Below are 81120 nucleotides of genomic sequence, written 5' to 3'. Positions count from 1 at the left end.
CCCAACCCCGCCCGGGTCGACCCACCGACACCGGGCCACCCCCGCACACCCAAAACCCGCCGTGGTACAGGTGATTTACCGGTCAGATCGTCGGGCAGGGGTGGGGGGTCACGGGGCGTGGAAGTCGGCGATGAACGCCTCGGTCCGCTCGGCAGGTGCCGGGCGGGCCAGGGCGTAGCCCTGACCGAACCGGCAACCGGCGGCCTGGGCCTGACCCACCTGTCGGGTCGTCTCCAGGCCCTCCACGATGATCTGCAGGCCGAACCGCCGGCCGAGGTCCGCCACCACGTCCAGCATCGGACGGACCGGATCGGTCCCGCCGGTCGAATCGGTCACCAGTGAACGGTCGATCTTGACGATGTCCAACGGCAGCCGGCGCAGCTGCCCGATTGAGGCCTGCCCGGCACCGAAGTCGTCCAGGGCGATCCGAATCCCACACGTCCGCAACTGTGCCAGCCGCACGATGATCCCCTGCTGCTCGTCTGCGGCGAGCGAGTCGGCCACCTCCACGATCAGCCGCTCCGGTGCAACTCCGTGGACCTCCAGCAGCGCTACCAGATCCGCGACGAAGTCCGGCTCGGCCAACTCGGTCGGCGAGACGTTCACCGCCAGCCACAGGTCGTGGCCCTCACGCGACCAGGACGCCAGCTGCCGCAGGGCCGCCGCCCGCGACCACCGGCCGAGGTGCACCAGCAGCGACAGGTCCCTGGCCACCGCGAGCACCTCGGCCGGCAGCACCGTGCCCAGCACCGGGCTGCGCCAGCGCAGCAACGCCTCGACGCCCACCGGTTGCCCGTCGGTCAGGTCGACGATCGGCTGGTAGGCGATGTCCAGCTCGCCACGTTCCACCGCACCGGGCAGTTCTCTTTCCAGGTCCAGCCGGCGGACCAGCTGCTCCTCCAGATAGGAGTCGTACCACTCCAACCGGTTGCGGCCGAGCTGCCGGGCCCGCCGACGGGCCAGATCCGCCCGACGCAGTACGGCATCGACCCCGTCGGCGCCGTCGATGTCGGCCATCCCGATGCTCGCCTGCAGGTGGACCACCACGCCGGGCAGCTGGCACGGCTCACGCAACGCCGACAGCATCCGCGCGCCGGTGCCGTACGCGAGCATCGGACCGGCGACGGTGATCACCGCGAACTCGTCCCCGCCAAGCCGGGCCACCACGTCGTCCGGCTCCACCGTGTCGCGCAGCCGGCGCCCTGCCTCGATCAGTACCGCGTCGCCGGTCTCCCGACCGTACTGCTCGTTGACAGCGGTGAGCCCGTGCAGATCGGCGATCAGCAGGGCGCCGGTGTGCCCCGGCAGATCCCCGAGGTCGGCGAGCTGACGCATCAGCTCCCGACGGTTGGCCAACCCGGTCAACTGGTCGGTGAACCCGAGCTTGTGCAACCGCCGCTCCAGATGCACCCGCTCGCCGACGTCACGCACGTGCACGACGAGCGCACCGACCTCCGGGACCTCCCGCTGGTCGGCGATGGTGGACTCGGTGTCGCGCCAGCGGCCATGGCCGTCGCGCAGCCGGGCGGTGACCAGCGGCGTACGCCAGGACGGCGCCAGCCGCGCGGTCGACGCCGCGGTCAACGCCAGCGCCACCTCGGAGCCGTCCTCCGGATGCATCAGGTCGGTGAACGGCCGGCCCAGCACGTCGGCGTCGGCCAGCCCGAACAGCCGGGCCGCGGCCGAGGACTGCCAACGCACCCGCAGGTCGTCGTCGAGGATGAGGGTGAGGTCGTTGCCGCCGGAGACCAACGAACGGAAATGCGCCTCCTGTACCGACAGCCGCCGGGCGTACGCCCGCACGTCCGCCGCGGCCATCACCTCCCGGACCACCAACGTCGGGATCACCGCCAGACCGAGCAGGACCGACGTCCGGTCGAAGGCCCCCACCACCGCCAGGTGGTAACCGGCGGCCGCGGTCGCCACCACCGCCGGCACCGTCAACAACGGGTACGCCGAGATCCGGCCCCGCGACGGGGTGGCCGGCAGCGGGCCGGTGCGCCGGGCGCGCCGGGCACCGACGGCCATCAGCATCGTCCCAGCGATCACCGGCGCGGCCGCCGGGCACCAGGTCCACGATGGCGTTTCGTACGCGAAGCAGGTCAGCCACCCGGTCAGGCCGACAGCGACCACGATTGCTCCGCTGCCACAGAACAGCATCGACGTACGCTGGCCGCGCACACTCAGTACGGTGACGACGACGACCGACCCGGTGCCGATCACGCCGACTCCGGCGATCAGGACGGCCGACGGCAGGTTACCGGCCGGAAGCAGCAGCCAGGCGGCGAAGGCCAGGCTGATCCCCAGGCTCAGCCCGTCCACCAGATGCCGCAGTCGCAACGCCCAGGTGTCGGCGGCACCGGGTAGCAGCAGGATCGCGACCAGCTGACCGAGCAGCGTGCCGATGAGTCCGGCCAGCGCCAGTTCCAGACGTACCGCCGATGGGGCGAAGGTCGCCGCGCAGAACATGCCGGCGCCGGCGACGGCCGCCAGGGCGAGGAGCCCGCCGCCCCGGCAGTCCTGAACGCCGCCGGTGCGGGCGTGCCCGGCCGACGCTGTCCGGACCAGCCGCCAGGCTGGTCCGCCGACGCCGAACAGGACCGCGCCCAGTACCGCCATCGGGGGCGCGAGCAGCCCGGCACCCCCGCCGGTGAGCAGCACCGCGCAGAGCAGGACCAGGACGGGCAGCGTCGATCGGACCGCTGGTGCCCGGTGTGGCCGGGGTCGTGAGTCGATGTGACGTGGATGGGGGAATGCCTCGGGCACGGCGGCCGTCGCCTTCACGGAAGGGGTCAGGGGGTATCGGACGACGCTCAAGTCAGCACCGCCCGTGCCGGACACAACGAGGCACCCCGGCATCCGGTTACGGGTCGATCCGCCGCTGATGTCGTCAGGGCGAGAGCTGCGACGGCCGTCTCCCGAACGTGCCCGCGCGGATCGCCGACCGCCGGCGCACCTGCCGGGTGGGATCGACCGGTGGGATGTCAGGATTGTCGGATGAGCCGCAAGGTAACTGTCCGGTACCGGCCGCACCAGGCGATCATGTTGGCGGCGGTCATCGCCTTCGTCGGCTCGCTGCCACTGGCCAGCGTCCGCTGGTACCTGCTGCCGATCCTGCTACTGCCACTCGCGATCGCGATCTGGGCGGTCCGGGCCGGTACCGACGTCGACAGCGCCGGAATCCAGGTTCGGGCGTTGATCGGGCAGCGCCGGATCCCCTGGTCACGCGTTGCCGAGCTGGGTACCGACCATCGCGGGCGGGCGGTGGCCCGGCTCACCGACGGCGCCCAGGTGGCACTTCCCGCCGTACGCGCCGGTGACCTGCCCCGGTTGATCGAGGCAAGCGGGCAGCCGCTGGACCCGCAGCCGGCCGATCAGCAGAAGCCGGCTGCTCAGTAGCCGTCGGTCACCACGTTGTCGAGTGGTTCACCTCGGACGAATCGGCTGATCTGCCGCCCGGCGAGCCGGTAGGCGCGGGCGCGCAGGCCGCGTACTGATCCGGCGATGTGCGGGCTGATCACCACGTTCGGCAGCAACCATAGTGGATGATCAGCCGGTAGCGGCTCGGGGTCGGTCACGTCCAGCACGGCACGGATCCGGCCGTTGGCCAGCTCAGCGACCAACGCGTCGGTGTCGACCACCGCGCCACGAGCGGCATTGACCAGTAGCGTCCCGTCGCGCATCGCGGCCAGCGTCGCCCCGTCGACCATGCCCCTGGTCTGCGGGGTGAGCGGCACGATCAGCACCACGATGTCGGCCCATGGCAGCAGGTCGGGCAGCTCACTGACCGCGTGTACGCCGTCCGCCGGACGGGCGGTCCGGGCGACCAGGGTGAACTCCACCTCGAACGGGGTCAGCCGGGCGCGCAGCGCGTCGCCGATCGAGCCGGCACCGACGATGAGGACCCGCTTGCCGGCCAGCTCGTCGGTCGGGGCGAACCGGTCGTAGGACCATTCCCGCCGGTCCTGCGCCCGGATGAACCCGGCGAAGTCCCGTACGTGGGTCAGGATCGCGGTCGCGATCCACTCCGCGGTCGACGAGTCGTGCACGCCACGCGCGTCACAGAGGGTGACCCGCTCGGGCAGCCGCCCGACCCAGGTGTCCGCACCGGCGCTGAGCAGTTGCACCACGTCGAGGTCCGACATCCTGCCGACAAGTTCCGTCGTCCCGGGATGGGACAGGAACGGGGGCACCCAGAAGCGGACGTCGGCCGGGTCCGACGGCAGTTGCCTGGCGTCGACCGCGACCTCGACCGTCACCTCGTCGGGCAGCACGCCGAGCAGTTCCCGACCTTGCTCGTGGGGAATCCAGACCTTCACCGGTCCGACGATAGCGGGGTATCCCGGTTAAGCTAGTTTTCGTCCCATGTGTGGGGATGAGGTAACGGCCGGCAGCCGGATTCGGGCGATGTCCGCTGATGATGCCGCTGCGGTGCTCGACATCTACCAGGCGGGACTGGACACCGGACTGGCCAGCTTCGAGACGACCGCGCCGGGCTGGGCCGCGTTCGACGCCGGTCGGCTACCGCAGCACCGCTGGGTGGCGACCGGCGACGACGGCGCGGTGCTCGGCTGGGCTGCGGTCAGCCCGGTCTCCACCCGGCCGGTGTACGCCGGGGTCGTCGAACACTCGGTCTACGTCTCGCCGGCCGCGCACGGCCGCCGGGTGGGTACCCGGCTGCTCGACGCGTTGATCTCGTCCACCGAGGCGGCCGGAATCTGGACCGTGCAGGCCGGGATCTTCCCGGAGAACTCCGCGAGCCTGGCGTTGCACGCCCGCGCCGGGTTCCGCACCGTGGGCACCCGCCAGCGGATCGGCCGCCGCGACGGCCGGTGGCGTGACGTGGTGCTGCTGGAGCGGCGCAGCCCAGTGGTGCACTGATCCGGGATCGGACCGGTCGCACCGCTGCCGGCGTGGGCGGCCACGCGTCGCCGGCTCAGGCCGGCTCCTGAACCGCGTGGCTCAGGCCGGCTCGTAGGTCATGCAGTCGGCCATATCCCGGCTCGGCCCGACCCGGATCGACGGCGCCCGGCACTCCAGCTCGGCGTTGAACCGGCAGTCGGCCCGCTTGCAGGCTCCGACCTGGGCGATCACCGCGTCGAGGCCGCCCTTGGTGGAGATGTCGAAGAAGGTGCTGCAGCTGGCGCTGTCCGCCTCGCTGCCAATGGTGATGGCGAAGGCGTGGCAACCTTCGTGCTGGTTGTACGCGCATTCGACGGCGGTGCACTCCTGCACCCGCGGCATCTCCATCGTCGCGGTCATGGTGATCCTCCTCGATCGGCAACATCGGTGTCGGCGACGGGCTCCGCCGCCATGCGGAAACTGTATTCCGAATAGCGGATTTAGTAGGCTTTTATTCAATTTGTACGATTTTGGATATGCTTACCTAACTTTTCGATGGGATGGCGTTCCGTGCGGACCCGCCTCGGCGGACTAGTCTGTTGCGAGTGAACGCTCGCCCCCCGTACCGCCGCCGTCTGTCGCGCCGCGCGACCACCGTGACCGCCGCCGCCAGCCTGACCGCCGTGCTGCTCGCCGGCGGCTGCACGTTCGGCGAGCCGGAGCCGGACCAGGCCGGGACGTCCCCCACCTTCCCGGCCCCCACCGCGACACCGACCGGCGGCGGCATCGACCAGCAGATCGCGGTCACCGTCCTGGCCAGCGGCCTGCAGGTGCCCTGGGGGGTAGCCTTCCTGCCCGACGGCGGCGCTCTGGTCACCGAACGGGACAGCGCCAGGATCCTGCAGGTCGGGCCGGGCTCCGACACCGACGGGCTGACCGTCGCAGAGGTCCAGACCATCGACGAGGTCGACGGCGGCGGCGAAGGCGGGCTGCTCGGCATCGCGGTCTCCCCCAAGTACGCCACCGACCAGACGATCTTCATCTACTACTCGACCACGCAGGACAACCGCGTCGCCCGACTCACCCTCGGCGGCGAGCCGGACCCGATCGTCACCGGCATCCCGCTGTCCGGCATCCACAACGGCGGCCGGCTCGCGTTCGGGCCCGACGGGTTCCTCTACGCCACCACCGGCGACGCCTCCGACACCGGACTCTCCCAGGATCAGGAGAGCCTCGGCGGCAAGATCCTGCGGATGACCCCGGACGGCGACCCGGCACCCGGAAACCCGTTTCCCGACTCCCTGGTCTGGTCGCTCGGCCACCGCAACGTGCAGGGCATCGCCTGGGACGCCGCAGACCGGCTCTACGCCACCGAGTTCGGCCAGAGCGCCTGGGACGAGATCAACGTGATCGAGCCGGGCGGCAACTACGGCTGGCCACAGGTCGAGGGTCAGGGCGACGACGATCGATTCGTCGACCCCCTCGTCGTCTGGCCGACCGACGAGTCCTCCTGCTCGGGGGCGGCCGTGGTCGACCGGATCCTCGCCGCCGCCTGCCTGCGCGGCGAACGCCTCTGGCTGGTCGAACTGACCGAAGCCGGCACCGTCTTCGGTCAGCCCCGCGCGCTGCTCACCGAGGAGTACGGTCGGCTACGGACCGTCGTCGCGGCACCGGACGGATCGGTCTGGGTGACCACGTCGAACCAGGACGGCCGGGGCGACCCGGAGCCGGCGGACGACCGCATCCTGCGGCTGGTCTTCGCCGATGGCGGAGCCGGCCGCAGCTGACCCACCGCATCTCCGTCACCCCTACCAGGCAGGCATGATCTCCCCATGAGCGACGAACAGACAGTTGGCCGGAAGAGCTCCGGTCGACGAATGGCCCACGCCGGGCGGCGGATCGGATCAGCCGCCCGCGTGACCGGCCGTGGACTCGGCCGGGCCGCCCGTTCCCGACCGACCCGGCGGATCGGTGTCGCGTTGGCCGTCGTCGCGGTGAGCCTGGCCGGCGTCGTCATCGGGCTGCTACTCGGCGCCCGGGTCGACGTCGACATCGGGCCGTTTCGCGCCGAGATGTCGGTCACCCCGGCGGTCGACGGCGGCACCACGGTCGCCATCCCGCCGCTCGGCTCACTGCACGTGGACAGCCATCAGGGCCCCGTGCAGCTCTCCATCCAGCTCGGCTCTCTCGACCAGGTCCGCACCCTCGCGCTGCTCGACGACCCGTACGCGATCACCCGGGCCAGCCAGACCGTGGTCGGCGACGTCACCGACGGGGTGCTGCGACTCGGCATCCGTACCATCGCGGTCGCCGTGCTGACCACGCTGATCCTCGCGGCGCTGGTCTTCCGCGACACCCGCCGGGTCGCCTGGTCCGGCACCCTCGCACTGCTGATTGCCGGCGGCAGCATCGGCGTCGCCGCGCTGACCATCCGCCCCGACGCGATCGAGGAACCACGCTACGAAGGGCTGCTGGTCAACGCGCCGGCCGTGGTCGGCGACGTGCAGCAGATCGCCAACGACTACAACCGGTACGCCGAACAACTGCAGCACATCGTCACCAACGTCAGCCGGATCTACACGACGGTCTCCACCCTGCCGGTGTACGAGGCGGCCGAGGGCAGTACCCGGGTGCTGCACGTGTCGGACATGCACCTCAACCCGACCGGCTGGCCGATGATCCGTACGGTGGTCGAGCAGTTCGACATCGACCTGGTGATCGACACCGGCGACATGACCGACTGGGGCAGCGAACCGGAGGCCACCTACGTCGCCTCGATCGCACAGTTGGACGTGCCGTACGTCTTCATCCGCGGCAACCACGACTCGATCCGCACCCAGGAGGCGGTGGCCGGTCAGCCGAACGCGATCGTGTTGGACAACGAGATCACCACGGTCGCCGGGTTGACCATCGCCGGCATCGGCGACCCCCGGTTCACCCCGGACAAGCAGACCAGTCCAGCTGACGGCGGGCTGTCCAGGCCGGTCGCCGAGCAGGTCATCGGGGTCGGTGAGCAGCTCGCGGCGACGGTCCGTGGCTCCGCCGAGCCGGTCGACATCGCCCTGGTGCACGACCCGGTGTCGGCCGGGCCGCTGTCCGGCACCACCCCGCTGGTGCTGGCCGGGCACACCCACAACCGGGAGGTCCGGGAACTCGCCCAGGTGCCGGGCGAGCAGTCGACCCTGCTGATGGTGGAGGGCTCGACCGGCGGCGCCGGACTGCGCGGCCTCGAAGGCGAGGAGCCGACCCCGCTGGCCATGTCGGTGCTGTACTTCGACGCCGAACAGCGGCTGCAGGCACACGACGACATCCAGGTCGGCGGCACCGGCCAGGCCCAGGTCACCCTGGAACGGCACGTGATCGCCGGCCCGGTCGAGCCGGACCCGGTGGACCCGTCGGCGACCCCGACACCCGACCCGGCCGACCCAGAGGCCGACCCGGGCAGCCCGGTGCCCGGCCCACCCGCACCCAGCCCGTCCTGACCCGCAACCAGCCGCGATCTAGAAGGATCTCGCCGGAGTATCGACCACGATCCTTCTAGATCGCCCCGTCACGCCGCCGCACCGCTGTCTGAACCGCCTGCCGGTTGGACCGGGCCGTTTCGCCCGATCATCAAGATCAATGTGAGCACTAGATACCCTAAGACTCGATTTTAGGGTATCTAGTGCTCACATTGATCTTGACCCCGAACGACACAGCAGGTAGCTCCCGCAGACGCGGTGAGGTACCTGCTGTGTCGCTGAGCAGCGCTCAGCCTGGCAGTTGTCAGCCCTGCGTGCCGAGGCGGGACAGGATCAGCTCCCGGACGGTACGCGCGTCCGCCTGCCCCTTGGTCGTCTTCATCACCGCGCCGACCAGCGCACCGGCCGCCGCCACCTTGCCGTCACGGACCTTCGCCGCGATGTCCGGGTTGGCGGCGATCGCCTCGTCGACAGCGGCGGTCAACGCACCGGTGTCGGAGACGACGCCGAGACCACGGGCGGTCATCACCTGGGTCGGCGTGCCTTCCCCGGCGACCACCGCTTCCAGCACCGTACGGGCCAGTTTGTCGTTGAGCTTGCCGGCGTCGACCAGCCCCTGCAGCTCGGCGACGTGCGCCGGGGTGACGCCGAGCGCGGCCAGCTCGGCACCGGTCTCGTTGGCCCGGCGGGCCAGCTCACCCAGCCACCACTTGCGGGCCCCGGCCGGGGTGGTGCCGGCGGCGATGGTCCGCTCGATCAGCTCGACCGCGCCGGCGTTGACCACCGACTGCATGTCGTGGTCGGTCAGTCCCCACTGCTCCTGCAGCCGCTTGCGGTGCACCCGGGGCAGCTCCGGCAGGGCGGCCTTCAACGCGGCCACCCAGTCGGCGTCCGGGGCGAGCGGCACCAGGTCCGGCTCCGGGAAGTAGCGGTAGTCGGTGGCGGTCTCCTTGGACCGGCCCGACGTGGTGTCGCCGCTGTCCTCGTGGAAGTGCCGGGTCTCCTGCACGATCCGGCCCCCGGTGTCGAGCACCGACGCCTGGCGCAGCATCTCCGCGCGTACCGCCCGCTCCACCGACCGCAGCGAGTTGACGTTCTTGGTCTCGGTGCGGGTGCCCCACTCGGTCTGCCCGGCCGGGGTGAGCGACGTGTTGACGTCGCAGCGTAGCGAACCCTGCTCCATCCGTACGTCGGAGACGTGCAGCGAGCGGATCACGTCCCGCAGCTCCGTGACGTACGCGCGGGCCACCATCGGCGCCCGGTCCCCGGTGCCCGGGATCGGCTTGGTGACGATCTCCACCAGCGGGATGCCGGCTCGGTTGAAGTCGACCAGCGACTCCGTCGCGCCCTGAATGCGCCCGGTCGCGCCGCCGACGTGCAGCGTCTTACCGGTGTCCTCCTCCAGGTGCACCCGTTCGATGCCGATGCGCACCAGCTCGCCGTCGACCTCGACGTCCAGCCAGCCGTCCACGCACAGCGGCTCGTCGTACTGGCTGATCTGATAGTTCTTCGGCATGTCCGGGTAGAAGTAGTTCTTCCGGGCGAACCGGCACCAGCTGGCGATCGAGCAGTTCAGCGCCAGCCCGATGCGGATCGTCGCCTCGATCGCCGCCTTGTTCGCCACCGGCAACGAGCCGGGCAGGCCGAGGCAGACCGGGCAGACCTGGGTGTTCGGCTCGGCGCCGAACTCGGTCGGGCAGCCGCAGAACATCTTGGTGTTGGTGCCCAGCTCGACGTGCGTCTCCAGGCCGATCACCGGCTCGTAGCGGGCGACGACATCCTCGTACGTGGGCAACGCGGTCGTGCTCATCTCACAGCTCCAACTCTCGGCGCGGCACCGACCGCACCAGCCTAGTGTCCACCTGGGTTCCGCTCATCGATCGGCCGGTACCCGAGCGCGACAAGAGCCTGCCGGGTGTCGGCCCACCACCGCCGGTACGCCGGCACCTGCTGCAGCCTGCCGAGGTCGACGTAGTCGCCGAGTTGGCCAAGGTAGTCCCCGACGGATGCCTCGGTTTCCCGGACCGGGACTACCGCGACGAGTTGCTCCCCGCGGTCGGCCCAGCGCTTCCGGAGCGGATCAAGCCACTCTTTCTGCACCCGATCGGGGTTAGCGCCCTGGTCGCGGTGGTAGAAGACTGCCGAGAACGCGCCATCGTTGCGCTCGACCATGGCGATCGCCTCGTCGACCGTGCTTGGGCCGGGCCGATCCCGCAACGGCTGAACGTCCGCCACCTCGACCTGATCGATGAACTCGGCCTCGCACAGTTCAGTCAACGCCCGTACCAGCAGGTTGGGCAGGAACTGATCGTCGCTGATGCCCTCGGAGAGCAACGCGGTGGAGAGATAGCGCATCAGCGATCCAGCATCTCCAGGACTTCGAACTCGGCGATCTCGGCCTTGCTGACCACACCGCTGGCGTCGGGCAGGTCCAGCGCCAGCTGGCCGCCGCCGATCGGGCGACTGCGGGTGACCCGGCTGCGCGGCTCAGGCTTGTTGACCCGGGTGACGACGTCGAGAAAGATCGCGTCGGTCCAACTTCCGTCGCTGCCCGCGTCCAACGCCCGCAAGATCGCTGGCGAATGGCTACTCAGGATCAACTGAGTCAGCCGGTGGCCGCCCGCGTCGTCGCGCTGCTCCAATGACCGTTCGACGAGCGCCCGCAGGTACCGCACGAATTTGGCAAGACGCTGCGGGAAGATGCCGTTCTCTGGCTCCTCGAAACAGATCAGCCCTGCACCGCGCGGATCGTAGAGCGCGGCGAGCAGTGCGATCGCCCGCAGTGTCCCGTCGGAGGCGACCCGGGCCGAGAACGGCGCCTCGTCGCGGGTCACCACCTCGACCTGCCGTTGCCGGCGTGCCTCGTCCTCGGCCAGCCGGACCCGGAGCACTCCGGGGATCACCGCCGCCACATCGGTGGACAGATCGTTCAGTGCGCCGTCGGGCCGATCGTCGGTCCCCGTCGCCGCCGCCAGATACCGCAGGGTGTTCGCCAGATGCGCACCATTGGGTGCCAGGCTGTCCGGATCGTCGTACGAGTCCGGGGTACGCAACGCACTGGGGTCGAGGTGCAGCAACCGCCACGACTGCAGCTCCCGCTTGAGCGCGTACAGCAGCGGGAAGTCGGTGGCGGTGGTCAGGCTGGACAGCACGCTCGCGGTCGCCGCCGTCGCCGGCAGTTTCCGTTTGCGGCCCTGGTTGCCCTGCGGCCGGATACTGAAGATCGCGCGCCCCTGCTCGTCCTGCTCGGTCTCCAGCAGCTCCCGGCCCTGGCTGCTGTAGTCCGTCAACTCCCGCCACCGCCGCGTACGTTTGCGCCACGCGGCGTCGTCACCTTGGCGAATCCGGTGCGCAGCCTCCCGCACGACGTACGGCCGACGAGACCCGCCCGGCCCGGTCGACCGCAGCTCGATCTCCAGCTCGTAGCGCAGCCGGGAGTGGTTGACCTCGGCGGTGTCGCCGAACGCGTCGGTCACCGAGGATCCCAGCAGGACCTCGACCGCGAAGGTCATCACCGGCATCTGGCTGCCGTCGGTGTGCCGATGGAACTGGTCGGCGACATCGCCGCGCATCTGCTGGGCGGCTTCCAGCAGCGGATCGTCGGCAAGCCGGGACAGGAACTGGATCGCATCGAACAGGTTCGACTTGCCGGCCGCGTTCCGCCCGATGATCACGAGAAACGGCGGCACGTCCAGCGTGAAGTCGCGGAACGACTTGAAGCCGTCGATCTCGATCCGGGTCAGCACGTCGCGGCTCAGAGCTCCGGCGGGGTGAGGGTGCCGACCGCCGACTCCAGGGCAGCCGCTACCCGGTACATCCGGTCGTCGGCCATCGTCGGCGCCATCACCTGCAACCCGACCGGCAGCCCGTCGGCCAGCCCGCACGGCACCGAGATCGCCGGGCCGCCGTACAGGTTGGTCGGGATGGTGAACAGGTCGGCCAGATACATCTGGTACGGGTCGGCGGTGCGCGCCCCGAGCGGGAACGCCACGAACGGCGTCGTCGGCGAGATCAGGACGTCGACCTGCTCGAACGCGGCGGTGAAGTCGCGGGTGATCAGGGTCCGGACCTTCTGCGCCTGCCCGTAGTAGGCGTCGTAGTAGCCGCTGGACAGCGCGTACGTGCCGAGCATGATCCGCCGCTTGACCTCCGGGCCGAAGCCCTGGTCGCGGGTCAGTGACATGACCTCCTCCAGCGACCGGTTGCCGTCGTCGCCGCTGCGCAGCCCGTAGCGGACGCCGTCGTAGCGGGCCAGGTTGGACGAGCACTCACTCGGCGCGATCAGGTAGTACGCCGGCAGCGCGTAGCTGAAGTGCGGGCAGGAGATCTCGACGATCTCGGCGCCCAGCTTGGTCAGCGCGTCGACGGCGTCACGGAACGCCGCCTGCACTCCCGGCTCGACACCGTCTCCGGTGGTGAACTGGGTGACCAGGCCGAGGCGTACTCCGGTCAGGTCGCCGGAGGCACCGGCGCGGGCGGCCTCGACGACGGGTGGCACGGCGGCCGGGATGGAGGTGGAGTCGCGCGGGTCGTGTCCGGCGATCGCCTCGTGCAGCAGGGCCGCGTCGAGCACGGTCCGGGCACACGGGCCGGGGGTGTCCAGCGAGGAGGAGAAGGCGATCAGCCCGTACCGGGAGGTGCCGCCGTAGGTCGGCTTGGCACCGACGGTGCCGGTGACCGCGCCGGGCTGGCGGATCGACCCGCCGGTGTCGGTCCCGATCGCCAGCGGGGCCTCGAACGCGGCGACCGCGGCCGCGCTGCCGCCGCCGGATCCGCCGGGAATCCGGGTCAGGTCCCACGGGTTGTACGTCGGCCCGTACGCCGAATACTCCGTCGACGAGCCCATCGCGAACTCGTCCATGTTGGTCTTGCCGAGGATCGGCATGCCGGCGGCGCGCAGCCGGGCGACGATCGTCGCGTCGTACGGCGGCCGCCAGCCGTCGAGGATCTTCGACCCAGCGGTGGTCGGCACGCCCTTGGTGGTGACGACGTCCTTGACGGCGATCGGCACGCCGGCCAGTGGGCCGAGTGGCTGCCCGGCTGCGCGGGCGGCGTCGACGGCCCCGGCGGCGGCGAGCGCCCCGTCGGTGTCGACGTGCAGGTACGCGTGGACCCGCTCGTCGACGCCGGTGATCCGGTCGAGGTGGGCGCGGGTGACCTCGACGGCGGATGTGCTGCCGTCGGCGATCAGCCCGGCGAGCTGCGCGGCGGACATCCCGGTGAGTTCGGACATGGTCAGACCTCCTCGTCCAGGATGCGCGGCACCCGGAACCGGCCGTCTTCGGCGTCGGGTGCGGCGGCGAGCGCGTCGGCACGGTCCAGACCGGGTACGACGACGTCCTCACGCAGCACGTTGGTCAGCGGAACCGAGTGCGAGGTGGGCGGGATGTCGTCGGCGGCGACCTCACCGACCCGGGCCACGGACTGGAGGATGACGTCGAGCTGGCCGGCGAACGTGGCCAGTTCGTCCTCGGTCACGGCCAGCCGCGACAGTCGCGCCAGGTGCGCGACGTCCTCGCGGGAGATGGCGGCCATCTACGCCCCCTTCGTACGGTGATCGAACGGTTGGCCCGGATCCTCGCGCAGCGTGGCACGCCGGTGCCGGACCCGACGAGTCTATTTCTCCGCCGGGCCGGGCGACTCATCGGGCGGGTCGTCGGACGGGCCGGGCGGGTCGTCGGACGGGCCGGGCGGCCGGCCGGGGGCCAGCGGGCGGTAGCGGGCCAGCCAGCTGGCCAACTCGTCGGCCGGCATCGGCCGCGCGTAGAACCAGCCCTGGGCGACATGGCAGCCGAGCGCGTGCAGCCGCCGCCAGGACGCCTCGTCCTCGACGCCTTCGGCGACCACCCGCATCCCGAGTGCCCGAGCCAGCTCGATCACCGACTGGACGATCGCCGCGTCGTCGGTGTCGTCGGACATGCCGAGCACGAACGAACGGTCGATCTTCACCTCGGACAGCGGCAGCCGGCGCAGGTGCTGCATCGACGAGTAGCCGGTGCCGAAGTCGTCCAGGGCGATCGCCACCCCGATGGTGTCGAGTCGGGAGATGGTGGCCAGCACCCGACGCGGGTCGGCCATCAGCGCGCCTTCGGTGATCTCCAACTGGAGCTGGTCGGGCGAAAGGTTGTAGCGGTTGAGCCGGTCGGCGATCTGGTCGACGATCTCCCCGGTGTGCAGGTCACGGACGCTGACGTTGACGGCGGCCCGGAGCTTGATCCCGGTCGTCGCCCACTTGGCGAGCTGCTCGACGACGTCGTCGACGACCCGGCGGGTGAGCAGGCGCATCACGGCGCTCTGTTCGGCGACCTTGATCAGCTCTTCCGGGTCGACCATGCCCCTGCGCGGGTGCCGCCAGCGCAGCAACGCCTCCACCCCGACCACCTCACCGCTCGCGATCTCGATCTGCGGCTGGTAGTACATGGTGATCTCACCGACGTCGTCGACCTCCCGGCCCGGGTCGGCGGCGTGGGCGCCGTTGACGTCGAGCACCCGGCGCAGGTCGGCGAGGAGGCTGAGCCGTTCCGGCGAGTTGTGGTCGGACTCGGCGGCGTAGACGGCCGTACCGTCGCCGGTGTCCTTCGCGTCGTACATCGCCACGTCGGCGTGCTGCAGCAGGGTGGCGAAGTCCTCACCGTGTTCGGGGTAGAGCGCGATGCCGACCGAGCCGCCCACGTCCAGTGGCAGCCCGTCCAGGGCGACCGGCTCGGCCAACGCGGTCACCACCTGGTCGGCGATGTCGCGGGCCTGGTCGGCACCGGTCAGCCGGGTGGCCAGGATGGCGAACTCGTCACCGCCGAGGCGGACCACCAGGTCCTGCGGACGGACCACCATCGCCAGCCGCAACCCGACCTCGACGAGCAGCCGGTCGCCCACCAGATGGCCGAGCGCGTCGTTGACGTGTTTGAACCGGTCCAGGTCGAGCAGCAGCAGCGCCATCCGGCCGTCGGACGCGCCACGCCGCGACGCGTCGGCGTGCACCGGCACCTGGTCGGCGATCTCGACGATCAGCGCCTTGCGGTTGGCCAGCCCGGTGAGCGGATCGAGTCGCGCGGACCGTTCCTGCTCGCTGGCCAGCGCGGCCATCCGGTAGACGGCGTAGATCGGCACCAGGACCAACGGGATCAACGCCGGGTCGGCCTGCGCGGCGACCACCAGCACCGGCCCGAGCAGCAGGAGCGATCCCGTGGAGAGCAGCTCGAAGTCGAGCCCGCGCCGGGCGGACCGCCACCACCGGCCGCCGAACCGCAACCGGATCGCCATCGTGACGGTGCTGTAGTTGACCGCCGACCAGGCGGCCGCAGCCCCGACCGCCGCCGCCACGTCGCTCCAGCGCAGGTCGGTGGTGCCGGCGAAGGCGCCCTGGCCGGCCAGCGCGGCGACCAATGCGGCGGCGGCGAGCGCCAGGGCGTACTGCGAGCTGTTGAACAACGCCCGCCACGGTGCGTGCCGGGCCCGCCAGGCGAAGACCCCGACCGCGACCACCTGAACGGCGACCGCTGGGCCGAGACCCCAGGCGAGCAGGATCGCGAAGGTGAAGCAGACCGACGGGAAGACCTCGGAGCGTCGACGTCGGCCCAGTGGAGTGAACGGTCGGGCGTCGCCGACCACGGCGAGCAGGGCCATCAGCCAGAACGCGACCGGTAGCTGCGGCACCTGGGCGGGCAGGGTGAGCAGCGGTACGGCGCACACGGTGACCGCCGCCGCGGTGACGCCGCCGACGTAGCCGAAGAACACGGGCGCGCGCTCGGGAGGAACGGAGTTCCGCAATGCCGCGGCCTCCATGTGCCCTCCCGTCGCGCTCCTGTGGCCAGCTGCCGGCTCGCTGCGCCGGCCGGGCATCCCGCCGACGGTTACACCTTAGGGATGCCCGGCCGGCGGGTCAGTGCCGAAGCGCGGTCGTGATTGATTTGAGACGCAGTCGGGCGGACGACCGGAGGATTTCCGCCGGCCGGCCGCCAATGTCGTACGCCAATTACTCCGGGCTGTTCACCGTGGTCTGCGGCTCGCTGCGGGCCACTGTCTGAGCCGCCTCCACACCCTCGGCCAGCAGCACCCGGAAGCCGTCCTCGTCGAGCACCGGGACCCGCAGTGACACCGCCTTGTCGTATTTCGATCCCGGATTCTCGCCCACCACCACGAATCCGGTCTTCTTCGACACCGAGCCGCTGATCTTGCCGCCCCGGGACTGGACCGCCTCGGCTGCCTCGTCGCGGGAGTAGCCGACGAGCGACCCGGTGATCACCACGGTGACGCCGGCCAGCGGACGCGGTGCCGCCTCGTCGTCGGCGTCGTCCGCCATCCGTACCCCGGCGGACCGCCAGCGCCGGACGACCTCCTGGGCGTGCGGGGCGGCGAACCAGTCGGCGGCAGCCGCGGCGATCACCGGGCCGACGCCGTCGACGTCGACCAACTGCTCCTGCTCTGCCGCGGCGATGGCGTCGATCGACCGGAACTCGCGGGCGAGCGCCTGGGCCGCGACCGGGCCGACGTGGCGGATCGAGAACGCGACAATGATCCGCCACAGCGGGCGTTGCTTCGCCTCGTCGAGATTGACCAGCAGTTTCTTGGCGTTTTCGCTCAGCCCACCGCTCTGGTTGCGAAAGAATTCCACCGTGGACAGCTGGTCGGCATCCAGCTCGAATAGGGCGGCAATGGTGTTCACCGCACCGGAATCGACCAGGGCGATCGCCGACCGTTCGCCGAGCGCTTCGATGTCGAGCACGCCGCGGCCGGCAATATACTCCAGTTTACGGGTCAACTGGGCAGGACAGTCGAGATTCGGACACCGGATATCGGCGTCGCCCTCTTTCTCGTACCGCAACTCGGTGCCGCACTCGGGGCAGTCGCCCGGCATCACGAACTCCCGTTCGGCGCCGGTCCGCAGATCCACCACCGGGCTGACCACCTCTGGGATGACGTCGCCAGCTTTGCGGATCACCACCATGTCGCCGATCAGCACTCCCTTGCGGGCCACCTCACCGGCGTTGTGCAGCGTGGCGAAGCCGACCGTCGAACCGGCCACCTTGACCGGCTCCAGCACGGCGAACGGGGTGACCCGGCCGGTCCGCCCGACGTTGACCTTGATGTCCAGCAGCCGGGTGTTGACCTCCTCTGGCGGGTACTTGTACGCGATCGCCCACCGTGGCGCCCGGCTGGTGGAGCCGAGCCGGCGCTGCACCGACACCTCGTCGACCTTGACCACGACACCGTCGATCTCGTGCTCGACCTCATGCCGGCGGGTGGCGAAGTGGTCGATGAACCCGCGCACCCCGGCCAGGTCGTCGACCACCTGCCAACGCTGACTGATCGGCAGCCCCCAGGCGGCGAGCCGCTGATACGCCTCGGACTGGCGTACCGCGTCGAAGCCCTGGCGTGCCCCGATGCCGTGCACCACCATGCGCAGCCCGCGCCCGGCGGTGATCCGGGGGTCCTTCTGCCGCAGCGAGCCGGCGGCGGCGTTGCGCGGGTTGGCGAACGGTGCCTTCTCCTGGGCGACCAGGCTGGCGTTGAGCTCGGCGAACGCCTCGGCCGGGAAGTAGATCTCGCCGCGGACCTCCAGCAGCTCGGGGGCCTCGCCGGTCAGCCGCTCCGGGATCTGCCGGATGGTCCGCACGTTCGGGGTGATGTCCTCGCCGACCCGGCCGTCGCCCCGGGTGGCCGCCCTGGTCAACACGCCCCGCTCGTAGGTGAGATTGATCGCGAGGCCGTCGACCTTCAACTCACACAGGTAGGTGATCGGGCCGCCGGCGTCGCGCTCCACCCGCTCCGCCCACGCGGCCAGCTCCTCGTCGTCGAAGGCGTTGTCCAGGCTCATCATCCGCTCGGCGTGGCTCACCGGCGCGAACTGGTCGGCGTACGCATAACCGACCCGCTGGCTCGGCGAATCCGGGGTACGCAGCGCCGGGTACCGATCCTCCAGCTGGTTCAGGTCGCGGATCAGCCGGTCGTACTCACCGTCGGAGATCTCCGGCGCGTCGAGTACGTGGTAACGGAACTGGTGCCGGTCGATCTCCTCGGCGAGCGTGGCGTGCCGCTCCCGGGCGGACGCGTCTGGCTCCTCCCCGGCTTGCGCCTCCTGGGCGGCGCTGACCTGCTGCGGGACGACTTCCTCGGACACCGGCTGACCTCCGTGATCGGACCTACCTGCGCACGGTATCGGTCGGCACCGACATCCGGGGGCACGGGCTGGCAGCGCCCAGTGGTCAGCTGCCCTGGACGAGGTTGAACACGGCCACTCCGGCGCACCAGAGGAAACACAACACGAAGACCACGGCCGCCACGGCGACGATCAGTCCGCGGTACATCCGCCACCAGCCCGGCCGGTCCGCCGCCGGGTCGTCGTCACTGTCGTCGCGATAGCTCATCACCACCAACCGTAACGACTGGATCGCCTCAGCGCGACAAACCGTCGGGCTACTGCTCGAACAGGCGGCGGCCGGCGTCGCGGCAGGCGGCGAGCGCGGCGCGCGCGTACTCCGGGGTGGCCCCGGCCAGCCCGCAGGCCGGGGTCACCACGACCTGCGTGGCGGCCTGCTCGGCCGGGAAGCCGAGCTTCGACCAGAGGGTACGGACCGCGTCGCTCGCCTGCGCCGCGGTCGGCGCCGCGTCGCCGGGTCGCGACCGGGTGTGCGGGTCGGCCTGCCCCGCGGCGGTCGGACCGGCCTGGGGCTGCGGGGTGGCCGCGACCGCCCCGGCGAACAACCCGAGCCCGGCGTCGATCGCCTCGCCCAGCGGATCCAGATCGGTCAGCAGGGCGAGGTCGGCGGCGACCGCGGTGGCGCCGGCAGCCCGCAGCAGCGCCAGCGGCACCCCCGGTGCGCAGCAGTGCACCACCACCGGCACGCCGAGCCGGTCGATCATCGCGGCGAGCAGGTCCCGGGCGGTGCTGGCCGCGATCGACCGGTAGGTGTGCAGGCCGCTGTCGGTGCGGACCATCCCGGCAAGCACCGCCGGCAGGGACGGTTCGTCGAGCTGGAGCAGGATCCGCGCGCCGGGCACCCGGCGGGACACGTCGGCGAGGTGACCACGCAGGCCTTCGGTGAGCGAGTCGGCGAGATCACGGACCGCCCCGTGGTCGCGCAGCAGTCGGCCGCCGAGCCCGACATCGAGATTCGCGGCGAGGGTGAACGCCCCGGCCGCCTGCAGTTTCAGCGGCCCGACGTACCCGTCGGCCTGTTCAGTCAACTGGTCGAGGTCGCGTTCGCGCAGGTCCAGAGCGTGCCGCAGGTCGCGTCCCGACCGGGCGGCGACCCGCCAGCGGCCGGCGTACAGCTCGACCGGCAGGTCCACCAGGAAGGTCGCGCCCCGACCGATGATCTCCGCGCCCGCGCCCCGGTCGGGCAGCTCCGGCAGGTGCGGCAACGCGGGCAACTCGCCGAGCACGATCCGTTGCGCCTCGGCGATGTCAGTGCCGGGCAACGATCCGATGCCGGTGGCGGCACCCACCGGCCACGGCCACACACCACTGGGCTCGCTCTGCTCACTCGGGTCGGTCACGGCCACGGACTCTACCCACTCGCACCCACCCACCGCTGAAGATCGCGACGATCTTGCACTTATCGATGGACATTTCGGGCAAATGCTCTCGATAAGCGCAAGATCGTCGCGATCTTGGAGGGGTCAGGTGGTGATGGTGGCGGAGCCGAGCACGACATCGCCGGCCGGGTCGGGGCGGTAGACCACCATCGCCTGGCCGGCGGCCACCCCACGGACCGGCTGATGCAACTCGGCTCGCAACCCGTCGTCGGTCACCTCGACCACCGCTGGCACCACCGACCCGTGCGCCCGCACCTGCAGCAGTACCTCGACCGGCCCGTCCGGCAGCTCACCGCCGATCCACACCGGACGCTTCCCGGCAACCGTGGTCACGTCGAGTGCCTCGGCCGGACCGACCGTCACCGTGTTACTGGTCGGCGTGATCGACAGCACGTAGCGGGGCCGCCCGTCCGGTGCCGGCACCCCGAGCGCGAGGCCCCGACGCTGGCCGACGGTGTACGCGTACGCCCCATCGTGGTTGCCGACCACGGCACCGGTCGTCGCGTCGACCACGTCGCCCGGGGCGCTGCCGAGGCGGTCGGCCAGGAACCGGCGGGTGTCCCCGTCGGCGATGAAGCAGATGTCGTGCGAGTCGGGCTTGTCGGCCACCGCCAACCCGCGCTGGGCGGCCTCGACCCGCACCTGCGCCTTGGTCGCGTCGCCCAGCGGGAACATCGCCCGATCCAGCTGCGCCCGGTTGAGCACCGCCAGCACGTACGACTGGTCCTTGGCCAGGTCGACGCTACGCCGCAGCAGACCGTCCGGGCCCAGTCGGGCGTGGTGACCGGTGACCACCGCGTCGAACCCCAACGCCACCGCCCGGTCCAGCACCGCCGCGAACTTGATCTTCTCGTTACACCGCAGGCAGGGGTTCGGGGTACGCCCGGCGGCGTACTCGGCGACGAAGTCGTCCACCACGTCGGCGTGGAACTGCTCAGCCATGTCCCACACGTAGAACGGGATGCCGATGACGTCGGCGGCCCGCCGGGCGTCCCGGGCGTCCTCGATCGTGCAGCAGCCCCGGGCACCGGCGCGGTACGTCTGTGGGTTGCGCGACAGCGCCAGATGCACGCCGGTCACCTCGTGCCCGCCAGCCACCGCCCGTGCGGCGGCCACCGCCGAGTCGACCCCGCCGGACATCGCCGCCAACACCCGCACCCCACACACTCCTGCCCGTCGTCGGTTCGGCGATGCCGAGGTCCGCGCCAAAGTCGTTCCTGTCGAGGTTAGCCCGCGCCCGTCCGGCTGGCCGCCGGCGCCGACCGGGCACCCCGGACCGAGCCGGCCCGGCGGGCCCGTTCCACCGCGCCGGGCAGGGCCGCCGCCAACGCGTCGACCTCGACGGCCGTCGAACTGTGACCCAGACTGAACCGCAACGACGACCGGGCCCGGTCGTCGTCGGCGGCCATCGCCAGCAGTACGTGCGACGGCTGCGCCACACCGGCCGAACAGGCCGATCCGGTGGAACAGGCGATCCCCTGCGCGTCCAGCAGCAGCAACAACGCGTCGCCTTCGCAGCCGGGGAAGGAGAAATGAGCGTTTCCCGGCAGCCGGTCGACCGGGTCACCGTTGTAGACCGCGTCCGGCACCAGTTGACGTACCCGCCTGACCAGGTCGTCGCGCAACGCGCCCACCCGGGCGGCGTGCTCGGCCTGACGCTTGACCGCGACCTCCACGGCGACCGAGAAGGCGGCGATACCGGCGGTGTCCAGGGTGCCGGAGCGTACGTCCCGCTCCTGGCCGCCGCCGTGCAGCAGCGGGACGCAGCCCACGTCCCGACCGAGCAGCAGCGCGCCCACGCCGGCCGGGCCACCGACCTTGTGACCGCTGATCGTCAGCGCCGCGGCGCCGCTCGCCGCGAAGTCGACCGGCACCTGGCCCAGCGCCTGAACGGCATCGGTGTGCAGCGGTACGCCGGACCGGGCGGCCACCGCCGCGAAGTCGGCCACCGGCTGGATCGTGCCGACCTCGTTGTTCGCCCACATCACGGTGACCAGGGCGAGCTCGTCGTCGGCGGTGTCGATGGCGGTCCGCAGCGTGTCGGCGAGGACCCGGCCGGTGGAATCCACCGGCAGCCAGGTCACCTCGGCGCCCTCATGGTCGGCGAGCCACTGCACGGCGTCGAGCACGGCATGGTGCTCGACCGCGCTGGCCAGAACCCGGCGTCGCCGCGGATCGGCGGCGGTACGTGACCAGAAGATTCCCTTGACCGCGAGGTTGTCGCTCTCGGTGCCCCCGGCGGTGAAGACGACCTCTGACGGGCGGGCCCCGAGGGCCGCGGCGACCCGTTCGCGCGCCTCCTCGACCGTACGCCGGGCCGCCCGACCGGGAGCATGCAGCGACGACGCGTTGCCGACCTGACGAGCGGTGGCGACGTAGGTCTCCACCGCCTCGTCGAGCATCGGCGTGGTCGCAGCGTGATCGAGGTAGGCCATCAGCAGGAAGCCTATCCGCCGGGTCCGCCGAGCCAGCACAGGCCGCCACCAACGCACCTCGGTGTCCAGTCCGGGGCCGAACCGGTACCGGCCCCGACCCTGTTCGACCCTGGGCGGCACGTCGAACTTGCCGCTGTCCGGGTCGATGCCCGGCTGGCCGACGTGTCGGCCGAGAAGTACGACGACGATCCGACGCACTCCGGCAACAGCCTGCTGCGGGTGCGTCCCTGCCCGGCTGAGACACCCGTGGTACGCCAGCCGGGCCGGGACCCTTGCGCGGGGTCGCGGCCCGGACGGCGGCACGGTCGGTCACTTACGCTTGCGGATCTCCTCGGCGGCCTGCGGGACCACCTTGAACAGGTCACCGACGACACCGAAGTCGGCGAGTTCGAAGATCGGCGCCTCGCCGTCCTTGTTCACCGCGACGATGGTCTTCGAGGTCTGCATGCCGGCCCGGTGCTGGATCGCCCCGGAGATGCCCAACGCCACGTAGAGCTGCGGCGAGACGGTCTTGCCGGTCTGCCCGACCTGGAACTGGTGCGGGTAGAAGCCGGAGTCGACCGCTGCCCGGGAGGCACCGACCGCGCCGCCGAGCAGGTCGGCCAGCTCCTCGACCAGCTTGAAGTTGTCGCCGCTGCCCACGCCACGCCCGCCGGAGACGACCACCGACGCCTCGGTCAGCTCGGGACGGGAACCGGACTGCTCGGTGACCCGCTCGACGACCTTGGCGAGCTTGTCGGAGTCGGCGATCTGCACCTGCAACTGCTCCACCTGCGCGGTGACCGGCGCCGGCTCGGGCGTCACCGAGTTGGGCCGCAGGGTGACCAGCGGCAGCCCGCGGGTCACCCGGGACGTCACGATCGTCGAACCGGCGAACGCGACCTGGGTCGCGACACCGTCGGCGGCCAGGTCGACCACGTCGGTGAGCAGGCCGTTGTCCAGCCGTACGGCGAGCCGTCCGGCGATCTCCTTGCCCTCCTGGGAGGAGGCGAGCAGCACCGCGCCGGGCTGGACCCGGCCGATCAGCTCAGCCAGTACGGTCACCTTCGGGGCGACCAGGTAGCCGTCGATCTCCTCGCTCTCGGCGGCGTACACCTTGGTGGCGCCGTACTCGCCGAGCTTGTCGGTCATCGCGGCGGCCGCGCCGGGCCCGCCGAGCACCACCGCGGCTACCTCGCCGCCCAACGTACGGGCCAGGGTCAGCAACTCGAGGGTGACCTTCTTGACTCCGAACTCACTGGTTGCCTCGACGACAACGAGAACTTCCGTCATTTCATCCACCCCGCTCACACGAACTTCTCGGATGCCAGGTACTGGACCAGCCGGGCGCCGGCGTCACCGTCGTCGACGACCTTCTCGCCGGCCGAGCGCGGCGGGCGCTTGTGGTGCTGGACGACCTCGCTGGTGGCGCCGTCGAAGCCGACTTCGGCCGGGGTGACCCCCAGATCGGCCAGGGACAGGCTCTGTACGGGCTTCTTCTTCGCCGCCATGATCCCCTTGAACGAGGGGTACCGGGGCTCGTTGATGGTGTCCCATACCGAGACGACCGCCGGGGTGGCCGCGGTGACCACCTCGTAGCCCTCTTCGTTCTGCCGTTCCACCGTCAGCGTGGTGCCGTCGACGGTGAGCTTTCGGGCACCGGTCAGCGCGGCGATGCCGAGCCGTTCGGCGAGCATGTGCGGCAGGACCTGGACCCGGCCGTCGGTGGACTCGGCGCCGCAGAGGACGAGGTCGGCGGCGAGGGTACGCAGGGCTGCGGCGAGGACCTTGGAGGTGGCGACCGCGCAGGATCCACGCAACGCGTCGTCGACGACGTGCACGGCCTTGTCCGGTCCCATCGACAGCGCCTTGCGGATCGACTCGGCGGCCCGGTCCGGCCCCATGGTGAGGACGGTCACCTCGCCGCCGTTGGCCTCCCGCAGCCGCAGCGCCTCCTCGATCGCGTACTCGTCCATCTCATTGATCACGTTGTTGGCCGACCCACGGTCGACGGTGTTGTCCGCATCGCTCAGCGCGCGTTCCGCGCCGGAATCGGGCACCTGCTTGACGAGTACGACGATGTTCATCGCGCTTCGACACCCCTCCTGTAGGTGGTGCTGCTTGCCGCTCTCGGCGCAGCCTGCCGCGTTCCTTAACGATCGGTCAACCGAGCAGCGGTGTGGAATGTCCCACGCCCCATGTTACCCGCTGGTAGCCAAGGGCCAAACGGCACCACCCGACCCGTCAGGCGGACCTGGGCCACCCACCGGCGCGGACCAACATCCGACCGGTTGGAGGTCAGGACGGTGTTGCCAGTGCCTGCTTGATCTTGGAGATGATCGCCGTCTCGGCGGCGTCGACGCCGGAGGCAGCCCCCGCGACCCGGTCCGCCGCGCCGGTCACCGTCGCCCGGTACTGCTCCAGGTCGTGCGGCGACTTCGCGGTGAGAATCGCCACCGACCTCCGCAGCGCCGGCAGGACCAGAGCCTCCACCGCCTCGGGCGTGTCCCGGGGCAACTTGGGCAGCCCACCGGTGGTCAGAACGGTCTTCACCAAACCGGTGGTGCCGGCGAAGGCATCGGATGCGGCGAAGCTCTCCTTGACCATCGAGAAGAGCCCCGGATCGGCGTTCGACACCAGGTAGACAGCCCCGAAGGCCCCTGTCTTCAGCGTGTCTCGCTCGTCATCGGTCAGCTCGGCCACAGTGGGTGAGTCTAGCCGTCGATAATCATCCGCGTGTGGAGTGCGCTACGCCAATGGTTCGACCCCCAGGAGCTACGCGGGGTCGGCACCGCCCCCGACTACCGGTTCTCGCTGGCCAACGAGCGGACCTTCCTGGCCTGGATCCGGACCGCGCTGGCCCTGGTGGCCGGCGGGCTGGCCATCGCGCAGTTCCTGCCCGAGCTCTCCATCGCCCACCTGCGGGAAGCACTCGCGGTGGCTCTGCTGCTACTCGGCGGCACCGTGGCACTGCGGGCGGTGGACCACTGGGCACGTACCGAACGGGCGATGCGGCTCGGACATGACCTGCCCACCTCACGCTTTCCGGCGTTCCTCGCCATCGTCGTCGGCGCCGGCGCCATCGTGCTGACCGTCGTGGTGCTGGTGGAGGCTTCCCGTGGCTGACCCGGCTGCGGCACCGTCCCCGGTGACCCGGCCGGCGGCGGCGCCCAGGGACCCCGGGCTGCAGCCGGAGCGGACCCGGCTGGCCTGGCGACGCTCGGCGCTCTCACTCACCCTGGTGGTGCTGTTGACTGCAAGGTTGGCCGTCGAGCGGGGCGGCGCAGCCATAGTCATCGGGCTGATCGCGGTCGTCGGCTGGGCCGCGCTGATCGGGTACGCGTACCGGCGGGCCACCGGTGCGCGCCGGCCGGCAGCTGGACAGATCAGTGGCGAAGTTCCGCTGTTGGGACTGGTCACCGCCAGTTACGCCGTCCTCGGAGCCATCCTGATCCTCGGCTGACTAGGCTGATCCCGCCGGGCGGGGCATCATTGCGGGATGGCCCGCGTGTTCATCTTGCTTTTCATGCTCCACGTCGTGCTCATGGCGGTGGCGCTGATCAGCTGCCTGTCGGCAGAGAAGGGTGACGTCCGCGCCCTGCCGCGCTTCCTCTGGGTGCCGGTCATCATCGCGCTACCCATCCTCGGACCAGTCGCCTGGTTCCTCAGCCGCCGGCCCGGCTTCGGCAGCACACCACCGCTCGGCGGCACCGCCCGACCGACCGGGACCCCACCCAAACGCAACCGGCCCGCCGCCCCCGACGACGACCCTGAGTTCCTGCGTGCCCTCGACTCCGAGCAGTCGAAGCGCGACCGCGAACTCTTCGAACGGTGGGAGGAGGATCTGCGCCGCCGAGAGGAAGAGATCCGCCGGGAGGAAGAGACCCGCCGGGAGGACGAGACCCGCCGCCGGGACACCGGCGGCTGGGAGGACCGCCGACCCGAGCCGTGATCCGCTCGGGCCGGCGAACCTGCTGGTGGTCACTCGGCGTGGTGATCACACTCGGCGCTTGAGCCGGGCCAACGCCAGCGGGGCAAAGACCAGCGCGATCCCGGCGGCCCAGAGCAACGAGTAGCCGACCGGGCCCGCCGCAGCGGTGCCAGCGAGCAGGCCACGCAGCGCGTCAGCGAGGATCGTGACCGGGTTCACCTCCACCCATGCCTGGAGCCAGCCCGGCATCGTCTCGGCCGGAACGAAGGCGTTGCTGGTGAAGCTGAGCGGAAAGATCACCATGAAGCCGAAGATCTGCACCTTCTCCGGCTCGCTGACCATGAGCCCGACCAGGACCGAGATCCACGACACGGCCAGGGTGAAGACCAGGATCAGCGCGAACGCACCGAGCAGCCCGAGCAGGCCACCGCTGACTCGGAAGCCGAGGATCATCCCGACGCCGAGCAGGAGCGAAACGGACCAGGCCTGCTTGACCGTATCGGCGGAAATCCGGCCGGCGAGCGGCGCCCATCGAGCGATCGGCAACGACCGTAGCCGGTCGAAAACGCCCTTGGTCAGGTCGGTGTTCAGCCCGAAACCGGTGGTCATCGTAGCGAAGAGGGCGTTCTGCACGATGATGCCGGGCAGGGCGAAAGTCAGATAATCCCCCGGCGACCCGGCGATCGCCCCGCCGAAGACGTAGGTGAACAGCAGCACGAACATCAGCGGCTGGATGCTGAGGTCCAGCAGCTCCATCGGGTTGTGCTTGATCTGCACCAGGCTGCGCCACGCCAGGGTGCCGGTGTGCCGCAGCCCGGCGACCGGGCTCACCCACGTCTGCCGGCCCGACACCTCGGGCGCGGTGGTGACAGCGGTCACGATTTGGTCCCTCCCATGGCGGTGGCGGTGGGCTGCGGGCCGGAGCCAGCCGACGGCCGCTGCCCGGTGGTGGTCTCCGGGCCGGCGCCGCTCGGCTCGGCCCGATGGCCGGTGAGCGACAGGAACACCTCGTCCAGGCTCGAGCTGCGCAGCGCCAGCTCACCCACCTGGACGCCGGCGTCGTCGAGCCGGCGCACCACCGCCGGCAGCAGCTCCGGATCGGCGGTACTGACCGTCACGGTGGTCTGCGCCAACGCCGGCTCATGACCGGACAACTCCCGCAGGGCGGCCAGCACGATCGGCAGCTGCGTCGGATCGGTCGGCCGTACGGCCAGCACCTGCGCGCCGGTCTTGGCCTTCAGCTCCTCCGGGGTGCCCCCGGCGATCACCTGGCCGTGGTCCACCACAGCGAGTTCGTCGGCGAGCTGGTCCGCCTCCTCGAGGTACTGGGTGGTCAGCAGCACCGTGACACCGGTCGCGACCAGCCCACGGACCAGTTCCCACAGCTCGTTGCGGCTGCGCGGGTCCAGACCGGTGGTCGGCTCGTCGAGAAACAGCACCTGGGGCCGACCGACCAGGCTGGCAGCCAGGTCGAGCCGGCGGCGCATACCGCCGGAGTACGTCTTCGCCGCCCGGTCGGCGGCGTCGGTCAGATGGAACTCGGCCAGCAGTTGGCGGGCCCGGGACCGGGCATCCGGCCGGGACAGGTCGAGCAGCCGGCCGATCATCACCAGGTTCTCGACACCGGTCAACGTCTCGTCGACCGAGGCGTACTGCCCGGTCAGGCCGATCAGCTGGCGGACCTGATGGGCTTGGCGGACCACGTCGAAGCCCTGGACGCGGGCGTGCCCGGCGTCCGGGTGCAGCAGGGTGGCGAGCACCCGGACCGCGGTGGTCTTGCCCGCACCGTTGGGCCCGAGCAGCCCGAACACGGTGCCGGGGCGTACCGCGAGATCCACCCCGGCCAGCGCGGTGGTGGAACCGAAGCGCTTGACCAGCCCTTCGGCCCAGATCGCGTGCGACATCTCCGCTCCTGTCGTTCGTCTGTGCACACCACAATGAACGACGGGGCCGACATTTTGCCAAGCAATTGCCGACCCGCTCGGGTCGGCGACCCGACAACCTGCGGCTCGGACCAGGCCTGAGACCCGCGATTCAGGCCAGGTTCGACGAACGCGGGTAGGCGTCGTCGGGGTCGGTCAGCACGTTGACCAGGTACGGAACCCCGGCGTCGAAAGCCCGTCGCAACGCGGCACCGATGTCCCCGGCCCGCCGGACGGTCTCCCCGGCACCGCCGAGCGCACCGACGATCTCGTCGTAACGCAGTCCCGGCTGCAGATCGGCGGCGACATCGTAGCCGTACATGGCGCGCATCGGGTGCTTCTCCAGACCCCAGATGCCGTTGTTGCCGACCACGATCACCACCGGCAACTTCTGCCGGGCCAGCGACTCGACGTCCATCAGCGAGAACCCGGCCGCGCCGTCGCCCATCAGGACGCAGACCTGCCGGTCAGGGTAGGTCAGTCGGGCACCCATCGCGTAGCCCATGCCGGTGCCGAGACAGCCGTACGGCCCAGGGTCGAGCCAGCTGCCGGGCACCGCCGGCTCCAGGTAGCGGCCGGCGTAGGAGACGAAGTCGCCGCCGTCGCCGATCGTCACGGCGTCCGGGTCCAACACCGCCCGCAGCTCGCCGTAGATCCGCCCCGGGCGGATCGGGTCGGTGTCGGCGGCCAGTTCGACCGCGTCCCGGGCCTTGGCCTTGTCCTCGGCGACGCGCAGCTCCGCCAGCCAGTCGGCGTGGTCGTTGCGCTCGCCCGGGTGGTCGGCCAACGCGGACAGGATCAACCGCAGGTCGCCGGCGGGTGAGACGGCCGGCTGTACGTGCGTCGCCCGCTGGCTCGGCGCGTCGACGACGTGCACCACCTGGGCGGCGCCGAAGTCACCGAAGCCGAGGCGGAAGTCCAGTGGCGTGCCGATCACCACGACCACGTCGGCACCGCCGAGGGCGACCCGGCGTGCCTTCGCGAACGACAGCGGATGGCCCGGCGGAAGTGCGCCGCGCCCCATTCCGTTCGTGAAGACCGGCACCCGCAACGCCTCCGCTGCCTCCCGCAGTGCGGCGATGGCGTCGGCCGCGTACACGTCGGATCCGGCGATGATCACCGGGCGTTCGGCGGCGGCGATCAACCGGGCCGCCGCGCCGACGTCGTCCGGGTCAGGCTCGATCACCGGGACCGCGTCGGGCGTGGGCGCGACGACCTCGCCGGTCGAGAAGATCACTTCCAGCGGCAGGTCGAGAAAGGCCGGGCCCCGGTGCGGGGTGAGTGCCGCGGTCAACGCGGCGGCGACCGCCGCCGGCACGTCGTCGGTCGAGGTCACCGTGGCCGCGTGTTTGGTGACCGGTGCGACCAGCGGCACGTGGTCGATCTCCTGCAGGCTGCCCGAACCCCACCGGAACGCCGGTGCCCGCCCGCCCACCACCAGCACTGGCGCGGCGTTGAAGAAGGCGCTGGTCAGACCGGAGATGCCGTTGGTGACGCCGGGCCCGGCGGTCAGTGCCGCCAGCCCTGGGCGGCGCTGCAACTTGGCGACCGCCTCGGCGGCGAACACGGCGGTCTGTTCGTGCCGCACGTCGTAGATCGGCAAGCCGGTGGAGTGCGCCGCGTCGTAGAGCGGGAAGAGGTGCCCGCCGGAGAGGGTGAACAGCTCACGTACGCCGTACGCCCGCGCGGCGGCCAGGGTGAGCGCTCCGCCGTGACCCTCGATCCGCTCCGTCATCGTCGGTCTCCTCCCATCGAGCGGGCCAGCCGGTCGGCCCACCCCAAGTAGGTTACCGCCCAGTCACTTAGCCCTGGGATCTCAGCGGCCGGTGAAGTCGGGCTTACGCTTGGCAACGAAGGCCGTCATCCCCTCGGTGCGGTCGTCGGTGGCGAACAGGCCGGCGAACAGCTGGCTCTCCCAGGCCAACCCGGACGCCAGGTCCATCTCCAGGCCACCGTCGATCGCCAGCTTCGCCGCCTTCACCGCCTGCGCCGGGCCGCCGACGAACGGGCGGACGAGATCGAGCGCCGCCGCGTACACCTGGTCGGCCGGCACGACGAGGTCGACCAGGCCGATCCGCTGCGCCTCGTCGGCGTCGACCATCCGGCCGGTCAGGATGATGTCCTTGGCCCGGGCCGGACCGACCAGGCGGGCCAGCCGCTGGGTGCCGCCGGCACCGGGGATGACGCCGAGCTTGATCTCCGGCTGGCCAAGTTTCGCGTCCTCGGCGACGACCCGCCAGTCGCAGGCCAGTGCCAGCTCACAGCCGCCACCGAGGGCGTAACCGGTGATCGCGGCGACCACCGGCTTCGGGATCCGGGCGATCGCGTCAAAGGCGCTGGAGAGTTGCGCCGCCCGGGCCGACATGTCCACGTACGACATGTCGGCCATCTCCTTGATGTCGGCGCCGGCGGCGAAGACCTTCTCTCCGCCGTAGACCACGACCGCGCGGACCTGCTCGTCGTCGGAGATGGTCCGGGCGGCCGATCGCAGCCCTTCCTGTACCTCGGCGTTGAGCGCGTTCATCGGCGGTCGGGAGAGCCGGATGGTGGCGATGCCACCATCGACCTCGACCAGCACCAGCTCGGACACGGCAGACCTCCCCATTGACGTCGCGTTGTGAGACAGCCTACGGCCAACGCCAGAGAGTGGGTAACGTGATCCACAACGTGAGGAGGGCAGCCGGTTGACTACCTACTACGATGACAAATCGGTACACATAACCTCTGCTGAGATCCGGGTGGACCAGCAACGACATCCGCTCACCGACCTGCACCGGATCTGGCAGCGGCGCGGTGCCCGATCGTGGAGTGCCCTGGCTGGCCGGGGGATGGTCGGGGTCGCCTTCCTCGCGCCAGTGGTCACCGCGATCCTCGGCCTCGTCACGGCGTTGACCATCAGCGCCTCGCCGACGGTCACGATCACGCTGATCGGCGGTTCCATCCTCGTCGGACTTGTCATCGTGCCCTTGGCCGACCTGCTGCTCGGCCTGCTCGACGACTCGTACGACCGGGGCGCGCATCTGCTCGAACTCTGGGCGGAGGTGCGGGGCACTCCGGTGCTGTTGGTGTCCAGCCGCGACGCGCTGCGGATGGGCCGCATCCACCGGGCGCTACGGCGCGCGGTCGAGGCCGCGCTGGACGCCGAGGCCCTCGCCGAGACGAGCGCACCGGCGCGCGACCGTGCCCGGCTGCCCGCCGGCACCTCAGAACTCGTGCGCGAACAACGCCACCGCCAGCAGGCTCGCCGCCCACAGGTGCAGACTGGCCACGGCTACGGCGGTGGCCGCCAGATCGACCGGGCGTACCGCCCTGCCGGTAACCCGTGACCTGATCAACCAGGCCACGGCGAGCACGACCGCCGTCAGTGCAGCCGCCCAGTGGAACACGCCGGCCGCTCCCAGCAGCAGCACGGCCACGAGAGCGACCGGGCGCAGGCCGGTGTCGGGCCGGGCCGGCATCTCTGGCAGCTGGTCGTCCCCGGCGACCTCACGCAGGGCGGTACGCGCCCGCTCCAGCCTGGTGCGCGCCTGCTCCAGCGGGCTCGGCTGCGCGGGCGGCGGCGCGACTGGCGGGTAGCCCGGCGGCGGATACGGCGGGTAGCCCGGGTACCAGCCCGGACGAGCCGGGTAACCCGGATAGGCCGGCACCGCCGGCTGACCGGTCAGCGGAGCCGGCCACTCGCCCGGCCCGGCCGGATAGACCGGCAACGCGGTGGGATAGACCGGCAGTGCCGGGTACGGCGGCAGTGCGGTTGCATGCAACAGCACCACCGGGGCCGCCGCAGGTGCCGCTGCGGCGGCGGGGCGGGTCATCTCATCGGCCAACGCCAGCAGCGCGCGCTGCACCTCGCGTACCGCCCGGCCGGCCGCTGCGCGGGTCGCCGGTGCCACCCCATCGCGGACCAGCCGGCGCACCCGCGCCCGGTCCACGTAGCCGGTCAGCGCCTGAGCCTCGGATTCCGTCGCCGCCGGCGGCTCGGCGCTCACCAGGCGTCGAACGGCCTGACGGATCTCGACCCGGCGCAGCCGGGCCAGCCACCACACCGCCGCCGCGGTAGGCACCCAGACGATCAGCAGGTAGCCGGCGAGGTCGCCGGCGGGCTGCGGCCAGGTCGGGACGGCCAGCGCGAACGGCGCGTTCACCGCGGCGTGCGTCAGCCAGGAGAGCCCGATCGCGGCGACCAGCACGCCGACCCGCCGGGCCATGCTCCGGTCGGACCGCAGCAGCAGGTAGGTGACGCCGGCGCCGAACGTCGCGGTGAACAGCGCATGGCCGGCCACTCCGGGCACCAGCGCTCGCAGCACCACCATCGAGGCGGCGGCGGACACGTCGTCGGGCAGCGGATCGTCGGCCGCGATCAGGGCGTAGCCGAGGTCCTCGACGGCGGCGAACCCGACCCCGACGATCGCGCCGTAGACAGCGCCGGCGAAGACGGTCCGCAGGTGTGGGCGGGCGGCGAGGAAGAGCAGCAGCACCCCCGCGCCCTTGGCCAACTCCTCGGCCGTCGGGGCGACCAGTGCCGCGCCCCACAGCGCGGCGAACCACGGCGAGACGGTCTTGGCGAGAATGTCGTCCAGGAACCAGCTCGAACCGGCGCCGACGGCCACCGAGACGGTGGCGCCCCAGCCGAAGGCCAGCGCCACCAGCCACCAGGGTCGCCGGGCCAGCTGATCGATCGACCGGACGACCAACAGCACGGCCACCGTGTACGCGGCGACCAGCGGGAGCGCCACCAGCGCCGACAGCGGTGTGGTGAAGGCCAGGAACAGCAGGAACACGATCAGCCCCAGGCTGGTGAAGCCGACGGTGCCGGTCAGCAGCCAGAAGCTGGGGACCCGCACCGGGGTCCAGGCCGGGCTCGTCACGGCGACTCCTCAGTACGCAGACTGTCGATCGCGCGCTGCACCGCAGGGGGCACGGCGGCGCAGTCGGCCACCCCGACAACCGTGGCGGTCACGCCGGTTCGCCCGCTCGCCGGGCCAGCCGCGACGACGGTGAGGCAGCCGCCGAATCCGTCGTCGAACCAGTCGGGCAGGTCCTGCCGGACCCCGACGAAGCCGGAGCCGGGCAACCGCACCCGCTCGAGTTCGGCGGACGGGTCGAGCACGTCCCAGCTCAGCCGTTCGATGGCGTGGTCGATGAAGGTCTGTGGCTCGCCGACGAACCGCCGGGCGGTCAGGGCCAGCTCCACGCCGTCGCCGACATCGATTGCGACGTCCCCGGAGCCGGGCCGGGATTCGACGGTGAGCCTGGCGTCGGTGGGCGGCTCGATGGACACGCCGTAGCCGACGTCGAGCCGGTCGGTCAGTCGCGGACCGTCGTCGGGCAGGGCGAGCGCGACGAACCCGGGCAGGCACAGCATCATGACCAGCCCGACCAGCACACCGACCCCGGCGAGAGCGTTCCGCCAGCCCTTGTCCACCTGACCATGGCTCCTCTCGGACGACCGCCCGAGTCGGATCGCGTCGTCGGGGTGTTCCACAGTGCCAGACCGGTGCCAGCGGCGGGGAACCGGGCGGCGGTGGCCGACTGGCCGCACAATGAGTGGATGCCACTTCCGCTGCCGACTCCGGCAAACCTCCTCGCGTTCACCCGGTCGGCGGCCGGTCAGGTCACCGACACCGTGTCCGGGGTTGCCGGGCAGGTCACCGACACCGTCACCGGGGTAGCCGGCCGGGCGACCGGTCAGGCCGGCCAGGTCACGTCACAGCTGGGTCGGTTGGCCGCCGGGTACGCGGCGGTGCCGGCGCGGGCGTTCGCCGTACTGGACGAGATCGAGGCGTTGGTGCAGCGGGTCGGCACGGTGGTGGACCGGGTCGAGGTGCTGCTCGACCGCAGTGCGCGGGTGGTCAACGAGACGGAGGAGGCGACCCGCCGGGTGGAGACGATCGCCACGGCTGCCACCACGGCGGTGGCGGCGGCGACCCGGGTGGCGGCGGCCGCGGAGACGTTGCTGACCGATGCCGACCGGGTGGCGCTCGGCGCGAGCCGGGTGGTCGAGCGCAGCGAGCAGATCGCCGGGCGCTCCGCCGAACTCCTCGGTGAGTACGAGCCGACACTGCGACGCGGTGCGCCGATGGCCCGGCATTTCGTCGAGCAGCTCAGCGAAGACGAGGTCGACGCGGCGGTCAAGCTGGTGGACGAGCTGCCCCGGCTGACCCGACACATGCAGTCCGACGTACTGCCGATCCTGGCCACTCTGGACCGGGTCGGCCCGGACATCCACAGCCTGCTGGAGGTGACCCGGGATCTGAAGCTGGCGGTCGCCGGGATCCCCGGGCTGCGCATGCTGCGTCGGCGCGGAGCCGACCGGCTCGGCGAGGACGAGCAGGTTCCGCCGGCGGCGGATTGACCGAACGGCCTAGCATTCGCGGCATGCGTACCAAAGGATCCGGGCTTGTCGTGGTGGTGGCCGCGGCGCTGACGGCGGTCTTGGCGCTCAGTGGATGCGGCGCGGTGGCGGGCGGCGCGGCCGGGCAGGCCGTCGAGCGCGGCGGTGACCCCGCCGCCGACCGGACGGCGCGGACGTTGAGCGCCGCCGAGGTCGAGGCCAATGCCAAGGTACGGCTGCCGCCGGGAACGGTGCTGCTGTCGACATCGTTCCAGAGCGCACTGGACTGGCATCTGACGGCGATGTTCCGGTTCCCGGCCGGTGAGCTCCCCCGGTTCCTGGCCGACAGCGGTTTCCCGCAGCCGGAGCCGGGTCTGCGGGCGGTTCGCGACACCGCACACTCGACAAGTGACACCTGGCGCCCGGACCAGGCGGTGACGGTGTCCGGCGTCGAGCAGTTGTCCGAGCCGGTCGACGGCGTGTTCCGCAGCCTGTTGCTGGATCTCGACCGGCCGGACGAGGTGACCGGTTACCTGGTGGCGTTCACGACCTGACAAGTCCAGCAACAGACGAGCAAGCAAGACCTTAAACAGCTTGTTGAAAACAGTCAGTTGACAACCGGAGATGCGAGTGATTGGATCGGGGCATGACTGTCGACGACTCGTTCGTCCCGCCCGACGCGGCCCGGTCCCGGGCACACCGCACGCACGCCGCGCTGGCGCGGATCGCCGAGCGGCACGCCGACACACCCACCCGGCGGCACCGCCACCTGCACGCCGAGATGGTCGATCCGTACGAAACCGTCCGGCTGGTGCTGGCCCTGGCCGTCGGCGGCGCGGCGGCCGAGACGGACGAGCCGCCGCTCGACCAGACCGACCTGCTCGCGGCGCTGACGCTGATCGCACCGGTCCGGGCCGACCTCGACGCGGTCGAGTTGGGCTTGCTGGAGACCGCCCGGCAACGGGGCCTCACCTGGCAGGTGATCGCCTTCGGGCTCGGCCTGGGCACCGCCCAGGCCGCGCGGCAACGCTACGAACGGCTCTCCGGCCGTAGCGTCCCGCCCGCTGCGCTCGGCGCGCGGGAGACCGCGACGACGTCAGACGCGGACCAGGCCGGGACGGCGTAGGTCCTCGACGTCGACCACCTCGCGACCCAACGGCCAGAACGCCGCCGGGACCAGCTTGAAGTTGGCGATGCCGAACGGGATACCGATGATCGTCAGGCAGAGGGTGAAACCGGTGACGATGTGGGTGAGCGCCAGCCACCAACCGGCCAGCACCACCCAGAGGATGTTCGCCAACCCGGAGCCGATCCCAGCCCCGGGCTTGGCCACCAGCGTCCGGCCGAACGGCCACAGGGAGTAGTAGGCCAACCGCAACGACGCCACCCCGAACGGGATAGTGACGATCAGCGCGAAGCAGATCAGCGCCGCCAACCCGTACGCGAGGCCGAGCACGATGCCGCCGCCGAAGATGAGCCAGAGCAGGTTGAGAATGACTCGCATGTCTCGATGATCGCGCACCCGCGCCACTGCCCGCCGGGCAATCGGCCAACCACGGCGACCTGGTTCAGCCGGCCAACGCGTCGATCTCGGCCCGGTCCGGCAGTGACACCGACGCGCCCAACCGGCGTACGCACGCCGCCCCGGCGGCCGACGCCCAGCGGACCGCTTCGACCAGCTCCCGGCCCTCCCCCCAGGCCACCGCCAGCGCCCCGGTGAAGGCGTCCCCCGCCGCGGTCGTGTCCACCGCCTCCACCGCGAACGCCGGCGCGTGCTGCACCGTACCGTCGCGGTCGACGAACCAGGCGCCCTCCGCGCCCAGGGTGAGCACCGCTCGGCGTACCACCGACAGCAGCGCCGCCGGGTTCTCCCGCCCGGCGCCGACGATCGCCCGCGCCTCCACCTCGTTGACCACCAGCAGGTCCACCGCGTCCAGCAACTCGGCTGGCAGCTGGCGGGCGGGCGCGGCGTTGAGCACCACCCGGGTGCCCGCCTCGCGGGCCGCCGACGCGGCCGCCAGCACCGTTCCCAACGGGATCTCCAGCTGCGCCACCAGTACGTCGGCCGCCCGGATCGCCGCCAGCTCCGGCTCGGTGAGCCCATGCAACGCCGCGTTGGCACCCGGCGTCACGACGATCGCGTTCTCCCCGGCCGTGTTGACCATCACGACCGCGACACCGGACGACCCGTACACCACCCGCAGCTGACCGGTATCCACGCCGGACCGGGCGATCCGCCCGGTGAGGGTGACCCCGAACGCGTCCGATCCGACCGCGCCGAGGAAGACGCAGTCCCCGCCGGCGCGGGCCGCGGCGATCGCCTGGTTGGCGCCCTTGCCGCCGGGAACCATGACGAAGTCGCTGCCGAGCAGGGTCTCCCCCGGCAGCGGCAGGCGGGGCGTGGTCGCCACCAGGTCCATGTTCGCGCTGCCCACCACCGCGATCCGCGGGCGTGTCACGGGTTCTCCAATCGGGCGGGCGCGGGCGGTCGTCAGACGGCGCGGGCGGTGTAGCGGTCGCCGACCCGGTCGACCACCAACGGCAGGCCGAACGTCTTCGACAGGTGGTCCCCGGTGATCGTCGCGGCCAGCTCGCCGGCGGCCACCACCACGCCTTCGCGCAGCAGCAGGGCGTGGCTGAAGCCCGGCGGGATCTCCTCGACATGGTGGGTGACCAGCACCAGCGCCGGGGCGTCCGGGTCCTGGGCCAGGGTGCCCAGCCGGGCGACCAGTTCCTCGCGCGCGCCGAGATCGAGCCCGGCCGCCGGCTCGTCGAGCAGCAGCAGCTCCGGGTCGGTCATCAACGCCCGGGCGATCTGCACCCGCTTGCGTTCCCCTTCGGACAGGGTGCCGTAGTCGCGCTGGGCGAAACCACCGACGCCGAACTGCCCGAGCAGCTCCTGGGCCCGGTCGACGTCCATCGCGTCGTAGCGCTCCCGCCAGCGGCCGACCACCGACCAGGCCGCGGTGAGGACAACGTCGAGCACCCGCTCGGTGCCGGGAATCCGCTCGGCGAGCGCCGCCGTGGTCAGCCCGATCCGGGTACGCAGCTCGGCCAGGTCGGTGCGGCCCAGCTGCTCGCCGAGGACCCGCACCACACCGGTCGTGGGGTGCAGCCGGCCGGCGGCGAGGCTCAGCAGGGTGGTCTTGCCCGCGCCGTTGGGGCCGAGCACCACCCAGCGCTGCTCGGGGCGCACCCGCAGGGTGACGTCCTGCAGCAGAGCCGTGCCGGAACGGGTCACGCCCACGGAGTCGAACTCGATCACCAAGTCGTCAGCAACGGTAGGCACCGGACCATCCAACCACGCCAACAGGCCGCTCACCGCACCCGGCCGGACGGAGGTGGCCGGCGCCACGCACCAGCCGGCCGGGGCCGCCGGTCACCCACCGGGGTCACCCGTTCACCCCACCGTGGAGCCGAAGACCTCGTCTCGAACCGCGTCCAGGGCGATCCGCAACGCTCCCTGCAGCACCGGCTCGTCCTCCACCTCGGTGACCGTGACCCGGGGCGCGACGAGGGTGATCGCGGCTACCTCGTGCTGCACCCGCTCGGCCAGGGCGCTGCCGCCGGCCCGGCCGACCTCTCCGGTGAGCACCACGAGCGGTGGATCGAGCACGACGCAGCTGCTGGCGACGCCGAGCGCCAGCCGGCGGGCCAGTTCGTCGAGCAGCGGTCCGCCCCGGGTGCCGGCGGCGATCGCGGCCTGCACCGCTTCCCCGGCGCTGGCCGCCCGGAAGCCGTGCTCGCGGGCCACCGCGCGGACCGCGTCGGCCCCTGCGACCTGCTGGAACGCCGGTTTCGCCCGCCGGGACAGGTCACGCGGAATGGGCGCGCCGGGCACCGGCAGGTAGCCGATCTCGCCGGCCGCGCCGGTGCTGCCGTGGTGCAGCCGGCCGCCGAGCATGATCGCCAGACCGACTCCGACGCCGGCCCAGACCAGCACGAAGTCCGGCACGTCCCGGGCTGCTCCGGCGTGTGCTTCGGCGACCGCCGCGAGGTTGACGTCGTTCTCGAACACCACTGTGGTGGCCAGGTCCTCGCGCAGGGCGGCCAGCAGGCCACGGTGCCAGCGCGGCAGGTTGTACGCGAAGGTGATGTCGCCGGTGCCCGGATCGACCAGGCCGGGGGTGCCCAGCACCACCCGCCGTACGCCGGCCAGCTGCGCGTCGGCGCTGCTGACGGCCTGCACCACCGCGTTGTGCACCACGCCGACCGGATCATCGGTGTCCTTCGTGGACAGCTCGACCCGGCCGGTCACCGTACCGGCGATGTCGGCGCAGGCGGCGACCACTCGGTCGGGGCCGACGTCGACGCCGACCACGTGCGCGCTGCCCGGCTGTACCGCGTACAGCTGGGCGTTGGGCCCTCGCCCGCCGGCCTGCTCGCCGACCCGGACGACCAGGCCACGGCCCTCGAGGCGTTCGACCAGTTGCGACGCGGTCACCTTGGACAGGCCGGTCAGTTCGCCGAGCTGCGCGCGGGTGAGTGGACCCCGGGCGATGAGCAGCTCCAGCGCGGCCCGGTCGTTGAGCGCTCGCAGCAGGCGGGGCGTGCCGGGCAGGCGCGGGGAACCCATGTGTCGTCCTCTAGTATTTAGGAAAGTTAACTATTATCTTGATGAACCTCAGCGGGAGTAGCCGTAGCGTAGTCGCCGCCGACACCCACGGCAGTCGGACGACCCGGCATTCGCCCGCAACGACAGTGCCGTCGCGGTGCGACACTCGGACCGCGCGCAACGGTGTCACGAAGGGGAAGACGCATGCCGAACGACCCGGGTCTGCGCCGGCTGGCGCTGCGTACCCTGCTCGCCGCTTTCGCCGGAACCACCGTCCCGCAGTGGGCGATCGACCTGGTCGGCGACGGTCTCGCCGGGCACACCCTGTTCGGCGGCAACGTCGCAGACCCCGATCAGGTCCGGGCAGCCACCACCGCGCTACGCGCCGCCCACCCCGACGTGCTGATCGCCATCGACGAGGAAGGCGGCGACGTCACCCGGCTGGCCCACGCCACCGGCAGCCCGTACCCGGGCAACGCCGCACTCGGCGCGGTCGACGACCCGGCGCTGACCCGGCAGGTCTACCGCGCGATCGGCGGCGACCTCGCCGCCTGCGGCGCGAACCTCAACCTCGCACCGACCGTCGACGTGAACACCGCCGACGACAACCCGATCATCGGCACCCGGTCCTTCGGCGCGGATCCGGCCAGGGTCGCCGCGCACGCCGCGGCGGCCGTCGCCGGGCTCGCCGACGCCGGGATCGCCGCCTGCGCCAAGCACTTCCCCGGCCACGGCGCGACCGTCACCGACTCGCACCTCGAACTGCCCACTGTCGACGTACCGCTGGCCGTGCTCCGCGAGCGGGACCTGCCGCCGTTCGCGGCGGTGATCTCGGCCGGCGTCGCCGCGATCATGACCGCGCACATCCGGGTCCCCGCCCTCACCGGCGACACGCCGGCCACCCTGAGCCAGGCCGCGTTGACCGGGCTGCTCCGCCAGGAGTACGCGTACCAGGGGGTGATCGTGACCGACGCGTTGGAGATGCGCGGCGCGACCCTGGCCGCCGGCGGGATCGCGCCGGCCGCCGTCGCCGCCCTGGCCGCCGGCGCCGACCTGCTCTGCATCGGCGCCCGGGTCGATCAGGCCCTGGTGGAACGGATCGCGTCGGCGATCGCCGACGCGATCGTCGACGGCACCCTGCCGCGCGAGCGGGTCGAGCAGGCCGCCGACCGGGTCGGCGCGCTCGCCTCGGCGGTCGGTCCGGCTGCGGGTGGGACCCGGTCGGCGATCGATCTGGGGTACGCCGCGGCGCGGCGCGCGATCCGGGTGGAGGGAGTCCTCGACGGGCTGGACACCGCGCTGGTGGTGCAGCTGACCGCCGGCTCGACGATCGCCGAGGGACGGGTGCCCTGGGGGCTCGGCCCACACCTGGGCGGTGTCGAGCAGCTACGGGTGGCACCGGCCGAGATCTCGGTCGCCGAGGTGGTGGCCGCCGCCGGGGGGCGGCCGCTGGTGCTGGTCGGCCGGCATCTGCACCGGGTGCCCGGCGGCCCGGAGCTGATCGAGCAGTTGGCCGCCCGGCACCCGGTCTCGGTGGTCGAGATGGGCTGGCCGTCGGCGTGGCGCCCGGCCGGGGTACGGGCGTTCGTCACCACGTACGGTGCCAGCCACGCCAACGGCCGGGCCGCCGCCGAGGCGCTCGGCCTGGCCGCCTGACCGACCCTGCTCCCATTTCGCCGCGATCTTGCACTTATCGAGAACATTTTTCCGGATTGTCCGTCGATAAGTGCAAGATCGTCGAGAGAGGAGCGGGAGCGGGGCGTCAGTAGCGGTAGTGCTCCGGCTTGTACGGGCCGGCGACGTCGACGCCGATGTAGTCCGCCTGCGCCTTGCTGAGCACGGTCAGCTTGGCGCCGAACGCGTCCAGGTGCAGCCGGGCGACCTTCTCGTCGAGGTGCTTGGGCAGCACGTACACCTGCTTGTCGTACTCGCCGATCTTGGCGAACAGCTCCACCTGGGCGATCACCTGGTTGGAGAAGGACGTCGACATCACGAAGCTCGGGTGCCCGGTCGCGTTGCCGAGGTTGAGCAGCCGACCCTCGGAGAGCACGATCACCGCGTGCCCGTCCGGGAAGCGCCACACGTCGACCTGCGGCTTGATGTTGACCTTCTCGATCCCCGGCACCTTGGCCAGGCCGGCCATGTCGATCTCGTTGTCGAAGTGCCCGACGTTGCCGACGATCGCGTTGTGCTTCATCTTGGCCATGTGCTCGGCCATGATGATGTCCTTGTTGCCGGTGGTGGTGATGAAGATGTCGCCCCGCTCGACCACGTCGTCCAGGGTCACCACGTCGAGCCCGTCCATCGCCGCCTGCAACGCGCAGATCGGGTCGATCTCGGTCACCACGACCCGGGCACCCTGGCCACGCAGCGACTCCACCGCGCCCTTGCCGACATCGCCGTACCCGCAGATCACCGCGAGCTTGCCGGCGATCATCACGTCGGTGGCCCGGTTGAGCCCGTCGACCAGCGAGTGCCGGATGCCGTACTTGTTGTCGAACTTGCTCTTGGTCACCGAGTCGTTGACGTTGATCGCCGGGAAGAGCAGGTTGCCCTCGCGGGCCAGCTCGTAGAGGCGGTTCACGCCGGTGGTGGTCTCCTCGGAGACACCGATGATCGGCTCGGCCATCTCGGTGTACTTGGTCGGTGTCGCCGCCAGCGACGCCCGCAGGGTGTCCAGGATGATGCCGTACTCGTGCGAGTCCGTCGGCGCGGTCGACGGCACCGCCCCGGCCGCCTCGAACTGCTTGCCGAGGTGGATGAGCAGCGTCACGTCACCGCCGTCGTCGACGATCGAGTCCGGCCCCTTGCCGTCCGGCCAGGTGAGCATCTGCTCGGTGCACCACCAGTACTCCTCCAGCGTCTCGCCCTTCCACGCGTACACCGCGACGCCCTGCGGGTCGTCGACAGTGCCGTCCGGGCCGACGACGACCGCCGCGGCGGCGTGGTCCTGGGTGGAGAAGATGTTGCAGGAGACCCAGCGGACGTCGGCTCCGAGCGCGGTCAGCGTCTCGATCAGCACCGCGGTCTGCACGGTCATGTGCAGCGAACCAGCGATCTTCTTGCCCTTGAACGGCTGCTGGGCGGCGTACTCGCGGCGCAGCGCCATCAGCCCGGGCATCTCGTGCTCGGCGAGCTCGATCTCCTTACGACCGAACGCCGCCAGGGACAGGTCGGCGACCTTGAAGTCGCTGACCGAACCGGCGCTGTCGGCGGTCAGAGTGACGGTCACTAAAAGCTCCTCGGGTTTCAACGGATGCGTCCGTCCTGCCGGGTACGGCGCGCACGACTCCCGTCCACCATACGGCCCGGCACGCCGAATTTCCGATCCGAGGGCAGGCTGTGCGGTGTCGCCGTCGGCGACACCGCACAGCCGAAGTCCCGTGACACCGGCCCTGCGGCGGCGAGGCGAAAGCCACAGTCGCGGGCGGAGGTGTCAGTCGCGAGGCGGCAGCCTCAGTCGCGGGCGAGCGCGAATCCGACCGTCGGTCCGGCCCCACCGCCGTACGCGACCTGGATCAGCAGCGCGGCCACCGGCTCCAGGTAACGGGCGCTGGACAGCGGGCCGGCGTCGACCGTGTCGAACCCGAGCTGGGTGCCGAGTTCCTGTACGGACTTCTTGGCGGCCAGGTCGTCGCCGGCCACCGGCACCGACTGACGGACACCGCCGAGTACCGGGCGGGCGTGGTTGGGCGCCAGCACGGTGTTGAACGCCTTGACCACGTGGGCCGCCGGGATCATCGTCGCGACCTGTTCGGCAGCTGACGTTTCGTGCCCGACCAGCAACGACATGTGGTCCGGGCCCAGCGGGTTCGTCACATCGACCACGGTGGTGCCGGCCAGCGCGTCCGCCACCGGGCCGGCGAGAGTGCCGGCGAGTTCGGCGTACGGCACCGCCAGCACGACCAGCTCGGCGGAGGCGGCCCGCGACGCGTCACCCGCGGTGACGCCGGTGGCCGTGGTCGCCTCGGCCAGTCGAGGTGAATCCGGGCTCGACGCGGAGATCGTCACCTGGTGGCCGACTTCGGTCAGCCGGCGGGCCAGCGCGGATCCGACGTTTCCAGCCCCGATGATACCGATGTCCATCAGTGTCTCCCTCTCCGGCGGTTACAGCTCCGGCGGTTACCCCTCAGACGGTTGTGCTCACGACCAGGTACCCCCTCGGTCGAGTGGTACCCCGTCGGTCCGGCGGAAAACGGTGGGCGAGCGCCGCCTCAGCGGCCGACCGGGTGGAACAGCTCCGGTGACGCGGTGTCCAACGGCACCGCCGACGGCGGCACCAGGCCGAGCTGCACCCCCTGACGGGACAGCAACGACTCCAGCATCCAGTCGGCCACCACCCGCGTCCGGTTGCCCGGCATCGACGCCAGGTGGTAGCCGCGGGTCACCGCCTTGGCCAACGGCCCGGAGATCGGCACGTGCAGCGGGTTCGCCGCCGCCTGCGCGCCGCCGAGGTCGACCACGAAACCAAGATCCTTGTGCCGGTACGGGCGGAACGAGCCGTGCCCGTACGAGGCCGCCACGTTGTGCGCGGCGAGTCGGCCCTGGCGTACGGCGTGCTGGGCGGTCATCGGGGTGACCTCGCCGGGCTGGCTCGGGTCGGGTACGGCGGCGGCGTCGCCGCACGCGTACACCTCGGGATGCTGCGGTACGGCGAGGAACTCGTCGACCACCAGCCGACCCTTGATCGTGGTGAGGCCCAGATCGTCGACCACCGGGTCGGGGCGTACCCCGACGCACCAGATCAACGACCGGGTGGGGATGAACTCGCCGTCGGACAGGTGCACCCCGTCGCTGGTCGCCTCCTGTACCGACGTGCCGAATCTGGTCTCGACACCTCGGGAGTCGAGCACCTTCTGCGCGGCGATCGACATCCGCTCGTCGAGTTCCGGCAGCACCCGGCCGGCGAGATCGAGCAGCAGCCAGCGCACCTGTTGGCCGGCGAGTCGCGGATGGCGGCGGATCAGCAGGTCGGTGGCGGTGACACAGTGCGCGGCGACCTCCGTCCCGGTGTATCCGGCGCCGACCACGACGAAGGTGCACCGGGCGGCCCGCTCGGCGGGGTCGTCGGTCAGGTCGGCCAACTCGATCTGCCGCGTCAGATGGTCACGCAGGTAGAGCGCCTCGGGCAGGCCACGGAAGCCGTGCGCGTGCTCGTTGACGCCGGGGATCGGCAGCAGTTTGTTGACGCTGCCGACCGAGACGATCAGCCGGTCGTAGTGCAGGTCGGCGCGGGAGCCGTCGCCGTCGACGTAGCAGACCCGCCGGGCCGGCAGGTCGATCTGGTCGATCTCGCCCAGTACCACCCGCACGTTCGGCAGGGTGTCCGGCAGCGACACGGCGACCCGACGCGGCTCCAGCACCCCGGCGGCGACCTCCGGCAGCAGGGGCACGTACAGGAAGTAGTCGGTCGGGTTGATCAGGACGATCTCGGCCGCGCCATGGGCCAGCCGGGACAGGGTACGGGCCGCCTGGTAGCCGGCAAAACCGGCACCGACGATCACGATGCGCGGTCGACTCATTACGGATCTCCGATCGATCTCGACTATGGATCCGGAAGAGGGTGTCCCCGTGTCCGCTGGGCCCGGGCGCCGGGAAGACCAGCGAACTCTTCGGGGACACCCACCAGAGGGTTCCCGACACCTCCCGCCGGTAAACGGCTCGGCGAGCGGCGCTCATATGTTCTGTTCGTCGGTGCTCAGTTGTTCGGATCGTCGGTGCTGATGTCGGCCAGCACCGAGTCGGGCTCCCATTCGACGGCCAGGTCACCCATGGAGACCACGCCGACCAGGCGCCCGTCGTCGACCACCGGCAGTCGGCGTACCGAGTAGGTCCGCATCAGTTCGGCGGCCGCGACGGCATCGTCGTACGGCGACACGACGACCACGTCCTCAGTCAGGATCTGGTTCAGCTGGGTGCTGGCGGGGTCCATTTCGGAAGCCACCGCCCTGACCGTGATGTCCCGGTCGGTGATGATTCCTTGGATTTCGCTGCCATCGGTGACGATGATGTCGCCGATGTCAGCGTCACGCATCTGCCGCGCCGCTGCGGTCAGCATGTCGTTCGCGTCCATGGTGAACGGCCGGGCGGTCATGAACTCTCCAACGGTCGTCATCATGCGCTCCTCTCGGTGTCGGCGCCAGGTCCCGACTACCCGGGGGCGAACTCGGAAAACCAATCCCGACCGCAGGTCATCCTGGTCCGCGTGGCCCGCCCGGGAAGGTCCGGATCGGCTAGGCTCGGAGACCGGGTACGGCTGGGGCGCTCGGGGCGCTCGGGGCGCACGAAGCGGGCAAGCCGGGTAGGGAGCACGTCGTGTCGGTACGCCGGGGCAGCTGGCGTACGCCTCATTTGCCGGCTTGGCGGCTCCCGCCGCTGGCGGACCGGTCGTGGTGGCAGCGCACCGAGCGCTGGCGCGGGCTGCCGGCGTCCTTCGCGCTGATCACGGCGATCACCGTGATCGAGTTGCTGACCCAGACCGACGCGGTCGTCCTCGGTTTCCTGTCGCTCGCCCCACTGCTGGCCGCCGCCGTCGAGGCGACCCGTCGCACGGCGCTGGTCGCCGTCGTCGCCTGCGTCGTGGCGCTGGTCGCCGGCCTGCCCAGCGGCATGTTCGGCAGCCTGGACCACTTGCTGCGGACCAGCGTCGTCTTCGCTGTCGGCATCGTGTCGATCTACGTGGCCCGCTCCCGGAACCTGCGGGAGGCGCGACTGCGCCGGATGACCGAGATCGCCGAGGTGGCGCAGCGGGCCGTTCTGCGGGCCCCGCCGCCGACGCTGGGCGGTCTGGCCCTGGTCGCCCGCTACCTGTCCGCGTCGGAGGCGGCGAACGTCGGCGGTGATCTGTACGCGGTCGTGGACAGCCGGCACGGGGTACGGCTGATCATCGGCGACGCGTGCGGCAAGGGGCTGCAGGCGGTGCAGATGTCGGCGACCGTGATGGGGGCGTTCCGGCAGTCCGCCTTCGTCCAGCCGGATCTGGCGGCGGTCGCCGCCGACCTCGACCAGGCCGTGCACCGCGACGGGGTGAGCACCGGGCAGCCGGCACAGTTCGTGACCGCCGTACTGGTGGAGTTGACCGCGGACACCCTGACGGTGATCAACTGTGGGCATCCGGCACCGGCGCTGCGGACCGCCGACGGCATCCTGCAGATCCTGGATCCGCAACACCGGCACCCGCCGTTGGGGCTGCGCCGCGGCGCGCCCGATCCGCAACGGCTGACCCGGCCCTGGCGGGCCGGCGACCGGCTGCTGCTCTACACCGACGGGCTGGTCGAGGCGCGCAACGGCCGGGGTGAGTTCCTCGCCCCGGCCCGGGTCACCGCCTGCCTCGACCTGCCGGAGCGCGAAGAGGTTCTGGACCGGATCGTCGCCGAGCTGCACCGGCACGCCGGCGGCCAGATCGGCGACGACGCCGCCCTGCTGCTCGTCGAGCGCCAGGGCGGCGACTGACCCGGTCGTGCCCGGCCGCTGCGCCGAGGCTGCCTAGGCGGCTCCGGCGATGAGCAGCTCGGCGATCTGCACCGCGTTGAGCGCGGCGCCCTTGCGCAGGTTGTCGTTGGAGCAGAACAGCGCCAGACCATGCTCGACGGTCTCGTCGATGCGGATCCGGCCCACGTAGGTCGGGTCCTGACCGGCCGCCTGCAGCGGCGTCGGCACGTCGGACAGCGCCACCCCGGGAGCATCGGCCAGCAGTTCGGCGGCCCGCCGGGGGCTGACCGGGCGGGCGAACCGGGCGTTGATCTGCAGCGAGTGCCCGGTGAAGACCGGCACCCGTACGCAGGTGCCGGAGACCTTCAGCTCAGGAATGCCGAGGATCTTCCGGCTCTCGTTGCGCAGCTTCTGTTCCTCGTCGGTTTCCGCGGAGCCGTCGTCGACGATCGACCCGGCCAGCGGCAGCACGTTGAACGCGATCGGCGCGGCGAACGAACGCGGCGCCGGGAAGTCCACGGCGGCGCCGTCGAAGGCCAGCGCCGCCGCCCCCTCGGCCACCTTGCGGACCTGCTCGTCCAGCTCGGCGACGCCGGCCAGGCCGGCACCGGAGACCGCCTGGTACGTCGAGACGACCAGGCTGACCAGTCCGGCCTCGTCGTGCAGCGGGCGCAGCACCGGCATCGCGGCCATCGTGGTGCAGTTCGGGTTGGCGATGATGCCCCTGGGGCGATCGGCGGCGGCCTGCGGGTTGACCTCGGCGACCACCAGCGGTACGCCCGGATCCATCCGCCACGCCGACGAGTTGTCGATCACCACGGCGCCGGCCGCGGCCACCCGGGGGGCCAGTTCCTTGGCGGTCGCCTTGCCGGCTGAGAAGAGCGCGATGTCCAGCCCGCTGTAGTCGGCGCCGGCCGCGTCCTCGACGACGACCTCGCCGCCGCGCCACGCTATCGGCCGGCCGGCTGACCGGGCCGAGGCGAACAGCCGCAGCTCGTCGACGGGCACCTGCCGTTGCTCCAGCACCTGCCGCATGACGCCACCGACCTGCCCGGTCGCGCCGACAATCCCGATCCTCATCTGGCAAACCCCGATCCTCGTGTACGCGAAGGTTACCGACGGGCCGGGGTGCCATGAAACCGAGTTGTCCCACATCACCTTCCGACCCGTCGACATCCACCGTCGCCGAGCGGTCAGCCGTAACGCCCGGCGTTCGCCGGCCCGTAGCGGCGGACGAGTTGTGGTTGGCGCCACATCGGCCACAGCAGCGGACCGCCGTCGGGCAGGTGGAACGGAGCCGTGGCGGTCAACTGGTAGCCGAGCCGGGCGTACAGATCGCGGGCACCTGGGCTGCTGGCCACCACGTAGGCGGCACTGCCGGCAGTGTCGAGGATGGCGTGCCGGTGGGCAAGCAACGCCGTACCGAGGCCAGCACGCTGCCGGTGCGGCGTCACCCCGAGGTACGCCAGGTAGTGATGCTCCCCCACCGGGTGTCGCTCGGCTAGCGCGTTGTCCAGCAGCCGGAACCGGTGGGCGTACTCGCGGCAGGTCTCGTCGAGCAGCTGCTCGTACTCGACCGGGTTGGGCAGGATCAGGCTGCACGGTCGCCACACCGCCACCGCGCTGTAATCCTCGGTGAGGTAGATGCTGCCTTGGCGCAACCCGTAGTCGATCAGGGCCGGGCAGAACCGTTGGAGGACCTGCCTGCGGGCTACCGGATCCGGGATCAGCCAGGTGGCTTCGGGGGCGTCCAGAAATGCCTCCACGAGTGTCTTCGCCGCTCGTGGGGTGTCGGTGTAGGTCGCGTACCGGATCAACACCGACGTTTGGAGCTGGGGCATCAGCGCTCGCCTCTCTGCGGCACATTTGCGGACACCCGGGTACAACGGACAACACACCCCCAAGGGTTCGAATGTGTTTGCCCGCCTACTTTCGGCGAGGAAGTAGTCGTTTCGTGACCGAGTCGGGTCCACAGCAGGAATGTGGAATACAGCTGCAGGTGATGGCGCTCGTGAAGGTGGCCGACCACCTCGAAGTGAGTCGGCAGCGGGCGGCCCTCCTGGTGGACCGCCCCCGACCTTCCGACCCCGATCGACGCCCTCGCCGTCGGACGGATCTGGCTCGCCGCCGACGTCCGGTCCTACACCGACAAGCGCAACCGCCGGATCACCGGGTCCGCGGGGCAATAGTCCGACTCGTCCAGGTCCAGCCCTGCTGGGGGGAGCGCCATCGCCCCTCGCACGAACGGTTGGGGGCAATGGCGCTTCCCGCAGCGCCGGTCAGTTGGTGCAGGGCACGCAGTAGCGGGCGTGCGGCAGGATCTCCAGCCGCTCCCGGGGAATGTCGCCGCCGCACTTGTCGCAGCGGCCGTACCTGCCTTCGGCGATCCGGGCCAACGCCTCCACGGCCTGGTCGTAGCCGCGGCGGGCGGCCACGATCAGCGCGGCCTGGGTGTGCGCGTCCCGGGGGTCGCCGGTGTCATCGGTGAGTTCGGTCAACTGGGCCCGGTGCACGTCCAACTGGTCAGCCAGCTGTGTCCGCGCCTGTTCGATCCATTCACTGGTGTTCCTGCCCTGCAGTTCGGTGCTCATCAGGTCTCCTGAAACAGAAAAAGGGCCGAAGCTGATGTGCTTCGCCCTGGGCGGCCGTCGGATGGATGTACACCGGCCGCCGGGAGGACCTCGACCGGTGGGCACGGGCACGACGATGGCAGCCGTGACAGTCACGGCTCCGTCGCGCTGCGCTGGGGCACCCATGCGGCAACCATAGGCCGGCTCCCCTGGAAAGCCAACCAGTTACCCACCCGCACCCGAGTGCCACGAGCGATCCGGCGGCCGGCTGATCTGACTTACTCCAACGGACGGGGACGGAGAGCCCTTCCGCGAGAACCCGCACTGCTGGCCGGCCCACCTGGGACCGGCCAGCAGTTGCCGCGACAGATCAGGAGGCGTCGAGCAGCTCCCCCAGACCGGATGCGGTCAGCTCGTCGCGGATCTGTGCGGCGTCGCCCTCCACCACCAAGGTGAGCCCCTCGGCCTGCAGGTGGTTCGCGGCGGCCGCCGAGACCTGCTCCACCGTGGCCGACAGCAACTGCTCCCGCAGCTTGGCGTGGTAGTCGTCGGGCAGACCGTGTACGACCAGGGTCCCCAGCGCACTGGCGATCGCGCCCGGGGTCTGCAGCTCGACCGAGAGCTGCCCGGCCCGCCACGACCGGGCCACGGTCAGCTCATCCTCGGTCACCCCCTCGGCCTGGGTACGCGAGACCTCGCCGACCGTGTCGATCAGGGCGGGCGCGGTGACTCCGGTCTGCACGCTGGAGCTGACCGAGAATCGGCCGAACCGGCGGGACATCCCGAAATCCGACCTGATGCCGTACGTGTAGCCGCGTACCTCGCGGATCAGATGGTTGAGCCGCGATGTGAAGGCACCACCGAGGACGGTGCTGGCCAGGCTCATCGGCACGTAGTCGGGGTGCGCCCGGTGCGGCGCGGGGTGGCCGAGCCGCAGGGTGGACTGCACCGCGCCCGGCCGGTCGACCAGGACGACCCGTCGCCGGTCGCGCAGCGCCACCGGCAGCGGCGGGTCGACCGGCGGCGACTCGCCGGTGGCCGCGCCGAAGGCGGCCGCACCGAGCGCATCCAGATCGATCAGGTCGAGGTCACCGGCGACCAGCAGGGTGCCGGGGCGGGTCAACCAGGCGCGGTGGAACTCGACGACGTCGTCCACTGTGACTGCCGCCACCGAGTTCGGGTCGCCGCCCATCGGCCGGCCGTGCCGCTGGTCGCTGCCGAACAGGTCGGCCCGCAGCGCGGCGTCGGCGCGCGGACCCGGATTGGCCCAGTACATCCGCAGCGCGGTCGCCTCGTCGTCGCGTACCCGCTCGACGTCGGCCGGTTCGAGCCGGGGCGTCCGGACCGCTTCGGTGAGCAACTCGACGGCTGCGCCGAGCCGGTCGGCGCTGACCTGCACACCGACCCGGAACGAATCCCAGTCGGCGGAGACGAACAGCTCGGTGCCGAGACCTTCCAGCGCCAACGCGTACGCGGCGGAGTCCCGGCTGCCGGTGCCCTCCTCCAGCGCCTTGGCGAGCACGCCGGCGAGACCTTCCCGGCCGGCGGGTTCGCGGCCGGCACCGGCGTCGAGCAGCAGGGTGGCCACGGCCAGCCGGTGGCCGGGCAGGTGGGCGGCGACGACCTGGCCGCCAGCCACCGCCCGGCGGATCACGGCCGGGAAGCGGTACGGCCGAGCCGCGCCGGCCTCGGGACGCTGCGCGATGATCGTCACTTGTCGTCCTCCGGCAGGTAGCTGAGCTGGACCCTGTTGTCGGCCCGCAGCAGGCGGGCGGCTTCGTCGTTGACCGTCTCGGCGGTGACCGACAGCCAGCCGGGCAGCCGCTCCGCGGCACGCGCCGGCTCGCCGAACTGGGTGGTGTAGCGGCCGAGCAGGTCGGCCCGGCCTTCGAAGGTGGCGACCTGCCGCCACCAGGCGGTGGTCAGCAGCGCCTTGGCCCGCTCCACCTCGGCGTCGGTGACGCCGTCACGGGCGACCTCGTCGAGGACCCCGATCAGCCCGTCGGCGAGCCGCTCCGCGGTCACCTCCGGCTGGGCGGTCGCGGTGATGATCAGCGGCGCGGGTGCGTGCGCCAGGTCGACGCCGTACGCGCCGAGGTAGTCCGGCTGGGCGATCCGGGCACCGTCGGCGAGCCGCTGGTAGAGCCGGCTGCCCCGGCCGCTGCCCAGCACGGTGCCGAGCACGGTCGTCACGTCGTAGGCCGGGGTGCCGAACGGCTGGGTCCGGTAGGCGACGTAGTGCCGGATGCCCGGCACCTCGGCGGTGACGGTCTCGGTGACCGGGCCGTCCAGCGGCGCCGGGTGGTGTCCGTCCGGGGCCGGCGGGATGTCCTCGCGCGTGACGATGCCGCCGAAATACTTGTCGGCGAGGCTGAACACCTCGGCGGCGTCGGTGTCGCCGACGACGGTCAGCACCGCGTTGTTCGGCGCGTAGTACATCTGGTGGAACGCCTGGAAGGTCGCCAGGTCGGCGGCGTTCAGGTCGTCCATCGAGCCGATGGTGGCGTGGTGGTACGGGTGCCCGACCGGGTAGAGCAGCGGCAGCAGCCGCAGCCAGGCGTCGCCGTACGGCACGTTGTCGTAGCGCTGCCGGCGCTCGTTCTTGACCACCTCGCGCTGGTTGTCCAGGGTCTCCTGGGTCAGCGCCGGCACCAGCCCGCCCATCCGGTCGGCTTCCAGCCACAGGGCCAGGGCGAGATGCTCGGCCGGGACGGTCTCGAAGTAGTTGGTCCGGTCCGGGTTGGTGGTGGCGTTGAGCGAGCCACCCGCTCCCTGCACCAGTTTCATGTGTTCGGTCTTGGCCACGTTGACCGAGCCTTCGAACATCAGGTGCTCGAAGAGGTGGGCGAATCCGGTCCGACCGGCGGGCTCGTGGCGCGAGCCCACGTCGTACCAGAGATTGACCGCGACCACCGGCACGCTGGAGTCGGGGCTGACGACGACCCGTAGGCCGTTGTCCAGCCGGGTGGTCTCGATCGGCCAGGGATACCCGTTGGGCGACATGTGCTCGACGTTAGCTGATCCGGACACAGGGCGACCGCACCGGGCCGAGCCCGGTCAGCCCGGTGGTTCCGTCCGCCGGTCGGATTCGTCGAGCAGCGCGGCCGCCTGGCGGATCGGGTCGTCGCTGCCGGCCGCTTCCTCCTCCGGCAGCAGGTGTCCGGCCCGGGATTCGATCCGGTCGGCCTCGGTCTCCGCGTCCGCCGCGGCCGCGGTGTCGGCCCGGTCCGCGGCCGCGGTCACGTCGGTGCCGGCGACGATGGCCGGCGGCTGGCGGGTGTACGCGTCGTCGGTGTCGGTGCTCATGGCTGTCGCAGTTACCCAGCTGCCCCGCCGGCTACGCCTGGCCGACCGGCGGGCGAGGTGGCTCAGGTTCGGAACGGGCCGCGTACCTCGTAGGTGATGCCGCCGGACGACGAGCCGGCGGTGCCACGCTGTGAGGAGAAGTACAGCCGGGTGCCGTCCGGGGAGAACGCCGGTCCGCAGATCTCCGACGACGCCTGCCCGCTGATCCGCAGGAACGGCGCGATCCGCTCGTCCGGGGTGATGACGCAGATCTCCATGTTGCCGCCGTCCTCGGCGACGTACAGGTCGCCGCCCGGCGTACCGGTGATGTTGTCGACGCCGGTCAACGGCGGCGTGCCGGTCACCAGGGAATCGTCGTAGGCCAGGTCGATGCGCTGGCCGACCACGTCGTACGCCCAGACCCGGTTGTCGCCCTTGGTGGTGAACCAGCAGACGCCGTCGGCGTAGTGGCAGCCTTCGCCGCCGTTGAACCGCTTGGCCCCGGAGACCTGGTTACGGGTCGGCGTCGGGCCACCGTCCGGGTCGGGCACCCGGGCCCAGGTCACCGGGCCACTGGTGGCGGCGCCGGCGACCAGCACCACCAGGGTGCCGGTGGACAGGTCTCCCCAGGTGGTGGGGCGGAAGCGGTAGAAGCAGCCGTTGCTCTCGTCCTCGGTCAGGTAGATCACCTGGCGGACCGGGTCGGCGGCGGCTGCCTCGTGGTTGAACCGGCCCATCGCGTCGCGGCGCACCGCGGCGGTGCCGCCGAGCGGGTAGGTCTCGTAGACGAAGCCACGGTCGACCTCCTCGCAGGACAGCCAGGTACCCCAGGGCATCGCGCCGCCGGCGCAGTTGCGGTTGGTGCCGGCCAGGATCCGGTACGCCGAGGCGATGCCCCCGTCGGGGTCGAACCGGATCGCCGACGCCCCGCCGGTGCGGGAGATCTCCGAGTTGGAGACGTAGACCCAGCCGGTGCCGGCGGGGAAGCAGGCGCCGCCGTCCGGGGCGTCGTGCCAGACGTACGAGGTGGTGCCGACCCGCTGCCGGGAGCGGGCGACGACCCGGCTGGTGAATCCGCTGGGTAGTGCGATGCCGTTGGCGTCGGGGCCGGCGAGTGGGCCGTACGGGCTGGGACCGGGCTGGGCCGGGGCGGCGAACGCGCCGGTCCAGAGGCTGCCGGAGAAGGCGGCGGCGCCGGCGCCGACCACGGTGGCGCGCAGCACGGTACGACGATCCATCTCGAACCTCCATCGACACTGGTCGTATCGATGAAGCTAGGCTCCGCCGGTGGCCACGGATATCGACCAAGGTTAACGGCGGGCGAGAATCCGCCGAAGTACGGTGGTGGCAGCCACCCCGATTTCCGGTACAGTGTCGGTCGTGACGCGTTCGTATCGATGGTTTAGGCAGCCGGCCCTGATGCCGGTGGCTCAGCCTTGACCTGACGTCACCCACCAGAGCCGGCCGAGGGCAGAGGGCATCGAGCCCCTGCCCTTTCGCATGCCAACGAGCAGCCGGCTCGGACCTGGGGGCGCCGGCGCCCCGGGGGGCTGGCGGAAGGAAAGACACCCGATGATCCCCACCGGACGCATCACCGATCAACGCATCGACCGGGTCGTGCCACTGACCACCCCCGCGCTGCTGCACCACGAGTTGCCGCTCGACGATCAACTCGCGGCGCGGGTGCTGGACGGCCGACGAGCCGTCGCCGGGGTGCTCGACGGGCAGGACGACCGGCTGCTCGTCGTGGTCGGCCCCTGCTCGGTGCACGACCCGGCCGCCGCCCTCGAGTACGCCCACCTGCTGGCCGGTGCCGCCGAGCGCCACACCGACGACCTGCTCATCGTGATGCGGGTCTACTTCGAGAAGCCGCGCTCCACCGTCGGTTGGAAGGGCCTGATCAACGATCCCGGCCTGGACGGGTCGGGAGACGTCAACACGGGGCTGCGGACCGCCCGGTCGCTGCTGCTCGAAGTGCTGCGGACCGGGCTGCCGGTGGGTTGCGAGTTCCTCGACCCGATCACCCCGCAGTACATCGCCGACGCCGTCGCCTGGGGTGCCATCGGCGCCCGTACGGTGGAGAGCCAGGTGCACCGTCAACTCGCCTCCGGGCTGTCGATGCCGATCGGGATGAAGAACCGTCCCGACGGCAGCGTCGAGACGGCGGTCGACGCCATCCGGGCCGCTGCCGTGCCGCATGTCTTTCCCGGCATCGACATGTCCGGCACTCCGGCGATCCTGCACACCCGGGGCAACGCCGACTGTCATCTGGTGCTGCGCGGCGGTGCCGGCGAGCCGAACTACGACGCCGACTCGGTGGCCGCCGCGCTGACCCTGCTACGCGCCGCCGGTCTGCCGCAACGACTGGTCATCGACGCCAGCCACGGCAACAGCGGCAAGGACCACCGCCGCCAGCCGCTGGTCGCCGACGACATCGCCGGGCAACTCGGCACCGGCCAGCAGGGCATCACCGGGGTCATGCTGGAGTCGTTCCTGGTGCCGGGGCGTCAGGACCTGGACCCGACCCGCGAACTCGTGCACGGCCAGTCGGTGACCGACGCCTGTCTCGGCTGGGACCAGACCGCCGAGGTGCTCGATCGGTTGGCTGCCGCCGTCGGTGCCCGGCGGGCCGCGCTCGCCGCCGCCCAGCGGTGAACTGACGCCGGTACTCCGGTCGCCCCCGGGCCGCGTGGCCTGGGGGCGACCCGGCCAGGCGGTTCGGCGCGTCGGTCGGTCAGGAGACCGCGCGCCCCGGTGCGTCGGTTGGTCGGTGCCCCGCCACCCGGGCGGCGATCCACACGAAGAAGACCGCCAGCGCCACCTGGATCGCGTGCCGTAGCCAGTCGATCCCGGCGGTCTCCCCGATGCCGAGCCAGGTGGCGATCACCCCGCCGAGCAGCGCGGCGGCGATGCCCACTCCGATGGTCAGCCAGATCGAGATGTTCTGGCGTCCGGGCAGCAGCAGCCGACCGAGAGCGCCGATGACGGCGCCAGCGACGAGCGCCCACAAAATAGTGCCGATCATGGATCTCACCTCCGGGACCGAGCCTAGGTGGCCCGGCCACCGCCGGGAGGCGGAACGACGAGGGTGGGCGGGGTGAACTCCGGTCTCAGCCGGGTCACCCTCACCCGGGGATGGTCGTTTGCCGCGTGCCGCCCGGGGTAGCAGGCGAGGGTGACCGATGAATCGTCCCAAGCCGGGCTCTATGAGCTGCTCGATGACATCTATCTCGGCAAGGAACGGGTGAGCCGGAGCGAGATCGCCCGCCGGGCGGTCGCCGCCGAACTGCCCGCGCACCTGTTGACCAGGATCAATGCGCTACCCGAGGGCGAATACGCCCAGGACGAGGCGGAAGAGGTCCTGCACTCCTCGACGGAAGGCGAACTCCAGTGAACGACGACCAGACCGACCCGCGTGCCGCCTTGGGTCAGACCCCCGACGGCCAGCCGCCCGAGGAGGACCCGGACTTCGCCGGTGAGCACGACGACACCGCCGTGGCCAACGACATCATCGAGGGCACCGACTCGCGGGAGCCGGAGTCCCCCCGTGGCTGGTCCGGGCTGGAAAGGCCCGGCATCACGGTCGACTGACCCCGCCCGCCGGCGGTGGGCTCGCGTCCACGTGGCGGGCCGCGGCGTAGGCCAGCTGCAGGAAGTCGGAGCCGGCCACCGCCGTGAAGCAGGTGGCGATCAGCCGGGTCGCCCGGGGCGCGAACACCAGCCCGCTGGTCAGCGCCGTGGCGATCCACACCGCCAGACAGAACGGGCAGCTGACCATCTCACCGAAGACGTGCCGGGCATCGCCCGCGTCGTCACGCACCTCCTCGGCGATCTCGCCGGCGCCTGACGGCTTCTCGTAGCGGGTGAACGGAGCGCGCAGCGGGCTGGTCACCGCGTCCTTGCTGAGCAGCCGGCTCAACTTGTGGGTGGCCACGGTGATCAGCACGACGTCGCCGACGCCGACCCGTGGCGGCAACTGGCGGCCGGTCAGCCGGACCGCCGCCGCGCTGCCGGCGACCCCGCAGGCGTACACCGTCAGCGCCCGTGCGTAGGCACCGAGCGGCCGGTCGCCCGGCGGCGCGTACGGCCGCGACGCCCTGGCGCGGTTGCGGATCCAGTGACCTACCGCCATCCTGTGCTCCTTCTCCCACCGGCCCGGTCCGGCTGGGCCGGGTCGGTGCCCGCGTCGTCCGGCGGGTGCCGCCGGTCAGCCTGCGTTGAGGTTGTCGGTGACGGCACCGACCAGGCCGACCAGTGTCTCGTCGGCGATCCGCACCAGTTGCTCGTGCGGCAGGTCGGCGTCCAGCTCCAACCGGAGCGTCGCGCCGCCCGCCTGCGCCGGATACACGCGCAGTACCGCCGACCACGGCCCGTCGGATGCCACCCACCGGGCCTGAAGCTCATTACCACCGTCGACCGGCCGGGCCGTGGTCTGCCGCAGTTGCGCCGGCAACCACGCGCTCCGCCGAGCCGGATCGGCGGCCGTGCCGTAGGCCACCTCGGGTGGTGCGGAGACCCCTCGCTCGGCGTACGCCGGCACGCCCCGTCACCGCCCGTCGCGCAGTCGGGCCTGGTCGACCTCCCGACCCGGGTGCCGGGTGAGGTACTCGGTCTCCAGATCGGCGGTGCGCCGCAGATGGTTGGCCAGGGCCGCGTCGGCGCCGTGCCGCAGTGTGTCCAGCCGGGTCCGGTGCAGGCTGCCCAACTCGCGGAGCAGGTCGTCGTCGGTCAGCTCGACGGCGTCGATTCCCGGCCCGACGCCGCTCCCGTCATCGGCTGCCGGCAACCCGTCGTCTGCCTGGTCACCGTCCCAACCGACCATCCGCTCGTCGGATGTCGGCCAGCCGGGCCGGGGCTCGTACGGGGTGCCGGCAGCCGCCGGCGTGTAGTTTCCGTACCGTGCTGAGTCAGTCATCTCCGGCCTCCGGGGAGTCGACGAGGCATCACCTCGGTGGGATTCCCCTGCGGCAGCGGGTCAAACTTGTCCGGTCCGGGCCGGACCGGTGGCCGGCCCGGGGTCAGAGGCTGATCCGGGCGTAGTGCGCCATCGCGTCGCGCAGGAACTCCGCCAACGCCGGATGCACGGCGTCGAGTTGCTGACGGAACTCCGGGTTGGCGGCGTACAGCTCACCGAGCCCGGTGTAGGACTCCCGCTGCGGAGTCCAGAACTGCTCCAGCCACCGGCGGTGACCCGCGATCGTCTCCTGCACCGCGGGGTCGTCGACCGCAGCACCGGCGGACAGCAGCTCCGCGAGCGAGGTCAGGAGTTCCCGCCACTGCCGTTGGATCCGGTCACCGTCGACCGGCGTCAGGCCGGCCGTCCGCTGCTTGCTCTGCGCGATGTGCTTGCCCGCGCAGTCGCCGTACTGCTCGACGAGTTCGGCCTCGTACCGTGCCTGCCGCCGGGGATCGAACCCGGCGAAAATCTGCTCTTCGGACATTTCTTCACCTCCCTCCAGTTCACTGATCGTGCCGGCCACCGTCGTGGCCAGCCGGTCGAGCCGGTCGCGTTCGGCCAGCAGTCGCCGATGGTGCCGGCGCAGCTGCTCGACCGGGTCCCGACCGTCGTTGACGATCTGACCGATCGCCGCCAGCCCGAGACCGAGTTCCCGCAGCAACAGGATCCGTTGCAGCCGGAGCAGTTCCGCCCGGCCGTAGAAGCGTTGCCCGCCGGGGGCGGTACGGGCCGGACGGAGCAGTCCGACCGCGTCGTAGTGCCGCAGGGTTCGGGAGGTCACGCCCGACATCCGGACGATCTCTGCGGTCGACCAGCTCATGGGAACCACGGTAGAAGTTGACGCCACGTCAACCGCAAGCCCGCAGGATCCGCTGGTCTGCCGTACGGCGCTGCCCGCCGGCCGACCACGACTACGACGGCTCGTCGGAGGTGCCGATCCACCGGCCGGTACGCTTTCGGGCATGCGGCAGCTGTCGACCCCCAGGTGGGTACTGCGCCACCTCGCGGCGGTGGCGCTGGTCGCCGGTTTCCTCACCCTTGGCTGGTGGCAGATCAGCCGGGCCGCCGCCGGCAACACCCTGAGCTGGGCGTACGCGGTCGAATGGCCGGTTTTCGCGGCTTTCGTGGTTTTCATCTGGATCCGGGAGATGCGCCAAGCGCTGCGTCAGGCCGTACCGGCTGATCCCGGACCACCGGCGGCCGATGTACCGGCGGCGGCTGATGTGCCACCGGCGGCCGATGTGCCGGCGGAGTCCGCCGCGGGTCTGGCCGGCGCGGTGCGGATCGGTCGGCCGGTCCGGGTCCGATCGGTTGCCCGTACGCCCGCCACCCAGCCGGACGATCCAGAGTTGGCCGCGTACAACCACTACCTGGCCTGGCTCAACGCCAATCCGCATGCCCGGGCCGGCGACTACCCCGGCTGACCGACCGGGGCACGGGTGACGAGCGGGCGCGAGCCCGACGAGAAAGGAAACGCAGTGTCTGGCGCACTAACCCGATACCGGCTGATCGCGTACGTGGTCGGTGTGGTGCTGATCCTGCTGGTGGTCGTCGGGATGCCGATGAAGTACCTGTTCGACGAGGCCGTCGTGGTGGAGACCATCGGCCCCGGGCACGGCTTTCTGTACATGGTCTATCTGGTGGCCGCGTTCGATCTCGCCCGCCGTGCGGGTTGGCCACTCGGCCGGATTCTGAAGATCATGCTCGCCGGCACGGTGCCGTTCGTGTCGTTCTGGGCGGAGCGGGTGGTGACCCGCTGGGCGCGGGAGGCGATCGACGAGCAGGCGTCGGGCCGAGTCGCGGTGCCGGCAGGCGATGCGGTGCGGCCCGCGAGCGTCGAGCCACGTGATGGGGCCGGGGTCGGGCCGTGAGCCGTGTCGGGCCGGATCCGTCGCCGGAGCCGACCCGACACGAGTGATCATTCGGCCGGGCGGCCGGGCCGGGCCCGGTCCAGGCCGGCCACGAAGGCAGTCCACGCCGCACCCGAGAACTCGAGGTGCACGTCGGGGTCGGTGGAGTCGCGCACGCCGACCGCCGGACCGACCGTGGCCACCTCGACGCAGGTCGTCGCCTCGCAACGACGGCTCTTGCGCCAGGCCAGATCGGCAGTGCTGATCACAGTCACCCAGACTCCTTCATAAGGATATATCGGTAAATTTGCCATCAGAGCACGCAGGCAATCGGGCGGACTTTATCAGCCTTCGATCTTGCGCCCGACAGTGGTGATCATGACGCCCGGAGTCCGGAACCCCCGACGGCCCGACGCCTCGGCCGGCCCGACGCAGGCCCACCCGCGCACCCCGGCGAGCTGGTCCACAACAAGGGCCAGCCGTCCATAGCAGACGAGTCTGACTCGGTGTAGCGTCAAGAGATGGCAACCGGCCAGGTGGCATTCTGCTAGGCACTTCCCGGAGCGTTCCCATGCCTGCCCGACATCAGGGACCGACCATCGGGCGCCGCCGGCTCCGCGCCGCGCTGCGCCGGGCTCGCGAGACGGCTGACCTCACCCAGGACTACGTCGCCAAGCAGATGGACTGGTCACTGTCCAAACTGATCCGGATCGAGTCCGGGTCGGTCAGTATCTCCACCAACGATGTCAAGGCGCTGCTGGATCTCTACGGGGTACGCGATCAGCAACAGGTCCACGAGTTGGTGGAGTTGGCCCGCGCCGCCCGACGCCGGGCCTGGTGGAGCAGCTACAAGGACCGGGTGCCGGCCGCCTACGCGGCGTACATCGGGCTGGAGGCGGAGGCGTCGGCACTACAGTACTTCCAGCCGATCAGCTTCCCGGGCCTGCTGCAGACCGAGGAGTACGCCCGGGCGTTGATCCCCGCCGACGGGCCGCATCACGTGCCGGCCGAGGAGATCGAAGGTCGGGTACAGATCCGGCTGGCCCGCCAACACGAGGTGCTCTACGGCGCGGATCCACCACAGATCGAGGTGATCCTCGACGAGGCGGCCCTGCGCCGGGTGACCGGCGGGCAACGCATCCTGCGGGAGCAACTGCGGCACGTGGCCCAGATGTGCGCCGCGCCGCACATCACTGTCCGGGTGCTGCCCTTCGCCGCCGGCAGCAACACGGTGCTCGGCCCGTTCGTCATCCTGCACTTCGCGGATCAGGCCGACGCCGACGTCGTGTACGTGGAGAGCGCCCTGGTCCAGGAGGTGATCGACCGGGGCGGTGAGGTGCGGTCCTATCAGCACGTCTTCGACCGGCTGCGGGCGGAGTCGCTGTCCCAGGCGGATTCGGTCGCGATGCTGCGACACCTGGCCGAGAGTCTCGACGACCACGACGCGGGCTGATCGGCGTCGACCAGCCCGCGGTCCCGGTCACGGGCCGCCGACGGCTCCACGCTGATCGGGCACCCAGGGCTCGATGGTCACCGGGTCGGACAACCCCGCCAGCCGGCACATCTCCCGAGCGCGCATCACCGCCCGGCTCACCTGCCCGTACTGGCGTTCCTCATCGGTGCTGAACAAGATGACCATCAGGCCCTCGTGACGACCCCAGAGTTCGAAGGGCCGCGGTCGCAGCCGGTCGCCGATCCAGGCGCAGCAGACTGGGATGAAGGCCGCCACCAGCAGGGCCAGATAGCCACCGGCGCTGACCTCGTGCAGGCTCTTGGTGAAGCCGATGGTCATCGCGATCCCGGCGAGCACCACGGCGGTCACGGCGACGGCACGACCGGTGAGCCGGTCGCGAGGACCACGTGCGGTCCGCAACTCGGTGAGGCTGCGGATGGCGAATCGGCGGCCGGCGACGATGAACCACTCGGGCGTTACACAGATGCCGGGCTGCCGGTAGAAGGCGGGCCCCGGGTAGCGGCCGCCCCGACCGCGCGGATCGACCTCGACACCGTCGGTAGGCGGGGACTGCCTCAGGAAGCGGCTGTTGCGGGCCCTGGGGATCAAGGGCTGGTCGGCGCTGCGCGCGCCGCGATGCTGGTCCGGACGGGTGGTCGGGGATCCGCGTAGGGGTGGGGTCTGGCGAGTTGCACGCATGGCTGCCTCCGAAGGGCTCGCGCGGCGCTGACCTTGCGCGTCCATTGTGCAAACAGCGAGCTACTCGATGGAAGGTGCGCAATCTGCCACCTAGCAGATCGACGTACGGCAGGGAGCATCCTGGATGGCAATAAGCGGCATATGTTCTTATTTATCCCAGTGGATGCCCGCCGACAACTGCGCATTGCGACTAAAGCCGCGCATCACCCAGGACACCCCGGACCCAACCCTGCCGCCACCGGGCGACCAGCCGGCCGACCGAATCGCCCCGTCCCAATCACCATAGAGCCACAATCACCTACCCTCAGTAACTATTGATAAATATCACCTTGGGCAATGCCAGAATCACGATCACACCACTTTCCGGAGATAACCGCGACAGCTAAGTTAGACCTACTGGTCCGGTCGCCAGTCACCGACCGTGGTGACGCTGGTCCAGCGCCGCCGAATCACCACCCGGAGATCACGCCGAGTAACCTTTCGGTAATCGACAGTTGGTGACCCGGGGACCCACCGAACAGCGTTCCGGGGTGAATCCGCGCTCAGCGCGGTAGGGCGACTCCTTCCCGCCCGAATCCGTCAGCTAACCCGGTAGGCGGCGATGGAAGAAGGGTCCTGTTTTCTTGTCATCAGCGCGGATTCTGCTGCGCACCCTCGTGCTGGCCGGCGTAGCCGTCGGCTTGGCGGTACCGGCGAGCGCCGTCTCGGCCCAGCCCTCGGTCAGCGAACTGACGCAGCAGATCAACAAGGAATCCGAAGAGTTGGCGAAAGTCGTCGAGTCGTACAACCGACTCAACGAGGAAGCCAAGGCGACCCGCGCCGCGGCCGAGGAGATCGACACCAAGCTCGGTCCGCTCCAGAAGGAACTCGCCCAGGCGGAGATCGAGGTCGGGCAGATCGCGATCACCGCGTACAAGACCGGTGGGTTGAGCACCGCCAGCGCACTGCTCGACGGCACCTCCGACACCTTCGTCCACCGCCTCGGCACCCTGGACCATCTGGCGAGGGATCGTCAGCAGCGGCTCAGCAGCTTTACCGACACCCAGGTGACCTACCTGGCTGAGCAGGAGAAGCTGCAGGCCGCGCTGGCCAAGCAGGATGCCCAGGTCAAGGAGCTCGCCGACCGCAAGAAGAAGATCGAAGCGGAAATCGACGAGCTGATGGAGAAGCGGGAGGAGGCGTACGGGGCGGCCAGCCAGGCCGGTTCGTCCTACTCCGGGCCGATCCCATCGGTCGCCGGCGCCGCCGGCACCGCCGTCGAGTTCGCCTACGGTGCGATCGGCAAACCGTACGTGTGGGGTTCCAGCGGACCGAACGGCTACGACTGCTCGGGCCTGACGCTCGCCGCCTGGCGGGCCGCCGGCAAGAGCCTGCCGCACAACGCCGCAATGCAGTGGGACCGGGTGGCGAAGATCAACCGGGGCGCTCTGCAGCCAGGTGACCTGGTGTTCTACAACGGCCTTGCCCACATCGCGCTCTACGTCGGCAACGGCCAGGTGATCCACGCTCCGACCTTCGGCCGTCCTGTCGAGCTGGCCAGCGTGGACATGATGGCACCGTACGGCTTCGGCCGGGTGACCTGATCTCCCGGAGCACCGACGCCGACGAAGTGGCCCGGCATCCGTTACGGATGCCGGGCCACTTCGTGATCAGAGACGTCGCGGGGTGGGAGAGGGTCAGGCCGCCTGCAGACCCTCTGCGCGGGCCAGTTCCCGGAGCCGACCCAGTGCCTGGATCTCCAGTTGCCGAATCCGCTCGCGGGACAGCGAGAACCGAGAGGCGACCTCGGTCAACGAGTGCTCCCGGCCATCCTCCAGACCGTAGCGGGCCCGCATGATGCCGGCCGACCGGTCGTCGAGGTGGTTCAGCAGACCCTCGATCCGCTGGCGCTCGAGCCCGGTGAGCACGATGTCCTCCGGCGACGGCGCGTCGCTGTCGGCCACCAGGTCACCGAGCTTGGTGTCACCGTCGTCGCCGACCGGGGTGTCGAGCGACACCGTGTCCTGCGACCAGCGCACCAGCTCGTGGACCCGTTCCACCGGCACTCCGAGGGACGCGGCGATCTGCTCCGGCTCAGGATCCGAGCCGAGCTCACGGGTCAACTGCCGGGCGGTGTTCCGCATCCGGTTGACGTCCTCGACGAGGTGCACCGGCAGCCGGACGGTCCGCTCCTGCTGAGCGATGGCCCGGCTGATTGCCTGACGGATCCACCAGGTCGCATAGGTGGAGAACTTGAAGCCGCGCTCGTAGTCGAACTTCTCCACCGCTCGCACCAGGCCGGTGTTGCCCTCCTGGATCAGATCCAGCATCGGCATGCCGGAGCGGACGTAACGGCGCGCGATCGACACCACCAGCCGCAGGTTGGCCCGGATGAACAGGTCCTTGGCCCGCTCGCCCTCGGCGACCAGCCGCTCCAACTCCTCACGGCTGACACCGGCGCGCGGCACCCCCTGCTCCAGCAGGTGCTCCGCGTAGAGGCCGGCCTCGATCGCCTTGGAGAGGTCGACTTCCCGGGCCGCGTCGAGCAGCGGCGTGCGAGAGATTTCATGCAGGTAGACGCCGACCAGGTCCCGCTCCTCGGCAACCTCGTCGGTCCGCAAAGCCATCGGCTTCTCCACGTTGCTCACGGTCCCCTCGTTGACCCCACTTGCCCTGTTACCTACGACCCGCATCTTCATCAGCCTCTCCCCCCGTCTCGTCTGCCTCCTGCCGACGGGCCCGTTGCGCCGGGCTTCGCCGATCGGCGCCGACACCTACACAACAGATGAGACGCGCCAGGGATTCCGTCTCGTGAGTCGAAGCTGACACGATTGCCTGAGTAATCGCTGTGAACAGGATTGGCGTTTCCTGCCAGGCCCCTCGGTCGCCGCGTCGCGCGAGGGCAGCCGGCCGCGCCGAACCACCGGCGGCGACGACATTTCGCGGGCACCCAGGACACCCATGACGCCCGGCGCACCGCGGCGATTCCCGTCACTGTCCCTCCTGCGATCCTCGTCACTGTCGATCCGACACGGCGTCACCGCCGACCCGGCTCGACCAACGAACCTCGGTTCACGACTGGGAGTACGGTCGAGGCAGGGTGCACGGTTCATCACCGGACGACCCAGGGACGCCGGACAGGGCCGATCCGGACGGCCCCGGCCGTCGAAGGAACATTCCCGCCGCAGACCGCCGGCAAACAGCCAGCACGCCGAGAAGGCGACAAATCACGCAGGCGGCCCGGTAATCGGTGCACCAGCAGGCAGCCGGACGGTCAACTGCTGCCGGATCAGCCCGGCCACCTGCGCCGTGTCACCCCGCGCATCGATCACGACAAACTCCGTGGACTCCGGCAACGACCAGTAGGCGGTGGCGCTGCGGACCAGATGCTCCAACGACTCGCGGTCGGTGCCGCGCGCCTCGATACGCTGGCGGGCCTCGGCCGGGGGCAGCCACAGCAGAAAGGTGATGTCTGGCCGGGGGAAGACCCGGTAGGCGAGGCGGGCGATCCGCTCCCAGCCGCCGCCGACCCCGTGGGTACGGAGACTGACGTACTGGCAGACGGCGTACCGGTCCATCACGGCGACCGCGCCGGACGAGCCTACGTTCGCGCGGGCGATCGCCAGCCACCGCAGCACGGCCTCGAAGAGCATCAGTCCACTGCGGCCGATCAGCCGTCGGGCATCCGGCCGGCCGAGCCGGACCGCGAGGCGATCCAGCCAGCGCCGGCCACCGGCGTTGCGCCGGTACCGTGCCGGCAGGCCGGCCGCGGTCATCCCCTTGGCGAGCAGATGCGCCTGAGTGGTCTTACCTGCCCCGTCGATGCCGACCAGGGCGATCCGCCGAATTCGCACCGCGGAGCGTGGGGCCGCGGCAAGCTCCGATGTGGGCTCCGCACCGATGGACGGTGTGGGTGGGTGGCCGGGAAGCTGACATGGGGACGGTCCGGGAGGTGCCTTGATCTGTGTGACGAGCACGTATCCAACGGTACCGAGCCCATGCACCCCAGCAGCCGAGCGACGAGGTCGGATGGTGGATCTGATCCACCGCCCGATCGAAACCCCGGTCACCGACGCGACCTTCGCGGAGAGTCTGACCCGGCCGGTCGACGCGATCCACCTGCACGGTGTTCTCCGCCACCATGCTCATGGTGCACAAACTACTGAGTTTCTCGCAGCACTACTGCGATTTCGCTCGGGCCCTGCCATTGGCCCGGTCACTGCGGGAACAGATCGACTGGGAGCGGGTACGCAGGGAGTCCGCGCACGGCTCGACGTGGTGCCGGACGACCAGCAACCCGACGTGGTGCCGGACAACCAGCAGGAGGTGGACGATGACGCCGACAAACGGGCAGCAGGCCGGTCAACCCGGACAGCAGGCCGGCCGGTCCGGGCCAGCTCGGCTCGACGAGTACGCCGAGGCGGCGGTGCAGCGGCTGCTGAGCGAGCACGCCGCCGTCGCCGAGCAGGGAGTGACCGTCGTCCGACGGGACCACACCCTGGTGCTGCGCGGCGAGGTGGAGAGCCTGCACCGTCGGGAGGAGATCGTCCGGCTGGTGGCCGAGCGCTTCCCCGGCGTGCGGCTGACCACCGACATCGCGGTGACCCGCACGACCGCACCGACCGAGGCGGAGGAGCTCTGATGATCCGCATTGCCGCGGTGGGCGACGTACACCTGGACGGCGACGTGCTGGGCCGCTTCCGGCCGGCGCTGCAAGGCATCGGCGATCAGGCCGACGTACTGCTGCTCGCCGGCGATCTGACCCGGCACGGCACCGAGGCCGAGGCGCGGTGCGTGGCCGCCGAGTTCGGTGACCTCGCGGTGCCGGTGATCGCGGTGCTGGGCAACCACGACCACCATTGCGACCAGGTCCCGCAGGTGGTGAAGGTGCTGGCCGGGGCCGGAATCACCGTGTTGGAGGGCGACGGCGTGGTGCTGGACCTTCCTGGCGGCCGGCTTGGCGTGGCCGGGGTGAAGGGCTTCGGTGGTGGATTCGCCGGTCGGTGCGCCAGTCGGTTCGGCGAACCGGAGATGAAGGCGTTCGTTGGCTCCACGGTGGACTCCGCTGATCGGCTGCGGGCGGCGCTGTCGGAGTTGGACTGCGACGTACGGGTGGCGTTGACCCACTACTCCCCGGTGCCGGAGACTCTCGCCGGCGAGCCACTGGAGATCTATCCGTTTCTCGGCTCATACCTGTTGGCCGAGGCGATCGACGGGGCCGGCACCGATCTCGCGGTGCACGGACATGCCCACTTCGGTAGCGAGCGGGGCAGCACACCCGGTGGGGTACGGGTCCGCAACGTCGCCCATCCGGTCATCAAGCAGGCGTACAGCGTGTTCTCGCTCGCCGGGTCCTCAACCGGACCGGACCGGTGAAGGTTTCCGCAGCAGGGCGGCAGGGTACTCGGCGACCATGGAGCTACTTCTTTGGATTCTCGCAGTCGTACTGGTAGTCGCCGGTGTTCTGGCCCTGTTCCGCCGGCAGCTGCTCTGGGGCATCGTGCTGATCGTCGTCGGGCTGCTCGTCGGACCCGGTGGTGTGAGCCTGTTCGCTTGACGGTTCCTGTCCGCACACGTGCCGGGACCGCCACGCCCGGTCCGGTCCTCCCCGAAGCGGACCGGCAGGGCGGTCCCGGCATCTTCAAGTCCTGCGCCCGGTCCGGCCAAGCTCGCAATCGCCGTGGAGCAAATATGGAACGACAACTCTCGAACCCGCCACAACTGTCGCCGCGCCAGGCCGAGCGGAGCGGATGGGGGTTGCTGGTGTTCGCCGCGGTCGTGGCGGCGGCCGCCGCCGTCGGTGCCTTCGGCGTGACGGATCCGGCAACCGAGTACGCCGGCCTCGCCCAACCGGTCTGGGCACCACCTTCGTGGCTGTTCGGCCCGGTCTGGACCGTGCTGTACGTGATGATCGCCGTTGCCGGTTTCCTGGTGTGGCGGCGGATCGGGCTCGGGCTGGCGGTCGGTGTCTGGTTTGCCCAACTGGTGCTCAACGCCGCGTGGACGCCGCTGTTCTTCGGCGCCGGCCGCTACGGCCTGGCGTTCGTCGACATCGTCGTCCTCTGGCTGCTGATCGCCCTCACCTCGGCCCTGTTCTGGCGGGCCTCCCGCCCGGCGGCACTGCTGATGCTGCCGTACTGGGCGTGGGTCACCTTCGCCGGCGCGCTGAACCTGGCCATCTGGCGGCTCAACACCTGATTCCCTGACCTGAACGGGTCACCGCACACCGCTTGCGGACCTGTCCACGATCCGGCCCTGGCTGATCCATCAGCCAGGGCCGGACGCGTCGTCTGGACCGGAGTGCGCCCGCCGAGGTTTCCGAATTGTTACTGGCTCGTGCCTGCCCAGGTCTGGACGGCACCGCATTGCAAGCGCTTACATGTGGAGACGCCCAGACAGCAAACCACCGGCAGGGCCACACGCGGGGGATCGCGGGGCCCGCCGGCTAGCAAGGGAGGACGTCATGGCGGTCTTCACCAGACCACGCCGAGCCTTCGCGCTCGCCAGCGCGATCGGGCTGGCACTCGCCTCGACGGCGTGCGTTTCGGAGACTGGTAGCAGCGCGGACCCGGATTCCGAGGAATGCGCCCCGTTCAGCGACTACCAGGGCAACGAGGGCGAGGTGACCATCTACGCCTCCATCCGAGACGCCGAAGCGGACCTGCTCGAGGAGTCATGGAGCCAGTTCGCCGACTGCACCGGCATCAACATCCGCTACGAAGGCAGCGGCGAGTTCGAGGCCCAGCTGCAGGTACGGGTCGACGGCGGCAACCCGCCGGACATCGCCTTCATCCCGCAGCCGGGTCTACTCGGGCGCTTCGCCGAGGCCGGCCAGCTGCAGGCCGCCAGCGATGAGACCAGGGCAATGGCCGAGGCGAACTACAGCGAGGACTGGCTGGCGTACGGCACGGTCGACGGCACCTTCTACGGCGCCCCGCTCGGCTCCAACGTCAAGTCCTTCGTCTGGTACTCACCCAGCATGTTCGCGGACAACGGCTGGACCGTGCCGGAGAGCTGGGACCAGCTGATCGAGCTGAGCGACCAGATCGCGGCCAGCGGCACCAAGCCGTGGTGTGTCGGTGTCGAGTCCGGTGACGCCACCGGCTGGCCGGCCACCGACTGGATCGAGGACATCATGCTCCGGACCCAGACTCCGGAGGTCTACGACCAGTGGACCACCCACGAGATCCCGTTCAACGACCCGCGGGTCGCCGAGGCCGTCGACCAGGCCGGGTCGATCCTCAAGAACGAGGAGTACGTCAACGGCGGGTTCGGCGGGGTCTCCAGCATCACCGCGACCGCCTTCCAGGAGGCTGGCACCCCGATCCTGGCCGGCGACTGCGCGCTGCACCGCCAGGCCAGCTTCTACGCCAACCAGTGGCCGGCGGGCACCGAGGTGGCCGAGGACGGCGACGTCTTCGCGTTCTACTTCCCGACCAACGACCCGAGCTCCGGCCAGCCGGTCCTCGGCGGCGGTGAGTTCACCGCGGCGTTCGCCGACCGTCCCGAGGTCCAGGCCGTGCAGACCTACCTGGCCTCGCCCGAGTACGCCAACAGCCGGGCCTCGCTGGGCAACTGGGTGTCGGCCAACACCGGGCTGGAAATCTCCAACGTGGAGAACCCGATCGACCGGCTCTCGGTGGAGATCCTGCAGGACGAGAACACCACGTTCCGCTTCGACGGGTCCGACCTGATGCCGGCCGCCGTCGGCGCCGGCACGTTCTGGCGCGGCATGGTCGACTGGCTCAGCGGTCAGAGCACCGCCGAGACCCTCGACTACATCGAAGGTTCCTGGCCAACCAACTGACACGACGCGGCCGGTCCGCCCCGGATGATCCGGGGCGGGCCGGCCGCCCCATAGCCAGGATCAGTCGACACACCGTTGGGAGGGCGGATGTACTTCGACGTCGCAGAGCAGATCCCGAAGCTGATCATGCTGCTGTACGGCCTGCTCGCGTTCGCAGTGATCGTCGGCGGCCTGCTGCTGCTGCTCGACGCCGTACCGAGTTGGTTCGCCCGGCGCCGCGAGCAACGGTTGATCGCGGCCAGTGCCGGCGGCGGGTCGGTGCCGGTCGGTCGACCCTCACGCAGCTCCGAGGGCCTGTTCGGGCTGTTCTTCCTCTTGCCGGCGCTGCTGCTGCTGACAATCGGCCTGGTCGTCCCGGCCCTGCGGACGACCGTGTTCTCCTTGATGGATGGCCGTAGCGAGAACTGGGTGGGCCTGGACAACTACCGCTGGATGTTCGCCCAGGACGAGATCATCCAGGTGCTCGTCAACACCCTCATCTGGGTGTTCCTGGTGCCCACGATGGCGACCGCGATCGGCCTGATCTACGCCGTACTGGTGGACAAGGCCCGGTTCGAGGCCGTGGCCAAGTCACTGGTCTTCATGCCGATGGCGATCTCGTTCGTCGGTGCCAGCATCATCTGGCGCTTCGTGTACGCCTACCGGGGTGGCGAACAGGAGCAGTACGGCCTGCTCAACTACGTGGTCACCCTGTTCGGCATGGAGCCGCAGCGCTGGCTGCAACTCAACGCACCACTGAACACCCTGCTGCTGATCGTGGTGATGATCTGGATCCAGGCCGGGTTCGCCATGGTGGTGCTCTCCGCCGCGATCAAGGCGATCCCCGGCGACATCATCGAGGCCGCCCGCCTCGACGGGGTGAACGCCTGGCAGATGTTCTGGCGGGTTACCATGCCGAGCATCCGCCCGGCGCTGATCGTGGTCGTGGTGACCATCTCGATCGCCACCCTCAAGGTCTTCGACATCGTCCGGACCATGACCAACGGCAACTACGACACCGGTGTCATCGCCAACGAGATGTACAACCAGGCGTTCCGCTACGGCCAGAACGGCCAAGGCTCGGCCCTCGCGGTGTTCCTGTTCGTCCTGGTCATTCCGATCGTCATTTATCAGATCCGCAACCTGCGCAAGCAGCGGGAGGTGTGACAGCCATGACCACCAGCACACCCCCCGTGGCCGCCCCGGCCACCAGCGGGGAGGAACAACCCCGTACCCGCGTCGGCCGGGTCCGCAAGCGGCTCAACACCCCGACGGCGACGATCGTCGCGATCGCCATCGCCGTGATCTGGACCATCCCCACCTTCGGCCTGTTCGTGTCGTCGTTCCGGCCAGCGGAGGAGATCCGGACCACCGGCTGGTGGACCTTCTTCACCAATCCGCAGGTGACCCTGGACAACTACCAGGACGTGCTGTTCGGCCGATCCTCGTCCTCCGGCCAGCTGTCCAGCTACTTCATCAACTCACTGGTGATCACCCTGCCGTCGGTGCTGTTCCCGCTGGCGTTCGCCGCGCTGGCCGCGTACGCGCTGGCCTGGATCAACTTCCGGGGCCGGGACCTGATCTACATCTGCATCTTCGCGCTGCAGATCGTGCCGCTGCAGATGGCCCTGGTGCCGCTGCTGCGGTTCTTCTCCGTGGGCACCACCATCGGTGGGGTCACCATCACCCCGGCCTGGGGGCTGGACAGCTACGAACGGTACGTCCAGGTCTGGTTCGCCCACACCTGTTTCGCTCTGCCGCTCGGCGTCTTCCTGCTGCACAACTTCGTCTCGCAACTGCCGAAGGACCTGATGGAGGCGGCCCGGGTCGACGGCGCGACCCACCCGAAGATCTTCCGGACGATCGTGCTGCCGCTGATCGCCCCGGCGCTGGCGGCGTTCGGCATCTTCCAGTTCCTCTGGGTCTGGAACGACCTGCTGGTCGCGCTGATCTTCGCTGGCGGCGAGAGTCGGGTGGCGCCGCTGACGGTACGGCTGGCCGAACTCGCCGGCACCCGTGGCGACGAGTGGCAACGGCTGACGGCCGGCGCGTTCGTCTCGATCATCGTGCCGTTGATCGTCTTTCTCTCGCTGCAGCGGTACTTCGTCCGAGGCCTGCTTGCCGGCAGCGTCAAGGGCTGACCGCCGACCGCGGCCACGCGGAGGCGAGGTGATGATCCATGACCAGAATCGACGACGTGGCCCGATTGGCCGGAGTCTCCACGGCGACCGTCTCCCGGGCCCTGCGCGGTCTACCGACGGTCACCGAGGCGACCCGGCTCCGGGTCCTCGACGCCGCGACACAGCTCGGATACATCGCCTCGCCGAGCGCCTCCCGGCTGGCCGGCGGCAAGACTCGGGCCGTCGCCGTCGTGGTGCCCCGGATCACCCGCTGGTTCTTCAGCACCGTGGTCGAGGCCGCCGAGGACGCACTGCAGGAGGCCGGCTACGACCTGCTGCTGTACAACCTCGGCGGCCGGGAGAACGCCCGGCAGCGGATGCTGCACACGGCGAATCTGCATCAGCGGGTCGACGCGTTGATGCTGGTCGCCACCCCGCTGCAACAGCCCGACTTCGCCGCCATCTCGGCGCTGGAGATGCCAGGGGTCACCGTCAGCTCCGGCACCGGGGTCCCCGGCTGGCCGAGCATACGCATCGACGACATCGGCGCCGCCCGTACCGCCACCACGCACCTGCTCGGGCTCGGACATCGCCGGATCGCGCACATCTCCGGCAACTCCGCCGACGAACTGGCCTTCACCACTCACCTGGACCGCCGCCGGGGCCACCAGGAGGCACTGGTCGCCGCCGGGCTGACCCCGGACCCGACGCTGGACGTGGAAAGCGACTTCACCATCGGCGGTGGCGGCCGGGCCACCAGGGACCTGCTGCGCCGTGATCCGCTGCCCACCGCGATCTTCGCCGCCTGCGACGAGATGGCGCTCGGCGCGATCGCCGCGCTCCGCCAGGCGGGTCTGCGGGTGCCAGCCGACGTCAGCGTCGTCGGCGTCGACGATCACGACGTCGCCCGGGTGGTCGGGCTGACCACGGTCGCCCAGCCCGCTGCCGAACAGGGCCGGCTGGCCGCCCGTACGCTGCTCGGGCCGTTGTCCGGCGCGGCCCGCGACTGCGCCGCCGCCAGCGTGATCCTGCCCACCCGCCTGGTCCTGCGGGAATCGACCGCGCCACCACGGGAAAACGGGTAACCACCCGACCCGACCTGGTAGACCACGTACGGTGCTCAGCGCCCCCGGACAGACAAGCCGTCGACCGAACTGAGGAGTGCATTCGGTGAACACGCCAACGACCCGTACCCGTGACGGTGCCGACACCGATTGGTGGCGGGAGGCGGTGATCTACCAGATCTACCCGCGGTCGTTCGCCGACTCCGACGGCGACGGCATCGGTGACCTGCCCGGCATCATCGCCCGACTCGACCACCTGGTCGCCCTCGGCGTCGACGCGCTGTGGCTCTCGCCGTTCTACCCGTCGCCGCAGGCCGACGCCGGATACGACGTGGCCGACTACCGCGACGTGGACCCGATCTTCGGCCGCCTTGCCGACGCCGACCGGTTGATCACCGAGGCGCACGACCGGGGCCTGCGGGTCGTCGTGGACCTGGTGCCCAACCACACCTCGTCGGCGCACGCCTGGTTCGTCGAGGCCCTCGCCGCCGCACCCGGCAGCCCGGCCCGCGACCGGTACGTGTTCCGCGACGGCCGGGGACCCGGCGGCGACGAGCCGCCGAACAGCTGGCGGTCGGTCTTCGGCGGACCGGCCTGGACCCGCACCGACAACCCCGACGGTACGCCGGGACAGTGGTACCTGCACCTGTTCGACGCCGGGCAGCCGGACCTCAACTGGGACTCCAAGCAGGTACGCGACGAATTCGTCGAGATCCTGCGGTTCTGGCTCGACCGGGGTGTCGACGGCTTCCGGGTCGACGTCGCACACGGGCTGGTCAAGCAGGCGGACCTGGCCGACTGGCACTACCCGGAGGAAACCACCTCCGGCGGCCACGTCGAGCAGCCACGCCCGCCGATGTGGGACCAGGACGGCGTACACGAGATCTACCGGCAGTGGCGCACCGTACTGGACGCCTACCCCGGTGCACGGATCCTGGTCGCCGAGGCATGGGTGCAGCCGGCGGAGCGGCTCGCCGCCTACGTCCGCCCCGACGAGATGCACCAGGCGTTCAACTTCGAATACCTGGAGGCGGCATGGAGCGCTGAGGCGCAGCGTACGGTGATCGGACGGTCGTTGGCCGCCGCCGACGCGGTCGGCGCCCCCACCACCTGGGTGTTGTCCAACCACGACGTACTGCGCCACGCCACCCGGCTGGCGTTGCCGGTCGGTGCCCCCCGGCCGCGCGGGATCGGCACCGACGACCCGCAGCCGGATACCGCGTTGGGGCTGCGTCGGGCCCGCGCCGCCACCCTGCTGATGCTGGCCCTGCCCGGTTCGGCGTACCTCTACCAGGGTGAGGAGCTGGGCCTGCCCGAGCACACCACGCTGCCGGACGAGGTCCGGCAGGACCCGACCTGGCTGCGCAGCGGCCACACCGAACGGGGCCGCGACGGCTGCCGGGTGCCGATCCCGTGGGAGGCCGACAGCCCGTCGTACGGCTTCGGCCCGACCGACGCCAGCTGGCTGCCGCAACCGCCGATCTGGGCCGAGTACGCCCTCGACCGCCAGCGTGATGTGCCGGGCTCCACGTACGAGATGTACCGCACCGCGCTGCGGCTGCGCCACGAACACGGCCTCGGCCGCGGCGGGCTGCGCTGGATGGAGTCGCCCGACGACGTACTCGCCTTCCGGATCGGCTCCGGGACCGACACCGGGGCCGAGACCGGCGGCGAGGTGATCGTGGTGACGAACCTCAGTGCCGGGCCGGTGGCGCTGCCGCCGGGAACCGAACTGGTGCACGCCAGCGGCCCGCTGACCGCCACCGGACAGGTGCCGACCGACGTCACGGCCTGGGCCCGGCGGCGCGCTCGGTGAGCAGGGCGTGCACGTCGGCGATGTCGCGCGGGGTGGTCCGCGACGCCAGCCAGTACATGATCCCGGTCGGGATGAAGAACAGCTGGAAGACGGCGAGCCCGACCGCGTAGTTCAGCGGCGGCGGGACCACCCCACCGACCGCCCGCAGGGCGACCGGCAGCAACGCGTTGCCGGTCGCCCGACCGACCCCGTTGACCAGGTTGCCGAGGCTGTAGACGGTGCCCCGATGCTCCGGCGGGTTGACATCGGCGATCAACGCGAACCAGTTCGGCGAATTCGCTGAGGTCAACGCCAGGGCGAGCAGGGCGGTCAGGAAGCTCAACCCGATCGTCGGCTCGGTCAGCACGCCGCGCAGCACGGCGGCGGTCACCGCACCCGCGCCGGCACCGTCCGGTACCTCGATCCGCATCGGGACGAAAAACAACACCAGGTAGAACGGCACCGCCGCGAGGATGCCGACCGCCGCGACCAGGGCCCGACCCCGAGGGGTACGCCGTTGCAGCCGGTCGCCGACGAGTCCACCGACGATCGACAACGCCCCGCCGAGCTGGAACAACGTGGCGAAGACACTGCCGACGATGATCGCCGTACCGGCGGTGTAACCCTGGTCCTCGGCGCGGGCCCGGAACAGCGCCGGCAGCCACACCAGCGAACCGAACGCGATCTGCGCGGTGAGCCCCTGCGACACCAGCCAAATGTTGGTCCGCCGCCTGGCGATCGTCGGCAGGTCGGCCCGGCTGATCCGGTGCTCGTACTCGCCGCCGGTGGCGAACCGACCGGCCAACTCGGGCTCGCTCTGCCCACGCCGCACGTCGTAGGTGAACAGGTACGCGACCGTCGCGACCAGCCCGGCCGCGCCGAGAACCAGAAACGGCCGACGCCAGTCGGCGTGCCCGAGCAGCCCGCCGAGCAGGGTGCCGGCGAGCGTGCCGACGCCCTGCGACAGCCCCCAGAAGCTCATCACCAGGCCCCGCCGGCCGGGGGTGATCAGATCGCTGACCACCGAGAAGCCGACCGAGGCGACCGCGCCGAGGCCGACAGCGGCGACCAGCTGCGCGGCGCAGAACAGCGGATAGCTGCCGGCGAGGGCGGTACCGGCCGCGCCGAGGCCCCAGATCACCGTGCCGGCCATCAGCAGCGGTTTGCGGTTGCCGTGGTCGCCGACGTACGCCCAGCCGACCGCGGCGATCGCGGCGACCAGGAAGGTCGCGGCGGTAACCGCCCCGATCGCCCCCTCCGGTACGGCGTACGTGTCGGCGATGCTGCCGTACAGCGGCGGGACCAGGCCGATCGCCACGTTGTCCAGCGAGGCGAGCACGATGAACACGACGACGCTGTAGATGCGATGCGCCCGCCCACCGGTCACCGACATGCCGATGAGTATGGGTCAGCGCGCCGTCGGTCGGTGCGCGGGCCACCGTCAGCCGAGGGGAATGCCCAGCCGACCCGACCGAGGGCGTGGTCACCCTCCCCCACCAACTGGGCATGTCCGGCGAGGCGGCTCGGGTCCGGGTTCCGCTGGGCGCGAACCTACTGGCGGTGTGACCGACGGTATTGGAATGCTTTCGGGATGGCCGTTCGGGAAGCCCTGCCGTCGCTCGTTCGGTCGTCGCCCTACTGGCCGGTGGTCAGGCACCGGGTTCTGCGGCGGCTACTTCCGGGGTTCGCTCTGTCGTATGTGGGCGAGGGCATGAGCCTGCTCGCGGTCAGTTGGCTCGCGATCCAGTTGGCGCCAGAGCGCAGTGCCGGGGTCTGGGTGGCGGTGGCGGTCGCCGCATACACGCTGCCGGGTGCGCTCGGCACCGTGCTGTTCGGCCGGCTGCTGAACGGCCGCAGTGGTGCCCAACTGGCGGCGTGGGACGCGGTCCTGCGGGCGGTGGTACTGGCGATGATCCCAGTGGTCTACCTCGCCGGAGCACTCGACATCGCGCTGTACGCCCTGCTGCTGGGCCTTTCCTCGCTGTTGCGGTCCTGGGGCTCGGCGGGCCGGTTCACCCTCATCGCCGAACTGCTGCCGCAGGAACACCGCCTGGCGGGCAATGCGCTCATCGGCCTGTTCGCCGAGGCGTCGATGCTGGTCGGCCCGGCATTGGCGGCGATTCTCATCGGGGTCGGCGGTCCCGTCCTCGTCATCGCCGTCACCGCCGCGACCTTCGCCGTCCTCGCGATCACCTACCTGCTCGCCGTGCCGAGAACGGCCCGGGCCCCGATCGAGCAGCGGCAGGCGTCCAGCCTGGCCGGCTTCACCGCGATCTGGCGCGACCGCACCCTGCTCGGCCTGGCCGGCCTTACCTTCGGATTCTTCTTCCTCTACGGGCCGGTGCAGGTGGCGCTCCCGATCCACGCCGTACAGGCACTCGGCGGCTCGGCCGGAGCCCTCGCCGCGTTCTGGACGGTGTTCGCGGTCGGAGCGATCGTCGGCGGCTTCGCCGCCGGCTACCTCCGCCGCTGGCCGCTGTGGCCGACCACGATCGCCATCGTGCTCGGCTGGGGTGCGGCGCTGCTGCCACTCGGCCTCGGCGCACCCACCGGCCTCGCCCTTGCCGCGTTCGCGGTCGGCGGACTGATCTGGGCACCGTTCCCCGCCACCACGATGGCCCTGCTGCAACAGTCGACCGACGGCACCATGAGGGCACCGGTGCTCGCCGCGTACGCCGCCATCGTGACCCTGTCCGTGCCACTCGGGACCATGGCCGGCGGGCCGCTGATCACCGCAGTCGGCGCCCAACCCACCATCGTCGCCTCGGCCGTGCTGACTCTGGCCTTCGGCGCGGCGGCGGCAGGTGTCGCGATGTTCAGGGCGTACCGATCGCGGCGTGGTGGACAGGAAGACCGCGACCAGCCAGGCGAACCCGTAAAAGGTGCTGACAGCTCGGTCCCGATGGTCACAGTCACCAATTCGGTGCGCCAGGATCAGCCCTGATCCACAGGCTTCGGGTCGACGAGGCGGTACGAGGGCAGCCCGCGTCGGCGGATCAGCCACTCGGCGACGATCACGTTGGGCAACCAGCACAGGAACGGCACGGCGGCGTAGGCGGTCTCGAACAGCAGATCCGGATCCGCGTCCGGCCCGGCGAACGGCAACTGGACGACGATGAGCAGGCCGACCCACGAGCGCAGCGTGACGGCGGCGAACGTCAACGCGTAGTTGCGGAACATCCAGGACTGGTGCTGACGCAGGTCCCGCCGCCGTGCGGTGTCGAACCCCCGCCACGCCGTGTACGCCCAGAGCAGCGCCAGTGCGCCGAACCCGAAGAAGCCAACCATCCGGGCGTGGTTGAACGGCAGTATCACCAGCGCGCACGCCGCCGCGACGCCGACGGTGAGCAGATACGCCACGCCGACCGAGCGATGCGCCACCGGCCAGCGGCGGCGCAGCCGGTGGGAGAACTGCCACGGCCCGAGCAGCAGCGCGAGCGATCCGAGGGCGACGTGGACGTAGAGCGCCAGCCGGACCGGCAGCGGCGCGTCCACGTAGGTGCCGGCCAACCCGGCACCATCGTCGGCGAGGGCGCGTAGGTCGGCGCTGGCATAGGTGGACAGCGAGAATCCCGCGATCGCGAGTGAGGTGAGCAGCACCACCGTCCAGCCGGTACGAGACCGCCGCGCCGGTCTGCCGCCGGTTGTCCGCCCCGGTGGTGCCGCCGCCACTGCCGTGTCGCCCATGACCGCCCCCTGGCAAGTATGTAAGTGCCATTTACAATGTAAGCGACGTCAACATACGACCCGATGTTAATGTCGTCAACATGCCAGCTGGAGCGATTCGCCGGACGTACCACCACGGAGCGCTACGGGAGGCGCTGCTGGACGGCGCCCGGGAGTTGCTGGCCGAACGCGGAGCGGAGGGCTTCAGCCTCAACGAGTTGGCCCGGCGGGTCGGCGTCAGCTCCGCGGCGCCGTACCGGCACTTCACCGACCGCGAGGCGCTGCTGTCCGCGCTGCGCGACGAGGGGTACGACACCTTCGGTGCCGCTCAGCGCGCCGCCGCCGCGCAGGCGAGTGACCCGGCCGACCGCATCATCCGCCTGGTCGCCGCGTACCTGCGCTTCGCCGAGGAGAACAATGCGATCTTCGGCATGATGTTCCGACACTGGTCGTGGGCCGAGGTACGGTCCGACACCTTCGCACCCCTGGTGGGGGCGGTGACCGAGGCGCAAGGAGCGGGCTTCCTGCCCGCCGGTCAGTCCGCCACCACCCTGGCCCGCACCATCTGGTGCACCGTTCACGGCCTGACGACCTTGCGCCTCACCGGCGGCCTGACGAAACTCGGCCTGGATGCCCCGACGGACGACTTGATCCGCGACACGTTCGCGGCGATCCTGCGCGACCCGGCCGGCTGAGATTGACGTCGTCGAGGTGACGCTGACGCACGCTATTTCGCCGATTTAACGTGCGTCAGCGTCACCTCACGAGCGGCAGAGAGCCCCGGGACCCTTACAACTGGGGCGGGGTCCCGGGGCTCTGTGTGCTCTGCCTACGGAAAGCGGATCGGTGTGGGCTCAGGCGTACGTCTTGGCCAGCTCGACGAAGGTCGACCAGGACGACGGGGCGAACGCCAACGAGCCGCCGTCGCGGTCCTTGGTGTCCCGGACGTAGACGCGGCCGGGAAGATTGTCGGCCACCTCGACACAGTTCGCCGAGTCGGACTTGGTGCTCTTGCGCCAACGCGCCTCGGTCAGCTCCATGTCTCGATCGCCTCCATGATCATCTCGTGGGACTGCTGGCCGGGCAGAGCGTACCCCCGGATCGTCTCCCAGTCCTCTTCCAGCGCCTCGGTGGCATCCGTGGCCTCGATCAACCGTCCTTCCAGGTGGCCTTCGAGGAAGCCGACCGTCCGGCCGTCCACGGTCGCGAGCACCATCGGCCCGAGCACCCCGGGATAGCCTCCGGTGGTGAACGGCACGATGTGCACCTGCACGTTCTGCCGCTGGTTGGCGTCGGCGATCGCCTTCAACTGGTCGCGCATCACCTCCGGCCCACCCACCGAACGGCGTAACACGATCTCGTCGAGGACCACCACCAGTCGGCAGGCGTTGGTGGCCCGGGTGACGATTTCCTGCCGGTCCAGTCGGGCGGCCAGGGTCGGCTCAAGCTCCTCCGGCTTGGTGTTGAGCGCCTGCAACAGGGCACGTGCGTACGCCTCGGTCTGCAACAGTCCGGGCATCACCATCGGTTGGAAGATCCGCAGCAGTTTCGCCCGTCCCTCGTACTCGACGAACGGGCGGTACCACACCGGGGTCCACTCGCCACGGATGAACTCCCGGTAGAACTTCATAAACGCGGTGCCGTACACCCGGTCCACCGCCCCGAGGTAGTCCGGCAGCGCCGGCCGCTCGCCACGCTCCACCGCCCCGACGTGCGACGCCGAGAAGTGCAGGCGCTCGCCCCAGGACTCCTGGGTGAGCCCCAGCATCTCTCGGACGCGACGGAGGTCCTCTACCAGATACTCGCTCGCAGACATAGCCTTTCACGTCCCTCAATTCATCACTGCGCACCACTGACCGGTGCCGGACATTCCCCGGAGTCACCCGCGTTGATCAATTGCCACCTGGTCGCTCCCGGGCTTCCCCCATCTTCTGTGGTGGGGGGCTGATAGTCCAGGGTGGAAGTCGGCGAACACCACAGTCGACTTCGCTCGGAGGAGAAATGGTGATCAGGAATGACGGCATAGGCGGGACTCCCCGCCTCGCCCGGTACATCACGTTCAAAGCAGCGGACGATGCGGAACCCACACCGGGCCGGCCGCCGCTGCCGAAGCGGACCCCCGGGGAGACCGACCCCGATCAGGACGGGCGGTTCCAGCTCGCCGGCGCGCGCGGCGTGGCTGCCGCCCCGTACGGTGCGGTCGACGACGCCCGGAGCGCGGACCGCACCGGCCGGGCGGCCCGCTCCCCCGCGCTGTCCCGGGCGATCCACGACGCGAACTCGACCGCCCGCACCCACCTGCCGAACCGGACCACCGGCGAATGCCACCGATGCGGCGGCGTCCCCGGGCCGTGCCGGCCGTTCCTGCGGGCGATCGCGATCCTAGACCGGTGGGAGCCGGCGAACGCCCGACGAATCCGCGCCGTCCTGCACCTGTCCGGACTGATGCCCGCCGGCTACCCGCACGACGACAAGGACGAAACCGCAGAGTCGTACGGAGCCCTCGACGATGCCTGAGCCGACCCCGCTGGTGTGCCCCGGTGATCTGGTGGCGCTGCGGCAATGTGACCACGTGGACGCCACCCGCCCCATCCGACTCCGCGTGACCGAGATCTGGCCGTCGCCCGAGGAACACTCGTGGGTGCGGATAGACGGCTGGGAAATCGACCCTGACGAGCCTGACCGCGACGGCAAGGCGGTCAGCGTACGGGCATACAAGGATGCGCTGCGCCGGCCCGGCGCGGTCACCACGGTAGACCTTGGGTACCCGGCCGGACCCCGATAGGCGCCCCCGGGGCGCAGCATTCCCCACCGCTCCCCGCTAGCCGGACCAGAACGGACGCCCGGATCCCATCCCCGTGATCCGAGGTCCGAACCCGTGGCCGGCATCCGGACCCAGGGGTCCGGCAACCCCTGCCCGGGGACACTGGACGGGAGATCCGGGAAGCTGCGCCCCGGGGGTCAACACTCCCGGCGAGCAGCCTCGGCTTTCGATTGCGATGCGCGCGTCCCAGCGACCGACCGCAGCCCACTGCGGTCAAGCCCGACAGCTCAGGGCCCGGGCCGCCACCTCTTCAGGGCAAAAAGGTCAACCGCGACCATGCCGAACAGCTTGGGCCCACGTTCAAAGACGTCCATGTCCGCAAAGTACGGCGTTTCTTCAATGCGGCGGTGCACCGGACGGACAGAAAACAGCCCCAGGAAGATTCCGAAACCGACCACCAAGATCAGTCCAAAAAATATTGGCCTCAGCACCTCTGCTGGCCCTCCCAGCAACAGCGCCAGAATCACGGCAAATACAGCCAAGAAGGCAAGAAGAAAAAGCCGCATTATGATCAACGCGCGCCAGTACGCCCAGGAACCGCGCACGCGCCAGGCAGGATCACCTGAGGAACTCACCATTCAATGAGCCTTTCCGGGTAAGGCTCTGATCACCGGGCGCGGTGTCCGGAACGGTCAAGATGTGTGGGAATC

Annotated in this window: 84 protein-coding genes, 2 pseudogenes and 1 riboswitch; of the genes and pseudogenes, 34 read left to right on the top strand and 52 right to left on the bottom strand. The window is 70.7% G+C overall.

The genetic code is table 11. The annotated features are described in order from the left end of the window. Positions 1-108: 108 nt before the first annotated feature. Complete coding sequence (locus ACFHVL_RS17635; protein ID WP_416629123.1) at positions 109-2766, bottom strand: putative bifunctional diguanylate cyclase/phosphodiesterase; 2658 nt, start codon at positions 2764-2766, stop codon at positions 109-111. A gap of 231 nt (positions 2767-2997) precedes the next feature. On the opposite strand from ACFHVL_RS17635, the gene ACFHVL_RS17630 reads away from it, so the two are divergent. Continuing rightward, positions 2998-3399: a PH domain-containing protein gene (locus ACFHVL_RS17630; protein ID WP_416629121.1), complete on the top strand. Its 402-nt coding sequence runs from the start codon at positions 2998-3000 to the stop codon at positions 3397-3399. Here ACFHVL_RS17630 and ACFHVL_RS17625 read toward each other — a convergent pair. Beyond that, positions 3393-4319, bottom strand: coding sequence for a 2-hydroxyacid dehydrogenase (locus ACFHVL_RS17625; protein WP_416629120.1), 927 nt, complete (start codon positions 4317-4319; stop codon positions 3393-3395). The two genes, ACFHVL_RS17630 and ACFHVL_RS17625, sit on opposite strands and share 7 nt — an antisense overlap. 88 nt (positions 4320-4407) lie before the next feature. Here ACFHVL_RS17625 and ACFHVL_RS17620 point away from each other — a divergent pair, with 88 nt between their 5' ends. After that, entirely contained in the window at positions 4408-4881 is a 474-nt protein-coding gene (locus tag ACFHVL_RS17620; protein ID WP_416629118.1) for a GNAT family N-acetyltransferase, read from the top strand. An 81-nt stretch (positions 4882-4962) separates the two neighbouring features. Here ACFHVL_RS17620 and ACFHVL_RS17615 read toward each other — a convergent pair whose 3' ends face one another. Next, positions 4963-5262 carry a DUF1540 domain-containing protein gene (locus tag ACFHVL_RS17615; RefSeq protein WP_416629116.1) on the bottom strand — a complete coding sequence of 100 codons (300 nt, stop codon included), beginning with the start codon at positions 5260-5262 and terminating at the stop codon, positions 4963-4965. A 185-nt stretch (positions 5263-5447) separates the two neighbouring features. Here ACFHVL_RS17615 and ACFHVL_RS17610 point away from each other — a divergent pair, with 185 nt between their 5' ends. Next, complete coding sequence (locus tag ACFHVL_RS17610; RefSeq protein WP_416629115.1) at positions 5448-6629, top strand: PQQ-dependent sugar dehydrogenase; 1182 nt, start codon at positions 5448-5450, stop codon at positions 6627-6629. 45 nt (positions 6630-6674) lie between these two features. After that, entirely contained in the window at positions 6675-8324 is a 1650-nt protein-coding gene (locus ACFHVL_RS17605) for a metallophosphoesterase family protein (RefSeq protein WP_416629114.1), read from the top strand. A gap of 283 nt (positions 8325-8607) precedes the next feature. Here ACFHVL_RS17605 and gatB read toward each other — a convergent pair whose 3' ends face one another. From gatB to ACFHVL_RS17535, 14 genes are all read right to left on the bottom strand, one after another. Beyond that, positions 8608-10113, bottom strand: a complete 1506-nt coding sequence (gene gatB, locus ACFHVL_RS17600) for an Asp-tRNA(Asn)/Glu-tRNA(Gln) amidotransferase subunit GatB (RefSeq protein ID WP_416629112.1) — start codon at positions 10111-10113, stop codon at positions 8608-8610. Between the two features lie 41 nt (positions 10114-10154). Beyond that, a complete protein-coding gene (locus ACFHVL_RS17595; RefSeq protein WP_416629110.1) occupies positions 10155-10658 on the bottom strand; it encodes a hypothetical protein in 504 nt (167 codons plus the stop codon). Then, positions 10658-12049, bottom strand: a complete 1392-nt coding sequence (locus ACFHVL_RS17590; RefSeq protein WP_416629109.1) for an AAA family ATPase — start codon at positions 12047-12049, stop codon at positions 10658-10660. The genes ACFHVL_RS17595 and ACFHVL_RS17590 overlap by 1 nt, the downstream gene beginning before the upstream one ends. Before the next feature lie 8 nt (positions 12050-12057). Then, positions 12058-13536 (bottom strand): Asp-tRNA(Asn)/Glu-tRNA(Gln) amidotransferase subunit GatA, encoded by a 1479-nt coding sequence (gene gatA, locus ACFHVL_RS17585; protein ID WP_416629108.1) that lies wholly within the window; start codon positions 13534-13536, stop codon positions 12058-12060. 2 nt (positions 13537-13538) lie between these two features. Next, positions 13539-13838 carry an Asp-tRNA(Asn)/Glu-tRNA(Gln) amidotransferase subunit GatC gene (gatC, locus tag ACFHVL_RS17580; protein ID WP_416629107.1) on the bottom strand — a complete coding sequence of 100 codons (300 nt, stop codon included), beginning with the start codon at positions 13836-13838 and terminating at the stop codon, positions 13539-13541. An 81-nt stretch (positions 13839-13919) separates the two neighbouring features. Further along, complete coding sequence (locus ACFHVL_RS17575) at positions 13920-16085, bottom strand: putative bifunctional diguanylate cyclase/phosphodiesterase (protein WP_416629106.1); 2166 nt, start codon at positions 16083-16085, stop codon at positions 13920-13922. A gap of 190 nt (positions 16086-16275) precedes the next feature. Further along, the gene (gene ligA / locus ACFHVL_RS17570; protein WP_416629105.1) at positions 16276-18420 is read right to left on the bottom strand and encodes an NAD-dependent DNA ligase LigA; all 2145 of its coding nucleotides are present in this window, start codon (positions 18418-18420) and stop codon (positions 16276-16278) included. 85 nt (positions 18421-18505) lie between these two features. Then, on the bottom strand, positions 18506-18667 hold the full coding sequence (locus tag ACFHVL_RS17565) for a hypothetical protein (protein ID WP_416629104.1): 162 nt from the start codon (positions 18665-18667) through the stop codon (positions 18506-18508). Between the two features lie 49 nt (positions 18668-18716). Beyond that, entirely contained in the window at positions 18717-19799 is a 1083-nt protein-coding gene (locus tag ACFHVL_RS17560) for a methionine synthase (RefSeq protein WP_416629102.1), read from the bottom strand. A 123-nt stretch (positions 19800-19922) separates the two neighbouring features. Next, entirely contained in the window at positions 19923-20996 is a 1074-nt protein-coding gene (gene mnmA / locus ACFHVL_RS17555; protein ID WP_416629100.1) for a tRNA 2-thiouridine(34) synthase MnmA, read from the bottom strand. A gap of 68 nt (positions 20997-21064) precedes the next feature. Beyond that, positions 21065-22273 (bottom strand): cysteine desulfurase family protein, encoded by a 1209-nt coding sequence (locus ACFHVL_RS17550; protein ID WP_416629137.1) that lies wholly within the window; start codon positions 22271-22273, stop codon positions 21065-21067. A gap of 309 nt (positions 22274-22582) precedes the next feature. Further along, positions 22583-23545, bottom strand: a complete 963-nt coding sequence (locus tag ACFHVL_RS17545; RefSeq protein ID WP_416629099.1) for an electron transfer flavoprotein subunit alpha/FixB family protein — start codon at positions 23543-23545, stop codon at positions 22583-22585. Positions 23546-23559: 14 nt separating this feature from the next. Further along, positions 23560-24339, bottom strand: coding sequence for an electron transfer flavoprotein subunit beta/FixA family protein (locus ACFHVL_RS17540; protein ID WP_416629098.1), 780 nt, complete (start codon positions 24337-24339; stop codon positions 23560-23562). A 211-nt stretch (positions 24340-24550) separates the two neighbouring features. Beyond that, positions 24551-24955 (bottom strand): hypothetical protein, encoded by a 405-nt coding sequence (locus tag ACFHVL_RS17535; RefSeq protein WP_416629096.1) that lies wholly within the window; start codon positions 24953-24955, stop codon positions 24551-24553. A gap of 33 nt (positions 24956-24988) precedes the next feature. On the opposite strand from ACFHVL_RS17535, the gene ACFHVL_RS17530 reads away from it, so the two are divergent. From ACFHVL_RS17530 to ACFHVL_RS17520, 3 genes are read left to right on the top strand one after another with little or no spacing between them, the layout of a single operon-like run. Further along, positions 24989-25378: a YidH family protein gene (locus ACFHVL_RS17530; protein WP_416629095.1), complete on the top strand. Its 390-nt coding sequence runs from the start codon at positions 24989-24991 to the stop codon at positions 25376-25378. After that, the gene (locus ACFHVL_RS17525; RefSeq protein WP_416629093.1) at positions 25371-25715 is read left to right on the top strand and encodes a DUF202 domain-containing protein; all 345 of its coding nucleotides are present in this window, start codon (positions 25371-25373) and stop codon (positions 25713-25715) included. The genes ACFHVL_RS17530 and ACFHVL_RS17525 overlap by 8 nt, the downstream gene beginning before the upstream one ends. 36 nt (positions 25716-25751) lie before the next feature. Next, complete coding sequence (locus tag ACFHVL_RS17520; protein ID WP_416629091.1) at positions 25752-26204, top strand: PLD nuclease N-terminal domain-containing protein; 453 nt, start codon at positions 25752-25754, stop codon at positions 26202-26204. Positions 26205-26249: 45 nt separating this feature from the next. Here the strand turns inward: ACFHVL_RS17520 and ACFHVL_RS17515 are convergent, their stop codons facing one another. From ACFHVL_RS17515 to ACFHVL_RS17500, 4 genes are all read right to left on the bottom strand, one after another. Continuing rightward, complete coding sequence (locus ACFHVL_RS17515; RefSeq protein WP_416629136.1) at positions 26250-27065, bottom strand: ABC transporter permease; 816 nt, start codon at positions 27063-27065, stop codon at positions 26250-26252. Further along, positions 27059-28087 (bottom strand): ATP-binding cassette domain-containing protein, encoded by a 1029-nt coding sequence (locus ACFHVL_RS17510; RefSeq protein ID WP_416629088.1) that lies wholly within the window; start codon positions 28085-28087, stop codon positions 27059-27061. The genes ACFHVL_RS17515 and ACFHVL_RS17510 overlap by 7 nt, the downstream gene beginning before the upstream one ends. Before the next feature lie 130 nt (positions 28088-28217). Continuing rightward, positions 28218-29840, bottom strand: coding sequence for an acetolactate synthase (locus ACFHVL_RS17505; RefSeq protein ID WP_416629087.1), 1623 nt, complete (start codon positions 29838-29840; stop codon positions 28218-28220). Positions 29841-29921: 81 nt separating this feature from the next. Then, the gene (locus ACFHVL_RS17500; protein ID WP_416629086.1) at positions 29922-30695 is read right to left on the bottom strand and encodes an enoyl-CoA hydratase/isomerase family protein; all 774 of its coding nucleotides are present in this window, start codon (positions 30693-30695) and stop codon (positions 29922-29924) included. A gap of 94 nt (positions 30696-30789) precedes the next feature. On the opposite strand from ACFHVL_RS17500, the pseudogene ACFHVL_RS17495 reads away from it, so the two are divergent. Continuing rightward, positions 30790-31218: pseudogene (locus tag ACFHVL_RS17495) on the top strand (DUF6232 family protein); the annotation flags it as partial. 90 nt (positions 31219-31308) lie between these two features. Here ACFHVL_RS17495 and ACFHVL_RS17490 read toward each other — a convergent pair. Both ACFHVL_RS17490 and ACFHVL_RS17485 read right to left on the bottom strand, forming a co-directional pair. Then, a complete protein-coding gene (locus ACFHVL_RS17490; RefSeq protein WP_416629085.1) occupies positions 31309-32970 on the bottom strand; it encodes a PrsW family intramembrane metalloprotease in 1662 nt (553 codons plus the stop codon). Next, a complete protein-coding gene (locus ACFHVL_RS17485; RefSeq protein ID WP_416629084.1) occupies positions 32967-33527 on the bottom strand; it encodes a hypothetical protein in 561 nt (186 codons plus the stop codon). Before ACFHVL_RS17485 ends, ACFHVL_RS17490 begins: the two co-directional genes overlap by 4 nt. Before the next feature lie 126 nt (positions 33528-33653). On the opposite strand from ACFHVL_RS17485, the gene ACFHVL_RS17480 reads away from it, so the two are divergent. From ACFHVL_RS17480 to ACFHVL_RS17470, 3 genes are all read left to right on the top strand, one after another. Continuing rightward, entirely contained in the window at positions 33654-34457 is an 804-nt protein-coding gene (locus ACFHVL_RS17480) for a hypothetical protein (protein ID WP_416629083.1), read from the top strand. 23 nt (positions 34458-34480) lie between these two features. Continuing rightward, entirely contained in the window at positions 34481-34990 is a 510-nt protein-coding gene (locus ACFHVL_RS17475; RefSeq protein ID WP_416629082.1) for a hypothetical protein, read from the top strand. Positions 34991-35082: 92 nt separating this feature from the next. Continuing rightward, positions 35083-35562, top strand: coding sequence for a DNA-binding protein (locus ACFHVL_RS17470; protein WP_416629081.1), 480 nt, complete (start codon positions 35083-35085; stop codon positions 35560-35562). On the opposite strand, the gene ACFHVL_RS17465 is transcribed toward ACFHVL_RS17470, so the two are convergent. The 4 genes from ACFHVL_RS17465 to ACFHVL_RS17450 form a co-directional block, all read right to left on the bottom strand. Then, positions 35533-35940: a YccF domain-containing protein gene (locus tag ACFHVL_RS17465; protein ID WP_416629079.1), complete on the bottom strand. Its 408-nt coding sequence runs from the start codon at positions 35938-35940 to the stop codon at positions 35533-35535. The two genes, ACFHVL_RS17470 and ACFHVL_RS17465, sit on opposite strands and share 30 nt — an antisense overlap. A 64-nt stretch (positions 35941-36004) precedes the next feature. After that, on the bottom strand, positions 36005-36895 hold the full coding sequence (locus ACFHVL_RS17460; RefSeq protein ID WP_416629078.1) for a ribokinase: 891 nt from the start codon (positions 36893-36895) through the stop codon (positions 36005-36007). A gap of 32 nt (positions 36896-36927) precedes the next feature. After that, on the bottom strand, positions 36928-37758 hold the full coding sequence (locus ACFHVL_RS17455; RefSeq protein ID WP_416629134.1) for an ABC transporter ATP-binding protein: 831 nt from the start codon (positions 37756-37758) through the stop codon (positions 36928-36930). Between the two features lie 78 nt (positions 37759-37836). Next, positions 37837-39012: an ROK family transcriptional regulator gene (locus ACFHVL_RS17450; protein WP_416629077.1), complete on the bottom strand. Its 1176-nt coding sequence runs from the start codon at positions 39010-39012 to the stop codon at positions 37837-37839. Between the two features lie 183 nt (positions 39013-39195). Here ACFHVL_RS17450 and ACFHVL_RS17445 point away from each other — a divergent pair, with 183 nt between their 5' ends. After that, entirely contained in the window at positions 39196-40647 is a 1452-nt protein-coding gene (locus ACFHVL_RS17445) for a glycoside hydrolase family 3 N-terminal domain-containing protein (protein WP_416629076.1), read from the top strand. Positions 40648-40753: 106 nt separating this feature from the next. Here ACFHVL_RS17445 and ahcY read toward each other — a convergent pair whose 3' ends face one another. From ahcY to ACFHVL_RS17425, 4 genes are all read right to left on the bottom strand, one after another. After that, the gene (gene ahcY / locus ACFHVL_RS17440; protein WP_416629075.1) at positions 40754-42223 is read right to left on the bottom strand and encodes an adenosylhomocysteinase; all 1470 of its coding nucleotides are present in this window, start codon (positions 42221-42223) and stop codon (positions 40754-40756) included. Positions 42224-42447: 224 nt separating this feature from the next. Then, complete coding sequence (locus ACFHVL_RS17435; protein ID WP_416629074.1) at positions 42448-43077, bottom strand: NADPH-dependent F420 reductase; 630 nt, start codon at positions 43075-43077, stop codon at positions 42448-42450. A gap of 128 nt (positions 43078-43205) precedes the next feature. Then, the gene (locus tag ACFHVL_RS17430; RefSeq protein ID WP_416629073.1) at positions 43206-44513 is read right to left on the bottom strand and encodes an NAD(P)/FAD-dependent oxidoreductase; all 1308 of its coding nucleotides are present in this window, start codon (positions 44511-44513) and stop codon (positions 43206-43208) included. Positions 44514-44689: 176 nt separating this feature from the next. Next, entirely contained in the window at positions 44690-45106 is a 417-nt protein-coding gene (locus tag ACFHVL_RS17425) for a CBS domain-containing protein (RefSeq protein WP_416629072.1), read from the bottom strand. Positions 45107-45306: 200 nt separating this feature from the next. On the opposite strand from ACFHVL_RS17425, the gene ACFHVL_RS17420 reads away from it, so the two are divergent. Further along, positions 45307-46443, top strand: a complete 1137-nt coding sequence (locus ACFHVL_RS17420; protein ID WP_416629071.1) for a PP2C family protein-serine/threonine phosphatase — start codon at positions 45307-45309, stop codon at positions 46441-46443. A 33-nt stretch (positions 46444-46476) separates the two neighbouring features. On the opposite strand, the gene ACFHVL_RS17415 is transcribed toward ACFHVL_RS17420, so the two are convergent. The 7 genes from ACFHVL_RS17415 to ACFHVL_RS17385 all read right to left on the bottom strand — a co-directional run bounded on the left by ACFHVL_RS17415 (position 46477) and on the right by ACFHVL_RS17385 (position 53515). Beyond that, complete coding sequence (locus ACFHVL_RS17415) at positions 46477-47502, bottom strand: aspartate-semialdehyde dehydrogenase (protein ID WP_416629069.1); 1026 nt, start codon at positions 47500-47502, stop codon at positions 46477-46479. 113 nt (positions 47503-47615) lie between these two features. Further along, positions 47616-48263, bottom strand: a complete 648-nt coding sequence (locus tag ACFHVL_RS17410; RefSeq protein WP_416629068.1) for a GNAT family N-acetyltransferase — start codon at positions 48261-48263, stop codon at positions 47616-47618. Positions 48264-48701: 438 nt separating this feature from the next. Then, on the bottom strand, positions 48702-49013 hold the full coding sequence (locus ACFHVL_RS17405) for a TraR/DksA family transcriptional regulator (RefSeq protein ID WP_416629066.1): 312 nt from the start codon (positions 49011-49013) through the stop codon (positions 48702-48704). 349 nt (positions 49014-49362) lie between these two features. Then, entirely contained in the window at positions 49363-50706 is a 1344-nt protein-coding gene (locus ACFHVL_RS17400) for a M16 family metallopeptidase (RefSeq protein ID WP_416629064.1), read from the bottom strand. Then, positions 50703-51995, bottom strand: a complete 1293-nt coding sequence (locus ACFHVL_RS17395; protein ID WP_416629063.1) for a M16 family metallopeptidase — start codon at positions 51993-51995, stop codon at positions 50703-50705. The genes ACFHVL_RS17400 and ACFHVL_RS17395 overlap by 4 nt, the downstream gene beginning before the upstream one ends. Before the next feature lie 54 nt (positions 51996-52049). Next, on the bottom strand, positions 52050-52298 hold the full coding sequence (locus tag ACFHVL_RS17390; protein ID WP_416629062.1) for a hypothetical protein: 249 nt from the start codon (positions 52296-52298) through the stop codon (positions 52050-52052). A gap of 62 nt (positions 52299-52360) precedes the next feature. Next, positions 52361-53515, bottom strand: a complete 1155-nt coding sequence (locus tag ACFHVL_RS17385) for an alkaline phosphatase PhoX (RefSeq protein WP_416629060.1) — start codon at positions 53513-53515, stop codon at positions 52361-52363. A gap of 334 nt (positions 53516-53849) precedes the next feature. Between ACFHVL_RS17385 and ACFHVL_RS17380 the strand changes: the two genes are divergently transcribed. Continuing rightward, the gene (locus ACFHVL_RS17380; RefSeq protein WP_416629059.1) at positions 53850-54932 is read left to right on the top strand and encodes a 3-deoxy-7-phosphoheptulonate synthase; all 1083 of its coding nucleotides are present in this window, start codon (positions 53850-53852) and stop codon (positions 54930-54932) included. Positions 54933-55011: 79 nt separating this feature from the next. Here the strand turns inward: ACFHVL_RS17380 and ACFHVL_RS17375 are convergent, their stop codons facing one another. Then, positions 55012-55302 carry a GlsB/YeaQ/YmgE family stress response membrane protein gene (locus tag ACFHVL_RS17375; RefSeq protein ID WP_416629057.1) on the bottom strand — a complete coding sequence of 97 codons (291 nt, stop codon included), beginning with the start codon at positions 55300-55302 and terminating at the stop codon, positions 55012-55014. A 150-nt stretch (positions 55303-55452) separates the two neighbouring features. Here ACFHVL_RS17375 and ACFHVL_RS17370 point away from each other — a divergent pair, with 150 nt between their 5' ends. Beyond that, positions 55453-55671 carry a hypothetical protein gene (locus tag ACFHVL_RS17370; protein ID WP_416629055.1) on the top strand — a complete coding sequence of 73 codons (219 nt, stop codon included), beginning with the start codon at positions 55453-55455 and terminating at the stop codon, positions 55669-55671. Further along, positions 55668-55868: a hypothetical protein gene (locus ACFHVL_RS17365; protein ID WP_416629053.1), complete on the top strand. Its 201-nt coding sequence runs from the start codon at positions 55668-55670 to the stop codon at positions 55866-55868. The genes ACFHVL_RS17370 and ACFHVL_RS17365 overlap by 4 nt, the downstream gene beginning before the upstream one ends. Here ACFHVL_RS17365 and ACFHVL_RS17360 read toward each other — a convergent pair. The 4 genes from ACFHVL_RS17360 to ACFHVL_RS17345 all read right to left on the bottom strand — a co-directional run bounded on the left by ACFHVL_RS17360 (position 55855) and on the right by ACFHVL_RS17345 (position 58054). Beyond that, entirely contained in the window at positions 55855-56409 is a 555-nt protein-coding gene (locus ACFHVL_RS17360) for a DUF1360 domain-containing protein (RefSeq protein ID WP_416629051.1), read from the bottom strand. The two genes, ACFHVL_RS17365 and ACFHVL_RS17360, sit on opposite strands and share 14 nt — an antisense overlap. Before the next feature lie 75 nt (positions 56410-56484). Beyond that, positions 56485-56817 (bottom strand): hypothetical protein, encoded by a 333-nt coding sequence (locus ACFHVL_RS17355; protein ID WP_416629049.1) that lies wholly within the window; start codon positions 56815-56817, stop codon positions 56485-56487. 6 nt (positions 56818-56823) lie between these two features. After that, positions 56824-57099, bottom strand: a complete 276-nt coding sequence (locus ACFHVL_RS17350) for a DUF6158 family protein (protein ID WP_416629132.1) — start codon at positions 57097-57099, stop codon at positions 56824-56826. A 196-nt stretch (positions 57100-57295) separates the two neighbouring features. Then, positions 57296-58054, bottom strand: a complete 759-nt coding sequence (locus ACFHVL_RS17345) for a MerR family transcriptional regulator (RefSeq protein ID WP_416629048.1) — start codon at positions 58052-58054, stop codon at positions 57296-57298. 142 nt (positions 58055-58196) lie between these two features. Here ACFHVL_RS17345 and ACFHVL_RS17340 point away from each other — a divergent pair, with 142 nt between their 5' ends. Beyond that, positions 58197-58658, top strand: coding sequence for a hypothetical protein (locus ACFHVL_RS17340; protein WP_416629046.1), 462 nt, complete (start codon positions 58197-58199; stop codon positions 58656-58658). Between the two features lie 54 nt (positions 58659-58712). Continuing rightward, entirely contained in the window at positions 58713-59105 is a 393-nt protein-coding gene (locus ACFHVL_RS17335) for a DUF3817 domain-containing protein (RefSeq protein WP_416629045.1), read from the top strand. A gap of 47 nt (positions 59106-59152) precedes the next feature. Here the strand turns inward: ACFHVL_RS17335 and ACFHVL_RS17330 are convergent, their stop codons facing one another. After that, positions 59153-59359, bottom strand: coding sequence for a DUF397 domain-containing protein (locus ACFHVL_RS17330; protein ID WP_416629044.1), 207 nt, complete (start codon positions 59357-59359; stop codon positions 59153-59155). A 296-nt stretch (positions 59360-59655) separates the two neighbouring features. On the opposite strand from ACFHVL_RS17330, the gene ACFHVL_RS17325 reads away from it, so the two are divergent. After that, positions 59656-60537, top strand: coding sequence for a helix-turn-helix domain-containing protein (locus ACFHVL_RS17325; RefSeq protein ID WP_416629043.1), 882 nt, complete (start codon positions 59656-59658; stop codon positions 60535-60537). Between the two features lie 27 nt (positions 60538-60564). Here ACFHVL_RS17325 and ACFHVL_RS17320 read toward each other — a convergent pair whose 3' ends face one another. Further along, complete coding sequence (locus ACFHVL_RS17320; protein WP_416629042.1) at positions 60565-61236, bottom strand: DUF6232 family protein; 672 nt, start codon at positions 61234-61236, stop codon at positions 60565-60567. 456 nt (positions 61237-61692) lie between these two features. Next, positions 61693-61849, top strand: a riboswitch (cyclic di-AMP (ydaO/yuaA leader). A 10-nt stretch (positions 61850-61859) separates the two neighbouring features. Here ACFHVL_RS17320 and ACFHVL_RS17315 point away from each other — a divergent pair. Further along, a complete protein-coding gene (locus tag ACFHVL_RS17315; RefSeq protein ID WP_416629041.1) occupies positions 61860-62819 on the top strand; it encodes an NlpC/P60 family protein in 960 nt (319 codons plus the stop codon). 93 nt (positions 62820-62912) lie between these two features. Here the strand turns inward: ACFHVL_RS17315 and ACFHVL_RS17310 are convergent, their stop codons facing one another. After that, entirely contained in the window at positions 62913-63842 is a 930-nt protein-coding gene (locus ACFHVL_RS17310; protein WP_416629130.1) for a sigma-70 family RNA polymerase sigma factor, read from the bottom strand. Positions 63843-64442: 600 nt separating this feature from the next. Further along, positions 64443-65063: a dTMP kinase gene (locus tag ACFHVL_RS17305; protein ID WP_416629129.1), complete on the bottom strand. Its 621-nt coding sequence runs from the start codon at positions 65061-65063 to the stop codon at positions 64443-64445. A gap of 178 nt (positions 65064-65241) precedes the next feature. Between ACFHVL_RS17305 and ACFHVL_RS17300 the strand changes: the two are divergent. The 10 genes and pseudogenes from ACFHVL_RS17300 to ACFHVL_RS17255 all read left to right on the top strand — a co-directional run. Then, positions 65242-65482 (top strand): annotated as a pseudogene (locus ACFHVL_RS17300) (hypothetical protein); the annotation flags it as partial. A gap of 66 nt (positions 65483-65548) precedes the next feature. Beyond that, positions 65549-65857 carry a hypothetical protein gene (locus ACFHVL_RS17295; protein ID WP_416629127.1) on the top strand — a complete coding sequence of 103 codons (309 nt, stop codon included), beginning with the start codon at positions 65549-65551 and terminating at the stop codon, positions 65855-65857. Continuing rightward, complete coding sequence (locus ACFHVL_RS17290) at positions 65854-66591, top strand: metallophosphoesterase family protein (RefSeq protein WP_416629126.1); 738 nt, start codon at positions 65854-65856, stop codon at positions 66589-66591. The genes ACFHVL_RS17295 and ACFHVL_RS17290 overlap by 4 nt, the downstream gene beginning before the upstream one ends. A gap of 37 nt (positions 66592-66628) precedes the next feature. Then, positions 66629-66772 carry a GPGG-motif small membrane protein gene (locus ACFHVL_RS17285; protein WP_199757467.1) on the top strand — a complete coding sequence of 48 codons (144 nt, stop codon included), beginning with the start codon at positions 66629-66631 and terminating at the stop codon, positions 66770-66772. A gap of 134 nt (positions 66773-66906) precedes the next feature. Continuing rightward, positions 66907-67413 (top strand): TspO/MBR family protein, encoded by a 507-nt coding sequence (locus tag ACFHVL_RS17280; RefSeq protein WP_416629040.1) that lies wholly within the window; start codon positions 66907-66909, stop codon positions 67411-67413. A gap of 265 nt (positions 67414-67678) precedes the next feature. Continuing rightward, positions 67679-69022, top strand: coding sequence for an ABC transporter substrate-binding protein (locus tag ACFHVL_RS17275; RefSeq protein ID WP_416629039.1), 1344 nt, complete (start codon positions 67679-67681; stop codon positions 69020-69022). Positions 69023-69109: 87 nt separating this feature from the next. Beyond that, positions 69110-70168, top strand: a complete 1059-nt coding sequence (locus ACFHVL_RS17270) for a carbohydrate ABC transporter permease (protein ID WP_416629038.1) — start codon at positions 69110-69112, stop codon at positions 70166-70168. A 5-nt stretch (positions 70169-70173) separates the two neighbouring features. Next, a complete protein-coding gene (locus ACFHVL_RS17265; RefSeq protein ID WP_416629036.1) occupies positions 70174-71142 on the top strand; it encodes a carbohydrate ABC transporter permease in 969 nt (322 codons plus the stop codon). Between the two features lie 38 nt (positions 71143-71180). Then, positions 71181-72206, top strand: a complete 1026-nt coding sequence (locus ACFHVL_RS17260) for a LacI family DNA-binding transcriptional regulator (protein ID WP_416629035.1) — start codon at positions 71181-71183, stop codon at positions 72204-72206. A 76-nt stretch (positions 72207-72282) separates the two neighbouring features. Then, positions 72283-74001, top strand: coding sequence for an alpha-amylase family glycosyl hydrolase (locus ACFHVL_RS17255; RefSeq protein ID WP_416629033.1), 1719 nt, complete (start codon positions 72283-72285; stop codon positions 73999-74001). On the opposite strand, the gene ACFHVL_RS17250 is transcribed toward ACFHVL_RS17255, so the two are convergent. Next, positions 73970-75373: an MFS transporter gene (locus ACFHVL_RS17250; protein WP_416629032.1), complete on the bottom strand. Its 1404-nt coding sequence runs from the start codon at positions 75371-75373 to the stop codon at positions 73970-73972. The genes ACFHVL_RS17255 and ACFHVL_RS17250 overlap by 32 nt on opposite strands. A 252-nt stretch (positions 75374-75625) precedes the next feature. Here ACFHVL_RS17250 and ACFHVL_RS17245 point away from each other — a divergent pair, with 252 nt between their 5' ends. Then, on the top strand, positions 75626-76924 hold the full coding sequence (locus ACFHVL_RS17245) for an MFS transporter (RefSeq protein WP_416629124.1): 1299 nt from the start codon (positions 75626-75628) through the stop codon (positions 76922-76924). Here ACFHVL_RS17245 and ACFHVL_RS17240 read toward each other — a convergent pair. After that, positions 76915-77667 (bottom strand): DUF2306 domain-containing protein, encoded by a 753-nt coding sequence (locus ACFHVL_RS17240; protein ID WP_416629031.1) that lies wholly within the window; start codon positions 77665-77667, stop codon positions 76915-76917. The genes ACFHVL_RS17245 and ACFHVL_RS17240 overlap by 10 nt on opposite strands. An 80-nt stretch (positions 77668-77747) precedes the next feature. On the opposite strand from ACFHVL_RS17240, the gene ACFHVL_RS17235 reads away from it, so the two are divergent. Next, positions 77748-78341, top strand: coding sequence for a TetR/AcrR family transcriptional regulator (locus tag ACFHVL_RS17235; RefSeq protein ID WP_416629030.1), 594 nt, complete (start codon positions 77748-77750; stop codon positions 78339-78341). A gap of 159 nt (positions 78342-78500) precedes the next feature. On the opposite strand, the gene ACFHVL_RS17230 is transcribed toward ACFHVL_RS17235, so the two are convergent. Further along, positions 78501-78686, bottom strand: coding sequence for a DUF397 domain-containing protein (locus ACFHVL_RS17230; protein ID WP_416629029.1), 186 nt, complete (start codon positions 78684-78686; stop codon positions 78501-78503). After that, positions 78677-79462 (bottom strand): helix-turn-helix domain-containing protein, encoded by a 786-nt coding sequence (locus ACFHVL_RS17225; protein WP_123600323.1) that lies wholly within the window; start codon positions 79460-79462, stop codon positions 78677-78679. Before ACFHVL_RS17225 ends, ACFHVL_RS17230 begins: the two co-directional genes overlap by 10 nt. A gap of 188 nt (positions 79463-79650) precedes the next feature. On the opposite strand from ACFHVL_RS17225, the gene ACFHVL_RS17220 reads away from it, so the two are divergent. Together ACFHVL_RS17220 and ACFHVL_RS17215 are read left to right on the top strand one after the other, a co-directional pair. Then, on the top strand, positions 79651-80163 hold the full coding sequence (locus ACFHVL_RS17220; RefSeq protein ID WP_416629028.1) for a hypothetical protein: 513 nt from the start codon (positions 79651-79653) through the stop codon (positions 80161-80163). After that, positions 80156-80431, top strand: a complete 276-nt coding sequence (locus ACFHVL_RS17215) for a hypothetical protein (protein ID WP_416629027.1) — start codon at positions 80156-80158, stop codon at positions 80429-80431. The genes ACFHVL_RS17220 and ACFHVL_RS17215 overlap by 8 nt, the downstream gene beginning before the upstream one ends. Positions 80432-80697: 266 nt before the next feature. On the opposite strand, the gene ACFHVL_RS17210 is transcribed toward ACFHVL_RS17215, so the two are convergent. Then, positions 80698-81048: a hypothetical protein gene (locus ACFHVL_RS17210; protein ID WP_416629026.1), complete on the bottom strand. Its 351-nt coding sequence runs from the start codon at positions 81046-81048 to the stop codon at positions 80698-80700. Positions 81049-81120: the final 72 nt, after the last annotated feature.

The organism is Micromonospora sp. LOL_023 (assembly GCF_048060115.1).
Classification (GTDB): Bacteria; Actinomycetota; Actinomycetes; order Mycobacteriales; family Micromonosporaceae; genus Micromonospora_E.
This window is presented reverse-complemented; position numbering and strand designations above follow the sequence as displayed.

Excerpts from the sequence above, each read along its gene's own strand:
- ACFHVL_RS17630 (WP_416629121.1), top strand. The coding sequence starts at position 2,998 with ATGAGCCGCAAGGTAACTGTCCGGTACCGGCCGCACCAGGCGATCATG.
- ACFHVL_RS17620 (WP_416629118.1), top strand. The coding sequence starts at position 4,408 with ATGTCCGCTGATGATGCCGCTGCGGTGCTCGACATCTACCAGGCGGGA.
- ACFHVL_RS17615 (WP_416629116.1), bottom strand. The coding sequence starts at position 5,262 with ATGACCGCGACGATGGAGATGCCGCGGGTGCAGGAGTGCACCGCCGTC.
- ACFHVL_RS17605 (WP_416629114.1), top strand. The coding sequence starts at position 6,675 with ATGAGCGACGAACAGACAGTTGGCCGGAAGAGCTCCGGTCGACGAATG.
- gatB (WP_416629112.1), bottom strand. The coding sequence starts at position 10,113 with ATGAGCACGACCGCGTTGCCCACGTACGAGGATGTCGTCGCCCGCTAC.
- ACFHVL_RS17595 (WP_416629110.1), bottom strand. The coding sequence starts at position 10,658 with ATGCGCTATCTCTCCACCGCGTTGCTCTCCGAGGGCATCAGCGACGAT.
- gatA (WP_416629108.1), bottom strand. The coding sequence starts at position 13,536 with ATGTCCGAACTCACCGGGATGTCCGCCGCGCAGCTCGCCGGGCTGATC.
- gatC (WP_416629107.1), bottom strand. The coding sequence starts at position 13,838 with ATGGCCGCCATCTCCCGCGAGGACGTCGCGCACCTGGCGCGACTGTCG.
- ACFHVL_RS17575 (WP_416629106.1), bottom strand. The coding sequence starts at position 16,085 with ATGGAGGCCGCGGCATTGCGGAACTCCGTTCCTCCCGAGCGCGCGCCC.
- ACFHVL_RS17565 (WP_416629104.1), bottom strand. The coding sequence starts at position 18,667 with ATGAGCTATCGCGACGACAGTGACGACGACCCGGCGGCGGACCGGCCG.
- ACFHVL_RS17550 (WP_416629137.1), bottom strand. The coding sequence starts at position 22,273 with ATGGCCTACCTCGATCACGCTGCGACCACGCCGATGCTCGACGAGGCG.
- ACFHVL_RS17545 (WP_416629099.1), bottom strand. The coding sequence starts at position 23,545 with ATGACGGAAGTTCTCGTTGTCGTCGAGGCAACCAGTGAGTTCGGAGTC.
- ACFHVL_RS17540 (WP_416629098.1), bottom strand. The coding sequence starts at position 24,339 with ATGAACATCGTCGTACTCGTCAAGCAGGTGCCCGATTCCGGCGCGGAA.
- ACFHVL_RS17520 (WP_416629091.1), top strand. The coding sequence starts at position 25,752 with ATGGCCCGCGTGTTCATCTTGCTTTTCATGCTCCACGTCGTGCTCATG.
- ACFHVL_RS17510 (WP_416629088.1), bottom strand. The coding sequence starts at position 28,087 with ATGTCGCACGCGATCTGGGCCGAAGGGCTGGTCAAGCGCTTCGGTTCC.
- ACFHVL_RS17505 (WP_416629087.1), bottom strand. The coding sequence starts at position 29,840 with ATGACGGAGCGGATCGAGGGTCACGGCGGAGCGCTCACCCTGGCCGCC.
- ACFHVL_RS17480 (WP_416629083.1), top strand. The coding sequence starts at position 33,654 with ATGCCACTTCCGCTGCCGACTCCGGCAAACCTCCTCGCGTTCACCCGG.
- ACFHVL_RS17475 (WP_416629082.1), top strand. The coding sequence starts at position 34,481 with ATGCGTACCAAAGGATCCGGGCTTGTCGTGGTGGTGGCCGCGGCGCTG.
- ACFHVL_RS17470 (WP_416629081.1), top strand. The coding sequence starts at position 35,083 with ATGACTGTCGACGACTCGTTCGTCCCGCCCGACGCGGCCCGGTCCCGG.
- ACFHVL_RS17465 (WP_416629079.1), bottom strand. The coding sequence starts at position 35,940 with ATGCGAGTCATTCTCAACCTGCTCTGGCTCATCTTCGGCGGCGGCATC.
- ACFHVL_RS17450 (WP_416629077.1), bottom strand. The coding sequence starts at position 39,012 with ATGGGTTCCCCGCGCCTGCCCGGCACGCCCCGCCTGCTGCGAGCGCTC.
- ACFHVL_RS17445 (WP_416629076.1), top strand. The coding sequence starts at position 39,196 with ATGCCGAACGACCCGGGTCTGCGCCGGCTGGCGCTGCGTACCCTGCTC.
- ACFHVL_RS17435 (WP_416629074.1), bottom strand. The coding sequence starts at position 43,077 with ATGGACATCGGTATCATCGGGGCTGGAAACGTCGGATCCGCGCTGGCC.
- ACFHVL_RS17430 (WP_416629073.1), bottom strand. The coding sequence starts at position 44,513 with ATGAGTCGACCGCGCATCGTGATCGTCGGTGCCGGTTTTGCCGGCTAC.
- ACFHVL_RS17425 (WP_416629072.1), bottom strand. The coding sequence starts at position 45,106 with ATGACGACCGTTGGAGAGTTCATGACCGCCCGGCCGTTCACCATGGAC.
- ACFHVL_RS17415 (WP_416629069.1), bottom strand. The coding sequence starts at position 47,502 with ATGAGGATCGGGATTGTCGGCGCGACCGGGCAGGTCGGTGGCGTCATG.
- ACFHVL_RS17410 (WP_416629068.1), bottom strand. The coding sequence starts at position 48,263 with ATGCCCCAGCTCCAAACGTCGGTGTTGATCCGGTACGCGACCTACACC.
- ACFHVL_RS17405 (WP_416629066.1), bottom strand. The coding sequence starts at position 49,013 with ATGAGCACCGAACTGCAGGGCAGGAACACCAGTGAATGGATCGAACAG.
- ACFHVL_RS17395 (WP_416629063.1), bottom strand. The coding sequence starts at position 51,995 with ATGTCGCCCAACGGGTATCCCTGGCCGATCGAGACCACCCGGCTGGAC.
- ACFHVL_RS17390 (WP_416629062.1), bottom strand. The coding sequence starts at position 52,298 with ATGAGCACCGACACCGACGACGCGTACACCCGCCAGCCGCCGGCCATC.
- ACFHVL_RS17385 (WP_416629060.1), bottom strand. The coding sequence starts at position 53,515 with ATGGATCGTCGTACCGTGCTGCGCGCCACCGTGGTCGGCGCCGGCGCC.
- ACFHVL_RS17380 (WP_416629059.1), top strand. The coding sequence starts at position 53,850 with ATGATCCCCACCGGACGCATCACCGATCAACGCATCGACCGGGTCGTG.
- ACFHVL_RS17375 (WP_416629057.1), bottom strand. The coding sequence starts at position 55,302 with ATGATCGGCACTATTTTGTGGGCGCTCGTCGCTGGCGCCGTCATCGGC.
- ACFHVL_RS17360 (WP_416629051.1), bottom strand. The coding sequence starts at position 56,409 with ATGGCGGTAGGTCACTGGATCCGCAACCGCGCCAGGGCGTCGCGGCCG.
- ACFHVL_RS17350 (WP_416629132.1), bottom strand. The coding sequence starts at position 57,099 with ATGGTCGGTTGGGACGGTGACCAGGCAGACGACGGGTTGCCGGCAGCC.
- ACFHVL_RS17345 (WP_416629048.1), bottom strand. The coding sequence starts at position 58,054 with ATGAGCTGGTCGACCGCAGAGATCGTCCGGATGTCGGGCGTGACCTCC.
- ACFHVL_RS17340 (WP_416629046.1), top strand. The coding sequence starts at position 58,197 with ATGCGGCAGCTGTCGACCCCCAGGTGGGTACTGCGCCACCTCGCGGCG.
- ACFHVL_RS17325 (WP_416629043.1), top strand. The coding sequence starts at position 59,656 with ATGCCTGCCCGACATCAGGGACCGACCATCGGGCGCCGCCGGCTCCGC.
- ACFHVL_RS17320 (WP_416629042.1), bottom strand. The coding sequence starts at position 61,236 with ATGCGTGCAACTCGCCAGACCCCACCCCTACGCGGATCCCCGACCACC.
- ACFHVL_RS17310 (WP_416629130.1), bottom strand. The coding sequence starts at position 63,842 with ATGGCTTTGCGGACCGACGAGGTTGCCGAGGAGCGGGACCTGGTCGGC.
- ACFHVL_RS17295 (WP_416629127.1), top strand. The coding sequence starts at position 65,549 with ATGACGCCGACAAACGGGCAGCAGGCCGGTCAACCCGGACAGCAGGCC.
- ACFHVL_RS17285 (WP_199757467.1), top strand. The coding sequence starts at position 66,629 with ATGGAGCTACTTCTTTGGATTCTCGCAGTCGTACTGGTAGTCGCCGGT.
- ACFHVL_RS17280 (WP_416629040.1), top strand. The coding sequence starts at position 66,907 with ATGGAACGACAACTCTCGAACCCGCCACAACTGTCGCCGCGCCAGGCC.
- ACFHVL_RS17275 (WP_416629039.1), top strand. The coding sequence starts at position 67,679 with ATGGCGGTCTTCACCAGACCACGCCGAGCCTTCGCGCTCGCCAGCGCG.
- ACFHVL_RS17270 (WP_416629038.1), top strand. The coding sequence starts at position 69,110 with ATGTACTTCGACGTCGCAGAGCAGATCCCGAAGCTGATCATGCTGCTG.
- ACFHVL_RS17265 (WP_416629036.1), top strand. The coding sequence starts at position 70,174 with ATGACCACCAGCACACCCCCCGTGGCCGCCCCGGCCACCAGCGGGGAG.
- ACFHVL_RS17260 (WP_416629035.1), top strand. The coding sequence starts at position 71,181 with ATGACCAGAATCGACGACGTGGCCCGATTGGCCGGAGTCTCCACGGCG.
- ACFHVL_RS17250 (WP_416629032.1), bottom strand. The coding sequence starts at position 75,373 with ATGTCGGTGACCGGTGGGCGGGCGCATCGCATCTACAGCGTCGTCGTG.
- ACFHVL_RS17240 (WP_416629031.1), bottom strand. The coding sequence starts at position 77,667 with ATGGGCGACACGGCAGTGGCGGCGGCACCACCGGGGCGGACAACCGGC.
- ACFHVL_RS17235 (WP_416629030.1), top strand. The coding sequence starts at position 77,748 with ATGCCAGCTGGAGCGATTCGCCGGACGTACCACCACGGAGCGCTACGG.
- ACFHVL_RS17230 (WP_416629029.1), bottom strand. The coding sequence starts at position 78,686 with ATGGAGCTGACCGAGGCGCGTTGGCGCAAGAGCACCAAGTCCGACTCG.
- ACFHVL_RS17225 (WP_123600323.1), bottom strand. The coding sequence starts at position 79,462 with ATGTCTGCGAGCGAGTATCTGGTAGAGGACCTCCGTCGCGTCCGAGAG.
- ACFHVL_RS17215 (WP_416629027.1), top strand. The coding sequence starts at position 80,156 with ATGCCTGAGCCGACCCCGCTGGTGTGCCCCGGTGATCTGGTGGCGCTG.
- ACFHVL_RS17210 (WP_416629026.1), bottom strand. The coding sequence starts at position 81,048 with ATGGTGAGTTCCTCAGGTGATCCTGCCTGGCGCGTGCGCGGTTCCTGG.